This window comes from Polynucleobacter sp. IMCC 30228 (assembly GCF_021395205.1).
Classification (GTDB): Bacteria; Pseudomonadota; Gammaproteobacteria; order Burkholderiales; family Burkholderiaceae; genus Polynucleobacter.
Genome location: NZ_JAJVCS010000001.1, coordinates 629,281 through 744,623, shown reverse-complemented (window position 1 = coordinate 744,623; position 115,343 = coordinate 629,281). Strand labels below are relative to the sequence as shown.

Here is a 115,343-nt window from a genome sequence, read left to right as displayed (position 1 = left end):
GCACCTGCAACGCCGTTTTCATTTAATAAAAGTGTTTCTGCATCAGGTGCCTGCTCGTAAACCGTAATACCAATATCATTTAAGAGACCAATTAAGGTTTCTAAAGCATCAGCGTCAGATAACTCATCTGACATCACATCATTCATTTCGCCATGGGTGAGGTAGCCTTTCGACTTACCCATCTTAATTAACATTTTTAAGCGTGCACGCCGCAGTTCCTGCTGCTCTTCGCTACCTAATTGTTGGGCGGCAAATTCTTTTAATAAGGCTTTTTCTTTTGCCTTACGATCGCGCGCTTTTTGGCGGTCTGTGCGAACATCAGTACCAGGCTCAACTACCTCTTCAATTTTAGGCTTGCGGCCACGGACTTTTTTCTCGGCCTCTACTTCAGGCAAAGCTGCTACAGCGACTGCAGCAACCGCCTTCCCTTTTTTTACTGGCTCTACTGCCTTAGCGACATCCTTACCAGCCGGTTTTGCAATAGCCTTGCTCGCCGTCTTGGCTGCGCCCTTCGCAATTACTTTCGCACCACCCTTGGGAACAGCTACCTTACTTGCTGGTTTCTTCGCTGTTACCAGCAGCTTCTTCGGGTGTGGCTTAGCACTTGACTTGCTGCTACCTTTAATCGGGGCCTTAGCAACAGCCTTTGATGGTGTTTTAGCCTTGGCTTTGACGCCAGACTTTACAGGCGACTTTCCCACTGGCTTTTTAGCCTTTGGGCTGATTTTCTGCAGTTTTGTTTTTGCTACAGTCTTGACCGATTTGGCTGCTGGTTTTGCTGCCTTCTTCGTAATTGACTTTTTAGCGACAGTAGCTTTAATTATTTTTTTGGGTTTAGTGGTTGGCATAGGTTAGCGTTTACTTACAATTCTGTTAGGGGATGCCAGTAACCCATTGGCTCTGACGGCGGGCAAATATCCAAATTTCATCAAACTGCAATGCAAGTCATTGAATTACAACAATAATTTTTTCGGGAGCCTTACATTATAGTCGATTGACGGGTTTTTGCCTATCTTCCTACGCAAATCTCAGTTTTTCCCCTAACTCGCGGTAGCGTTTACGGTCATCCTCACTCGCCACATTCTGCGCAATTTTTTGGGCAATTTCGGTCATTTCTTCTTTCAGGTGCAGCAGTTCCAATTTTTTCACGGCGCCATTTAAATCAGCATTTGCTCCCTCTAAATCAAGGTCAGAACCCATTACTCGCTGCCGCAGTATTTCATATAAAGGGGCTAATTCACTACTAGCTAACTGCTCCTGAAATAATGCAAAAGCCGCAGCACCTGCAGCGGGAGCCGCGTCGCCCTGCGCCAAGAACTCAACCAAATCACATTGCTTCAGTAGATCCTCCATTAAGCCTAAAGTTTTCGCTGAGCGTTGCTGTGCTGACTTAAGGATTAATTGTCTACGACTTAAATCAAGCCCTTTACCCAAGTGCGGAAACTGAATTAAGACCCGCAAAATTTGCTCTGCTAAATCAGTTGGTGCTTGTGGCGGCATCACTGCTTGCGCAACATTTTTGCGCTGTCCACCTTTACCTGATTGCCAGGGGGCAAATGAGTCGCGCCCTGGTCTCGTGCCTGAGATATTGGCCTGCCAATAAGGCGGGCGACTTTGGGCATTACCTTGCGCTTGACTAGAATTTTGTTGGGCTGTTTTAGAAACTTGCGCTAAACCACAAAAGGCCTCTAATTCAGGTGGGGTGGTCGCCGTACGTAAAGCAACTTCACGTAAAATTTGCGTACGTAAAGCAATCGGCGCCATCGATAACAACAATGGTTTACTAGCATGATGTATTTTTGCCCGACCCTCGGGTGTACCCAGATCTTGCTCTTCGCTCACTGTTTTAAAAAAGAAACTCGATAAAGGCATTGCCTCTTTAATCGCCTTATCAAAAGCTGCAGCACCAAAGGTGCGGACATAGCTATCAGGATCATGCTCGGTCGGTAGAAATAAAAAACGAATTTCTTTATCGTCAGACATCAGCGGCAAAGAAGCTTCGAGTGCGCGTTGTGCTGCGCGCTGACCAGCAGCATCGCCATCAAATGAAAAAACAATGCGGTCGGTTTGGCGCAATAAAGCCCGCACGTGATTAGCAGTACAAGCCGTTCCTAAGGTTGCAACAGCATTACCAAAACCTAATTGCGCTAAAGCTACTACATCCATATAGCCTTCACAAACTAATACAAATTCTTTTGCACGAATCGCTTGGCGCGCTTCAAATAGGCCGTATAAGGTATTACCCTTCGAGAACAAAGGCGTTTCAGGTGAATTTAGATATTTAGGCTCGCCTTGATCTAAGATGCGCCCGCCAAATGCAATAGTTTGTCCCTTCGGATTGCGAATGGGAAACATAATGCGCTCGCGAAAGCGATCGTAACGTTTACTATCATCGCCTTCACTTTGAATGATTAAACCGCCCTCTAATAATATTTTGGCAATCTCTTCATTGGAGTACACACCAAATACTGCCTCTAGGCCCTGCCAACCATCAGGTGCATACCCCATCGCATACCGTTTGGCAATTTCACCGGTTAAGCCGCGGCCCTTCAAATAATCGATGGCACGAGGAGCAACTTTTAATTGCTGCTGATACCAATCAGCAGCCAAAGTCATCACTTCGCTTAAGGCCAGCGCTTGTTTTTGTCTAGCTACATCCAGCAATGTGCGTTCTTCACGTGGCACCGTTAAACCAACTGAGCGTGCCAACTCTTCAATCGCTTCGATATAGCCAAGACCCGAATATTCCATCAGAAAACCAATCGCCGAGCCATGAACACCACAACCAAAGCAGTGATAAAACTGTTTAGTAGGTGAGACAGAAAACGAGGGTGATTTTTCTTGATGAAACGGACACAAACCTTGATAGTTTGCACCCGCTTTTTTTAATTGCACATGTTGACCAACAACATCAACGATATCGATTCGATTAAGTAAATCGGCGATAAACGATTGTGGAATTAAGCCCACGGTTTAGCCTAGGGTCATGATGGATTTAAGGCGACCTTTACCATTGCCGAAACTGCACCCATATCAGCCTTACCGGCTAATTGCGGTTTGAGTGCACTTATCACCTTGCCCATTTCTTGCGGACTGCTGGCGTTTAGTTGGGCAATTGTGGCTCGAACAATTGCCGTCACTTCATCAGTTGATAATTGAGCTGGCATATAGCCTTGCAAAATTGTTTGCTCCAACGCCTCTATTGCTACCAAATCAGAGCGACCCGCTTTTTGAAACTGTTCAATCGAATCTTTTCTTTGCTTGATTAATTTTTCCACTATTGCCACCACTCCAGCATCATCAACGACGACGCGCTCATCGACTTCACGCTGTTTAATGGCTGCCAATAAAAGACGGATAGTATTTAAGCGAGCCGTTTCTTTAGCCCGCATCGCGTTTTTCATATCTTCGGTAATTTGTTCTTTAAGGCTCATGCTGTCACTCTCCTAAATACCTATGAATATAGTAATACCAGTGCACTACAAAGCAAAAACCCGCTGCGTATGACCGTCAGCGGGCTTAAAACATCGACTTGAAAAATTAACTCAGCAAATAAATGGATGAATAAAGACTTATTAGAACAGCTTCTTGGGCAACATTTGACTGCGCAAACGCTTGTAATGGCGTTTAGCGGCGGCGGCTTTTTTGCGCTTACGCTCAGCCGTAGGCTTTTCGTAAAATTCGCGTGCGCGTAAATCGGTTAAGAGGCCATTTTTCTCAATGGTGCGCTTAAAACGGCGCAATGCCACTTCAAATGGCTCGTTTTCGCGGAGGCGGACTGTTGTCATGCTGTTTAACTCGTTTATGCTCGAAAATGATTGAAAATTTACAGAATCACGGATTCTAGCACGACTAGGCATAAAAATGATTGTTTTGGGTATCGAAACCTCTTGTGATGAAACGGGTCTAGCCGTCTATGACACGGCCCCCCTCGAAGCCGGGCTCCCCGCGGCGCTAGGCATTATGGGGCAAGCGCTGCATTCCCAAATTGCCATGCACCGAGATTATGGTGGGGTAGTGCCTGAACTAGCCTCGCGCGACCATATTCGGCGTATTTTGCCCCTTCTAGAACTAGCCCTAGAGCAGGCTAAGCTAGATTTAAAGGCCATAGACGCTGTGGCATATACCCAAGGGCCTGGCTTAGCGGGGGCACTTTTAGTGGGCAGCGCCTTTGGTCAATCGCTAGCACAGGCACTACAAAAGCCGGCATTAGGCATCCACCATTTAGAGGGCCACTTACTTTCCCCTCTTTTGGGCGCCGCTAGTGATGGCGTACCAAACTTTCCCTTCGTAGCCCTCTTAGTTTCGGGTGGGCACACTCAATTAATGTGGGTTAAAGCCGTGGGGCAATACGAACTTCTAGGCGAAACTCTCGATGATGCTGTTGGTGAAGCTTTTGATAAAACAGCCACTCTTTTAGGATTAGAGTACCCCGGGGGAGCTGCAGTATCTAAATTAGCCACACTAGGTAAAGCGGGTCGCTTTAACTTGCCGCGCCCCATGCTTCATTCAGGTGATTTAGATTTTTCATTTTCAGGACTTAAAACTGCAGTACTTAATCAAATAAAACAACATTCACAATTTGCAAGTGCAACTGCTGCAGACGACTTTCGGGCTGACTTAGCGCATGCGTTTGTGGAAGCGGCAGTCAGCGTCTTGGTTAGTAAAACTGCCAAAGCAATGGAGTTAACAAACTGTCGTGATTTGGTCTTAGCTGGCGGAGTGGCCGCGAACATCCAACTGCGCATGGCTCTGCAGACGGCAGCAAAGGACCAGCAATTTCAAGTTTTCTATCCCCCCCTTGAGCTTTGCACTGATAACGGCGTGATGATTGCTTTTGCTGGCGCAATGCGCTTACTCACTCAGCCCCACTCAGAAACGCAAACTGACCTTGCTGGAGCCTTTAACGTTAAGCCGCGCTGGGACTTGGCCCAACACAAGTAATGCGGGCAAAAGCGCTGTGATTGTGAATCGATTCAAAATTTTCTGCGTCGACAGTGAAACCACGTATGCGCGCATCTTGTTGCAAACGCCCAGCCACATCACGAACTAGGTCTTCTACAAATTTCGGATTATCGTAAGCGTGCTCGGTGACCCACTTTTCATCAGGACGTTTTAATAAACCCCACAACTCACTCGAGGCCTCGGTCTCGGCGATCGTAATTAACTCTTCTACTGTCATGATGGCTTGCGGATCTAGTGCCACTGTCATGGTGACATGCGAGCGTTGATTATGAGCACCATAATCGGAAATTTCTTTTGAGCACGGACATAAGCTCATCACTGGCACGATGACATGCAATATTAAAGTCGTGGTTACTGCGCCCGCTTGCGTACCCAACTGATTTTTTTGGATTTGTGCAGTCCACGTCACCTCATAATCCATCAGACTCTCAACGGCAGAAACGGGTGCTTGTTTTTGTACAAAGTGCGTATAGGTAAATTGAATCATGCCTTGTTCGGCTTGTAATAACGGTAACATTTGCTGCGTCATCGTTACTAACGCGCTACTATCCATCGCGGTATTTTGGGTTTGTAAGAGCGCAATAAAACGTGACATATGCGTGCCCTTACTAGCAGCTGGCAACGCGACGCTCATCGTAAAGTTTCCCACAGTAGGAAAGGTGCCGCTAGCAGTACGAATCGTTAAGGGATGGCGAATTCCCCGAATGCCAACTTGCTCAATCGGCATCGCCCGCTCATCAGCAGTTGACTGCACATCAGGCATGGTGCGATTTTTGAGGAAAGAGAGGTTTAAATCATTCATTGCACTATTTTCAAGGAAAATTGGGTTCTTTGCCATCTCTGGCGTCAGATTACTTACTAAGCGACTGTGCCAATGGCTGAATTTGTGCCCTAATGGCACTGGGAAAGCGCTTGGCAATAGCTGCGCCAATGCCTGCTGCATCAAGGCCACACTTCGCCATTAACAAGTTATAGTCGCCATGCTCAATAAATTCATCTGGTAGGCCTAGTTGCAATAAGGGTTTATTGATTGCCATGGCGGTTAAGGCCTCTAAGCAAGCGCTACCTGCGCCCCCCTGAATTGAACCATCTTCAAGTGTGACCAGAAAATCATGCTCAAGTGCGACTTTTTTTAATAATTCAGTATCTAGAGGTTTGACAAAACGCATATTCACTACAGTTGCATCACAGTCTTCTGCGGCTGTCAGGGCTGGATACAGCAACGTACCAAAACTCAAAATTGCGAGCCGATTACCAACTGCTGCGCCAGTTTGCCGACGAATCTCGCCCTTACCCAAAGGCAAGCTACGCAACTCTTGCGGCGGCGTACGCCCGACACCAGCGCCTCTTGGATAACGCACGGCACTAGGATGAGGTTGATGAAAAGCCGTTGTTAGTAAGTCACGGCACTCGGCTTCGTCAGCAGGTGTCATGATGAGCATGTTCGGAATACAGCGTAAAAATGGAATGTCGTACGCCCCCGCATGAGTCGCACCATCTGCACCCACTAAACCTGCTCGGTCTAAAGCAAACACGACTGGTAAATCTTGAATGGCAACATCATGAATCAACTGGTCATAGGCCCGTTGTAAAAAGGTTGAGTAAATTGCTACCACCGGTTTCAGTCCTTCGCATGCCATACCAGCAGCGAAGGTAACCGAATGTTGCTCAGCAATGCCCACGTCGTAATAGCGCAATGGAAAGCGTTTTTCAAATTCAACTAAGCCCGAGCCCTCGCGCATCGCTGGCGTAATACCCACTAAGCGCGAGTCAGCCTCAGCCATATCGCAGAGCCATTCACCAAATACTTGGGTAAAGGTTTGCTTGCCTACCGCAGCCGGCTTAATGCCCTCTTCATGATTAAATTTTCCTGGGCCGTGATACATCACGGGGTCGGCCTCGGCCAATTCATAGCCTTGACCTTTGCGCGTAATCACGTGCAAAAACTGTGGGCCGCCGCCCTCTAGGGCTAAGCGTCGCAGATTTTGTAACATCGGTAATAAGGTATCTAAATCATGTCCATCAATTGGGCCGAAATAGGTAAAGCCAAATTCTTCAAAAATTGTCGAGGGAGAAACCATTCCCTTAGCGTGATCTTCTAGTCGCTTGGCAAATTGCCGTAAAGGTGGCGCCATTGATGAAAGCGCGCGATCAATACCCTTTTTTGTAGCTGAATAAAATTGGCCGCTGAGAAGGCGCGCTAGATATCGATTTAAAGCGCCAACTGCTGGTGAAATCGACATATCGTTATCGTTCAAAATCACGATCAAGGGTAAATCTTCATAAATACCAGCATTGTTCATCGCTTCATAGGCCATGCCTGCACTCATTGCGCCATCGCCGATTACCGCGACTACCACGCGCTTTTCACCTTTGGTTTGCGCTGCCCTTGCCATGCCAATAGCAGCAGAAATGCTAGTGGAAGAGTGGCCAGTGCCAAAGGTATCGTAGTGACTCTCAGCGCGCCGAGGAAAACCCGATAGGCCACTAAACTGCCGCAATGAATGCATGCGCTCACGGCGCCCCGTTAAAATTTTATGGGGATAACTTTGATGACCCACATCCCATACCAAGCGATCTTCGGGAGTATTAAAAACATAATGCAACGCTACGGTTAACTCAACTGCGCCCAAATTAGATGAAAAATGTCCGCCTGTTTTAGAGACTGACTCAACAATAAATTGCCGTAATTCCTCGGCTATTAGGGGCAGTTCTTCGCGCGACAATTTTCTCAGGTCGCTGGGGTCATTAATAGTGGGCAAAATCATCTTCATTAGTCTATTTTCTACGATTTACAACGAATTCAGCCAAGCCACGTAAAGCATCTGCTGCCGAGCCGAAAGCATCAATACTTGCTAAAGCTTGTTGGTGCAGCTCTTGAGCCTGTCTTTGAGCGTAGTCTAAACCCATCAGGGTTACATAGGTCGGCTTATCGTTCGCAGCATCTTTACCAGCCGTTTTACCAAGGGTTTGACTATCTGCGGTGGCATCAAGCACGTCATCAACTATTTGAAAAGCTAAACCCAAGGCGCTAGAGAATGTCGTCAAAGCACCCATTTCAGCTTGAGATAAATTTGCAACCAATCCCCCCATTTGTACCGCGCAAATAAGTAATGCGCCCGTTTTCATTTGATGCATATTCTGTAAACCCGCTAAATCGAGTTTAGCGCCAATACTATCTAAATCAATTGCTTGTCCACCAGCCATGCCGCGCGATCCAGCTGCACTAGCTAAGCTAGTAATTAACGCCAGACGCATCTCGCAATCGCCAGGTGCTTGAGCCAATATTTCAAAAGCGCGGGTTTGCAAAGCATCACCCACTAGAAGAGCGGTAGGCTCATCAAAAGCTTTATGCACTGTAGGTCGGCCCCGACGTAAATCATCGTCATCCATACAGGGCAAGTCATCGTGCACTAAAGAATAGGCATGCATCATTTCAATCGCTGCAGCTGCAACATCGAGCAGATTTGCGCGTTCGCTATTGGCTTGAGTCCCGCTTGCACTCGCGCTAGGCTTGCCAAGTTCACCAGCAGCATAGACCAATAGTGGTCGCATGCGCTTGCCACCCCCTAAGCTGGCGTATAGCATCGCTTCATGTAAACGCTGTGGCACGGTTTGAGCAACCACTAAATGCTGTACTAGTGTTGCTTCAGCACGAGCCGAGTATGTTTGTACCCACGCCTCGAAATTAAATGGGTTCATGCGACTCGTTTCTAGTCCTCAAAAACCCGCACCTGCTGCTCTACCTGCGTCAAGACAGCTTGACAATGCTTAAGAAGAGCGGCACCCCGTTGATAAGCCAACAAGGTTTCCTCTAAAGAAAGCTTGCCAGACTCCATATCGGCAATGAGTTTTTCTAAATCTTTCAAGGCCTGTTCGTAGCGCAAATTGGGATCAATTGGACTCTGCAATGCTGCACTTGCATGAGCCGGTTTTTTAGCAGGCATAACTTGCTCCCCTTGATGAAATAAGGCAAATAATGGTGAATAAACCCCCATCTTAAAGGTAAACCAAACCAAAGCCCCTAAAGTCGTAGGTATAATCCATGCCTTCCTTTCCAATATCGATTCGTCGATGGTTGGATTGGTTGTTCCGCTTAGCTTCGGCTGACTTTTTCGGGGGTGGGGAGAATGACTAATCTGGCTACCGCGCAGCAACTTGCGCCGTCCAAACTGCAATTGCCTGTAACGGCCTATTTTGACCTTGATTTATATCAACGTGAAATCGACTTGCTATTTAAGCAAGGGCCTGCATATGTAGGTCACGAATTAATGGTGCCCGAGCTAGGCTCGTATCAAACCTTACGGGCTGAAAATGAAGGTCGCTTGTTAGTGCGGAATGCTAATGGCGTTGAACTTCTTTCAAATGTTTGTCGCCATCGCCAAGCGCTGATGCTCAATGGTGCAGGTCGAGTAGAGTCGATCGTATGCCCCTTGCACCGCTGGACTTACGATTTAGAGGGTGAGCTTTTAGGCGCACCCCATTTTGAAAATAAGCCGTGTTTACACTTAGGTAAATCACCCTTGCAAAATTGGCAGGGCTTGTTGTTTGAAGGGCCACGCGATGTGCATGCCGATTTAGGCCGTCTTGGCGTCGCTGCTGATCTCGATTTCAGCGGCTACCTGCTCGATCATGTTGAGGTACACGAATGTAATTACAACTGGAAAACCTTTATCGAGGTTTACCTTGAAGATTACCATGTAGCCCCGTTTCATCCAGGGCTTGGAAAATTTGTTGCTTGTGAAAATTTGCAATGGGAATTTGGTGATTGGCATAGCGTACAAACTGTTGGTATTCATAAAAATCTCAGCACTCCTGGCACTCAAACTTACCGCGACTGGCATGAAGCGGTCTTGCGCTATCACCACGGTAAGTTGCCGCAATATGGAGCAATTTGGCTTACTTACTTTCCCAACGTGATGGTTGAATGGTATCCGGGTGTGTTGTGTATTTCCACCCTACAACCGCTTGGACCTCAGCGCACGCGCAATATTGTCGAGTTTTATTATCCCGAAGAAATTGCTTTATTCGAGCGTGAATTTGTTACTGCTGAACGCGCCGCCTATATGGAAACCTGCCTTGAAGATGACGAAATTGCTGAGCGTATGGATGCAGGTCGCGCGGCTTTAATGGCGCGCGGAATAAATGAGGTTGGGCCCTATCAAAGCCCGATGGAAGATGGCATGCAACACTTTCACGAATGGTACCGCCGGACTATGAATTTGGAGAATCCAACATGAGCCAACCCTTAATTACTGCCAATCAATTAGAAGAATTACTCAATACCGGGGCAGACGTTTTACTCTGCGATTGTCGCTTTGATCTCACTAAGCCCACTGCAGGACGTGAAGCGTATCAAATGAGTCACATCCCTGGCGCTATCTATGTTGATCTCGATCAGGATTTATCTGGTCCGCAAACTGGTACCAATGGCCGGCATCCCTTACCTACTCCTGAGGTCTGGGCCAAAACCCGCCAACGCCTTGGCATTAAGTCAAATCTTCAGGTTGTTGCCTATGACAATCAGGGCTCAGTGTTCGCCAGTCGTCTTTGGTGGATGTTAAGAGCAATTGGTCATACTCAAGTACAAGTACTTGATGGCGGTCTCGACGCTTGGAATGGTGCGATTGGCAGCAAGCCACGCCAACCCATTGCTTTAGGAAGTATGCCAAGTGCCCTACCGTATAGCGATTTAGTGCTAGTTGATGAGCTTGTAGCAAATCTAGCTAATACAGAATCTGCGGCGGCGCACCTGGTTTTAGATGCCCGTACACCCGATCGTTTTCGTGGGGAAAATGAAACCCTTGATCCCGTGGGTGGGCATATTCCAGGCGCCACTAATCGTTGCTTTAAAGAAAACTTACGGGCCAAACAATTTAAAACAGCGGATGAACTGTATCGCGAATTTAGTATTTTATTGGCTGGTAGATCAGCGAAAAGTATTATTCACCAATGCGGTTCTGGCGTCACTGCTTGTCATAATCTCTTAGCCATGGAAGTAGCTGGCATAAGAGGCTCCCAACTCTATGCTGGTAGTTGGAGTGAATGGTGTGCAGATTCGCGGCGACCTATCGCGACAACAGAATAACAAGCCCAATACCGCAGCCGATTAACATAATTTGCCGTAGGGATTCTCGCCAATATGGACGGCGATGCATTTGCGGAATTAAATCACTGACAGCGATATAGATAAAACTGCTCGAAGCGATCACCAAAAGGTAGGGCATGATATGGTGTGCACGCTCTAAAAAAAAGTAGGCTAAGACCCCGCCTAACACTGCGAGTGAACCACTAATTAAGTTATAAAGTAAAGCGCGAGCTTTAGAGAAACCGGCATTGAGCAAGACAATAAAATCGCCTACCTCTTGCGGAATTTCATGAGCAATGATGGCTAGCGCTGTAAAAATGCCGACTTGCATGTTCGCCATAAAAGCGGCTGCAATTAGCACGCCATCGACAAAATTGTGTAAACCGTCGCCCACCAAAATGGTCCAACCACTACTACCCGCCATTTCCGCATCATGACCTTGATGATGATGATGCCCATCACCTTCATGGTGGTGACTATGCCGTAATAAGGCAATTTTTTCTAACAAAAAAAACCCGAGCAAGCCCATTAGCAAGGCAGCAAATAAAATAGATGGGTTACTGTTTGGCATGGCAAAGGCTTCTGGCAAAGAATGCAAAAATGCAGTAGCCAATAAAATGCCGACCGAAAAACTGACCATGGTGTCGATCATCTTGCTTAAAAAACCTAAAGACAAACTAGCGGCAATTAAAACGCTGGCTAAACCCGCTAAAGCAGTAACTGCAATAATGAGTTGGAGGGTACTCAACCCATTCATGCCACGCCGTTTTGCTTAAACCAAGCCAAACATTTGGCCCACCCATCGGTAGCGGGCCCAGCGCGATACGACTCACGATAGTCAGCATGAAAGGCATGTGGCGTATCGGGATAGACCTCAATTCGCGAAGCCTTAGCTGCGGCATTTGTCGCTGCCGCTGTAGTTAAAGCAGCACGCATCTTTTCTACCGTATCGAGAGGAATGCCGGTGTCTGCACCACCATATAAGCCGAGTACAGGCGCTTTTAATTCAGCAGCAATATCCACTGGATTACGCGGACTATTAGGCGTGGGTACACCGACTAAGCGCCCGTACCAAGCAACGCCAGCGCGCACCTCTGGCAAAGTAGCGGCGAGCCAGGTAATGCGACCGCCCCAACAAAAACCGGTAACACCAACTCGCTTCACATCGCCACCATGGGCTCCTGCCCAAGCTATAGCCGCTTTAATATCAGCCATTACTTCTGCGTCCGGCGTCTTGGCAACAATATTACTCATAATTTCGGCTACGGTACCAAAGGTATTGGGATCACCTGCGCGAGCAAAAAATTCTGGCGCAATCGCGAGGTATCCCAGCTTGGCAAAGCGCCGCACCACATCAGCAATATGCTCATGCACACCAAAAATTTCACTAGTCACAATGATAATCGGCAATGGAGCGGAGGATTTAGATGGGCGTGCGACATAGAGCGGTACCTTTGCACCAGCAACCAAAATTGTTTGCTCGCTGGCTTCAATCCCCGTAAAGTCTGTTTGAATCGCTGCCGCTAACACAGGCTGCGATGCGGTCACAAAACCGACACCCAGACCACTGATGGATACAGCTGAAACTGCTGAAGCAGCAGAAGCTACTGAAGTTTGCATAAATTGCCGCCGTTGATTTTGCATTTTCTTTCCTTAAATTTAGTTACCAACTATCTTGATCTATCTACTTAATGCGCCTCTTCCCTAATGCGCCTCTTCCCAATTATTGCCCATACCAATACTGACCACTAGGGGTACGCGTAATTGTGCCACTGAGCCCATTAAATCTGGCAATGCTTCACGTAAACGATCTAATTCGGCATATGGCGTATCAAATATCAATTCATCATGCACCTGCAAAAGCATACGAGTTTGTAATTGCTCTGTTTCGATCCACTGTTGTACGGCAATCATCGCTAATTTAATTAAATCGGCAGCAGTACCTTGCATTGGTGCATTAATCGCAGCGCGTTCGGCACCCTGTCGCCGCGGCCCTGAACTTTTTATTTCAGGTAGCCATAAGCGCCGACCAAAGACAGTTTCTACATAGCCGCTTTCTCGCGCCTCAAGTCGTGTGCGTTCCATATATTGTGCTACTCCTGGGTAGCGCTCGAAATAAGTATCAATGTATTGTTGCGCAGCTGCCCGCTCAATACCAAGATTACCTGCTAAGCCAAAGGCACTCATGCCATAAATTAAACCAAAGTTAATTACCTTGGCATAACGCCGTTGTTCTGCGGTAACCGTATCTAAGGGAATACCAAAGATTTCGGCTGCAGTGGCTTGATGCACATCTAAGCCAGCAGCAAAAGCAGCGAGTAAGTTTTTATCTTGCGCAATATGCGCCATGATGCGCAATTCAATTTGGGAATAATCGGCAGAAACCAACTTGCAACCTTCGGCAGCAACAAAAGCCTCTCGAATACGTCGACCCTCTTCAGTGCGCACCGGAATATTTTGTAAATTGGGCTCGCTCGAGGCCAAGCGCCCTGTGACAGCCACCGCCTGAGAAAAATTGGTATGTACCCGTCCAGTTTTAGGATTGACCATACGTGGTAATTTTTCAATATAGGTCGACATCAACTTCGCTAAACTGCGGTAATCTAATATACGTGCAGGCAAAGGATAATCTTCAGCTAATTTTTGCAACACTTCTTCATCGGTTGATGGTGCACCTGCCGGCGTTTTTTTAATCACAGGTAATTGCAACTGGCCAAATAAAATCTCGCCAATTTGTTTGGGTGACTGAATGTTAAATGGCTGCCCTGCTAGTTTGTGTATTTCTGTCTCGAGGGATAAAAGGCGTTTACCCACGGTTTGCCCTTGCTTGGCCAATAAGGCTGTATCGACCTTGATGCCATTAGTTTCCATAATGCCGAGCACGCGCATCGCCGGTAATTCGATTTGTTGATACACATAGCAAAGCCCTGCATTTTCAGCAATTTGGGGCCATAAAAATTGGTGTAAGCGCAAGGTGATGTCAGCATCTTCAGCAGCATAGTTGCAAGCCGTGGCTAAATCGACTTGATCAAAGCCAATTTGATGTACGCCTTTGCCGCAAACTTCTTCATAGCGAATGGTCTTAATGCCTAAATGCCGCTCGGCCATACTATCCATATTGTGGGGTAAGTGCGATTCCAATACATAGGATTCCAACAAGGTATCGAATGCAATTCCCTGCAAGGTAATGCCATAGTTAGCAAAAATATGTGCATCGTATTTCAGGTTCTGCCCTACCTTTGCTTTGCTGGCATCTTCTAACCAAGGCAATAATCGCTCTAATACCCAAGCCCGGTCGAGTTGGGTTTCGCCAGTGCGATGCGCAACGGGAATATAACAAGCCTTCCCCGCCTCAACTGAAAAGGAAATTCCTACTAGCTCTGCTGCAAGCGCATCTAAGCTGGTAGTTTCTGTGTCGACCGCAACGAGTTGAGCTTGTTGAAGCTTGGCTAACCAGCGTTCAAAATGAACTTTATCAACCACGCATTCGTACTGACCTTGCAAAATATCGGCACGCACTGTCGTAGTTGTAGCCACCACACCCTCAGCAAGTTCAAGGACTTCGCCGCTTAACTTGCCAGTATCTGGAGCCACCTCTCTTAACCACGTTTTAAAAGCATAACGCTCAAACAACTCCCGTAACTTTGACGCATCTTCTGTGCCTGCATGAAGATCATCTAAACCTGGTAAATGGGGTGATAAATCGCAGTCGGTTTTAATCGTAAGCAATTCACGGGCTCGCAATAACCACGGTAAGCTAGCGCGTAAATTATCACCGACCACGCCTTTAACTAAATCGGCTGAAGCCATTAAATTATCCAAATCGCCATACTCTGCTAACCACTTATTGGCAGTCTTCGGGCCTGCTTTGGGGACCCCAGGGACGTTATCCACACTATCACCAATGATCGTGAGGTAATCAACGATGCGTTCCGGCGGAACACCGAATTTATTTATCACGCCAGCAATATTCAAACTTTCATTGGTCATGGTATTAATTAATGAGACGGAAGAATTCACTAATTGGGCTAAATCTTTATCACCAGTAGAAATAATTGTTTCCCAACCAGCTGCACTGGCTTGGGTTGCCAACGTACCAATTACATCATCAGCTTCAACGCCTGAAACCATCAAGATAGGCCAACCCATCGCCCGCACCATCGCATGGATTGGCTCAATTTGCTTTACCAAGTCTTCGGGCATCGGTGAGCGGTTGGCCTTATATTGCGCATACATTTCATCGCGAAAAGTTTTGCCCTTGGCATCAAAGACACAAGCCAGATGATCGGCCGCAATATCTGTTCGCGCCCGCCGCAGCATATTGACCATGCCATAAATAGCCCCAGTTGGCTCACCTGCCCCATTGCGTAAATCGGGCATGGCATGAAAAGCCCGATAGAGGTAGCTAGAACCGTCAATTAATAGGAGTCTGTGTTTAGTCATACCGCAATCGTACAATCTAGTTGCCTAACACTCATAAATAGAGGATTTTAAAGATGCGCCAACATCGCTTGACCCGCCTTCTAGCAAGCTTGGCATGCCTTTTAGGCTTTTTCTGTGGTGGGTTCTTTGTAGTGCCAAACCTAGTTTTAGCGCAGCCAAACGCTGCTCAAGCGCTTAGCGCTGATGATTTACAGCAGATTAATGAAAAACCCATCTCTGCCAATGCAAAAAATACGAGTAATACTGGCGGTAAGCTCAGCCACCAGCCTGCTTTTACCCATACCAGTTCAAATGGCACGCAAATTACCGAATTTCGTGACGCACATAGCCCTACCAGCGTTCAGGTTAAAGGCGCTTTAGGAACCTACGATATGTCTCACCCGTCCTCATTAATGCCGGGCGCACGCGAGCCTGCCACCACCATCCTCAGTGTGCCAAGCTTGAGTCTGCCGCTAAAGTAAATTCGTTCGTCACTATGGCCGTTTATACCCCCCTTACCATGACAGAAATCGCACCTAGAATCGAGCGCGATTGGTCGATTGGCAAGGTAACAGGTTTACGCGGAATTCATGGGGGGATAGAAAACTCTAATTTTTTTCTGGAAGTGGCACAAGCAGGGCATCAGCAAGAATATGTACTGACGATTTTTGAGCGCTTAACTGCTCAGCAATTACCCTACTATCTTGAGCTCATGTTGCATTTGGCTAACAAAGGCATTCCGGTACCTAAACCTATCGCCAATCGCGCCGGAGAACTGCTTTTGACTCTCCATGACAAACCCGCTGCCATTGTGACTAAATTAGCCGGTCAATCCCACTTACAGCCCACTGTTGAAAATTGTGAAATGGTGGGCGTGATGCTTGCTAAGATGCATTTAGCTGGGGTGGATTTTCCGCTAGAGCAAGCCAACTTACGCAGCTTAGTTTGGTGGCAAGAGACTGTGCCAGCAATACTGCCGCATATTACTGCTCAACAGCAAATGCTACTAAAAACTGAATTGCAATTTCAAGAGGAATTTTTTTCCAGCACTGATTATGCGCAATTACCTCAGGGTGCTAGCCATTGCGATTTATTTCGCGATAACGTACTGTTTGTCGAGCAACAACAAGAAACGCAGTTAGGTGGGTTCTTTGACTTTTACTTTGCAGGTACTGATAAATGGTTATTTGATCTTGCGGTTACCGCCAACGACTGGTGTCTTGGCCCCGACCATGCCGATTTAGATGAACAGCGCCTCACTGCCCTGATGAATGCCTATCAAACTATTCGCCCCTTGGGTGCAGGCGAAAAGCGCAGCTGGTCTGCTATGCTTCGTGCTGCTGCATTACGCTTTTGGATTTCGCGCTTATGGGATTTGTATTTACCCCGCAACGCGCAAATGCTTACCGCACATAATCCTAATCACTTTGAGTTGATCTTACATAGTCGTCGCAAGCAAACAAATAATCTCTTATGAAACTAAATCGTGTTAATGCCCAGCAAGGCTATGTCTGGATTCGTCAAGGCATTTGGCTGTTTAAACAAAACCCCTTGGGTTTTTTAATGCTAGTTTTTTTATATATTTTCTTAGTCCAGCTAGCTATTTTGATTCCGATTATTGGCGTCTTTGCAATTTTACTGATTACCCCCTCCTTGCAGTTTGGTTTCATGACCGGCTGTCGCCAAACAATTCAAAAAATTCGGCTTTCGCCTTTGGTTTATTTAGTTGGGCTGCGCTCTTCGGGGCCCGTGGTACGAAAAAGACTCTTACAGCTTGGGCTGATTCACACTAGCTTAATTTTAGTCTTGAGTTTTATTGCCAGCTTCTTTGTAGACGTTCAATTACTCTTACCTGCGCTTACTGGCGATAAACCTCTGGGTATCGAGATTATCAAGCAGATGTATGTCGTCTTAGGTATTGTGGTGGCCCTCTATATTCCGATTGGGATGCTGATGTGGTTCTCACCAATTTTGGTGGGATGGGAAGATATGCCTGTAACGCAAGCACTTTTTTCGAGTTGGATTGCATGCTGGAGTAATCGCTACGCATTTATCATTTATCTGCTTATTTGGGGCGCGCTTCTAGTGGCAGTTCCTTTGCTTCTCAGTACCGTGTTTGAGGCGCTCAATATTAGAGAGGTCGGCTCATTCGTGATTGCCCCAATTTCAATGGCTTGTATGACAGTGCTGTATTGTTCAGCATTTGCTACTTGGAAAAATTGTTTTACTGATAGTGCAGCTACCGCTAACCCCGATGAGATTGGTGCTTAACTAACGGCAACGTAGCATTAGCCATGAATTCTTAATCAATCGCTGCTAACTTGGCAATACTCAATTGCAACCATTTCACACCGTGACGCTTGAAATTAATTTGAGCACGCGCATCAGCCTCTAGGCCCTCGAGGGCAGTAATACGCCCCTCACCAAACTTTGTATGGAAAACCTGCTGGCCAACCCGAAAGGGATAAATATCTCTTGCTGGTGCAGTCATGCGGGGAATATTGCTACTCAAAGCGCTATGCGCTAGCCGAGGCTTACGCGCAGTAGGGCTTTCTTCGTAATCAAACACCTGACTGTCATCACTATCATGCGAGTAACCGCTTTTCCAGGTACCCCCTCCGCTCCGTCCTCCACCCCAACGTGCATCTTTCATTTTGGGGGTAAGCCATTTCAAACACGCTGTCGGTAATTCCTCTAAGAAACGTGACGGCATGTTGTAACGTACTTGACCATGAAGCATGCGTGATTGGGTATGTGATAAATATAAGCGTTCTTTAGCGCGCGTAATTGCCACATACATGAGGCGCCGCTCTTCCTCTAAACCATTATTTTCATTAATACTATTTTCATGAGGAAATAAACCCTCTTCAAGCCCAGTAATAAATACCGCAGTAAATTCCAAGCCCTTGGCAGAATGGACGGTCATGAGTTGAATAGCATCTTGCCCAGCTTGCGCTTGGTTATCTCCAGCCTCTAAGGAAGCGTGCGCTAAAAAAGCGGCTAAAGGCGACATCTCTAAAGTGCCGGCATCGTTTTCACTTGGCGGTGAAGCGGCCTGCGCATTTTGCCCAAAACCCTCCTCGGCAATAAAAGCAGTGGCTGCATTTATTAATTCTTGTAAGTTTTCAACTCGATCTTGACCTTCGCGTTCGCTTAAGTAGTGCTGAATTAAACCGCTATGTTGAATTACAAACTCGACTGTTTCTGGAAGGGTGTTGTGCCGAGTTGCTTCGCGCATGTGATCGACGAGGCGCACAAAGCCACCCAAGGCCGCGCCAGCCTTGCCTTCGAGCGTGCTAGCGGCCGAGTACAAGGAACATTGTTGCAATTGCGCTGCATCTTGTAGCGCCTCAATACTTCTCGCACCAATTCCCCGCGTGGGAAAATTCACTACGCGAGAAAATGAGGTATCGTCATTGGGGTTTTCAAGTAAGCGTAAATAAGCTAGCGCATGCTTCACTTCGGCGCGCTCAAAAAACCGTAAGCCACCATAAACTCGGTAGGGCAAACCAGCAGAAAACAAATTATGTTCAATAATGCGTGACTGAGCATTACTTCGGTAAAGCAAAGCAATCTCGCTGCGACTGATACCGCCATTAATCAGCCCCTTGATTTCGTCAATGAGCCAAGCGGCTTCCATACCATCGCTCGCTGCTTCGTAAATCCGCACTGGCTCCCCATGACCTGCATCCGTGCGTAAATTTTTTCCTAAGCGCGCAGTGTTATTAGCGATTAAGTGATTCGCGACATCTAAAATATTGCCATGCGAGCGATAGTTTTGTTCTAACTTCACCATGAATGGATGAAATTGGTTTTCATATAAACGCATGTTTTCTACATCGGCACCGCGAAAGGCATAGATGCTTTGGTCATCATCGCCAACCGCAAAGACCGAACTTGCACTAGCGCTAGCACGACCACCTTCATGGCCAGAAAGGAGCTTTAACCACGCATATTGCAAAGCATTAGTGTCTTGAAACTCATCAATCAAAATATGGCGAAAGCGCTCTTGATAATGGGTACGAATTGGCTCGTGGTGCTGTAATAATTCATAACTACGTAATAACAATTCAGCAAAATCAACTACACCTTCGCGTTGACATTGCTCGTCATAAGCCGCGTAAAGCTCAGCCATCCGATCTTGAAAGGCGTCACCTGAATGTAAATCTTTAGCCCGCATGCCGCGCTCTTTCGCATGGGCGATGAAGTATTGCAATTGTTTGGGCGGGTATTTTTCATCATCGACCTTAAGCCCCTTTAACAGGCGCTTAATCGCTGACAATTGATCTTGGGTGTCGAGTATTTGAAAGGTCGATGGCAAGCCCGCATCACGATGATGGGCGCGCAATAAACGATTACATAAGCCATGAAAAGTACCAATCCACATCCCGCGGGTGTTAATGGGCAAGATCGCCGCTAGGCGAATCATCATTTCTTTGGCTGCTTTATTGGTAAAAGTGACTGCCAGCACGCTAATGGGCGAAGCTTGACCCGTTTGAATCAGCCAAGCAATGCGCGTGGTGAGCACGCGGGTCTTGCCACTTCCAGCGCCCGCCAAAATTAAAGCGGAGCGTGAACGGCCCTTTTCATCGCTTGGCGGCAGTGTGACTGCTTCGCATTGTTCGGGATTCAGGTTGGCGAGCAAGTCAGAGTACATTAGCCCAATTATAATTTGCCTCTTATGCCAAACCCTTTAAATCCCTCTGCTTCAAGCCCCATCAACCCCACCGCTGATTTAGAGTTGGCTAAATCCTATGAGCCTGGCCCCATCGAAGCCTATTGGGGCCCTGAATGGGAGCGCCGGGGTATTTCCCAAACCACTTTAGACGATCAGAAACCCAACTTCAGCATCCAACTGCCACCGCCCAATGTCACTGGTACTTTGCATATGGGTCATGCTTTTAACCAAACCATGATGGATAGCCTCATTCGCCATGCCCGTATGCAAGGTCTAAATACACTCTGGCTACCGGGTACCGATCATGCTGGCATTGCCACTCAAATTGTGGTTGAACGGCAACTAGAGGCACAGAAAATCTCACGTCATGAACTAGGGCGCGAGGCCTTTCTAAAAAAAGTTTGGGAATGGAAAGATACCTCTGGCTCAACCATTACTCGGCAAATTCGCCGTCTTGGCGCATCTATTGACTGGTCGCGTGAATATTTCACCATGGACGACAAAATGTCGGCCGCTGTAGTTGAGGTCTTTGTTCGCCTTCATGAGCAAGGTTTAATTTATCGTGGCAAACGTTTAGTGAATTGGGATCCGGTTCTAGGTACCGCCGTTTCCGATCTCGAAGTTGTGAGTGAAGAAGAAGCTGGCAGTCTGTGGCATATTCGTTATCCATTAAGTGATGGGTCAGGCGAATTAATCGTCGCTACAACTAGGCCAGAAACTTTACTGGGCGACGTTGCGGTGATGGTTAACCCAGAGGATGAACGTTATCGTCACCTCATTGGGCAAATGGTGAATTTACCCTTGTGTAACAAAACCATTCCCATCATTGCTGATAGCTATGTTGACCCTGCCTTTGGAACTGGCGTTGTCAAAGTAACTCCTGCGCACGACTTTAATGACTACGCCGTGGCCCAACGCCACCAACTACCGCTCATTACGATTCTGACGCTCGATGCCAAGATTAATGAAAATGCTCCCAAAATCTACCAAGGCCTAGATCGCTTCGCCGCCCGCAAGCAAATCATTGCCGACTTAGAATCTGCAGGTTTAATGGCCGAAGTGAAACCGCACACCTTAATGGTGCCCCGTGGTGATCGCACCCAAACCATTATTGAGCCGATGCTGACCGACCAATGGTTTGTTGCAGTCTCTAAACCGAGCGCTGACAACCTCTATCAACCTGGTGCGTCAATGGCCAGTGCCGCATTGCATGCCGTCACCAGCGGAACAATTCAGTTGGTGCCTGAAAATTGGAAGAGCACGTATACCCAGTGGCTGGAAAATATTCAAGATTGGTGTATCTCTAGGCAGTTGTGGTGGGGCCACCAAATTCCTGCTTGGTATGGTTCTGAAGGGCAAATATTTGTGGCGCGCAATGCTACTGATGCGCAAGCCAAAGCCAGCGCTGCTGGTTACACCGGACCCCTGCAGCGCGACTCCGATGTACTTGATACCTGGTTTAGTTCAGCCCTAGTACCCTTCAGTTCATTGGGTTGGCCGCAAGCAACCGCAGAGCTTAAGCACTTTTTACCTTCCTCGGTCTTGGTTACTGGCTTTGACATTATTTTCTTTTGGGTTGCGCGCATGGTAATGATGACTTGCCACTTTACTGGGCAAGTACCTTTTCATACGGTCTATGTGCATGGCTTAGTGCGCGATGCTGAAGGCCAAAAAATGAGTAAGTCGAAAGGGAATACCTTAGATCCAATCGACCTCATCGATGGGATTGAATTGGCTGCCCTCGTCGATAAACGAACTACTGGCCTGATGAACCCAAAGCAAGCAGCAAGCATCACTAAAAAAACCCAAAAGGAATTTCCCGATGGTATTCCAGCCTTTGGTACAGATGCCTTACGCTTTACCTTTGCCTCGCTTGCGTCGCTGGGACGGAATATTAATTTTGATCAAAAACGCTGCGAAGGCTACCGTAATTTTTGTAACAAACTCTGGAATGCCAGCCGCTTTGTTTTAATGAACTGCCCTGGCGATGACGCAGCCAATGGTTTTGCGCCTTGTGATAATCAATGTGGTCCCGAAGGCTATCTCGATTTTTCTCCCGCCGATCGCTGGATTGTCTCGTTACTGCAAAAGACAGAGGCAGAAGTTGCTAAAGGTTTCACGATATATCGCTTTGATAATGTCGCCAGCGCGATTTATCAATTTGTCTGGGATGAATATTGCGATTGGTATTTAGAGCTCGCAAAAGTTCAGTTACAAACTGGCACGCCTGCCCAACAACGCGCTACGCGCCGTACGCTCCTACGGGTGCTGGAAACAATCTTGCGTTTAGCCCACCCGCTCATTCCATTTATTACCGAAACCCTCTGGCAATCCGTTGCTCCAAAGGCTGGTAAGGAACTGAATCAGCAAGCCAGCCAATCGATTGCTTTGCAGCCCTATCCCATCAGTCAGCCTGAAAAAATTGATGCCACTAGTGAAGCGTGGATGGCGCAAGTTAAAGCTATTACGGATGCCTGTCGTAATCTGCGCGGTGAAATGCAAATATCACCGGCACAAAAAGTGCCCCTGTGGATTTGTGGACCGTCAGCTTTTTTAAACCAAGCAACCCCCTATTTAATGGCCCTCGCTAAATTATCAGAAGTGCGCATCTTTGCTGATGAAGCTAGTCTCGAACGCGAAGGGGCGGGTGCGCCTATTGCCTTAGTTGGTGAAATTAAATTACTACTTAAAATTGAAGTTGATTTAGCTGCGGAGCAAATACGCATTAGCAAAGAATTGGTGCGCATTGCTAATGAAATTGATAAATGTCACCAAAAATTGAATAATGAAAGTTTTGTTGCGCGGGCGCCAGACGAGGTAGTTGCGCAAGAAAAACAGCGGCTTGCCGCCTTTGAACTCAACCATGAAAAATTGGCTGCCCAACTGCTGCGTTTAAAATCATCTTAAATACTTTTTAGAAGCGAACTTTATGAGCAATGCCAAGTTAAAACCCGTTAGCAAAGCAGTATTTCCAGTTGCCGGCTTGGGCACGCGGTTTTTACCCGCTACTAAGGCCAGTCCTAAAGAAATGCTCAATATTGTCGATAAGCCACTAATTCAATATGCGGTTGAAGAAGCCATTGCAGCTGGCATTACCGAAATGATTTTTGTCACTGGCCGCAGCAAGCGCGCTATTGAAGACCACTTCGATAAGGCATATGAACTTGAAGCCGAACTTGAGGCTAAAAATAAAACTGCTTTACTCGAAATCGTACGTAATGTGAAACCGAGTCATGTCGATTGTGTATATGTGCGTCAACCTGAAGCTTTGGGTTTAGGTCACGCGGTACTATGTGCCGAAAAATTAGTACGCGATGAGCCCTTTGCGGTGATCTTGGCAGATGATTTACTGGTTGGTGAGCCAGCCGTATTGGCACAAATGTTGGCAGTGCATGATAAATATCAGGGCTCTGTTTTAGCAGTAGAAAAAATTAATCCCGCGCAAAGTAGTTCTTATGGCATTGTGGCTGGCACTCTTACTGACCCTGGCGTACATCGCTTAACGGGCATTGTGGAAAAACCGCTACCGCAAGATGCGCCGTCAAATTTAGCGGTAGTGGGCCGTTATGTACTTTCTTCCAATATTTTTAATTACATTCGTAATCTTCAGCCTGGGGCTGGAGGTGAGTTTCAACTCACTGATGCGATTGCTGCCTTATTAAAAGCGGAACCCGTATATGCTTATGAATATCAAGGGGTACGTTACGACTGCGGTAGCAAATTAGGCTATCTCAAGGCAACGGTAGATTTTGCTCTACGCCATCCTGAAGTCAGTAGCGAGTTTGCCGCCTTTCTTAAACAACGCTAAGCTTCACACAGGGCTTCTTGCTTCACTGCGACTGGTAAATAATTTAGCGGCGTTTGAGGTAAAAAACAAAAGTATCGTTAACTACCTCTGTAGCAATTAATTGATTGCCAGTTTGTTTGGCAAACGCTGGGAAATCATGTTTTGCTCCGGCATCGGTGGCGGTAATTTTGAGGACTTCTCCCGACTGCATATCGGCCAGGGCTTTTTTAGTGCGTAAGATGGGTAATGGGCAATTCATCCCAATGGCATCAACTTCACGATTGGCAATCGGCAGCTCATTGAGGGTTAGCTCATTAAAAGTGGCTTGATTTTCGCTCATACTATTTAATCTACAGTTTTTTCTGCAGTTTTCTCTCTAATCCATTGTTGTACGCTGGCTAAGGCCGCCGGCAAGGCACTTGGCATTGTACCGCCTGCCATCGCCATTTCGGCTTTACCGCCGCCTTTTCCGCCCACCTGCTGAGCCACAAAATTCACTAAATCGCCGGCTTTAATGCGACTGATTGTATTGGCTGTGACCCCCGCGATCAAACTGACCTTATCCCCTTGCACCGAGGCTAAAACGATCGCAGCAGTTTTCAATTTGGCTTTTAAAGCATCTAAGGTTTCACGTAATACCTGCGCATCGGCACCATCGAGGCGGAGCGCTAAAACCATCAGGCCATTTATCTCAATTGCCTGGGCCGCAAGTTCATCGCCCTGACTAGCAGCCAGCTTAGAGTTCACTCGCTCAAGCTCGCGCTCGGTTTGCCGTAAAGCATCTTGCAGTTGTGCTACCCGAGTTGCAAGCTCATTGGGATTGGTCTTTAATAAATGCGCTACCGCGAACATTTGATCTTCTAAGTTTTGTAAAAAGTGGAGTGCGTTATTGCCGGTGACTGCCTCGACCCTGCGAATTCCAGCGGCCACACCCGATTCTGAGGTTACCTTTAAGCTTCCAATATCACCAGTGCGGCCCACGTGGGTGCCTCCGCACAACTCTTTTGAGCTACCAATTTCCAACACCCGTACTTCAGCGCCGTATTTTTCACCAAACAGCATCATCGCCCCGGTTTTTTGCGCATCTTCGAGTGACATCACTTGTGCTGAGGTTGCGGTATTGGCAAGAATTTCTCGATTCACGAGCGCTTCAATTTGTTTTAACTGAGCTGGGCTTATAGGTGCATGGTGAGTGAAGTCAAAACGGGTTTTGCTAGCATCAACCAAAGAACCCTTTTGCATTACATGGTCACCTAAGACTTCACGCAATGCTTTGTGCAATAAATGGGTGGCGCTGTGATTGCGCATGGTGTCTTGGCGATGGACAATATCGACTAGCGCTTTTAACGAGTCGCCAACGCACAATTGCCCCTCTAATACCTCACCTTGATGACCAAATACATTAGCTTGAATCTTAAACGTATCGGTAACCTCAAAACGAGAACGTTCATTCCGTAACTCACCACGATCGCCAACTTGACCGCCCGACTCGGCATAAAAAGGGGTGTGATCGAGCACTACTACAGCGTTATCGCCAGCAGCGACAGACTGCACCGCAACCCCATCAAGATACAGGGCAGTAATGGTGTTGCTATCACGTTGGAGTTGCTCATACCCATGAAATTCGGTTGGCTTTCCAGCATACGTCAGACCTTGCGTCATTTTAAATTGCCCTGCCGCACGGGCTTGATTACGTTGCGCCTGCATGGCCAACTCGAAGCCAGCGACATCGACAGTAACGCCACGCTCCCGACAGATGTCGGCAGTTAAATCTAAGGGGAAACCAAAGGTATCGTGTAAACGAAAAGCAGTTTCACCGTCAATATTGGTGGCATTGTTTGCTAAAGCGGCTTCTAAAATTTCCATGCCATTGGCAATCGTTTGAAAAAAGCGTTCTTCTTCTTGTTTGAGAACATCACTGACTTTATCTTGTGCATTACGCAACTCGGGGTATGCATCGCCCATTTCAGCAACTAAGGCAGGTACCAACTGATATAAAAATGGTTGCCGCGCACCTAATTTAAAACCATGGCGAATTGCCCGCCGCGCAATGCGGCGCAACACATACCCACGACCCGCATTTCCGGGTATCACGCCATCGACAATCACAAAACTACAAGCGCGAATATGGTCGGCAATAACCTTCAGTGAAGGGCTATTGGCAGCGCAATTTTGGCCGCCAGCCCCATCGACTGCAGCTTTCGCCGCTTTCAGTAAATTAACAAATAAATCGATTTCATAATTAGAATGGACTTTCTGCAGCACCGCTGCAATCCGTTCCAGACCCATGCCCGTATCAACACTTGGCTTGGGTAGAGGATGCATATTGCCCGCTTCATCGCGATTAAATTGCATAAAAACATTATTCCAAATTTCAATAAAGCGATCGCCATCTTCATCGGGACTACCAGGTGGCCCGCCAGGAATGTGTGCGCCGTGATCATAAAAAATTTCTGTACACGGACCACAAGGGCCGGTATCTCCCATCATCCAAAAATTATCGGACGCATAGCGCGCACCCTTGTTGTCGCCAATGCGGATAATGCGTTCTGCAGGGACACCAATTTGTTGATGCCAAATAGCGTAGGCCTCTTGATCTTCGGCATAAACCGTAATTAACAATTTTTCTTTTGGTAACTTAAATACTACAGTTAATAATTCCCAGGCAAATTGAATTGCATCCTGCTTAAAGTAATCACCAAAAGAAAAATTGCCGAGCATCTCAAAGAAGGTATGGTGCCGAGCGGTGTAACCCACGTTGTCTAAATCGTTATGCTTACCCCCCGCCCGAATACACTTTTGGGCGGTAGTTGCCCGACTATAGGAGCGCTGATCAAAGCCCAAGAAAACATCCTTAAATTGATTCATGCCGGCATTGGTGAACAGTAAGGTCGGATCATCTCCGGGCACCACCGGGCTAGAAGGAACGATTTGGTGCCCTTTGCTGGCAAAGAAATCAAGGAAGGCTTGGCGAATTTGGGAAACTTTCATGACAATAATTATCGCATTGGCGTTCACGCGCGCCCTAAATTAGGGCAAACCCTAGATGTTTTGGCTAGCAACGCCCATCAGCGTGCCTTACAATCGCTCATCAATATATAAAAAATGGTCACTTGATAATTAGACCAACTTGGAGCGCACTTTGAAAATACACAATCAACAAGATTTTGCCGCTGGCTTTATGTATATCGTCGTCGGCTTATTTTTTGCCAGCCTCGCTACTGGTTATCAAATGGGAACTGCCGCCAAAATGGGGCCTGGTTATTTCCCCTTTTGTTTAGGCATGCTCTTGGCTTTAATTGGCTTAGTCGTTTTGCTGAGTGCTGTCACCAAAAAGGCAGCTGACGTCAAACTAAAAAAATGGGATCTGAAAAGCGTCATTTGGATTACAGGTGCAGTAGTTCTTTACGGCGTACTACTAAGCACTATGGGATTTTTTGTTGCCCTCTTGGCCCTTGTTTTTGTTTCGGCCTCGGCTAGCCATGAATTTAAGTGGAAAGGTACCGTTATTAATGCCCTTATCTTACTGGTCTTCACGTATCTTGCTTTCGTAGTTGGGCTCAAGCTACAGTTTCCGCTGTGGCCTTTCTTCCTTAATAATTAACCGCAAAAGCCTAGGACACTGATATGGATCTGCTGAATAATTTAGCGCTGGGTTTTTCAACCGCATTAACCTTTCAAAATTTAATTTACTGTTTTCTGGGATGCTTGTTGGGCACCTTAATCGGCATTTTGCCTGGCCTTGGCCCCATTGCCACTATTGCCATGTTATTGCCAGCAACGTATGCATTACCCCCCATTGCTGCCCTCATTATGTTGGCGGGTATTTATTATGGCGCGCAGTATGGCGGCTCAACTACAGCCATCTTATTGAACATTCCCGGAGAAACATCTTCGGTTGTAACTGCAATTGATGGCTATCAAATGGCGCGACGAGGGCGAGCTGGAGTAGCGCTCTTTACTGCTGGTATGGGTTCATTTTTTGCCGGTTGCGTAGCGACTTTTATTTTGGCTGCTTTTGCCGCACCCCTTTCACAACTAGCCTTTAAGTTTGGCCCGGCTGAATACTTTTCATTAATGGTGTTGGGCTTAATCGGTGCAGTGGTTTTGGCGTCGGGCTCACTTATTAAAGCGATTGGCATGATTATTTTGGGTTTGCTCATGGGCCTAGTTGGTACCGACGTAAATTCAGGCGTGTCACGCTATGCCTTTGATGTGCCTGAACTGAGCGATGGTATTGGCTTTGTCAGTATTGCCATGGGTGTATTTGGCTTTGCTGAAATTATGATGAACTTAGAGCAAAAAGAAAAGCGGGAAAGTTTTTTAAATAAAGTGACTACCCTTATTCCAACATGGGATGATGTTAAGCGAATGGTGCCGTCAATCTTACGGGGAACGACAATAGGCTCGGTCTTGGGAATTTTGCCAGGCGGCGGTGCTGCTTTAGCTGCTTTTGGAGCCTATTCGGTTGAAAAGAAAACCTCAAAACACTCAGCTGAATTTGGGCAAGGTGCTATTGAAGGTGTTGCTGGCCCAGAAAGCGCGAATAATGCTGCAGCTCAAACTTCCTTTATTCCTTTGCTGACTTTAGGTATTCCACCCAATGCGGTGATGGCATTAATGGTGGGCGCGATGACCATTCACAATATTCAACCAGGTCCACAAGTGATGACCAGCAACCCTGCTTTATTTTGGGGCTTGATTGCGTCGATGTGGATTGGTAACTTGATGTTAATTCTGCTCAATTTACCGCTCATTGGTATGTGGGTGCAAATATTGAAAATTCCGTATCGGTTTCTTTATCCCGCTATTTTAGTTTTCTGTTGTATCGGGGTTTACACCGTTAACAATACGGTTTTTGATGTCTATATCACCGCCACCTTTGGCGTTATTGGCTACCTATTTTTTAAATTGGGTTGCGAACCCGCGCCGCTTTTATTAGGCTTTGTATTGGGCCCGATGATGGAGGAAAACTTTCGCCGCGCCTTATTACTCTCGCGAGGGGATTTTTCAACCTTTATTACCCGTCCGCTTTCGCTGGGCCTCTTGGTGGCAGCAGCTTTAATGGTCGTGATTGTTGCTCTACCTGCGATCAAAAAAGGACGTGAAAAAGTATTCGTTGAAGAGCTTTGACTTATCCTTACCTTCTCATCAAGCCCGCAGCCATCTGCGGGCTTTTTTCTTTCTCGAGTAGCGATCTTCTCTACAATTAGCGAATGTCACCAGAAAGCCCTAAAAATACCACCTCTAATAAGACAAAAGCGATAGCCGCTGAACCCTCTAATTTTCTTCGCCAAATTATCGAGCACGATTTAGCGCAACCCTTATACCAACAGCGTCCACTTCGTCACGATGCTGACGGTAATGCCTTACCCCCACTGATTACCCGCTTTCCTCCCGAGCCTAATGGCTATTTACATATTGGGCATGCTAAAAGTATTTGTCTCAATTTTGGTCTAGCTGCTGAATATCAATCACGCGCAGGGGGTGCGCGTTGCAATATGCGCTTAGATGACACTAATCCAGTAAAAGAAGATGTTGAATACGTCGATAGCATTTTAGATGCGGTACGCTGGCTTGGTTTTGATTGGGAGGCAAATGGTCAAACCCATTTGCATTACGCCAGTGATTATTTCGCACAGCTCTATCAATTTGCTGAAGTTTTAATCGAACATGGCAAAGCGTATGTTGATAGCCAAACAGCCGATGAAATTCATGCTAAACGGGGCAATTTTAATCAAGCGGGACAAAATAGTCCTTATCGTAATCGCAGTGTAGAAGAAAATTTGCAACTTTTTCGCGCGATGCGGGCGGGTGAGTTTAGCGATGGACAGCATGTGCTTCGTCTAAAAATTGAGATGCAACACCCCAATATCGTCATGCGCGATCCAGTCATTTACCGCATTCGCCATGCGCATCACCATCGAACTGGTGACCAATGGTGTATTTATCCTTTATATGATTTCACCCACTGCATTTCTGATGCCCTCGAATTCGTGTCACATTCGATTTGTACCTTAGAGTTTGAAAATAATCGACCGCTCTACGATTGGATTCTGAACGCCTTAAAAGAAGCCGGCGTCTTTAGCGAGCCGCTACCGCATCAGCACGAATTTGCGCGCCTAAATTTAACCTATACCCTCACTAGTAAACGTAAATTACTGCAATTAGTCGCAGAAAAATGTGTTGATGGCTGGGATGATCCACGGATGCCAACCATTGTGGGTATTCGTCGGCGCGGCTATACCCCTGAAAGTCTCCGCTTATTTTGTGAACGAATTGGCGTCTCGAAAGCCGACAGCTGGATCGATATGAGTACCTTAGAACAGGCTTTACGAGATGACCTAGATGCCAAGGCGCCGCGGGCTACTGCGGTACTAAAACCGTTAAAACTAGTGATCGAAAACTTTCCTGAAAATGGTTCTGAAGCCTGCTCGGCCCCACGTCATCCGCATCATCCTGAATGGGGTAAACGTGAATTTAACTTTACGCGTGAAGTTTGGATCGAGGCCGATGACTTTATGCTCGAACCCGTGAAGGGCTTTTTTCGACTTTATCCGCCCAGCAATGACCAAGCTGGTGGGCGCGTGCGACTACGCCATGGTTTTGTGATTGAATGTACTGGAGTTGAATTGGATAGCAATGGCCAGGTAAAACAAGTGAACGCGCGTTATTTTCCCGATAGCAAGAGTGGTACCCCAGGCTCAGACAACTATAAAGTGAAGGGTAATATCCACTGGCTCAGTGTGCTTGATGCCCTACCAGTTGAAGTGCGCTTGTATGATCACCTGTTTACGACCCCCCAACCCGACAGCGGTGAAAATAATTTCCTCGACTACCTTAACCCACATTCAAAACAGATTATTACCGCTTACCTCGAACCGAGCATGAAAAATGTACAAGCCGGCGAGCGCTTTCAGTTTGAACGTCATGGCTACTTTATAGCGGATGCCATCGACTCACAAGTTGGAAAGCCTGTCTTTAATCGGACGGTGGCACTAAAGGATACTTGGAAATAAAACTGGCGACGTTGGGATAGCGCAGGGCTATCCTTAACTCTTTCAGCCGGGAATTACTCACCCGCCGTGACTCACGCATAAACGACCAGAGCATTGGGCTTACTTTTTCCTTGACGGCGGCAGCCGTTAAACGTGGCGGCCGCTCAAGCTGATAAGCATCAGCAACTTGATCAAAATAATCGCCCATTTTCAGCTCTTCACCATCACAAGCATTGATGATGCGCTGGGGACGCCCACGAAATACTGCCGCGCAAATCAGGCGGGCTAAATCATCGCTCTGAATATGGTTTGAATAAGCATCTTCAGCGGCTAATAAAGCGGGGGTTCCCGCCTTCAGGCGCTCGATGGGCAATCGGTTGAGGTCGTAAATACCAGGCACCCGCAAAATCGTCAACCTTGCCCGCTGAGTTAAAGCAAAAGTCCGCAATACCTGCTCCGCATCGACGCGGCGCTTAGCCCGCTCACTTTGTGGGTCTATAGGGCTTGTTTCATGCACCCAAGAGCCATTGGCGTCACCGTATACCCCTGTGGTACTGACATAAATCAAGCGCCTGACGACACCGCCACCTTGGGCTAAAATTCGCAGTAGATTGCGGGTTCGGCGATCTTGATTACCTGAGTTAGGCGGTGGTGCTAAATGAATGACGGTTTCTGCTAATCCACTCAGACGCCATAAACTCTCAGGCTGATCAAGATTACCCAAAATAGGCAGTGCTCCTGCTTCTCGCAATGCTGGAAAACGCGTTAACTGAGAAGTTAGCGCAAAAATATGAAAAGCCGGTGCTAACTGCTTAACAACTCTTAGCCCTATATCTCCACATCCCACGATCAGGAGTCTAGGCTTAGCAAATGGGTGGGTGGCCTTACGCATGAGTTATATCGTACCGATTTATTGAAAGGAATGGGTTTTGGGGCATCGCGTCACACTGAAAGCTAGCGGTAAGGAGTTTATGGTCAACCAAGATGAAACTATTTTAGAGGCCGCCCTACGCCAAGGAATTAACTTACCTTACGGCTGCAAGAATGGTGCCTGTGGTTCTTGTAAGGGAAAAGTGATTTCAGGCCAAGTACAGCATGGCGAACATAGTGAGAGCGCTTTGAGTCGCGCTGAAGAATTAGCGGGTATGAGTCTGTTTTGCTGTGCACAAGCTACAGCCGATCTCATGATTGAAGTACGTGAAGTACAAGGGGGTAGTGATTTACCCGTTCGTAAAGTGCCCTGTCGCGTTAACACAATTACCCGCCCCACCACTGATGTGGCAATTTTGCAATTACAACTGCCGGCAGCTGAACGCTTTCAATATTTAGCTGGCCAATATATTGAATTTTTACTTAAAGATGGTCAGCGCCGCGCTTACTCTTTAGCCACTGCTCCCGAACACGATGGACCGCTTGAAGTGCAAATTCGACATTTGCCAGGCGGCATCTTTACTGATTTTGTGTTTGGACACAATCAGCCTAGTAGCGGCGCCACTAGCTCCAGCGCCTTGCCTACCCCATTTTTGCAAGAGAAAGCCATTTTACGTTTTGAAGGGCCCTTAGGTAGTTTCTTTTTGCGTGAAGAATCGACTAAACCCATCCTCTTTTTAGCAGCAGGCACGGGTATTGCCCCCATTAAGGCCATCATTGAACATATGCTTGCCAAAAAAATTCAGCGGCCTATCAGCCTCTATTGGGGTGGCCGGCGACCCACCGATCTTTATCTTGATGCACTGTGTAAAAGCTGGGCAAGCACCATCCCCGACTTTCACTATATTCCCGTTGTTTCAGATGCAATACCAACCGACCAGTGGCAAGGGCGAACGGGTTTTGTGCACCGTGCGGTGATGGCTGATTATCCTAGTCTGAAGGCCATGCAGGTTTATGCCTGTGGGGCACCAATCATGGTCAATGCAGCGCGAAGTGACTTTATTACCCAATGCCAATTACCTGAAGCCGAATTTTTTGCCGACTCGTTCACCAGTGCCGCCGATTTATCGCGCAGCTTAGATGAAACCGTTTCATAATTCAATTTTATTTAATTCAATTACTGCTCTCGCCTCATGACCAATACACCGCTTAATACAGCCGCCGTTATGTTTATCACCCCACGCCCAGAATTGGTGATGGTGCAAGGTGAGGGGTCTTGGCTAACCGATCAAAACGGCAAGCGCTATCTCGACTTTATGCAAGGTTGGGCCGTAAATTGCTTGGGGCATGCTAACGCTGGCATGATTGCGGCGCTAAATACCCAAGCCAAATTATTAATTAGTCCTAGCCCGGCGTTTTACAACGAACCCATGCTGCGTTTAGCAAATTTACTCACTGCACATAGTTGTTTTGATAAAGTTTTTTTTGCCAATAGTGGCGCTGAAGCAAATGAAGGCGCGATTAAGCTAGCGCGTAAATGGGGGCAACTCAATAAAGCAGGCGCCTTTGAAATTATTACCTTTGATCATGGCTTTCATGGGCGCACTCTAGCTACGATGAGTGCTTCTGGCAAACCGGGCTGGGATAGCATGTTTGCTCCCCAGGTCGCTGGCTTTCCGAAGGCCAATCTCAATGATCTGAGCTCGGTCATTGCCTGCATTACCGATAATACCGTGGCAGTAATGGTAGAGCCGGTACAAGGTGAAGGTGGCGTGATTCCCTGTACGCCTGAATTTATGCAAAATTTACGCCAACTCACGCAAGAGCGCAATATCTTATTGATAGTAGACGAAGTGCAATCGGGCAGCGGGCGAACCGGCAGCTTATTTGCTTATGAACAATTTGGCATTAAGCCCGACATCATGACTTTGGGTAAAGGGATTGGTGGTGGTGTACCCCTTGCTGCCCTCTTGGCGACCGATGCCGTAGCTTGCTTTGTCGCTGGCAATCAAGGTGGCACCTACAATGGCAACCCCCTAATGACAGCGGTAGGTATTAGTGTGGTTGAACAACTATTAGCTCCCCAATTTTTAGCGCAAGTACAGGCCAAAGGCGAGTTATTGCGTAATGAATTGCGTCAACTCGTTGCAGAATTTCAGTTAGAAGGTGAGCGCGGCATGGGTCTGTTACGGGCCTTAATGTTGGGCCGTGAGATTGGCCCTAAATTAGTAGAAATGGCTCGTGATCAAAATCCAGTAGGACTGTTGATTAATTCTCCACAGCCTGATTTATTGCGCTTTATGCCCGCCCTCAATACCAGTGACGACGACATTCGCTTAATGGCTTCAATGCTACGCGGATTACTCAAGCAATTAGCTTAAGCCCTTATTCGCCCAAGTAGGCCTGGCGGACTCTGGTATCGGCCATGAGCTCTGCACCAGATCCAGTCAAGGTAATCAGTCCGCTTTCCATGACATAAGCTCGTTGGGCAAGCTGCAAGGCTAAACGCGCATTTTGCTCTACCAATAAAATGGTGATTCCAGTTTTAGTTAAAGAATGAATCACATTAAAAATGGTTTCCACCATCAGTGGTGCTAGACCCATTGATGGTTCATCTAACAATAATAATTTCGGTTGCGCCATTAGCGCCCTGCCCATTGCTACCATCTGCTGTTCTCCGCCAGAAAGCGTGCCAGCCATTTGCGTGCTGCGCTCTTCTAAGCGCGGGAAAAAAGTGTAAACCTGATCTAAAAGGCGCTTAAATTCAGCTGGATTTTCCTGTAGAAAAGCGCCCATTTGTAAATTCTCGAAGACGTTCATACGTTTAAATACGCCACGTCCTTCGGGTACCAAACTGCAGCCCTGTTTGACTAGTTCATACGCGGGTAGATGCGTGACGATGTGACCCGCAAACCGAACCTCGCCACTACTTGCAGGAACGATTCCTGATAAGGCATTGAGGGTTGAGCTTTTGCCAGCGCCATTAGCACCAATTAAAGCCACCATTTCCCCTTGCTCTATATAAAAATCAATGCCCTTGACAGCAGATATGCCGCCATAATTCACTTTTAGGCCGCTAACTTCCAAGATATTCATGGGCTATTACCCAAATAGGCTTTAATCACTGCAGGACTGTTACGAACCTCAGCTGGACTCCCAACGGCAATGGTCTTGCCGTAATCCAATACCGTGAGGCTATCGCAGATACCCATCACCAAACTAACATCATGTTCAATTAATAGAATGGTTTTGCCATCAACCCGAATTTGCAACAGTAATTCACGTAAAGCTAATTTTTCAGTCGCATTCATCCCCGCTGCAGGCTCATCGAGCGCCAATAACAAAGGGTCAGTAGCTAAAGCGCGAGCAATTTCTAAGCGGCGTTGATGCCCATACGATAAATTGATGGCAGTATGATCAGCAAAATCGCCTAAACCAACATAGCGTAAGAGCGCAAACGATTTTTCTCTAATTGCCCGTTCTTCCTGCCGCACCTGTCGACCCCGCAAAATAGCACCAATTACCCCCGTATATGAACGACAATGGCACCCCACCATCACATTTTCTAAAGCAGTCATCGCCCCAAACAAGCGAATATTTTGAAAAGTCCGGGCTATTCCTGCTTGCGTTACTTGGGCTACTGAATGAGGCGAATAAAATTGGCCGTTAAATTGAAAGAGCCCGCTATTAGCAGAATACAGACCCGTTATTAGATTAAAAAAGGTGGTTTTGCCTGCGCCATTCGGGCCAATTAAACCAACAATACTGCCGCTTGGCACCCTTAAACCAACGTTATCTAAAGCGTGTACTCCGCCAAAAAATTTTGATACGTTAGTAACATCGAGCAACACACTCATGACGTAGATGCTCCCCGCTTTTGCCATATTCCTTTGGGGCGATAGAGCATAATCAAAATTAAAGCCAAGCCATAAATCAATTGGCGCATAATTTCTGCATCAACCAGGACATGCCCAAACAGCGCATTTTGTAGGGGTTGCACGACCCCACGCAACACTTCGGGAAAAATGGCTAGCAATACGGCGCCCAAAATCACTCCGGGTATATGGCCTATACCACCCAAAACTACCATCGCTAAAACCACAATCGATTCCCATAGGGTAAAGGACTCTGGTGAAACAAACCCTTGAAAAGAAGCAAATAAAACGCCAGCCACTCCCGCAAATGAAGCACCAATGGCAAACGCCAATAATTTTAAATTGCGCGTATTAATCCCCATTGCTTGGGCGGCAATTTCATCCTCACGAATGGCAACCCAAGCTCGGCCAATACGCGAATTTTGTAAACGCATGCAGATTACTGTAGCAATACATGCTAAAACGAGAAAGAGATAGAAAATTAAATATAAAGCGGGTACTTGGATAAAACCAAGGTCTAATGATTTAGCAAAAGAAATACCAAAGAGTTCGATTGAGTCGATTGCACGTATTCCCTTAGGCCCATTCGTGAGATTCATGGGTCGATCTAAATTATTTAAAAAAATGCGAATGATTTCACCAAAACCTAAAGTGACTATCGCCAGATAGTCGCCCCGTAGTTTCAGCGTTGGCACGCCTAAAATAACGCCAAATGTCGCCGCTAAGACTGCCCCAATCAAACAAGCAAGCCATATGAGGCTATGCAAACCTTCTGGAAATAATACGGCAATCGCCGCAAACGATTGGGTTAGATGAGGCGATGCCAGTAACGCAAAAGTATAGGCGCCCAAGGCATAAAATGCGATAAAACCTAAATCGAGTAAACCAGCAAATCCCACTACAACATTTAAACCTAACGCTAAAATCACATAGAGCAAAGCAAAATCCAGCACGCGCACCCAGTAATTACCGCCAACAGATCCAACGCACCAAGGCAAAATGAGGAGGCTTAACATTGCCAACCACAAAAACATGCGCCGCTGGGAAATAAAATTAAGCACGATCGGAAACTCGTTCGCCCAGTAATCCACTCGGACGCAATACTAAGACCACAATGAGCACTATGAAAGCAAAAATATCTTGGTAATTAGAGCCTAATACGCCACCAGTTAAATCGCCGATATAACCAGCTCCTAACGATTCAATTAAACCTAATAGTAGCCCCCCAAGCATCGCCCCACGGATATTACCAATGCCGCCTAAAACTGCGGCAGTAAATGCTTTCAGACCTGGTATGAAGCCCATATAAAAATTTGCATTGCCATAGTTGGTCGCTATCATGACACCAGCCAAGCCCGCCAAAGCGCCACCCAACATAAAGGTAATCGAAATAACCCGATTGGGATTAACCCCCATGAGTGCGGCAATTTTGGTTTGTTCGGCTGTTGCCCGCATGGCACGGCCTAAGCGCGTGCGCTCGACCAAGAGTAATAAAGCACACATCACTAAAAAAGCGACGGCAATAATAACGAGCTCTTTACCGGTAATTGTGACCGCACTATTAAATAATTGAATCGGTAGCGCTGGCAACAACTGCGGGTACATCAGCGGGTCACGTGACCAAACCATCATGGCAATAGTTTGCAATAAAACCGACATGCCGATAGCTGAAATCAGTGGCGCAAGCCGTGGTGCATTCCGCAATGGCCGATAAGCTACTCGCTCGATCGTGTAACTGAGCGCGGCACACGTTGCCATGGTGATTGGCAAGACCAACACTAATACCAACCAGCCAGGCAAGAAAGGGGCAAAGCCCATCAGGCCCTGAATTAGAGTGAGTGAAACCAAAGCGCCGATCATTAGCACTTCACCATGGGCAAAGTTAATAATGCCGAGTACGCCATAAACCATGGTGTAACCCAAGGCAATTAAGGCATAAATGCTCCCTAAAACTAGACCATTAACTAGTTGCTGGAGGAATGTTTCCATCCGCCCATTTACATCTTGACGATATCAAGTACCGATTTCTTTTTATCTTTATATTCGTAAAGAGAAATAACGCCATGCTGCAAATCTCCCTGTTTATCAAAGGCCACATTACCGGTTAAGCCATTCATTTGGGTATCGGGCATGACTAACAAAATTTTATCCGCAGCAGTTGACTTCGCGCGCTTCATTGCATCTACTAAAACATAAACTGCATCATAGGTGAAGGGGGAATAAATTTGCACTTCAGTATTAAAGCGCTCTTTATAACGCTTTTGAAAATCATTGCCATTGGCCATTTTGCTCAGAGCCATGCCAGCCTCTGAGCAAGTTACATTAACCACTGCGTCACCCGCTAACTCGGCTAACTTTTCAGTACACATACCATCGCCACCCACGATCTTAGCGGTAATGCCTAACTCTTTAGCCTGTTTAGCCAAAGGCCCGCCAGTCGCATCCATGCCGCCATACATAATCACGTCAGGTTTGGACCCTTTAATTTTGGTCAAAATAGCTTTGAAATCAGTGGCCTTATTATTGCTAGCTTCACGAGCCACAATTTTAAGGCCGGCGGCTTTTACGGTTTTCTCAAACTCATCAGCCAAGCCTTTGCCATATTGAGTGGCATCGTCAATAATGGCAACCGATTTAGCTTGTAGTTTTTGTGTAACATAGTTAGCGAGCGCAGGCCCTTGCTGTGCATCTGTCGCCACCAAACGGTAAGTCGTTTTAAAACCTTGTTTGGTATATTCAGGATTGGTTGCCGAAGGTGATATTTGGGTAATACCTGCATCGCTATAAATTTTTGAAGCAGGAATGCTGGTGCCAGAATTGAGGTGGCCTACGACTCCAACCACCTTACTGTCGACTAATTTTTGCGCGACTTGGGTAGCGGTCTTTGGATCTTCAGCATCATCCTCTGGTACTAAAGTCAGGAATATTTTTTTACCCTCAATCATTAAGCCGGTTTTATTAATTTCTTCAATTGCCAAACGTGCACCATTTTCATTGTCCTTACCAAGGTGGGCAATGGGTCCAGTTAAAGGCGCAACGTGCCCAATCTTCACTTCAGTGGCATCGGCTGGAACTGCTGCAGCCGTTTTTTTATCGCTTTTGCCGCAGGCGCCCAAAAGAGATATGCAGGCAATGGCACTCACTGCAATAGTGATTTGGCGAAAGGTAAGACGCTGAGATAAAGCTTGCATATAGGTCACTCCTAATTTGAATTAATCGACTAAACTTTTTGGCAAAGAAAAAACCGTATCTTCCACTACCCCCGGTAAAGAATGCACTTTTCTTGGTCCCAATTCCTGAATACGTTGCACAATTGCCTGCGCTAAGGTTTCGGGGGCAGAAGCTCCAGCAGTCAGACCAACCCGTTTTTTACCAACGAACCAATTGGCCTGTAATTGATCGGGGGAGTCAACCATGTAGGCTGGAACCCCAAGTTTTTCAGCCAATTCACGCAAGCGATTCGAGTTCGAACTCATCTTACTTCCCACCACAATAACAACATCGACTTGCGGAGCCATAAATTTCACTGCATCTTGGCGATTTTGAGTGGCATAACAAATATCTTGTTTGCGGGGTTTTATGATTTGTGGAAATTTCTGCGTTAATGCATCAACAATTTCTTTCGTTTCATCTACTGATAATGTAGTTTGGGTAACAAAAGCTAACTTGGTCTGGGCTGGAAAACTCAGTTTAGCAACATCGGCCAAACTTTCAATTAAAAAGATACCTGCATTCACTTGGCCCATTGTGCCCTCTACCTCAGGATGACCGGCATGCCCAATCATCAATACAGTAAACCCGTCTTTACACATCTTGACAACTTCAACGTGCACTTTCGACACCAAAGGGCAAGTGGCATCATAAATTTGCAAGCCCCGCGCTGCTGCATCGCGCCGCACTTCTTGCGAAACGCCATGGGCACTAAACACCACGATTGCGCCCTTTGGTACTTCGGCAAGCTCTTCAACAAAAATTGCGCCTTTTGTACGCAGCTCTTCGACCACATACACGTTGTGCACAATTTCATGACGCACATAAATTGGCGCCCCAAAGCGTTGCAATGCTTCATTAACGATATTAATTGCACGGTCTACTCCAGCACAAAAACCGCGTGGCTGCGCCAAGATAATTTGGTCGGAATCGGAATTCATCATTTAAAGAATAGCAATAATTTGTGCTTCGAAGGTAACGGGCTTTCCTGCCAAGGGATGATTGAAATCAAACCAAGCCCCTCCAGAGTCAATCGACTGCATGACACCCGCATATTGGGCGCCATTCGGGGCATTAAATTCCACTACATCACCCACCGTAAATGCAGGCGCATCTGCTTTGGCATTTTTCTGTAGTGCGGCCAAAGAAACCCATTGCACCAATTCTTCGTTACGCAACCCAAAACTTGCTTCTGGTGGAATCACTGTCGTTTTATGTTCACCCACTTGAAGTCCGATTAAAACATTTTCAAAACAAGGTGCAAATTGACCCGAACCCAAAAGCAAGGTCGCCGGCCGATCGCCAAAGGTATTTACAAAACTGTCCCCGTTGGGCAATCCCAAACGATAGTTCAAGGTCAAGTAGGAATTGGGCATAACCTGAGTTTTAGTCATTCTGCAATTGTAGCGACGCCTGCCCCTTTGGTGCAGGGGGCTATTAAGCAATGGCCGATAGCCCTACAGCCACGTGAAAAATTGCGTTTGGAGGGCGCCCAATCCTTAAGTGATGCTGAACTTCTGGCAATCTTTTTACGGGTGGGCGTGCGCGGTAAAAGTGCCGTGGCTTTAGCGCATGATTTATTGCAGGCATTCGGTAGCCTGGCCGCACTTTTAACCTGTAGTCTCGAAGAGATTTCCCGGCACCACGGCATTGGCCTCTCAAAATGGTCACAAATACAGGCTGCCTATGAATTGGTTAAACGAAGCCTAGAGGAGGACATTCACACTAGTGCTGCACTGACCTCGCCGCAGCAGCTAAAGGCCTTTCTACAAACCCAAATTGGGCATCTGCCGCACGAAGTGTTTCTCTGTCTTTACCTCGACTCACAAAATTGCCTAATCGAGTGCCAAGAGCTCTTTCGAGGCTCCATTACACAAACCGCTGTCTACCCTCGCGAAATTTTAAAAGAAGCCTTAAACCGAAATGCCAGCGCCCTGATCGTGGCTCACAATCACCCGAGCGGCAATCCCTTGCCGAGCGCAGCCGACATCGCCCTGACGAAAGCCCTGCATACTGCCTTGCAATTAGTTGATATTCCCCTGCTTGACCACTGCATTGTGAGTCATGCCGGTTTTTTCTCCTTTTTAGATTCAGGCTTAATTAATAAGGATTAAAATGAAAGTAAACACTAACTTCTTAGACTCAAAAATGCCTTCACTGCCCGCTCCATTCTATAAAAGCATGAAGGGACTAGCCCATTTAGCCCTTTGCCTGATACAATCTACCCTTTTCGCAATTAAGGAGTCGTGTCATGGCAAAAGTTTGCCAAGTCACTGGGAAAAAGCCGATGGTTGGCAATAATGTTTCCCATGCAAACAATAAAACGAAGCGTCGCTTTTTGCCAAATTTGCAAAATCGTCGCTTTTGGATTGAATCAGAAAACCGCTGGATTAGCTTACGCTTGACCACTGCTGGTTTGCGCTTAATCGACAAGAATGGCATCGATGCTGTACTCGTTGATTTACGTGCTCGTGGCCAAATTTAAGGGAGTTCAAAATGGCTAAAGGCGGTAGAGAAAAAATTAAGTTGGAGTCTTCAGCTGGTACTGGACACTTTTACACCACCACAAAAAACAAGCGCACTAAACCTGAAAAATTGGAGATCTCGAAGTTTGATCCCACGATTCGCAAGCATGTGCCTTATAAAGAAACAAAACTAAAGTAATTTAGTTTGGCAATAAAAAACCCGCAAAGTTAATCAACGATGCGGGTTTTTTTATGGGGTATGAAGAGTTTAAGCGTAGCGCCGTAAGCGTAAAGAAAAATCTCTTAAGCTTGTTAAGCCACTGGCCTCGGCCTGATGACACCAGGTGCGCAGTTGCGCAACTAATTGCTCGCCAGTAGAGTTTGAACGCTGCCAAATGGCTTGTAAGTCGCGACGCATTTCAATCATGATGCGCAATTGCGGGTTACTGGCCATTAACTCTTCGAGTTTGCTTTTTTCTGCTGGAGTCAGACGTGCTTCATCTTTACCAAGCCAACTGCGGGCATCTTTTAAATGCGTAGCAACCACTTGCATATGCTGCATTTCATTCTTAAAAAAGCGTCTTAGGGTCTTGCTATAGCGGTCCATTATCTCGTAACGATTGGCAATGATTGCCTCTAGGGTATCTTGATCTGCGGGGCGCACGGGCACTAGTACTGGCTTGGGTGGCGTTTTTTTCACTGTTGCCATACCTACTGCGCTAAGCATGCGAATATAGAGCCAGCCAATATCAAACTCGTACCACTTATTTGAAAGCTTGGCACTTGAGGCGAAGGTGTGGTGATTGTTATGGAGCTCTTCACCACCAATCAAAATTCCCCAAGGCACGATATTGGTAGAGGCATCTTCACAATCAAAATTTCGATAGCCCCAAAAATGACCAATGCCATTAATTACGCCCGCGGCTGTAATTGGAATCCAGAGCATTTGTACGGCCCAAACAGTTGCGCCAATCGCGCCAAATAAAAAGACATCGATGATCAACATTAAACCGACGCCTTGCCAAGAAAATTTGGTGTAAATATTTTTTTCAATCCAGTCATCGGGCGTACCATGTCCAAATTTACTTAAGGTTTCTGGTTTATTTGCCTCTGCTTTATAAAGCTCAACCCCGCGCAAAAGCACGGTTTTAATTCCCACGATTTGAGGGCTATGGGGGTCTTCAGGAGTTTCGCAACGCGCATGGTGTTTACGGTGCACTGCCGCCCACTCTTTCGTGACCATCCCAGTAGTTAGCCATAGCCACAGTCGAAAAAAATGTGCTGCAAGCGGATGTAAATCGAGTGCACGATGAGCCTGACAACGATGCAAATAAATGGTTACGGCTGCAATGGTGATATGGGTAGCAATTAAAGTAAACAAAACAATTTGCCACCAAGCCCAATTTAAATAGCCATGGGCAAGCCCGGCGAGTAAATTATCTGAAAGATTCTGTAAAAAGCTGGAATTCAAGCGCTTACCTCTTGGTTTATATAGTAGTTACCCTTATTTTACGCCTTGCGCCTAAAAACAGCAGCGAAGAACCCATCGGTGCCATGTAAATGTGGCCAAAGCTGCCACCAAGGGTTATCAGGACTGGTTCCTAAGGGTCTTTCCCCATCTATAAAGTGGTCTTTTAAGGCTTCGGCGGCTGGAATAACCTCAAATTCAGGGTGTTTAACTAAAAAATCTTCGGCAATCGCTTGATTTTCGGCGGGCAATAAGCTGCAGGTGCCATATACAAGACGCCCCCCTGGTTTTAATAAACGACTAGCAGATGCCAAAATGCTGGCTTGCTTCGCATTTAATTCGGCCACCCCAGCCAAGCTTTGGCGCCATTTTAAATCGGGATTGCGGCGCAAGGTGCCAATACCACTGCAGGGCGAATCAACTAAAACCCGGTCAATTTTGCCGGCTAGGCGCTTAATCTTTGCATCGTTTTCACTATCAATCCACACTGGGTGCACATTCGATAAACCGCTACGCGCTAGCCGTGGCTTTAAATTAGCCAGTCGCCGTGCTGAGGTATCAAATGCGTAAAGTCGTCCAGTTGAACGCATGATCGCACCAATTGCAAGCGTTTTGCCACCTGCACCAGCACAAAAATCAACCACCATTTCGCCGCGTTTGGGAGCGAGTAAATAGCACAGTAATTGGCTGCCCTCATCCTGCACTTCTAAATGCCCTGCTTTAAACCAAGTTGAATTTTGCAAAGCGGGCTTACCTTTAATCCGTAAACCCTCAGGTGCAAATGGGGTAGGCTCAGCTAGGTAGCGTCCACCTAAGGCATTCATCTCTTCCATGAGCTTGTCACGGCTGGTTTTCATCGTATTAGCGCGCAAATCTAAAGGCGCGGGTTTCATGAGCGCTTGGGCTAAAGCTTCACGCTGTTCAATGCCAGGCGAGGTAGCAAAAGCCTGCCACAACCACTCGGGTAAATTATTGCGCACCATCGGTGCAAGAGTGCCGTGATCGAGCTGTGCATAACGTAATAGCCATTCATATTCGCCAGGCTGCAGCACAAAAGCCAAGTCGGCTAAGGCACTTTCAGCGCGATTAGCGGAGCCTAAGCCGCCTTCAGAAAGCGCTGACATCATGCCTAATAAAGCCAAACGTCGTGCTAAGGAACCGCTGCCGCTAGCAGCAAATTGCGCCATTTCATTTTTACGCCGCAACACGGCAAAAGCACTTTCAGCAATTAAAGCGCGGTCGCGATTACCTAAGCGTGGTTCAGCGCGAAAATAGCGGCTAACTAAACGGTCAGCCGCCTCAGCAAATTTTAGAAGCTCAGGTAATAGTCGTTCTAAATGCAAGGCGTGCTGGGGCAGCGCTTTAGCATGCGAAAAATTCTTTTGTCCAACGGGTGCTGCAGCGGTCTTAGCATCTTTACGTTTAGCCCGATTAGAGCGCGCATAAGATCCGGCATTATTCCAACCGGCCTTCACAAACTGCCGCTGGCAAAAAATTGGGTTTCAGGGGGGCTTAATTTCACTTTATTACCTTCTATGCGTAAACGGTCATCAATGAACCATTTTACGGCCCGCGGATAAATCTGATGTTCTAGGCGCAAAACCCGAGCCGCTAACTGAGCCTCATTCTCGCCAGCCAACACAGTTAACTCTGCCTGACAAATAATGGGGCCTTCATCGACCCCTGTGGTCACAAAATGGACTGTGGCTCCATGCTTGTGAGCACCTGCCTCAAGCGCCCGTTGATGCGTATGCAGGCCAGCAAAGTGAGGCAATAAAGAGGGGTGAATATTCACTAATCGCCCCTCATACTGATGAATGAAGCCAGCGGTAAGAATGCGCATAAAGCCTGCTAAAACGACTAAATTTGGCTTTAATTCTTCAATCTTCGCGATTAAAGCGGCATCAAAAGTCTCGCGACTGACAAAATCGCGATGATCAATAATAAAAGTGGGAATGCCGACCTCACGGGCAAAATCAAGGCCTTTGGCTTGCGGATGGTTGGCAATTACCCCTGCAAAATGGGCTGGCCAAGCCTCTTTTTGAGCCATTTTGACAATGGCTTCAAAATTAGAACCCCGACCAGAAATTAAGCTAACAATTGATTTCATGAGCACCAATATAATTCAAGGTTACCTTGAAAGCGACTAGTGAACGTATTCCGTGGCTCAACCCAGTTTTCCGCAGGTCCCCCTTGCGCCCTTACCATTGGTAATTTTGATGGCGTGCATCGGGGACATCATGCCTTATTGAGCGAACTAGTACAAGGTGCCAAAGCGCGCCAACTGACTTCATGCGTAATGACCTTTGAGCCTCATCCCAAAGAATTATTTGCGCCGGCAAAAGCGCCGCCGCGCATTTTAAATTTACGCGATAAATTAGAAGCATTTGCGGCAATTGGCATCGAACGGGTGGTGGTGGAGCATTTCAACTCTGCTTTTGCAGCCTTGACCCCTGATCAATTTGTCAAACATATTCTGAGCGAACGTTTACGCACCCGCTGGATCTTAATTGGTGATGATTTTTGTTATGGCGCCAAACGCGCAGGCAATTTTGCAAGCCTCAAAATTGCGGGGGAGCGTGATGGGTTTGAAGTATCTGCAATGCCCACTATTGCTGACCAGCAGATTCGCATTTCTAGTTCAGCCCTGCGGGCGGCAATTGCGCAGGGTGATCTACAGCAGGCGAATAATTTACTCGGTCGGCCCTACTGCATTTCTGGGCATGTTTTGTACGGACGACAGTTAGGTCGAACCTTAGGTTTTCCAACCCTGAACATTGCCGTTGCCAACCATTTACATCGGCGCCAAACTGCGGCCAGCGGTATCTTCGTCGTGCAAGTTCATGGCTTAGGGCCACTGCCCTTGCCTGGTGTAGCCAGCTTAGGCATTCGCCCAACAGTGGAAGATGCGGGGCGCGTGCTCTTAGAAACGCACGTATTTGATTTCAAGGAAAATGTCTATGGCCGTATTGTTAAAGTAGAGCTCCTTGAAAAAATTCGTGATGAAGCTAAATACCCTGATTTAACCGCCTTGCAATTAGCGATTGAAGCTGATGCAGCTCATGCGCGCCAATATTTTCTGAAAAAAGTCTATGTCTGAAAAATCTACTGCCTACCCTGTTAATTTACTAGAAACTGCATTTCCGATGCGCGGCGATTTACCTAAACGTGAACCGCAGTGGGTGGCGCAATGGCAAAAAAATAAACTCTATGAAGCAATTCGCCAAGCCCATGCTGGGCAGCCTTTATTTATTTTGCATGATGGTCCCCCATACGCTAATGGCGATATCCATATTGGCCATGCTGTAAATAAAATTTTAAAAGATATGATCGTTAAGTCGCGCTGGCTCATGGGCTTTGATGCGGCCTATGTACCCGGCTGGGATTGTCATGGCATGCCAATTGAAATTCAAATTGAAAAAAAGTTTGGTAAAAATTTACCAGTAGCTGAAGTACAAGCTAAAGCGCGCGAATATGCCAACGTGCAAATTACCAAACAAAAAATTGATTTTGAACGCTTAGGAGTATTGGGTGATTGGAATAGTCCATACCTGACCATGGACTACCAAAATGAAGCCGATGAAATACGGGCCTTGGCAGCAATCTGGCAAAAAGGCTACGTCTATCGCGGCTTAAAGCCAGTGAACTGGTGTTTTGACTGTGGCTCTGCTTTAGCAGAAGCTGAAGTGGAATACCAAGATAAAACAGATCCGGCAGTCGATATTGGCTTTCCCTTTGATGATGCGCAGCTACCCCAATTAGCTAAAGTATTTGGTTTACCAGAGCTACCTAAAAAAATCGGTATGGCTGTAATCTGGACTACAACCCCTTGGACCATTCCAGCGAATCAAGCGCTCAATGTCAATCCTGAATTAACTTATGCCTTGGTTGATACCAGCAAAGGTCTGCTTATTTTGGCGGCTGACCGAGTCGCCGCATGCTTAACTGAATATGGTCTTGAGGGCACTATTTTGGGTACTTGCCATGGCAGTGCACTAGAGGGTATTTCTTTCTGGCATCCGCTCGCGACGCTTGATGATGGTTATCGGCGTCTAGCGCCGATTTATCCGGCAGATTACGTGACTTTAGAAACGGGTACAGGTCTAGTGCACTCGGCCCCCGCTTATGGTGAAGAAGACTTTAAATCGTGCAAAGCGCATCAATTAGCGGATGATGCAATTTTAAATCCCGTGATGGGTAACGGCGTCTATGCCTCTTGGTTACCTCTATTTGCTGGCGAGTTTATTTGGAAGGCGAATCCAAAAATTGTTGCTGCTTTAGAGCAAGCAGGTACTTTATTAAAACAGCAAGCTTATACGCATTCCTACATGCATTGCTGGCGACATAAAACCCCCATCATTTATCGTGCTACTTCCCAATGGTTTGCCAGCATGGATAAAAAACCGCATGGCGCGACAAATGCTCACCCACTTAGTTTGCGTGAAGCGGCTTTGCTGGGAATTGAAAATACCGAATTTTTTCCAGCATGGGGTAAGCAACGCTTACACAGCATGATTGCAAATCGGCCCGATTGGACTTTATCCCGCCAACGCCAATGGGGCGTCCCAATGGCCTTTTTAGTGCATAAAGAAACGGGCCAACCTCACCCCCGCACCCCTGAATTATTAGAGCTCGTGGCTCAACGCGTTGCACAAGGGGGAATTGAAGCCTGGCAGACCATGGCGGTTACCGATCTGTTAAGTGATGATGCTGATCAATATGAAAAAAATCGCGATACCCTCGATGTGTGGTTTGACTCTGGCACTACCCATTGGCATGTGATTCGGGGCTCGCATCAAGCGCAGTTATTTACCGCTGTAGCTAAAGAACAATTTGGTGGCCCTGCAGGACGCTTAGCCGATTTGTATTTAGAGGGCTCTGATCAACACCGTGGCTGGTTTCATTCCTCGCTACTGACCGGCGTTATGCTCGACGGCAAGCCGCCATATAAGGCCCTCTTAACCCATGGTTTTACGGTCGATGGGCAGGGTCGCAAAATGAGTAAGTCGATTGGCAACGTCATTGCGCCCCAAGAAGTGGCCGATAAATTAGGTGCCGAAATTATTCGCTTATGGGTTGCCTCAACCGATTACTCAGGTGAGATGACCATCTCCGATGAAATTCTCAAACGCGTGGTTGAGAGCTATCGACGCATGCGCAATACCTTGCGATTTTTATTGGCTAATTTAGCTGACTTTGACCCAGATAAAAATGCCTTACCCCCGTCAGAGTGGCTGGAAATTGATCGCTATGCGGTGGCCTTAGCGAGTGCTTTACAAGCCGATATTCAAGCGTCTTACCAAGTTTATGAATTTCAACCCGTGGTTGCGCGGATGCTCAATTTCTGCTCCGAAGATTTGGGCGGCTTTTATCTCGATATTTTGAAGGACCGTCTTTACACCATGGCGCCCGATTCGCCTGATCGTCGTGCAGCACAAAATGCCCTCTTTCATATCACCCGTAATTTATTAAAGTGGCTTGCGCCCTTCCTTTCCTTTACGACAGAAGAAGCATGGCAAGCCTTTCCACACGGTAAAGCGGGGCCTAGTGCTTCGATCTTCATGGAAGCATTTACGCCTTTACCTGAAATTGTCGACGGCCAAGCACTAATCGCTAAATGGGCTCGCTTACGGGAAATTCGTGCGGAAGTAACCAAGGCGATTGAAATAGAACGGAGCGCCGGTTTAATTGGTTCTTCCTTGCAAGCCGAAATTCAAATACAAATAGCTGAGCCAGACTTTAGTCTATTGCAGTCACTTGGTGATGATTTGCGTTTTGTCATGATTACTTCAAGTGCCCACGTTGAGCCAAGCAATGATCCCCTTAAACCCTTAAGTATTCTCGTCCAAGCTAGCCAAAATCCAAAATGTAGTCGCTGCTGGCATCATGTCAGAGATGTTGGTGCAGACAGCAATCATCCGGAATTGTGTGGCCGTTGTATCAGTAATCTTTTTGGGGTCGGCGAAGATCGGCAATTTGCTTAAGTCAAGACAAACTCCCTTATGAGCACCTTCTTAAATCCACTTCATCGCTATTTAATCATTGCGAGTACTGTCCTGCTTCTGGATCAGGTAACTAAGGTGGCGGCACAAATCTATCTCCCCATCGCTAGCCCCGTGGCGATCAATGCCTATCTCAATTGGTTTTTAATTTTTAACCCCGGCGCCGCTTTTTCTTTTCTTTCCCAAGCGGGTGGTTGGCAACGCTGGTTTTTTACGATTTTAGGAATTGCAGCATCAGTCGTCATCTTATGGTTTTTACGTCGTAATACGGCTGACCAAAAATTATCATGGGCCTTGAGTTTAATTTTAGGCGGAGCGATTGGTAACGTGCTCGATCGGATTTTTTATGGTGCGGTCGTCGATTTTATTGACGTACATTATGAAACTTGGCACTGGCCTGCTTTTAATGTGGCAGATAGTGCTATTTCAGTCGGGGCGGTGCTGATTGTATGGAGTGAGCTCACTAGGCCTAAAATCTAATTTCTTATGCCATCACTTACTAATAAAAAAATCATCCTTGGTATTTCGGGGGGTATTGCTGCTTATAAGTCGGCGGAATTAGCGCGCTTGTTAATGCAAGAAGGCGCTACTGTGCAAGTGGTGATGAGCGCAGCAGCTCACCAGTTTATTACTCCGGTCACGATGCAGGCTCTCACGGGCTTACCGGTTTTTACCAGTCAATGGGATGCCCGTATCGATAACAATATGGCCCATATCGAGCTCTCCCGCTCAGCTGATGCCATTCTTATTGCGCCTGCCACTGCCGATTTGATGGCTAAGTTGTCTCTGGGACTCGCCGATGATTTGGTTACGACCTTATGCTTAGCCCGCACCTGCCCATTATTGTTGGTACCTGCAATGAATTTACAAATGTGGGAACATCAGGCGACCCAAAGAAGTGTGCAGCGCTTATTAAAAGATGGCATTGGTTTGCTTGGGCCAGCCAGTGGTATTCAAGCCTGCGGAGAAACAGGTGTAGGTCGCATGCTTGAGCCCGCAGAAATAGTTGAGCATGTCTGCGCCTTTTTTCAACCCAAATTATTGCAAGGCAAACGGGTTTTAGTTACAGCTGGCCCGACCTTTGAGGCCATCGACCCAGTACGCGGTATGACCAACCGTAGCTCGGGGAAAATGGGTTTCGCTATCGCCCAAGCGGCCCTTGAAGCTGGGGCGCAAGTGCATCTTATTGCTGGGCCCTGCGCTCTCACCACCCCACTTGAGAGTGGTGGACAAATTTACCGAACCAATGTTACTTCTGGTCAAGAAATGCATGCTGCTGTCATGCAATCTCTCGATTGTGATTTGTTCTTTTCGGTAGCAGCTGTCGCCGACTGGACTATACCCAATCCTGCTAAAGAAAAAATTAAGCGCAATAGTAAAGCAAACTCCCGCGACCTTGATAGCGGTCAACCTTCATCTATGCCGCAGATTCACTTTGCGGCGAATCCCGATATTTTGCAAACTGTTGCTCAGTTCGCTAACGCTAATAAAACAGGTACCAAAAAAAACCCGCGCCCCTATTGTGTTGGCTTCGCTGCGGAAACCACCAAACTAGAACAACATGCTAGTGAAAAACGCCAACGCAAAGGTATTCCTCTGATGGTTGGTAATATTGGACCCGATACGTTTGGCAGTGATTTAAATCAACTCCTGATGATTGATGAGCGGGGTATGCAACGCTTACCGCGTGCACCTAAATTAGTATTGGCACGTTTGCTGATTCAGGCTGTCGCTAAAAAATTAGCATAATCGTCACAGGGATCTCACTATGCAATCCTTACAAGTCAAAATTCTGGATGTCCGCATGCGGGATCAAATGCCGAGTTATGGCACCCCCGGTAGTGCTGGTCTTGACTTACGTGCCTGTATCGATGAGCCGCTCGAAATTGCTTGCGGACAAACTGTGCTGATTCCCACGGGGCTGGCCATATATATTGAAGACCCGCGCTATGCTGCACTAATTTTGCCGCGCTCTGGGCTTGGTCATAAACACGGCATCGTGTTGGGTAATTTAGTTGGCTTAATTGATTCTGACTACCAAGGCCAATTAATGGTTAGCACTTGGAATCGCAGTCAAACTCCCTTCAAGCTTGAGCCAATGGAGCGATTAGCACAACTGGTAATCGTCCCTGTGTTGCAGGTAACCATTCATATCGTTGACGAGTTCACTGAAAGCAGCCGCGGTGCCGGTGGCTTTGGCAGTACAGGGCGAAGCTAAAATTTGCTTTTAGGTTTCTGCAACCGGTTCCGCATTTGATTTGCCAGCCTTACTAGCACCAGGGTTGGTAGCTGCAATCGTTAACTGCACCTTGCCATCAGCGTCAATATCAACTGCTACTTGACCGCCTTGCGCTAAGCGCCCAAACAATAATTCATCAGCTAAAGCTTTGCGTACCGTATCTTGAATAATGCGTTGCATTGGCCGCGCACCCATCAAAGGATCAAAACCATGCTTTGCTAAATGAGCCCGTAAAGCATCGCTAAAGGTAGCATCGACTTTCTTCTCATGCAATTGCTCCTCAAGCTGCATTAAGAATTTATCAACCACCCGCATGATGATGGTTTCGTCTAAGGCTTTAAACGAAACAATGGCATCTAAACGATTACGAAACTCAGGGGTAAAGAATTTCTTAATGTCAGCCATTTCATCGCCCGACTCACGTGCATTAGTAAAGCCAATAGTCGATTTCTGCATCGCTTCAGCGCCTGCATTCGTCGTCATGATGATGATGACATTACGAAAATCAGCCTTGCGCCCATTGTTATCAGTTAAGGTGCCGTGATCCATGACCTGCAAAAGAATATTGAAAATATCGGGATGCGCCTTTTCAACTTCATCCAGCAATAAAACACAATGGGGTTTCTTGCTCACAGCCTCAGTTAACAGACCACCTTGATCAAAACCAACATAACCCGGAGGGGCGCCAATTAGGCGACTTACTGCATGACGCTCCATATACTCCGACATATCAAAGCGTAAAAGCTCAATGCCCATAATGTAAGCCAACTGCTTCGCCACTTCTGTTTTACCAACGCCTGTAGGCCCAGAAAATAAGAATGAACCAATCGGCCGGTCGACTTTACCGAGACCAGCGCGCGTCATTTTGATGGCACTGGCCAAGGCTTCGATCGCAGGGTCTTGCCCAAAAACGACACTCTTGATATCGCGATCAAGCGTTTGTAATTTACTTCGGTCATCCACAGTTACCGACTGGGCAGGTATGCGAGCGATCTTCGCGACGATTTCTTCAATCTCAGGACGACCGATGGTTTTTTTCTGTTTAGATTTAGGCAAAATGCGCTGGGCTGCGCCCGCCTCATCGATCACATCAATCGCCTTGTCAGGTAAATGCCGATCATTAATATAACGCGATGAAAGCTCAGCGGCCGCTACCAATGCAGCTGAAGCATATTTAACTCCATGGTGCTCTTCAAAACGCGATTTTAGGCCACGCAAAATTTGTACTGTTTGGTCTACCGATGGCTCTACGACATCCACTTTTTGAAAACGTCGTGAGAGCGCCGCATCCTTTTCAAAAATGCCACGGTACTCAGTAAAGGTTGTAGCGCCAATACACTTTAATTGACCATTCGACAGCGCTGGCTTGAGTAAATTACTAGCGTCAAGCGTGCCTCCCGAAGCCGCACCTGCGCCAATTAATGTATGGATCTCATCAATAAAGAGGATGCCGTGCGGGTTATCTTTTAGCGCCTTTAAGACGCCTTTTAATCTTTGCTCAAAGTCACCACGGTATTTAGTACCGGCTAGCAAGGCTCCCATGTCTAAAGAATAAACGGTCGAATTTGCCAAAATATCAGGCACTTCATTACGGGTAATTCTCCAGGCTAAGCCCTCAGCAATTGCTGTTTTACCTACGCCAGCCTCACCTACCAATAAAGGATTATTTTTACGGCGCCGACACAGTACTTGGATGACCCGCTCTACCTCGCCATCACGCCCGATTAAAGGATCGATCTTGCCTTGACGCGCTAAGGCATTTAAATTTTGGGTAAATTGATCTAAGGGGCTTTCTTTGCCACTTGCTGCTGCTTCTTCGTTGTCTTGAGTTGGATCTGCGGCTTTAACGGGCTCGGCTTGATCCTTACGAATACCATGACTAATAAAGTTCACCACGTCTAAACGGGTAACGCCTTGCTGTTGCAAGAAATAAACGCCGTGTGAATCTTTTTCACCAAAAATAGCGACCAACACATTCGCACCAGTCACTTCTTTTTTGCCATTTGAAGTAGATTGAACGTGCATGATGGCGCGCTGAATCACCCGCTGAAAACCTAAGGTAGGTTGGGTGTCGACTTCTTCAGTTCCTGGAACCACTGGCGTATTGTCATTAATGAAATTTTTTAACTGGGCACGTAACTCGGCAATATTCACCGAACAAGCCTTCAATACCTCCACGGCGGTGGCATTATCGAGTAAGGCCGAAAGAAGATGTTCAACGGTAATGAACTCATGTCGAGCAGCGCGTGCATCAACAAAAGCCATATGTAAACTCACTTCTAATTCCTGGGCAATCATGCTTCCTCCATAGTGCACTGCAAAGGGTGCCCCGCTTCGCGGGAGCTCTCGGTAACTTGATGAACTTTAGTGGCTGCAACATCGCGCGTAAATATTCCGCAAACGCCTTTACCAACTAAATGAACTTGTAACATGATGCGTGTGGCGGTTTCATGATCCTTATTAAAATACTCTTGAATGACCATCACCACAAATTCCATGGGGGTGTAATCGTCGTTTAAAAGTAAAACTTTATACAAAGCCGGAACCTTGACTTTCTCGGCCTGCTTCTCCAAAAGCGCGGTATCACCACTACCTGGTAGGAGTGGGTTGAGGGGTTGGGGAGTTTTAATTAATCGGCTCATATGATTCATTCTAAACACTCAGGCTCAGTCTGTAATTTACTGCTGAATTTGTTGCAAAAAACCCTCACTAAGGACCTTATTACCCCATATTGGGGCATTTTTGCCAGATTAAAGGGGGTAATCACCTACTCCCAAGTCGATTTAACTCCTTGACACGCCACCAAAAAGGGCAAACAATCGGGGGTAGTGCTTCTTATTGAGGTTCTATTAGGCGTGTTTTGGAGCGAAACTGATTAAAAAGTATTCCCCCCATTTTCACGGGTGTTTCAAGTTTAAGTAATGGAGTTCGCATGGCGACCGGAGTTGTTAAGTGGTTTAATGATGCAAAAGGTTTCGGGTTTATTAAACCCGATGATGGTGAAGAAGAGCTGTTCGCGCATTTCAGTGCGATTACTATGGGCGGTTTCAAAACCCTCAAAGAAGGCCAAAAGGTAACGTTTGACATTACCCAAGGACCTAAAGGCAAGCAAGCGACGAATATTCAAGGCGCTTGATAAAAACTTCCTAATGAAATTAAAAACCCAGGGCGTGCCCTGGGTTTTTTTTGACCTTTTTTCAGCTTTACATATTTGCAATCATTGCGTCGCCAAACCCAGAACACGATACCTGCGTAGCGCCCTCTAATACACGCGCAAAGTCATAAGTCACTTTTTTCGAAAGAATGGCTTTTTCCATTGACGAAATAATTAGATCGGCAGCTTCGGTCCAGCCCATATGACGCAACATCATTTCAGCGGAGAGAATTTCTGAACCCGGGTTGACATAATCTTTACCGGCGTATTTTGGTGCGGTGCCATGGGTTGCCTCAAACATGGCAATGCTATCGGACATATTGGCGCCAGGCGCAATTCCAATGCCGCCTACTTGAGCTGCTAAGGCATCGGATACATAATCGCCATTCAAATTTAACGTGGCAATCACGCTGTATTCATTAGGGCGTAGCAAAATTTGCTGCAAGAACGCATCCGCGATCACATCCTTAATGATGATGTCTTTGCCAGTCTTGGGATTCTTCATTTTGCACCAAGGTCCGCCATCAATCAGTTGCGCGCCAAATTCATTTTGCGCTAAGCCATAACTCCAGTCACGAAAACCACCTTCGGTAAATTTCATGATGTTGCCTTTGTGCACGATAGTCACTGAAGATTTGTCATTATCAATTGCATACTGAATCGCTTTACGTACCAAACGCTCGGTACCCTCTTTCGACACTGGCTTAATGCCAATGCTCGAGGTATTGGGAAAGCGAATTTTCTTAACGCCCATTTCTTTAATCAGAAAATCAACCATTTTTTTGGCTTCTGGTGAGCCAGCTTCCCATTCAATGCCAGCATAAATATCTTCTGAATTTTCGCGAAAAATAACCATATCGGTTTTTTCAGGTTCACGAAGTGGTGAGGGAACTCCCTTGAAATAACGCACTGGACGCAAACATAAATACAAATCTAAGGCTTGACGCAAGGCCACGTTTAAAGAGCGAATGCCGCCGCCCACTGGCGTGTGCAAAGGGCCTTTAATTGAAACCACGTATTCTTTAACGGCTTCTAGGGTTTCTTCTGGCATCCATACATCGGGGCCATACACCTGAGTTGCCTTAGAGCCCGCATAAACTTCCATCCAAGCAATTTTGCGTTTACCACCGTAAGCTTTGGCAACTGCTGCATCCACTACCTTGATCATTACAGGCGTAATATCAGCACCAATCCCATCGCCTTCAATTACTGGAATAATTGGATGATCGGGTACGTTAATTGAGAAATCTTGATTAACAGTGATTTTTTCGCCAGCAGGCACTTTAATATGCTTATACATTCACACTTCTCCAGAGGGATATTGAGTTATAACTTCTACTATTTTCGCATGAGCTAGCGAACTAACCCATAAAATTGGGCTTTCAAACTATGAAAAATATGCTACTTAAACAGACCCGCTTGACTCACATACCCCATTTTGGGCTAGTGACCTTAGCGTTGAGCTTATTTCTGGGCTTCTTTGGCCTCACGACAGCTGGTTTAGCACAAAATAGTAGCCCTAACCCCGGTCTACCAGTGATTGAGCTTAAAACCGGTATATATCGCCTTCAGGTCGAAGTGGCTGCGACCCCCCAAGCACGGCAAACTGGTCTGATGTATCGCACTGTCATGGCTCAAAATGCGGGCATGCTCTTTATTTTTGAACAAAAGGCGGGGCATTGTTTTTGGATGAGCAATACCAAAATTCCGCTCTCTATTGCTTTTATTGGCGACGATAGCAAGATTGTGAACATCGAGGAAATGCAGGCTGATACCACTAACAATCATTGTCCCAAAGCACCTATTCGCTTTGCTTTAGAGATGAATCAAAAATGGTTTGCAGAGCGCGCCTTAGGTCCTGGTACGCTGATTCAGGGACTACCTAAAAACTGACACCAGCAACCCACGCCTTAACGAAGGCTAGGGCGACTTTAGCCAAAGTGGCAAACATAGTGCACTGGAGCGGTGGTGCGCACTATAAAATAACCACCCGCCTCAACCGTCCAACTTTCACCAGCAGCAAATGCCCTTTCGGGGGCGCCATCAATGCTGACATAAGCGCATCCATCCACGACTTCCATGATTTCTTTAGTGCTGAGCTCAAACTTTAGGGTGCTTGGCAAAATCACCCCTACCGATTTGCGGGTTCCATCAGCTAGGGTAACGGTATGCGAGACGCACTTGCCGTCATAATAAATATTGGCTTTTTTACCAACCGCAACCTGCTCAAATTGCATCTCTAGCCTTTCGTTTTCTTTAATTTGCGCTTTGCGATTTCTGCAATACGCATCCGCAACGCGTTGAGTTTAATAAACCCGCCAGCATCGGCTTGATTATAGGCACCGCCATCGTCATCAAAAGTAGCAATCGTTTGATCAAATAAAGTATTAGCCGAATCACGTGAAATAACGCTTACCGAGCCTTTGTATAATTTCAAGCGCACCACCCCATTGACATTACGCTGGGTATGATCAATTAAAGTTTGTAAAGCAAGGCGCTCAGGCGACCACCAGTAGCCGTTATAAATAAGGCTGGCATAACGCGGCATCAAGTCATCTTTTAAGTGCGCCACTTCGCGATCCAGCGTAATACTTTCAATGCCCCGATGGGCTTTAAGCAAAATCGTACCGCCAGGGGTTTCGTAGCAGCCGCGACTCTTCATGCCGACGAAGCGGTTTTCCACTAAATCGAGTCGGCCAATGCCATGCATACCCCCAAGACGATTTAATTCCGCTAAGAGTTCGTGGGGTTGATAAGCCTTACCGTCAATGGCAATGGGGTCGCCCGCACGAAATTCAATTTCAATGACGGCGGCGGTATCCGGTGCTTTTTCAGGTGCAACTGTCCAGCGCCACATCGATTCTTCAGCTTCCGCATTGGGATTTTCTAAGTGCCGACCTTCGTAACTAATATGCAATAGATTCGCATCCATCGAGTATGGTGAACCACCTTGCTGGTGTTTCATTTCAATTGGTATGCCATGCTGCTCGGCGTAAGCCATTAATTTTTCGCGCGACAATAAATCCCACTCACGCCAGGGTGCAATGACCTTAATGCCGGGCTCAAGAGCGTAATAACCTAACTCAAAACGAACCTGATCATTACCCTTGCCGGTGGCGCCATGGGAAACTGCGTCTGCTTTGACTTGGCGGGCAATGTCAATTTGGCGTTTGGCAATGAGGGGTCTAGCAATAGAGGTGCCCAACAAATACTCGCCCTCGTAAATCGTATTAGCGCGAAACATGGGGAAAACAAAATCTCGTACAAATTCTTCGCGTAAGTCGTCAATAAAAATATTTTCCGGCTTAATGCCAAATTGCAAGGCTTTGGTGCGCGCCGGCTCAAGCTCTTCGCCCTGACCCAGATCGGCAGTAAAGGTGACGATTTCACAATGATAGGTATCTTGTAGCCACTTCAAGATCACGCTGGTATCAAGACCGCCAGAATAAGCTAAGACTGCTTTTTTGATTTCAGACATGCTTCCACTCGTTTTAAATTGGTTGACACATTATCAAACAGGGCTGCCCGTGGCAGAAATTTGCCCACACAATAAGTATTCCATTAAAGCCTTTTGTACATGTAATCGATTTTCGGCCTCTTCCCAAACGACGCTTTGGGGTCCGTCAATCACTGCCGCACTAACTTCCTCGCCTCGATGTGCTGGTAAGCAATGCATAAATAAGGCACTTGGATTAGCTAGCGCCATCAATTCTTCTGTGACCATCCAATCTTTAAATGCCTTCATCCGCATAGTATTTTGATCTTCGTATCCCATGCTTGTCCAGACATCGGTCGTTACTAAGTCGGCACCCTTGACTGCATCCCGCGGGTCGGCACAGATCATGAGGTGATTTAAAGCAGCACCACTTAAACGTGCCCGATCGAGTTGATATCCTTCGGGCGCTGAAAAGCGCAATTGAAAATCTAAGCACTCAGCGGCTTGAATCCAGGTGTAAGCCATATTGTTGGCATCTCCAACCCAGGCTACGGTTTTTCCTTGAATCGGCCCACGGGCTTCGACAAAAGTAAAAATATCCGTTAACACTTGGCAGGGATGAAATTCGTTAGTTAACCCATTAATGACTGGCACCCGTGAGTTTGCCGCAAAGCGTTCGATGATGTCTTGGCCAAAAGTACGAATCATAATAATGTCTGTCATCCGCGAGATAACCTGCGCGGCATCTTCCACTGGCTCGCCCCTGCCCAATTGGGTGTCACGGGTATTGAGATAGACAGCATGACCGCCCAATTGATGTATTCCCGCCTCAAATGACAAACGCGTGCGGGTGGAATGTTTTTCAAAAATCATGGCCAAGGTTCGATCATGCAAGGGATGCCAAGTTTCGTAACGTTTAAAGCGCTCTTTTAACCAAGCTGTACGCGATAGCAAATAATCGTATTCGGCTCGTGTTAAATCAGCAAACTGGAGGTAATGTTTGATTTGGCCAGGTACCTGCGGTTTAGCCAAGGAAGCTAAACTAGCATGCCCAGAAACGGATTGATTTTCTATTTTGTCCAAAATATCACCCACTAAAATAATAATCTTAAGCTTATATTGCTCTATCTTGACTGTCTTAAAACGTGATTCATAAAACCCTGTTTATCCAAGGCATCACTGCAAATGGCAGACCCTTTAGGCCCAGCGACTGGGCTGAGCGCCTTTGCGGAGTCATGGCAAGCTTTCGCCCCCTTGGTGATGCTGGTGATCCTCGCTTTACTTATTCTCCCTTCGCTCGACCTGTTGTCATTGCCAATGTTAAATTCGTTGTCATCGATACTCGCATACATGATCTAGACCCCATGGCGCTCGATTTTTTGCTTAATTTTGCTAAAGACAATGGCCTTCCAATTGAGGAGGCCTGTGTCTTCGAACCCAAAACCTAAAAGCCAAGCTGTAAAACAAAAACCCGCTCAAAAATGGAGCGGGCTTGAGTTGAATTACGAAAAAAGAACTAAGCCATCGCCTTAATAGCAGCTGATAAACGGGATTTTTGTCGCGCGGCAGTATTTTTATGGGCGATTTTTTTATCTGAAATTTTGTCGATAGTGACTTGAGTAGCAACAAATACTTTCGCAGCAGCCGCTTTATCGCCCGCCTCAACTGCTTTACGCACAGCCTTAATGGATGTGCGTAACTTCGAACGCAAGCTCGAATTATGCTCATTTTGTTTTACTGCTTGCCGAGCGCGTTTGCGCGCTTGTGCGGTATTGGCCATCTTTAAACCTGCCTATTCATTCCGATTTGTCAAAATATGCGAACACTTGCGAGAAGCCTTGGGTGTTCGCTAAAAACCAAGATTTTACCTGAAAGGGCCAAAAAAGCCCAGTAGACCAATAAATAGGGGAAAATCAGCCCATGAATCTGCTTTCCGCTGCCGCCAAAGTGAGTGCTTTGACGATGTTATCTCGGATAACTGGCCTTTTACGTGAAACTCTGATTGCCCGAAGTTTTGGGGCTTCAGAGTGGACTGATGCGTATAACGTTGCCTTTAGATTACCCAACTTACTCCGTCGTTTATTCGCCGAAGGCGCTTTTTCACAAGCTTTTGTGCCAATTTTGGGAGAAATTGTTGCCCGAGGTGAGCCAGCCAAGTCGCAGGCGCTGATTAACGCAGTTGCCACCCTTTTATTTTGGTTGTTGCTGTTTACTGTTGGGCTTGGGGTGCTGGCGGCACCATTACTTATTTTGTTAATCGCTACGGGTTTGACCGGCGGACCTGCTTTCGAGGCCAGCGTGGTCATGACCCGCATCATGTTTCCTTATATCGGCTTCATTTCACTGGTTTCACTTTCTGCTGGTATTTTGAATACCTATCAGCGTTTTGCGCTCCCCGCCTTTACCCCCGTTTTACTCAATTTGGCCTTAATCATCAGCGCTATTTGGCTCGCTCCGCAATTAGAGCAACCCATTTATGCCCTGAGTATTGGCGTTTTAGTCGGCGGCCTACTGCAGCTGCTGATTCAAATTCCCGCCCTTAAGCGTTTAGGTCTATTGCCGCGCATTGGCATTCTGCCGAGCGCTATTCACCAAGCCTTTATCAGCCCAGATTCCCGACGGGTGTTGCGCTTAATGGGGCCGGCGGTGTTTGCGGTCTCGGTTGCGCAAATTTCCCTCTTAATCAACACGAATATCGCTTCGCGCTTAACTACGGGAAGTGTTTCATGGTTAACCTATGCAGACCGCCTCATGGAGTTTCCCACCGCACTGCTTGGCGTAGCGCTCGGTACTGTCTTATTGCCAAGCCTTAGTAAAGCCAATGCTAATCAAGACCTTAAACATGCTGAGGAACTGTTGGTTTGGGGTTTGCAGTTGACTTTTCTGTTGGCTGCGCCTTGTGCATTAGCGCTATTTTTATTTGGTGAGCCAATTGCTGCCGTGCTCTATCACTATGGGCGGTTCAGTGCGCTTGATGTGATGATGACCCAACGCGCCTTAGCCGCCTATGGGGTGGGCTTAGTGGGTCTAATTTTGGTAAAAATTTTGGCCCCAGGCTTCTATTCTCGGCAAGACATTCGCACCCCAGTCAAAATTGCCTTGGTGGTTTTAGTTTCAACCCAACTGGCAAACCTGGTCTTTGTTCCCTGGCTAGGGCATGCTGGCTTAGCTTTATCTGTTGGCTTAGGTGCTTGCCTAAACGCGGCGATGTTGTGGATTGGCCTTTGCTGGCGGGGGGCACTGCCAACTTCAGCGGGTTGGTGGAAATATTTAGCACGACTCGGGGTAGGCTTAATTCCCTTGGGTCTGATATTGCATTATGGTTCGCAAGCCCATAACTGGATCGACTTACAAGCACAGCCTTGGCTGCGGATTGGTCTTCTGGTTGGCTGGCTTAGCCTAGCGGCAGTAATTTACTTTATCGGCATTAGACTTGGTGGAATTCGCTGGCAAAATTTCTTACGTCATGCAAAATAGGAGGTATGCCCACACGACAACTTGACTACTTTGCGTCTCTGGTAGCAGAAGACGACTATTTTCCTCTTACCGAGGCTGCGGTTGCCGTTGCTCAGCATGCATTTCCTGACTTAGATGTACAGACTGTTCTTGATCAAATTGATCAACTTGGCAAGCGACTCAAACAGCGCATCACCCCCGAAACTTCGGCGGTACAAAAACTACAGCATCTAAAACATTTTTTTTATAGTGAGCTAGGGTTCGGCCCCAATCCAAATGATTTTTACGCGCCTGAAAATTCTTATCTCCATCATATTATTGAAAGTCGGCGCGGAATACCAATCTCTCTGGCAATGCTGATGATGGAATTAGGCCATCAAATTGGGCTCAAGATTCGTGGAGTTTCTTTTCCCAATCATTTCATGATGCGCATCTCCTTGCAGCAAGGTGAAATTATTATGGATCCCCTAACGGGCGCCTCGTTATCAAAGAATGAATTGCAGGAGATGTTGGATCCCTATTTAGACGCCAAGGGCTATCAAGATGAAATTAGTTTGCCTTTAAATATTTTTTTACGCGCCTCTAGCCCCCGTGAAATTCTGTCGCGCTTTCTGCGTAATCTAAAGTTGATTTACACCGAAAACGAGCGCTGGGAGAGATTGTTGGGGGTACAACAACGTTTAGTTATTTTGCTACCTGATTCGATCGAAGAGATTCGGGATCGTGGGCTCATTCTTGCCCAGCTAGAATATTTGCGTCCAGCACTTGAAGATATGCAGCGCTACCTGGTGGCCTCGCCTGAGGCAGGCGATGCCGAAGAAATTCGTGAACACATTGCCACCTTAGAAAATCAGAGTCGGCAAAACTAATTTTTAAGCTTCATGGCTTCTGGCGCAGCGCTTGCACCATCTTCACTAATGCAGCGAAAGCTACCGGCAAGGCAGCTGCTCCAACCCCAACTAAAACAATCACATTTAAGTTTTCCCGAATGATTGGAATGTTGCCGAAAAAATATCCTGCCACTACGAGACCTACCACCCAGATTGCAGCACCAACAATATTAAAAAATTGGAAGCGGGCAAAATTCATTGCAGAAACACCAGCGACAAATGGCGCAAAGGTACGGACGATAGGTAAAAAACGTGCCAAAATAATGGTCTTACCGCCATGCTTTTCATAAAATGCGTGGGTCTTACGTAACGCAGCTTGATCAATCCAACGTGATTGACTGGCAAACACTTTTTCCCCAATCCAGCGACCAATAAAATAATTGACAGTATTACCCACGACTGCAGCAAGTAGTAAACCACTGCATAAGGTGAGCATATTAAATTGGCCAGTGGCGCAATAGGCCCCAGCAATAAATAATAGGGAGTCGCCAGGCAAAAAGGGGGCAATAACTAAACCTGTTTCTGCAAATACAATAGCAAACAGAATGCCATAGGCCCAGTTGCCATAATTTTGAATCACTAAGTCTAAATGGCGATCAACGTGTAAAAAGAAATCGCCTAGTTGAATTAAGGTATCCATCAACTTCACCTCTTTAATTGAAATTGAGGTGGATATTAACAGGCTTAGCTAGCTAAGCTTCCTATAATTGTCGTATGCCCCTAAAACCGACTGTGTCAGTAAATGATTATTAAAACCCCCGAGCGCCTCTCGGAGGTCCTCTGCATTGTTGGCCCAACCGGCAGCGGTAAAAGTCATTTGGCAATGACTGTGGCACAGCAGGCCGCACAGCGAGGCGTAAAAATAGAATTAATCAGTATGGATTCGGCCTTGGTGTACCGCGGCTTAGATATTGGCAGCGCAAAACCTTCAAGTGCTGAACGTGCTTTAGTGCCACATCACTTAATTGATATTCTTGAGCCCTATGAAACCTATTCGGCAGCGCGCTTTGCCGCTGATACAAAACGCCTCTGCGCCGAAATCCAGTTACGCGGCCATATCCCGTTAGTTGTTGGTGGAACCATGCTCTATTGGCGTGCTTGGGCTTACGGCTTATCAGTCCTGCCAGAAGCGAGCCCACGAATCCGCCAAGAACTAGAAACGCGCGCTGCGCGCTTGGGGTGGCCAGCCTTGCATGCCGAGCTAAATCAAATCGATCCCCTTACTGCTGCGCGCCTTAAACCCCATGATGCACAACGTATTCAACGGGCCTTGGAAGTATTTTTAGTGAGCGGGCGTCCTCTGTCAACTTGGTTAGCTGAAAATCCGAGTCAAGACGGCCGCACTGGTGCAACTATTCCCGCCGGACTAAAACTTGTTGCACTTGAACCTAGTGAGCGTAAAAAATTACATGAGGATCTTGCCACTCGCTTTGATGCAATGCTTCAACAGGGTTTGATTGCTGAAGTGGCAGCGCTAAGACAGCGCCCTGAAATTCATGCCGACTTACCTGCCATGCGCGCAGTGGGTTATCGACAGGTTTGGCATTACTTAGCGGGTCATGACTCTTTAGAGGGCATGCGGGAGAAAGCCTTAGCCGCTTCACGGCAACTGGCTAAACGTCAGTTAACCTGGCTACGCGCGATTTCAGCTCGGCAATGTTTTGATTCACTCACGACCAGCGGCCAACAACAAGCCCTTAACTATTGCTTAGAGCAGCTCAAGATTAAATAACTAGGGTTTGAGCTTCGCCAGCGGGACGCTCACGTACTTCACCAGCTACCCAAACCTTCAGGCCCTCCGTCGCCAAGGACTGAATTGCGGTAGAAGCAAGCTCGGGCGCAACAATTAATACCATTCCAATCCCACAGTTAAATACTCTCACCATTTCTGCATCAGCAACATTACCCTGAGTTTGTAACCAGCGAAACAATGCTGGTAACTCCCAGGTATCGCGCTGTAAAACCGCCTGCATGTTTTCTGGCAAAACGCGCGGCACATTGTCAACAATGCCACCGCCAGTAATATGGGCCAGCCCTTTAATGTCAATTGCAGACATCAGTTTTAACAGGGGTTTAACGTAAATTTCCGTAGGCGCCATCACCGCTTCAATTAATGGCCTACCATCTAAATCATCATCCGGTTTTGCTCCAGCACGCTCAATAATTTTTCGCACTAAGGAATAGCCGTTACTGTGAGCACCACTAGAGGCAATTGCCAAAACGATATCGCCGGCACAAATGCGTGAACCATTAATAATTTTCGATTTTTCAACTGCACCCACTGCAAAGCCCGCTAAATCATATTCTCCAGGCGGATACATGCCGGGCATCTCGGCTGTCTCTCCGCCAATCAGCGCGCAACCCGCTAACTCACACCCCTTAGCAATCCCCTCAATCACCTGCGCTGCTGTATCAATCGTTAATTGGCCACAAGCAAAATAATCGAGGAAAAATAGGGGTTCAGCGCCCTGCACCAAAATATCATTCACGCTCATGGCGACTAAATCTTGACCAATGGTGCCATGGCAATTCCATTCAAAGGCCAGCCTTAGTTTGGTGCCGACTCCGTCGGTGCCCGCCACTAAAACAGGTTCGCGATAACGCTTTGGCACTTCAAATAAGGCCCCAAACCCCCCAATACCTGCTAAAACGCCTTCGCGCATAGTTTTTTTGGCTAATGGCTTGATCCGCTCAACCAGTGCATCGCCGGCATCGATGTCGACCCCAGCATCACGATAGGAAAGGCTTGCGGCTAGAGGGGGGGAGAATTTAGTCATAAAAAGAGGGGTAATTTAGGGGTGAACTGAACTTGATCGTTAGAATCATTGAATTCTAGAGGATCAATGCACCATGGCCGAAATTTTTACCCCTTTTTTAGCTGCCTTCATTTTGGCGTACGCTTTACGCCCGATTTCATTATGGCTTGAGCGGCATCGGCTACCCAAATCTCTAGCGGCGTGTTTGGCGATGATTTTTGGTTTAAGTCTACTGGCTGGGATTGTCATTTTGCTCATCAGCTTAATTAGTCAAGAAATTCCATTAATTAAAACCCAGCTACCGGAGTGGATCGAAAAAACCCAATTGTGGTTAGCGCCAAAATTAGCCGAACACAATATTGCCTTTGACTGGGGCGCGATTAAAGCAATTGCTACCCAAAAAATTGGTGCATTAGTCAGTGATAACGCCAAAAATGTTGTCAATACCACCCTCGGCACGATCCTTTCTTCTAGCGGCTCTATCCTTAGTGTCTTGATCGATTTAGTCTTAACGCTCTTTGTATTGTTTTATCTTCTAATTGATTGGCATCACTTCTTTGAATATTTAAAAAAATTAATTCCTTTACGCTTTCAGGCTAGCGCGCAACACCTTTGCGCTAAAACTGATGGCCTGTTATCACAATATTTACGCGGTCAAATTTTAGTTATTTTGGTAATGGCAGTTTTTTACTGCTCAGGGCTTTCTATTGTTGGTGTGCGCGGTGCCATTGCGTTAGGGGCATTCACGGCAATGGTGGTGATCATTCCCTACTTAGGATTCTGGCTTGGCTTTATTCTCGCCGTGCTATCGGCCCTTTTGCAATTTGGTTTTGGCACCGAAGTTGTGGGTGTTTTAGTGGTGTTTGGCATAGGCCAAATGTTAGAGGGCTTTTTCTTAACGCCGCGACTGGTCGGTGAACGCATTGGTCTACACCCCGTTGCGGTCTTATTTGCTTTGCTGATCTTTGGTAAGTTATTTGGATTTTTTGGGGTACTGCTTGCCTTGCCAGCCAGCGCAGTGAGTTTGGTCCTCATTCAATATACTTGGTCTCTCTATCTTCAATCGAGTTGGTATCAGGGTTCTAAAAAATAATCGTGATGAAGCCAAATGCAGCGCTACCGAAACAATTTGCGCTTGATCTGAGTCAGCCCCAACAAGCTACGCTAAACAATTTTTTAGCGGCCAGCAATGCCGCCCTGCTAGCTCATCTACAATCACTCGTTTCGGGTTGGGAGATTAATCCTGCTGACACTTCCCTGCATGCGCTTAATGACCGCTGGCTTTACTGGTGGGGCGCATTGGGATCGGGCCGTACCCATTTACTCAGCGCCTTAAATAACGCGGCGGATCTACTTAATCTGCGGCACTTTTCTCTGCAAGCTAATGAACCCGTTTCTTGGGTTAATTTAGAAGAAAAATTACCGCATTTACTCAGCCAAGAACAGGCGATTATCATTACGGTTGATGATGTCGATCAGCTTGATGAGCGTTTATCAGCGGCACTCTTTCGGATTTTAAATTTGGTCCATGGTAGTCGTAACTTATATATTTTTATGGCCGGCAATAGCGCACCTGCTGGCTTACAACTGCGTGAAGATTTACGTACTCGATTAGCTTGGGGCCTAGTATTTCAAGTGCAACCTTTAAGCGATGAGGAAAAAATGCAGGCATTGCAACAGGCAGCAGCTGAGCGCGGCTTAAATTTATCGCCAGAGGTAATACCGTGGCTGCTGCAGCGTTTTTACCGCGATATGCCGAACTTAATGGCCCTATTAGATGCGCTTGATGCCTACTCACTAGAAATGAAGCGCGCTGTGACTTTGCCACTCGTGCGCGAATTATTGCAAATTCAACCTCCTACAACTAACAACCCGACTCTTGGTAGCGCTGGATGACGACACTAGCATTATTCGATTTAGACCATACTCTATTGCACTTCGATAGCGACTATGAATGGGGGCAATTTTTAGTCCGACTTGGGGTCGTCGATGGAGTGGCATTTGCGCAAAAAAATGAGCAGTTTTACAGCGACTATAAAGAAGGTAAGCTCGATATTGATGCATTTTTAAGTTTTGCCTTAAAGCCTCTTGCAGAACATTCTCGGCCACAATTAAAGGCTTGGCATGAAATTTTTATGGCTGAGGTCATTACTGGAAAAGTCCACTCTCAAGCACTAGATTTAGTAAGGCGTCATATCGATGCGGGTGATTTATGTTGCGTGGTGACGGCAACAAATAGTTTTGTTACCCGCCCAATTGTGGAAAGTTTTGGTATTACCCATTTAGTGGCGACCGAACCGGCAACGGAAGGTGATGCGCCAGAGGGAAATTTTACTGGTGCCGTGAAAGGGGTACCCAGCTTTCGTGATGGCAAAATACACCGAGTTGAAGCATGGTTGGACAGTTTAAATATGTCTTTAGCAGAGATACCCAGAAGCTATTTTTATTCCGACTCATTGAATGATTTGCCCTTACTTGAAAAAGTCACTAATCCCATTGCAACTAATCCTGATATGCTCTTGCGGGCCGAAGCCCAAAAACGTGGCTGGCCTATTCTCGAGCTATTCAATTGATAACAAAATTTATTAAAGGGCTGATTAAACGCCAGCCCAAGCCTAAAGTAGGGGGTACGAAAACTACACTTGCTCAACGGATTAACAAAAAAACCCATCGCATTGATCCCCACTTATTGTCAAAAAATGCGGTGAAGGTAACCCAAGTACTGCAGCAAGCGGGCTACTCCGCCTTTATTGTGGGTGGTGCAGTACGAGACTTAGTGCTGGGAATTGGTCCAAAGGATTTTGATGTAGCAACGAATGCGACTCCCGAACAAGTACAAAAATTATTTCGGAAATCACGTCTCATTGGTCGGCGCTTTCAAATCGTGCATGTTACTTTTTTTGGTAAAGAGCGCCCTGAAATTATTGAGGTTTCAACCTTTCGTGCCATGCTGGATCAAGTGGGGGAACATCTTGCGGAAAGTGGACGAATCTTACGCGACAATGTGTGGGGCTCACAAGCAGAAGATGCAGAGCGCCGCGACTTCAGTATTAATGCGATGTACTACGACCCATCATCTGAAACCGTATTCGATTATCACGGCGGTATGGCTGATATGCAAAAACGTACGCTGCGCATGATTGGTGAACCCAGCAAACGCTATCGGGAAGATCCCATTCGCATGCTTAGGGCAATTCGGTTTGCGGCTAAAACTGGCTTTACGCTCGATCCAGCTACGCGTGCGCCGATTGCTGAGTTAGCTGATTTGATTCATGACGTGCCAACAGCAAGGCTCTTTGACGAAATTCTTAAGCTACTGATGTCGGGGCACTCTTGGCCAGCGATTGAAGGTCTGCGTGCCGCTGGTCTGCATCACGGCTTGCTGCCATTGCTTGACAAAGCCTTAGATGGTGATTCTGCGAGTGGTGCTGGCACCGAGTTTATCAAGCTATCACTGTCAAATACCGATGAACGTATTCAAGCAGGTAAAGGAGTCTCCGCTGGCTTTCTCTTTGCCAGTTTGTTATGGCCTGATTTAACCCAAAACTGGCGGCGCAATATTGCTGGAGGGATGGCTAATGTGCCCGCCCTTCATGCCGCGATGGATGACACGATTACCAGCCAAAATAATGGTGTGACTATTCAGCGACGTTTTGAAGCAGACATGCGCGAAATTTGGACTATGCAGCCCCGCTTTGAAAAACGTTTAGGTCGCTTCCCCCATCGCCTCATAGAATCGCCCCGCTTTCGAGCGGGTTATGACTTTATGTTACTGCGCTGTACTACGGGTGAATTACCCAATTCATTAGGGCTGTGGTGGACGCAATTTATTGAGGCTGATTTGAATACCCGCGAAGAACTGATTAACTTAGCCAAAGCAGAAGATCAAAAAAATGGCAAGGTAACTAAATTAGGCAGCAAGCGGCGTCGGCGCAAAACAACTAAACTGGACCCGACCGCCATTGATCTCTAAGACTTTTGAATACGGTGGCTAATTCTCAGTTACACCCGCTGCCTTCACAATCGCCTCATTCTTTTTATATTCCGCTAAGAAGAATGTATTAAATTCTTCCGGCGTTCCGCCAAGAATAACTGCCCCATCAGCGGTAAAAATTTCCGCAATCTCTTTATCTTTGAGCCCTTGATTTAAAACACTATTAATTTGCTGAATTATTTTCTTATCAGTACCCGCTGGTGCTAAAACACCATACCATGTACCTGCCTCAAAATTATTCACCCCTGCCTGCTCCATGGTTGGTACATTAGGTAAAAGGGGAGAGCGATTTTTATAGGCAATTGCTAAGGCCCTTAATTTACCTGACTTTACAAAAGGAGCTGAGGTGCTAATGGTGTCAAACATTAAATCGATCTCTCCGCCCAATAAAGCTGTTAGCGCGGGACTGGTACCCTTATAAGGAATATGCGTCATATTTATTTTGGTGACAAGCTTAAAAGACTCACCTGCTAAATGCGCCACACTACCATTACCAAATGAACCATAATTTAGTTTGCTATTTTTAGCCGCTCCAGCCTTGATGATGTCGGCAACGGAATTAAACGGGGAATTCGCATTTACTACCAAAATCAGTGGTTGGGCAGAAATTAAGGCAACCGGCGCAAAACTTTTAATCGGCTCGTAACCCAGCTTACTATAAGTATGTGGGGAAACCGTAAGGGGGCCAGCAGCACTAAAGAGTAAGGTATATCCATCCGCTGGTGCTTTAGCAACGGCCTCATTACCAATAGTACCGCCCGCACCGGCGCGGTTTTCAACTACTACAGACTGCCCCAAAGAAGTTGTCATCACTTTAGCCATCAAGCGCGCTGTTAAATCAGTGCCGCCGCCAGGAGCGTAAGGAACGATTAATTTAATTGATCGATTAGGGTATGGGGGACTAGCACTGGATTGTGCCCAGGTAACAGTATTCATACAAAACAGCAAAGTATTTAAAATAATAAAAATTTTCATGCAAGCTCCCGTGCCTTTGTATCTAGTGCAGCCTTTGCCGCGTTCTGACCTGCAATGCGGCCAAATGCGGTGCCAATTGCCATTCCTATTCCTGCTGTATAGCCCTTGCCTAATACATTCCCAGCCATCATCTCGCCCGCAACAAATAAATTATTACTGGGCTTACCGTTAAAATGCACCGCGGTAGTTTCATCGGTTTTCAAACCTAGGTAAGTAAATGTTACGCCTGGTCTTAGGGGGTAAGCATAAAACGGTGGCACATTAATCTGGGTGGCCCAATGAGTTTTAGCTGGAGTAAGTCCCTCAGTATGACAGTCATCCAAGGCGGTATGGTCGAAAGTTCCAGGGCGACAAGCGAGATTAAAATCCTCGATGGTTTTATTCAATATCAGTGGATCAAGCTTGAGTTTCATTGCTAAATCGGTAATGTTATCGGCAATCGTTCCCTCAAATACAGGCGGCATAAAACGGCCAATCGATTTTGAATCAATAATGGAATAGGCAATTTGATTGGGTTGTTGTGCTACCAAGCGACCCCAAATCGCATAACGCTTGGGCCAAAAATCTTCGCCTTCATCATAAAAACGCTGGGCATTCTCATTCACCACGACTCCGAGTGAGACACAATCAATACGGGTGCAAATACCACCGTTATATAAAGGTGCGCGGGCATCAATGGCGGCCATATGTGCTTGCGTAGGATCGCCAACTGAATCAGCTCCAGCACCAATCATATTTTTCAATAAGATACCTTGGTTAAAGGTCGTACCCCGAATTAAAAAATTATCGGCTGGGCTTTTGCCTTGCTCATCAATACCCCAAGCCTCACGTTGCCATTCAATATTTGACTCAAAACCTCCGGCAGCTAATACACAAGCTTTCGCTTCAATACGCTCACCATTTTCAAGAATGGCGGCAATGAAATGGCGATCTGCCAACTCAATGGATTTAACCGGTGAGTTGTAATAGATTTTCACGCCTAATCCTTCAGCGCTTCGGTAATATGCATTGACTAGAGCTTTACCTCCGCCCATAAAAAAGGCGTTCGTGCGAGATAAGTGCAAAGTTCCCGAAAGCGGCGCTTGAAAATGAACACCATATTTACGCATCCATGTACGACAAGTGCTTGATTCTCGAATCGCAATTTTGGCAAGCCTCTCATTAGTTATGCCACCAGTGACCTTCAATACATCTTGCCAATACTCTTCTTCTGGATAGGCCTCTAATAAAACATCTTGTGGCTCATCGTGCATGCAACGAATATTTCGTGTGTGAGTTGAATTTCCACCTCGCCATTCAAAGGGGGCTGACTCTAATAAAGATACTGAAGCTCCCGCTTCTCTGGCCATGATTGCAGCACAAAGGGCGGCATTGCCACCGCCAATCACTAGAATATCAACCATCAATGCTGCTCATAAAAGAGTTTTAAGTTATGTCAAAAGAGAAGTTATTATGGCGTAATTCATTTACCAGTGTCTTACTCCGAAAGGATCTGCCTTGCCCACTAGCTCTACGCACAAAATAACCCCTAAATCATTAGTTCTGCGAGGCCTCTATCCGGCGACTATTACCCCCTTTAAGGCGGATTTAAGTGTTGATTACGATGCCTTGCGTAGGCATTTGAGTGAAACTGCCCAAACCCCGGGAGTTAAAGGTTTGGCCGTGAATGCTGGCTTAGCTGAAATCTTGCAGTTGTCTGACGAAGAAAAGAAAAAAATTCTGGCGCTAGCACGTAGCGTTATGATGCCCGGTCAAATACTAATTAGTGGCATCGAAGGTCGTGGGCCTGCTGCTATCACAGACGGACTTTTAGCCAAAGCTGGTGGTGCCGATGCCCTGCTTGTTCTCCCGCCATTTGATGTGCGCCCCTATCGGCGACTTGCGCAGGATCCGGATTCGGTTTATGGGTTTTTTAAAATGCTTGATGAACAAGTTGATTTACCAATGATTATTTTTCAATATCCTGACCCATCGGGTTGTGCTTACTCTATACCCGCTCTTGTAAAGGCAGCCACCCTGAAAAATGTAGTGGGTCTTAAGGCGGCTTGTGGCACCGTTACCCGCTATGTGCAGTTATGGGAGGCTTTACACGATAAAATTTCGGTGCTGGCAGCCCTCGACTCTCCACCGCTGCTTGGTATGATTCTGCATGGTGTGCATGGTGCCTTAATTGGAATTGGTGTTATTAATACCCCAAAATGGGTAGAGTTAATTGCTGCCGCCATGGACAATGATGCTGCAACTGCAACCCAAATTCATCGTGATTTTTGTATACCGATCATGGATGGTGTTTTTGAGAATCAAGAACCCAGCTCGCCGACTAGTGAAGTCGCCTGCGTCAAAGAGGCTTTAGTGCAGTTAGGGCAAATTCCTAACTCCTTAGTACGCCACCCTGCGGTTAATGTTACTGATCTGCATCGTGCTCACGTTAAACACGCTTTAATTGCGGCAGGCCTGCTGACTTAAACCGTACCAGCAAACTTTAGCTTTTTTCAGTAAAGTAAGCCTATCTTGAATGGGAAAGATAAATGGCGCGGGCTTTTATTGGATTTGGTGGCAACCTTGGCGATACTCGGCAAATTATTACCGATGCCATCGTTTGTCTCGCTTTACGTAATGAATTACATATAGTGAGTAAGAGTTGTTATTACCAAAGTGCCCCAGTTGATGCTCTTGGTAATGACTATATCAATGCCGTCGTCGAAATTGAAACCGAATTAGAACCTTATGGCTTGCTGTATGTCTGTCAAGCAATAGAGCAGCAATTTGGCCGCGAGCGGCCTTACGAAAATGCGCCACGTACCCTCGATTTAGATATTTTGATTTTTGATGGTTGCGCGCAAAATGATACTGAGCTCACCCTACCTCACCCTCGTATTACTGAACGATCATTTGTTTTATTGCCTCTACTAGAAATTTGTCCTGAATTATTTTTACCCGAATTCGGCATTCTCAAGGCTTTTTTACCGCAAGTAGCACACCAACGCATTGATAAACTTCCCTGTCGAAACTGTAACTGCGATGCAAAAATGCAGATTAAGTCAAGCGAACCTCCCTACAAAAGACTCAACTAAGCTCCCAACGGGGCATTAATTCATTACACTCATCCCTATGAGTTACGCTGATGGCATCATGCCCATAACAATCAATACCCTTCTTGCGATGTATGCGCAAGGCGAGAAAATCACCATGCTTACCGCTTACGATGCTACTGCAGCTGCTTTAGTCGATCGTGCGGGGGTCGATGTGATATTAGTTGGAGATTCTTTGGGTAATGTGGTGCAAGGCCACGGTAGCACTACACCCGTGACAGTGGCACAAATGGCTTATCACACCGCCTGTGTTAATCGTGCGAATACCCGAGCGTATTTAATTGCCGACCTGCCTTTTGCCAGTTATGGTGAGCCACACCAAGCCCTCGATTCTGCCGCTGAGCTAATGCGCGCCGGCGCCAATATGGTGAAGCTTGAAGGGGGTCGTTGGCAAATCGAAACTATCCAATTTTTAGTCGATCGGGGGGTGCCAATTTGTGCTCATTTGGGTTTATTACCCCAATCGGTCCACATCCTTGGCGGTTATAAAGTACAAGGTAAAGTTCCCGATGCTGCTAGTGCGATGTTGGCCGAAGCCAAAGCGTGCGCCGCTGCTGGCGCTCAAATGCTGGTACTGGAAGCCATCCCTGCTTCTTTAGGTAAACGCATTACTGCGGAAATTTCTATTCCAACCATTGGCATTGGTGCTGGGGTCGATTGTTCGGGTCAAGTTTTAGTCTTGCCTGATATGCTTGGTATGAGTCCTGGCAAGCCCGCAAAGTTTGTCAAAAACTTTCTAATTGGCGAGTCTTCTATTGAGGGAGCCATAAAAGCGTTTGTCAGGGAAGTAAAGGCGGGCACCTTCCCCGCAAAGCAACATGGCTTTAGCTAAAAAAACTGCGGACACGATCGACCCACCCGTTCTGATGTGGGCTATGCTTTTCACCGCCCTGCTTTAAATTTTCATCAAATTGACGCAGTAATTTTTTCTGCTCTTCAGATAACTTGACTGGCGTTTCCACAATTACATGGACATAAAGATCGCCAAGTACTGCCGATCTTAAGGCCTTCATACCCTTATTGCGTAAGCGGAAAGTCTTGCCTGTTTGCGTGCCCTCAGGCACTGGAAACTCTACTCGACCAGATAAAGTTGGCACTTCAATTGCACCGCCAAGCGTAGCAGCCGCATAGGAAATTGGCATCTGGACATGTAAATCGCTGCCGTCACGCTCGAAAACGGGATGCGCTTTGACCCGCACTTCGACGTATAAGTCGCCCGCTGGACCACCATTAATGCCGGGCTCACCATTGCCTACCGAGCGAACGCGCATGCCATCATCAATGCCCGCAGGAATTTTAATTTCAAGGGTTTTTTGTTCTTTAATTTTGCCGCTACCTTGGCATTGTTTGCATGGCTTAGGGGTGTACTTCCCTGTACCGCGACATTTTGGGCAAGTTTGTTGCATCGAAAAAAAGCCTTGCGATACGCGAACTTGTCCGCGACCATCACAAGTAGGGCAATCTTCTACTTTTGTACCAGGCTCCGCGCCATTGCCTTTGCAATGCTTGCAATCGCTCCAACTTGGAACGCGAATTTGCGTTGAATATCCTTCTGCTGCCTGTTCTAAGGACACTTCCATGTTGTAACGCAGGTCGGAGCCTTTATAGACTTGAGGTCCACCCGTATTGCGTCCGCCAGACTGGCCAAAAATGTCGCCAAAAATGTCGCCAAAAGCATCTGCAAAACCGCCGGTCGCGCCACCTCCAAAGCCGCCCATTCCTCCCATACTAGGATCAATACCAGCATGACCATATTGGTCATAAGCGCCCCGCTTTTGAGAATCGGTTAACACTTCATAGGCCTCTTTGGCCTCTTTGAACTTAGCCTCTGAACCCTGATTATCGGGGTTGCGATCGGGATGATGCTTCATCGCTAATTTGCGATAGGCTTTTTTAATATCCTCTTCACTTGCACTTCTCGAGACCCCAAGCACATCGTAATAATCGCGTTTACTGGTCGCCACAGACCCATCCTTTCAACTTCATTAAAACGGCACAAGTCGGCACAGGGCCGACTTGTTGTTTACTTCTTCGTGTTGAGGTGGATTACTTCTTCTCATCAACCTCTTTAAATTCAGCATCAACCACATCCGCGTCGGGCGCAGCGCCAGGACCTCCAGCTGCACCACTACCCGTTGCCCCTGCGGCACCTGCGGCAGCGCCAGCCGCCTTAGCTTGCTCAGCCGCTTGTACTTTCTCGCCCAGCTTTTGCGCTGCCTTACCAAGAGCCTCCGACTTGGCTTCAATATCAGCCTTATCGCTACCCTTAATGGCCTCTTCTAAGGCCTTCAAAGCCGTTTCAATCGCCTCTTTTTCACCGGCATCTAAAGTAGCGGCGTGTTCTTCTAAGGTTTTCTTGGTTGAATGCGCTAAAGCATCTGCGGTATTACGCGCAGTGACCAACTCAAGCATTTTTTTATCTTCCACCGCATTGGCTTCAGCATCTTTCACCATGCGTTGAATTTCATCTTCGGTTAAACCTGAGTTCGCTTTAATGGTAATTTTATTTTCTTTGCCTGAAGCCTTGTCTTTTGCGGTGACATGCAAAATACCATTGGCATCAATATCAAAAGTCACTTCAATTTGTGGCAAGCCACGTTGCGCAGGTGGAATACCTTCTAAATTAAACTCACCCAATAATTTATTGGCGCTGGCCATTTCACGCTCACCCTGAAAGCACTTAATGGTGACCGCAGGTTGATTATCTTCAGCAGTGGAATAAACCTGAGAATGCTTGGTCGGAATAGTCGTATTTTTTAGAATCATCTTGGTCATCACGCCGCCAAGGGTTTCAATTCCCAAAGAGAGCGGGGTGACATCAAGCAAGAGTACGTCTTTACGATCGCCTGATAGCACCGAACCCTGAATCGCTGCGCCAACAGCAACCGCCTCATCGGGGTTCACATCTTTGCGTGGCTCTTTACCAAAAATGGCTTTGACTTTATCTTGCACAGCAGGCATGCGGGTTTGGCCACCGACCAAAATCACGTCATCGATATCACCAATCGAAACCCCAGCATCTTTAATTGCCATTTCGCAAGGGCCTTGAGTACGGTCAATCAGACCTTCAACTAATGACTCGAGCTTAGCGCGGGTTAGTTTCAAATTTAAATGCTTAGGACCGCTCGCATCCGCGGTCACGTATGGTAAGTTAATTTCAGTTTGTTGAGCAGAGGAAAGCTCAATCTTGGCTTTTTCAGCTGCATCTTTTAAGCGCTGTAAAGCTAATACGTCTTTACTTAAATCGACGCCCTGTTCTTTCTTAAATTCTGCAATGATCCAATCGATAATACGTTGGTCAAAATCTTCGCCGCCAAGAAAGGTATCGCCATTCGTTGATAAAACTTCAAATTGCTTTTCACCGTCAACGTTGGCAATTTCAATAATTGAAACGTCAAAAGTACCGCCACCAAGGTCATATACCGCAATTTTGCGATCGACTTTATCTTGTTTGTCGAGTCCGAATGCCAGTGCTGCAGCAGTGGGCTCATTAATAATTCGCTTCACATCCAAACCAGCAATGCGGCCCGCATCTTTAGTTGCTTGACGTTGACTATCATTGAAATACGCTGGCACAGTAATAACTGCTTCAGTGACTTCCTCGCCCAAATAATCTTCAGCCGTCTTTTTCATTTTGCGCAGAATTTCAGCTGAAACTTGTTGTGGCGCCATTTTTTTGCTGCGCGCCTCAACCCATGCATCACCGTTATCCGCTTGCACAATTTCATAAGGCATCAAGGTGATGTCTTTTTGTACCTCGGCATCGGTAAATTTTCGACCCATTAAACGCTTGACTGCATAAATCGTGTTTTTAGGATTGGTCACCGACTGTCTTTTAGCGGGCGCACCCACCAATACTTCACCGTCCTCGGCGTAAGCAATAATTGACGGGGTCGTCCGACCACCTTCAGCGTTTTCAATTACCTTGGGGGCGTTATTTTCAACCACCGAAACACACGAGTTCGTGGTACCCAAGTCAATCCCAATAATCTTTCCCATATCTGCTCCAAATAAATAATTGCTAGGTAAATACTGCTGCTTAAATGAATTTGTAAATCATCTCTTATTCATCAAATGGGGGCAAATAAGCTAAATTCAAGCCCTAAAACAGGCTTTTTTAGGTCTTTTTTGGCTTTTTTAGGGCCCGATCTCCCCTGCCCTACTTGGTTTCGCTCACAGTAACTAGGGCTGGGCGCAGGATTCGGTCTGCCAAAGAATATCCCCTTTGCAGGACACTAACCACCGTATTTGGGTCTTGATCTGCAGGCACCATCGCAATGGCCTGATGCAAATGGGGGTCAAACTTGTCGCCAGTCGCTGGGTTAATTTCTGCTATGCGACCTTTCTCAAAGGCCGAGGCCAATTGCTTTAAGGTGATATCAAGACCTTCTTTAAACCCCTTTGCATCAACTGCCTCAGTTGCTAATGCAGCATGTAAGCTATCGGCCACAGGAATCAGGTGCTCAGCAAAATTTTCAATGGCAAACTTATGGGCTTTAGCGATGTCTTCGGCGGCTCGGCGACGAATATTTTCCCCTTCCGCTTTAGCGCGTAAAAAGTTATCGTGCATTTCGCTTAATTTTTGATTCAGCTCGGCCACTTCTGCCGCAGGCACGCCACTGACACTAGTGGCATCTGGCGCCCTATCTTGTATATCAATAGGTTGGACAGGGTTGATATCGTCTGGCAAGGGCTCGGGGGTTTGGGTATCCGGTTTGGCTTGGGTCATAAATAATCTTCACTCACAATAATCATCGCTTGGGTAAGACAGTTAGTTGGGGATAAGATCCCCTTTTTCAAGTAGCGCAACTCAATTATCGCTTGCCAGACGAGCCATTGCTGCCGTGGCTCGTTCTTCGCGTAAACATAACTCAGCTGGAGTTTCTGGTAGTACCGGCCAGCCACTTAAATGAACCTGGGCAATCGCCATTAAAGCCTCAATCCACTGAGGGCTATCATTTAAGCAAGCGATATAGTTGTAATTATTGCCGCCAGCCTCTTCAAACAAAATCTTACCCTCCATGGCAATTTCTTCTAGGGTTTCCAAGCAGTCGGAGGGAAAACCAGGACAAACAATATCGACTCGAGGACAACGACTTTTACCCAACGCCTCAAGGGTTAAGGCGGTATAGGGCTTTAGCCATTCGGCTTTACCAAAGCGTGATTGAAAAGTCACCAAATACTGCCCCGGCTCAAGATCTAAAGCCTCGCCCAATAAACGTCCTGTTTTTAAGCATTCGCAATGGTAGGGATCACCCATCAGCAAATTGCGTTTTGGCAGTCCATGAAAAGACATCACCAATCGCTCGCCAGCGGCAAAATTTGGGCGCCCGTGTTGTTGCCAAAAAAGCGCAATGCGATGGCGTAAGGCATCGATATAGGCAGGGTTATCGTGGAAATGCTTGACCACGCGTAGCTCAGGCTGATTGCGCCAATGGCTCATCAACCGCAACATTTCATCAAAGCTTGAAGCTGAGGTCGTGGCAGAGTACTGGGGATATAAAGGCAGCACTAAAAGTCGTTCAATTGTGCCCAGTGCCTGCATTTTTTCTACTACCTCGGCCATTGAAGGCTTGCCATAACGCATTGCTAATTCAACGACGATCGGCTGGTTCTGCTGCGTGAATTTTGCTTGCAAAGATTGGGCTTGCAAACGGGAATAGTGGAGTAAAGGTGAGCCGAGCTCACCAAGCCAAATCGAGGCATATTTTTTGGCTGAGGTGCCACTGCGAATTGGCAAAATAATCAGATTTAATAAAAGCCACCAGACGAATTTAGGAATTTCTACGACCCTTGGGTCGGATAAAAATTCCCGTAAATATCGACCTACTGCCTGCCGCGTTGGTGCTTCAGGTGTGCCTAGATTCAGTAACAGAATCGCAGTTTGCGTCGCACGCAAATGGGATGGTAGGTTCACAAATAAGCTTCGGATGAATGGGCTAAGTTAGATTCAAGGGGCAAGCTTAACTCAGAATTCTCAAGTCAGTGGGTTGCTTAAAGCCCCGGACAATAACTTGGAAGTAATATCAACGATCGGAATGACCCGATCATAAGCCATGCGGGTTGGGCCAATGACGCCCAAAGTGCCGACAATTTGCCCATCAACGCTATACGGTGCACTAATAATGGCCAAATCTTCATAGGGAAGTAAATCGCTTTCCCCGCCAATAAAAATCTGAATTCCATCAGCGTGACTCGAAACATCCAACAACTGCATGAGTACTGACTTCTGCTCCAGCATATCGAACATTTTACGTAATTTATCTAAATTCGAGCTTAAGTCACCCACATTGAGTAAACGTCGCTCGCCCGAAACGACTACATCATTTTGGGTAAAGGCTGACTCAGAAACCCCAGTATTTAGAGCTAAAACCATTAAGCCTGAGATGTCGGTGCGTAACTTATCTAACTCCAGCAATAAGCGCTTACGAACCTCTGAAAAGCTTTTTCCAGCAAATTGAGCATTAATGTAATTACCTGCCTCAATTAGTTGGCTCGGGGTGTAATCTTGGGTGGTAGGCAAAATGCGGTTTTGCACATCGCCTTCGGGGGTAACCATAATTAACAGTATTTTTCGCTCTCCCAATCGCAAAAACTCAATTTGCTTGAATATCTGGGCTCGCTTTGGTGTCATTACTACACCCGCAAAATGGGTCAAATTAGAGAGCATTTCGGCGGCCGAAGTTATTACCTGTTGGGGTGAGTTTGGGGGTAATCCCTTCTCAATTGCCCTTGATGCGAGCTCCTCAAGGGGCCGAACCGTAACCATCGTATCGACAAATAGCCTATAGCCACGGGGGGTTGGCACCCGCCCAGCAGAAGTATGGGGGCTCGTGACCAAACCCAACTCCTCTAAATCGGCCATCACATTACGAATCGTGGCGGCCGATAAATCGAGGCCTGAGAAGCGTGACAGGGTTCGCGACCCAATGGGCTGCCCCTCCTCGATGTACCGCTCGATTAGGGTTTTGAGAAGTGCGCGAGACCGATCATCCATGTTGGAAGTGATTTTATGCCTATGGTTTAATCGTTATATGTTAAGCCCATCTTCAAAATCAGCTGAAATTCGCTTTCGCCGCATTGCCTTGGTTGGTAAATACCAAGCCGAGGGCATTGGAGAGCGACTGCAAGAGCTAGCTATCTTACTTGCCAAGCTGGGTTGTACGGTTTTTGTTGAAGCAGATACTGCCCAACATATTGAGTTGCAGCAATACCCCACCCAAGTCCTCAAGAACTTTACAAGCACAATTGATTTGACAGTGGTATTGGGTGGCGACGGAACCATGCTCGGCATTGGTAGACAACTTGCTGGAAGCCAAGTTCCTTTAGTCGGAATTAATATGGGTCGTTTAGGTTATATGACCGATATTCCCATTCAAGATATTGCTACGGTACTACCGCAAATTATTCGCGGCGAATATGAGGCCGATACCCGGACTTTATTAGATGCCGTCGTCAAGCGTGGCTCTCAAACAATCAATCGAGCGCTAGCTTTAAATGATGTGGTAGTTAATCGCTCTGGCACCTCGGGTATGTTAGAGCTCGCGGTGGCTGTCAATGACTCATTTATGTACAACCAACGCTCTGATGGCTTAATAATTTCGACACCTACTGGCTCAACCGCCTATGCCTTATCAGCAGGCGGACCAATTCTGCATCCTAAAGTGCCTGGCATTGTCTTAGTGCCCATTGCCCCACATGCGCTTTCTAATCGGCCCATAGTTTTGCCACAAGATGCCATAGTCAGCATTGAAGTAGCAGGCGGTGGCGATGTGATTGTGAACTTTGATATGCAATCACTCACCAATTTACAAATTGGTGATCGTATCGAAGTACGCCTATCCAATAAATCCATCACCCTACTCCATCCACTCGGCCATAGCGATTATCAAACCTTGCGGGAAAAACTGCATTGGAATGAATATCCTTCGACCTTTTGATTTTAGTAGTAAGCGAATAACAGATGTTGCAAACACTCACGCTGCATGACTTTGTCATCGTCGACCAACTTGAATTGGATTTTGCCACTGGTTTTACGGTTTTAACTGGCGAGACTGGGGCTGGTAAATCGATTTTGCTCGATGCCTTAAGTTTAGTTTTAGGGGAGCGCGCCGATAGCAGTCAAATACGCGAGGGCTGTAAGCGGGCAGAGATTAGTGCCTTTTTTAGACTTGCAGCACCACTGCAACAAAGCCTCCAAAATTGGCTTGATGAGCAAGGTTTTCCCATCGAAGATGGGGGTGAGAGCCTGCTTTTAAAACGTAGTATTGAAACGAATGGACGTAGTCGCGCCTTTATTAATGGCAGTGTGGCAACCTTAAACCAATTACGTGAAGCTGGCGATTTACTCGTCGATATTCATGGTCAACACGCCCATCAACTACTTCTAAAAGGTGGCGCGCAACGTGATTTACTCGATCACCACGCTGGCCTAACGACCTTAGCTAAAAACGTTGCCGAACAATTTCGCCTCTGGAACGAGAGTCGCCGCAGGCTTACGCAAGCTGAAAATGCAGGGCAAGATAGACAACGTGAGCGTGAGCGCTTGGAATGGCAACTAGAGGAACTTCAAGTGCTCTCGCCCCAAGAAGGCGAGTGGTTGACGGTTCAAAGCGATCATGCACGGTTAGCGAATGCGGCAAAAATTATTAGTGGCTGTCAAGCGGTAATTGATAACTTGAGTGAAGTTGAAAATTCAGTGGCCACCGTACTCTCGAAGTCTAGTAGTGAGATTCAAACCCTGAGTACCCACGATAGTAATCTAGTAGAAGTTAGCGTCACGCTTGAGGGTGCACAAATTCAGGTAGATGAAGCGATTCATGGCTTAACACGCTATCTGCAAAAAATTGAACTTGATCCAGAACGACTTGGAGAAACAGAGGCTCGCATGCAAGCCTTGCATAGTGCTGCGCGCAAATTTAAAGTGCCTGCCGAGCAGTTGCCGCAACTATTACTCGATATTGAAGATAGTTTGGCAACCTTAACTGCTGCACAAAATATTGATCTATTAAAAAAACAAGTAGCCTCTGCAGAGGCGAATTTTATGCAATTAGCCCAACAACTATCGCAACAACGTAGCAGCATGGCAAAACAATTAAGTAATCAGGTTACCGCAGCGATGCAAGGTTTATCAATGGCTGGTGGACAATTACAAATTAGCTTGCTGCCCCTAGCCGAAGGCAGTGCGGGCGGCTTAGAGCAAATTGAATTTTTAGTTGCGGCGCATCCAGGGGCGACACCCCGACCCCTAGCAAAAGTGGCTTCAGGTGGAGAATTAGCGCGAATTAGCCTCGCCATTAGTGTAATTACTAGCCAAGCCGCTTTTACGCCAACTTTAATTTTTGATGAAGTCGATGCTGGTATTGGTGGGGCAGTAGCAGAAACCGTGGGTCGTTTGTTGCGTCAACTCGGGGAATCGCATCAAATTTTATGTGTAACCCACTTGCCACAAGTCGCCGCACAAGCTAATCAACACTTAAAAGTCAGTAAAGCCATTAGTAAAGCCGGGGAGGAAGAAAAGACCCTCTCTCATGTCAGCTTATTAAACCGCGCTGAACGGGTTGAAGAAATAGCCCGCATGCTGGGTGGCACCACACTTACCGAAACTACTCGGCGTCATGCGCGCGAACTTCTAGAGTAGCATTAGGCTCTAAGATGGACTTCCATAGGGCTATAACTTGCAGGCGTGCTGCTGCAAACTCTGGGTGCTGCTGTAAATCAAGTCGCGATTTATCAACCCCATCTAAACGCAAGCGATGTTGTTTAGCCCTAAACAAGCGATAGGCATTGCCAACTGCAGTCGCGGCAGAACGATCTATCAATTGACAATCGGCAGCGCTACTAAGTAAGGCAATATTTCCTAAATTCGCAATTAATTGCGGGTGAAAGTAGGCAAAAGCTAAAACTAAATATTGCACGATGAACTCGATATCTACCATGCCCCCTTTATCGTGCTTTAAGTCAAATTGATTTGTAGCATTGGGGTGGCCCTCATGTACCTTCATGCGCATGGATAATATTTCTTGACGCAATATCTCTGGGTCACGCAGGTGCCCTAACACAGCAGCACGAATCTGCTCAAATTCAGTGGCAAGTTGAATTTGTCCTGCCGCAAAACGGGCTCGCGTTAGGGCCTGATGCTCCCAGACCCAAGCGACATTTTTACCTTCACGCAATTGATATTGCTTAAACGCTGCCAAGCTAGTGACTAAAAATCCGGCTGATCCATTAGGCCTTAAGCGGGTATCAATCTCAAATAAAGTGCCCGCTGAAGTAAATGCAGTTAACCAATTAATCATGCGCTTGGCCAACAGCGTATAAATTTCTTGGGCCCTTAAATCATCCTCCTCGGCCGCATAAATAAATACTAAATCTAAGTCAGAAGCATAACCAAGCTCTTTGCCGCCTAATTTGCCATACGCAATAACAGCAAATGGGGGCAGGGGTTGATTTGGTAAGATAAATTTTTTCGCAACACCAATCCACACCCGCTCATAACTCACTTGCAACATCATGTCGGCAAGTGCTGATAAGCGATCACTTATTTTTTCTACGCCCAATGGCGCTTGGGTGCCAATCCCTAAATCTGCCAGTAAAATTAAAAAGGTTTCCGTTTGATGGCATACCCGCAATACATTCATTGCCTGTTCATCCGTTGCGGCATCTTGCAAAGCATCGTCTAGCCGCAGATCGAGATGCGACTTAACCTCCTGCCAATACACTGCGGGTTCATGTACTAATTTTTCTTCAGCACTTGAATCGAGTAAATTATCTAGTAAGTGTGGATGGCGGGTTAGGTATGTCGCACCCCATTGAGAGGCTTTTAACAAGGCCAAAATATTAATTAAGGCTTGTGGATACTCGGCCAAAATCGATAAATAAGCGCCGCGTCTCGCAATGGCCTCTAATAAGTCACAAAAACGAATGAGTACTTGATCGGCCTCACTTGAAGGGAGCAACTCGGCAGCTAATAAATCAACGACTTTTTTTAAGACATTGACGAGAATGAGGCGGCTGGCTGCCGGTAAGGCTTTTTGTTTACCGCTAGCTAACCACAATTGCCAGCGCTCTAAGGCCTGCGGAAAAGATTGTGCATCAGGCTGCCAAGCAGGGGAAGCTGAATCGATATCAAGACGAGTATTTTTATCCAGCGCGAAAGCTTTTTCAAAAATCCGCGCCACGTTATTTTGTTGTTGGTCAAGTTGCGCTAGAAATGCAGTTCCCAAACTTGGTTCATCGATAGGTCTATCTGCGCCTGCCATACTTTCTGCAAAGCGAAGCCGTGCAATCTCATCTTCAGGTAAAAGATGCGTTTGTTGATCTTCCCAAATTTGTAAGCGATGTTCTAAACGCCTTAAAAATTGATAAGCGCAGACCAGTTCATCAATTTCTATTTGCGGCAATAGGTTTTGCTGAGCGATTAAGCCCAGAACGTCTAAAGTGGGACGAATTTGAAACCGTGGATCGGTGCCGCCGCGCATTAATTGAAACATTTGCGCCACAAATTCGATTTCGCGAATTCCACCTCGCCCTAATTTAATATCTTGCGCGCGACTGGGTTTGCCAAGTCGACTTAAGCTTCGGCGCTCAGCTTCGCGCTGTATTTGGACGTGCAAATCACGAATGGCAGCAATAACGCCATAATCTAAGTGACGCCGATATATAAATGGGCGCACAATTTGCGTTAATGCCTTATTGCAGCGTACCGAGTCGATCGCCGCAGGCGCTGGGTAGACTAAGCGTCCTTTTATCCACGCATAGCGCTCCCATTCTCTTCCTTGAACAGATAAATATTCTTCAAGCATATCGAGACTACAGACCAACGGCCCTGAGTCACCATTGGGCCGTAAACGCATGTCGACTCTAAAAACAAATCCATTGGCATTTTGCTCAGCGAGTAATTTAATCACTCGCTTGCCAGCTCGCTCAAACCACTCATGATTGGACAAGACCCTCGTACCACCCTGAGTATGGCCATCTTGTTCGTATAAAAAAATTAAGTCAATATCGGAGGAGACGTTGAGTTCACCACCGCCCAATTTTCCCATCCCAACAACGATGAGCGGCAATTCACAATGTAAGGTGGGGCTCCACGGCAAGCCAAAACGATCCTGCAAATCAAGCCGTGCGCGTAATCCAGCTAAACCAATAGCTTGCTCTGCAAAGTAGCTCAGGGCGGCAGTAACCTCGGCTAAGCTAGCGAGCTGATTGAGGTCTCGAAATGCAAGCCAAATCATAAATCGTTGCCTGGCTAAGCGAATTTGCGCCATGAAATTGGCTTCCGTGTCATGCGTATTACTTGCGACCTCAATTGCCCCTAACAAGAGCGTCCTTACCCCAGCCTGATCTAAAGGCAGCGAACCCCAATGCGCAAGCCAGTCTAGCCAATCTGGGTGAGCAATAAGCCAGCGATCAGAAAAAATCGAATGGCGCCGCAACCAACTAACCTGGGACTGAAATAAGCTCATGACTCCATCTTAATCTGTGCCCTTTTAGGGGATCAGCAAAAGCACGCAAGGCTGACGGATAATAGGGTACATGTTCAGTAAATTTGTACCCCAAAACGTCAAACTCAAACGCTGGTGGCGGCGTTTATTGATTCTCATGGCAACCCTCTGTGTCCTCCTCATTCTAGGACATTTAACGATTCGCTTTTGGCTCTGGCCACAATTAGAGACATCTAAGCCAACGATTGAACGCCTCATTGGTGCGCGCTTAGGTGTTCAGGTCGAAATCGATCAGCTCGCAGTAGCTTGGACTGGCATAAGACCGTCATTTCAAATTCAGGGCTTGCGTTTTGTGAATGCCCCCAATAAAAAAGCACAACTAACTTCACCCCTGCTCGAAATTAAACGTATCGACGGCGAGTTAAGTTGGCTCTCTTTATATCATCTAAAACCTTACTTTCATCGTCTTGAGTTTGATGATGCGCAGATCCAGATGCGCCGCGAGCTTAATGGCAACTTGACAATTGCTGGGATTGATTTAAAAACCAGTCCTAACGATTATTCAGGTAGCAATTGGTTGCTTGAACAAGATCAATTGATTGTTAATCATGTGCAAATTAGCTGGCAAGATCTTGCCCGCAATTCAAGTCCGATTCCCGTTCAACTCGATCACTTAGAACTGACGAATGGGATTCGCAGTCATCAAGGTCAATTAAGCATTCAAAGTCCTTGGCATCAAAAGCCACTTCAGCTTCAAGCTGACTTTTCGCATCGACTTGCGCGCGAAGCGGGTAACTGGCGCAATTGGAATGGTCAATTTTCCTGGGAATTAAGCGGTTTAAATTTAACCCAACTCTCGCAAGACTTTAAATTACCGTTGTATTCGCTTGCTGGTTTACTGAATTCGAGTGGCAAATTGGTGCTCGATAACGGCATGCCAGAACGCAGTACCATCCAGCTGAGCGGCGAACAAATTCAAATACAAAGGTCAAAAGAAAAAGATGGGTTAGGCTTTGGTCGGCTTGAAGTAAGTCTAATTCAAAGCAGTCTTGGCCAAATGATTTTGGTCAATACCAAAAATCTAGCTTGGCGAGATTTACATAGCGCTGCCAATGCTACTCTCCAAAAAATTGGGCCCATGACTTTTAAATGGCGTGCACCTGAAAAGGGCTCTGAATTGAAAGAATTTGGTTTCTCCGCCCCCTCTATTCGCTTAGAAGATCTCACCCGGTTTGCCAAAAATTTACCGTTGCCCAAAAAAATAAACCAGTTGATTGCCAATGCGCATGCCAGCGGTGAGTTGCAAAATATTGACCTCAGTTGGGCTGAAAGTAAATCGTCTTTACCCTTACCATCAGCCTGGCTTGGTGAGGCGCAGCTTAACTTAGACCTCAGTGTTAAGTTAGTCGACTGCAGTTTTACTACACCCTTTAAAGCCTTACCATCCATTGCGCATTTAAGTGGTACTTTACTAAGCACAGAAAAAGCCGGCTCCCTCACGCTCGATTCACAACACTTAGCCCTACAAATTAAGGAATTTTTAAGCGATCCCCAACTACAGTTTGATCAAGCAAGTGGCTTAATAGAGTGGAAAAAAACTAAAGATGACTGGGAAATTAGCGGCAAGAAAATGCAGTTAGAAAATAAAGATTTGGCGACTACTTTTGCTGCCAACTATATTTTGAAAGGCTCTCAAGCGAAAGATATCCTGACTTTAGATATGAATTTTGCGCGCGCCGCAATGCCGCAAATTCATCGTTATTTACCGCTGGCAATGAATCTTGAGACTACGGCCTTTCTTGCCAAAGCATTTGGTAGCGGTGAAGTCAAAAATGGGGTGATTCATATTAAAGGTAATCCAACTGAAATCCCGTTTGCCAAACCTCAAGCGGGTGAGTTTTCAGTAAAGCTACCAGTTGTCAACGCCAGCCTTATCCCCGATCCGCTGTTACCGACTAATCAAGGTAGCTGGCCAAGCTTTAGTGCGGTCAATGGTTTAGTTGCAATTCAGCAAACTAAGCTTGATATTGCTATTGATCAAGCAAAATACAAGGAGGTGAATTTGCAACAATTTACCGCCAGCATTGCCAATATGAGTGCAGCGCAACCGATCTTACAAATTAACGGTAAGGCACAAGGCGACCTTGCGCAAATGTTTGAATATCTTCAACCAACCCCCGTTTTAATGCAGCATGAGCAGTTAAGTAAAAATCTTAAAGTATCTGGACCAGCATTACTAAACCTCGATTTACAAATTCCGTTTGCTGCAAGTCAAGAGCCCATCATTAATGGTGAGCTAGTCCTCAGTAAAAATCGCTCTCAATGGGGTGATTTTCCACCGCTTGAAAATATTCGTGGCACCCTACGTTTACGCGACGAAAAGGCGGAGTTTGAAGATGTGTATGCAGAATTACTGGGAGGAACCCTGCAAATCACCAGTACCTTTGATAAAGCCAATAAAAAACTATTTGCGCTGAATGGTAATGCTAATAGTGGAGCGATCAAATCGTATTTTGCTTCCCCTAACCGTGCCGCCAATCCCTTTCTCACAGCGTTAAGCGGGAAATTGAATTACAAAGGCACGATTGCCGCCAGCGCATTGGCAGCCGACTTTAATCTCATTTTTGATTTACAGAATCTCGGTTTTGATGTGCCAGCACCATTTAAAAAAGCAATTGGCACTGCTATGCAAGCAGAAATTAACGTACACAGTTCGCCCGGCTCGAAAACAAAGCCCCATACCGTTGATTGGTCTGGCCGCATTGGGGATTTGATTTCAGCGCAAGGCAACCTCACCGAGGGTGAAGCATCACGCCAAAGTTTTGGCGTGGGTGTAGTAGCGCCAAAACCCACCAGCGACACAACGCTAAGCTTGCAATTGGCCGAACTCAATGCTGATAGCTGGCAAATATTTTTCAATAGTACCGCCCTTAAAGAAACAAATAATTCAAAGGCAATTGGTCTAACGGATCTCTCCATTGGTCAAATTAATGCTCAAATTAAGAATTTTATTTTCTTGAATCGCACTTGGCCTGATCTTTACATTAATGCTAGCGGCAAAAATAATAGCTTGATAACCAGAATTAATTCGCCCGCGCTTGCTGGTCAAGTTGATCTACAACTGAATTCGGCAGCAGCAAAACCTAATCGGGTGAGCGGCAAACTAACCTATCTGCATATACCCCCAGCGAATTTGCTTACCCCTCCCTTGAATGCTGAAATGAAGGCTGCCGATACAACGCTAGCAACTGTTTCAAACCAGAAAAAAATCCGTTTAATGCCCGATATTGACCTCACTATTAATGATTTTACTTGGGCAAAAGGTCAGCTTGGTGTCACAACACTAAAAGCCAGCAACCAAGGTGATCGCTTTCAAATCGACTCTTTGAAGGTCAGTAATGCCGATGCTAAAGTCAACATTACTGGCCAGTGGTTTGATGTTCCCCAAGAGGGTAATGAGCACACCTCGCTTGATGTTGAGGCAGACATAAGCAATTTAGGCGTGATTATTTCGCGTTGGGGTAACCCCGATCAAATTGAAGGTGGTATGGGGAAGCTGACAGCTAAACTCGACTGGCAAGGCTCACCCTTCCAACCTGAATGGAGCTCCATTGCTGGCCAACTTGATCTTGATTTGAGCAATGGACGTTTATTGGAAGTAGATACTGGCGCAGTGCAATTACTAAATGTATTGAGTTTACAAAGCTTATTAAAATTTGCCAGCTTTAATGAAGTCAGTATGGCTCGCAACATGACTAGCAAAGGCACTGCCTTTAACCAAATTACGAGTACGTTTAACATTCGTAATGGAGTTGCGCGTACAAATCAATTTAATATGGAATTAAATCAAGCGCGTTTATTGATGTCAGGTTTAATCAGCATCCCCAATCAAACCCAAGATTTACGCGTGACCATTTTCCCCACTCTTGATGCCACGTCTGGCGCTTTAGCACTATTTGCAATTAATCCTATCGCTGGTTTAGGCGCCTTAGTAGGACAATATCTGTTAACCAATCAAATTAACAAAGCCATGCAATCCGACTATTTGATTCAAGGCTCTTGGAAAACTCCAGAGATCATTCCGCTAAATCAACAAGGTCAACCCCTTGACCCAAGCGTAATGGACTCGATTCGAAAACGCAATCTACTGCGCGAACAGCAAGAGCCAGCAGCAGCACCATTACCGCGCGTTAGCACTTCTGCACAATAAAAACCCAGATAGAACTCATCATGAACGCCCCAATCGATCCTCAGCAGTTTCGTCTTGCCGCAGTGCAAATGGTCTCTACTCCCGACGTCAAGGAAAACTTACAAACAGCTAGCCGCCTCATCCAGCAGGCCGCTCAAGCTGGTGCGCAATTAGTTTTATTGCCAGAATATTTTTGCTTGATGGGCTTAAAAGATATAGACAAAATTAGGGTGCGTGAAAAACTAGGGGTCGGCTTTATGCAAGATCAACTTGCCCAATTAGCAAAAGAACAGCAGATTTATTTGGTGGCAGGAACGATACCCTTAGAGACCAATCAAGCAGCTAAAGTAAATAATACGACTTTAGTTTTCGACCCAGCAGGAAAAATGATTGCACGTTACGACAAAATCCATTTATTTAGTTTTCAAACTGCTGACGAGCATTATGATGAAGCCAATACCCTTGTTGCGGGTGTTTCACCGGCACTTCTACAAATTAACCTCGATGGTGTGTTATGGAAAATGGGCTTAAGTATTTGTTATGACTTACGCTTTCCAGAGTTGTATCGCGCGCTTGGTGAAGTCGATTGTCATCTCGTGCCCGCCGCCTTCACTTACACCACTGGCAAAGACCATTGGGAAATTTTGTTACGCGCGCGGGCGATTGAAAACCAATGCTATGTGCTGGCCTCTGCCCAAGGTGGCACCCATCTAAATCGCCGCCGCACTTGGGGAAACTCGATGCTGGTTGATCCATGGGGCGAAATTGAACAATGTCTAGTTGCTGGCGAGGGATTTATTTTGGGTACCCTCAGCAAAGATAAATTAAACGCAGTACGCTCTAAGCTTCCCGCCCTTTTACATCGCAAGCTGTAATTTTAGAAAGTTGCCTCTATTTTGAATAAGCCAGTCTCACAACCCGTAGTTGCTACAGAACTACTTCATATTGCTAAATCGATTTTGTTAGAACCTAGCGGGTTAACCGAAGCCGATTTACAACAGACGTTTGGGGTGCTGTTTAGTCATCAATTAGATGACGCTGATTTATATTTTCAACGAACCCATAACGAAAGCTGGAGTCTTGAGGAGGGTATCGTTAAGTCGGGTAGCTTTAGTATTGATCAAGGCGTAGGGGTACGGGCAATTCATGGCGATAAAACCGCCTTTGCCTATTCAGATGAAATTAATTTAGCCGCTTTAACGAAATCAGCTAAAGCGACGCGCGTCATCGGCCCGCAAGGAGGCACCCTTGCGCTAGCGAAAACTTACGGACATGCCGCCTTACCTGCACTGTATGCCAATCTCAACCCCCTAGATTCATTACAGCCCCAAGAAAAAATTGCCTTGCTAGAAAGTATTGAACGCCAAGCTAAAGCCCGAGATCCGCGCATTATTCAAGTCATGGCTAGCTTAGCTGGCGAATTTGATGTGATCTTAGTCGCCCGTGCGAATGGCTTATTAGCTGCCGATGTGCGGCCTTTGGTACGCGTTTCAATTCATGTTATAGCCGAACAAAATGGGCGCCGTGAGTCGGGCTCTGCTGGCGGCGGCGCGCGCCATGGCTATGACTACTTTAATACCACTTTAATTACTCAATGGGTCAATGATGCGGTAGATAGCGCCTTAATTAATTTAGAATCTCGTCCCGTTGCTGCTGGCACTATGACTGTTGTAATGGGGCCTGGTTGGCCTGGCGTGCTCTTGCATGAAGCGGTAGGACATGGACTTGAGGGTGACTTCAATCGGAAAGGGTCGTCTGCTTTTGCTGGGCGCATCGGCGAACGCGTTGCCGCAAAAGGTGTCACAGTGGTTGATGATGGCACGCTTGCTGGCCGCAGAGGTTCACTGACCATGGATGATGAAGGTACGCCAACTCAATGCACTACCTTAATTGAAAACGGTATTTTGCGCGGCTATATTCAAGATAGCTTAAATGCACGCTTAATGAAAATGCCTACTACGGGCAATGGTCGTCGCGAAAGCTTTGCTTCGCTACCGATGCCACGCATGACTAATACCTATATGCTGGCCGGCACTGCAGATCCACAAGAAATTATTGGTAGCATTAAGCGGGGTTTGTACGCTGTCAATTTCGGGGGCGGTCAAGTTGACATCACCAGCGGTAAATTTGTCTTCTCAGCCTCAGAAGCGTATTGGGTTGAAAACGGCAAAATTCAATATCCCGTGAAAGGCGCCACCATTATTGGCAATGGCCCAGAGTCACTGAAACAAGTTAGCATGATCGGCAATGATTTAAAACTCGATAGCGGTGTAGGTGTTTGCGGTAAGGAGGGTCAAAGCGTGCCAGTTGGCGTTGGCCAGCCTACTTTACGGATTGATGGCATGACGGTTGGCGGAACGGCCTGATGAGCTTAAAATAACCCCATGAGCTCAAGAAACTTAACCCCCCAAGAAAATTGGTATACCAGCGTTGATAAAACCTCGGCAACCGATGATCAACGCATTGCCGATATTACTGTTCTGCCCCCTCCAGAACATTTAATTCGTTTTTTTCCCATTGATGGCACACCCATCGAAAAACTCATTAGCGAGACACGCCTCAATATTCGGAATTGCATTCATGGTAAAGATGATCGGCTGCTGGTCGTTATTGGCCCCTGCTCAATTCATGATCCAAGGGCTGCGCTTGAATACTGCCATCGCTTACTTAAAGAGCGGGCGCGTTTTGCTGGCGAACTAGAAATTGTGATGCGGGTCTATTTTGAAAAACCTCGCACGACCGTTGGTTGGAAGGGCTTAATTAACGACCCTTATCTGGATGAAAGCTTTCGCATTGAAGAGGGCCTGCGCATTGCGCGCCAAGTATTGATGGAAATAAACCGCTTGGGTATGCCTGCTGGGAGTGAGTTTTTAGATGTGATTTCACCCCAGTACATTGCTGATTTGATTTCTTGGGGTGCAATTGGCGCGCGCACTACCGAAAGCCAAGTGCACCGCGAATTGGCTTCAGGCTTATCTGCTCCTATTGGCTTTAAAAATGGTACAGATGGCAATATCAAAATTGCGACTGATGCCATTCAAGCAGCTCGACGTCCGCACCACTTTCTCTCAGTGCATAAAAATGGTCAAGTCGCGGTTGTGCAAACCAACGGCAACAAAGACTGTCATGTGATTTTACGCGGAGGTAAAGAGCCTAACTATGAAGCTCAATATGTTGCTGCGGCTTGTGCTGAACTTGCTGATGCAAAGTTACCGACGAGCCTAATGATTGACTTATCGCATGCTAATTCAAGTAAGCAACACGAGCGGCAAGTTGTGGTGGCAGAAAATATTGCCCAGCAAATTGAAGCCGGTTCGCGCAAAATTTTTGGGGTAATGATTGAAAGCCATTTATTGGGTGGCGCACAGAAATTTACTCCTGGCAAAGATGATCCGAGCCAACTCGAATACGGTAAAAGCATTACTGATGCCTGTATTGATTGGGATAGCTCGGTGCAAGTACTTGAACGTTTAGCCCAAGCAGTTAAAAAACGGCGGCGCTAAAAACGGGTAGTGCGTAAATTAGTGCTGGTCGCAATTGCGGCCAAGATTAGCTTGGCGTGTTTTGATTTTTCCACAAAATATCTGTGCCGCCAGCAGCGCGATTTAGTACGCGTGCCAAGACAAATAATAAATCGGAGAGTCGATTAACATATTGACGTGGTGCATCGTGAATCGGCTCATCCCATCCTAGCTTCACAATTGAACGCTCTGCTCGCCGACAAACTGTTCGACAAACGTGGGCTTGTGCAGCTGCGCGCGTTCCTCCAGGCAAAATAAATTCGGTTAGTGGCGGTAAGCTAGCGTTGTACTGTTTTAACCAAATGTCGAGTTGCTCAACCTGCTCAGCCTTTAATAAGGTGTAATTGGGTATACATAATTCACCTCCCAAATCGAATAAATCATGCTGGATCCGTAAAAATAAAGCGAGCATTTCAGTGGCAATCGCGGGGGGCAATGTCTCAGTCATCAGGACCCCAATTTCTGAGTTCAACTCATCGACATCACCCATTGCACAAATTCGATTGTGGTCTTTATCGACCCTACTACCATCGCCTAATCCGGTGGTCCCTGCGTCGCCTGTGCGAGTAGCTATTTTTGAAAGTCGATTACCCATACCTGATTATAAGTAAATGGCTAAAATAGTCCGATGAACGCAATTAATCCACTTGCTGAAGAACTTGCCATTACCGTGCGCCAAGCAGAGCTAGTGGCCGCGCTCAAGCCAATCCTCGCTGAAGATCAACTCCTGTGGCTCCCCGAAGATACTATTCCCTATGAGTGTGATGGCTTGGCAGCCTATCGCCGAATGCCTTTAGCGGTGGCTTTACCTCAAACTGAAGCTCAAGTCATTGCCATTCTCAAGGTCTGTCATCAATTGCAGGTGCCAATTGTGCCGCGGGGTTCTGGTACCGGACTCTCTGGTGGGGCCATGCCAATTGCCCAAGGTTTAGTACTTTCTCTGAGTAAGTTAAAAAAAATATTGGCAATTGACCCTTTCTCTCGAACTGCTACTGTTCAACCTGGCGTGCGTAATTTAGCAATTTCCGAGGCCGTGGCTCATCTCAACTTATATTACGCTCCCGATCCGTCTTCGCAAATTGCTTGCTCAATTGGCGGTAATGTTAGTGAAAATTCGGGTGGTGTCCATTGCCTAAAATATGGTCTGACACTACAAAACGTTTTACGCATACGAGTGGTTTTAATGAATGGCGAGGTGGTTGAATTTGGTGGCTTAGCACCGGACGTACCTGGTCTTGATTTATTAGCGATCTTGATTGGTAGCGAAGGGATGCTGGGAATCGTGACTGAGGTCACTGTAAAACTCGTACCCAAACCGCAGCTTGCCAGAGTCATTATGGCTAGCTTTGCCGATATTGAAAAAGGTGGTAATGCCGTAGCCGCTATTATCGCCGCAGGCATTATTCCTGCTGGTTTAGAGATGATGGACAAAGCCACTACGCGTGCGGTTGAAGAATTTGTTCATGCCGGATACGACCTTAATGCTGAAGCTATTTTGCTGTGCGAATCTGACGGTACGCCTGAAGAAGTCGGCGAAGAAATTGCCCGCATGGTTGCAGTCTTAGAAAGTGCTGGAGCAAGCCGCATTCAGGTTTCAGAAAATGAAACTGAACGGCTGCGCTTTTGGAGTGGCAGAAAAAATGCCTTCCCAGCTGCTGGCCGAATCGCTGCCGACTATTACTGCATGGATGGCACTATTCCCCGTCGCCATATTGCTACCCTATTACGCCGCATCAAAGCAATGGAAGTGAAATATCGCTTAGGTTGCTTAAATGTTTTTCATGCAGGCGATGGCAATATGCACCCGCTGATTTTGTTTAATGGCGCTGATATTGAGGAATGGCATCGCGCTGAAGAATTTGGTACTGATATCCTAGAAGCTTGCGTTGAACTAGGTGGAACCATCACTGGCGAACATGGTGTTGGCATCGAAAAAATTAATTCAATGTGCGTGCAATTTGGCGAAGCTGAGCGCGAGATGTTTTGGGGGGTTAAAGCCGCCTTTGATCCCGACCTATTATTAAACCCCGATAAAGGCATCCCGACACTAAATCGTTGTGCTGAATATGGACGCATGCGTATTAGCGGCGGAATTCTACCCCACCCAGAGTTGGAGCGCTTTTAATGTCAGCTGCAGTTGCAGATAGCAGCCTTATGCAAAATAGTGTCAACGCATTTCGCGAGCAAATTCTTGCTGCCAAAAAAAATCAAACGCCTCTTTCTATTGAGGGAGGCGCGACCAAAAATTGGTACGGTAATCCGAATAACTACCCCAAGTTGAGTACCACCACTTATCAGGGAATTCTGGATTATCAGCCTGAAGAATTAGTGATTACTGCTTGCGCTGGTACTCCTTTGCAAGAAATTGAACTGGCTTTAGCAGAGCGTAATCAGGTCTTGGCTTTTGAACCACCGCACTTTGGTGACAAGGCCACCTTTGGCGGTGCAATTGCCGCTGGTTTGGCAGGGCCCGCTCGAATTAGCGCTGGAAATTTAAGAGATTATGTACTTGGCGTACGCTTAATGGATGGGCGCGGTGAAGACCTTAGCTTTGGCGGTAAAGTGATGAAGAATGTTGCCGGCTATGACATTTCCCGTTTACTGCCTGGTTCTCTTGGTACCTTGGCTTTATTACTCGAAGCCTCGGTAAAGGTATTGCCCAAGCCGGCTGCAAGCCTTACATTGCGCGCTATGATTTCGCAAGCACAAGCACTTAAGCGACTGAATGAGTGGGCTGGACAGCCTCTACCGCTTTCAGCGAGCGCCTGGATTGGTGCGAGTAATGTGCAACATGAGGGTGAGTTAAGCATTCGTTTAGCGGGAGCCCATGCCGCAGTAAGTTCTGCCAGCGCAATGATCACCTCTGCCATTGGTGCCAGCGAAGTTCCCCCAGCTGTTGCGACGCAATTTTGGCAAGACTTGCGTGAACAAGATTTACCGTGTTTCAACATAGCAGATCCAGAGCAAGTACTCTATCGCTTAGCCTTACCTGCTGCTTGTCCTCCTTTACAGTTTCCAGAAAGTAAATTGAATTCGTTAGTCCTCGAATGGCATGGTCAAGAACGTTGGTGGCAAGGCCCGAGTGATCCAGCTTGTTTCGCAGTACTTAAAAAATTAGCTTTGACACAGGGTGGACATGCAAGCCAATTTAAGGTCAGTAACGCCTCTACCGTAAATTCGCAACGCTTTACACTATTAAGCGAAAACCCACTAACTGTTGGGCTAGCAACAGTTCAACAGCACTTACGCCAAGCCTTCGATCCAGCGGGCATTTTTGCCACTGGTCGCATGGCTTAAGGCCAGCCAAATGCATACCGAACTAGCTCCTCATTTAGCAAGTACAACTGCGGGCATTGAAGCCGCCAAACTTTTGGCCCAATGCGTTCATTGTGGATTTTGTGGTGCCACTTGTCCAACCTATCAACTACTTGGTGATGAATTAGATAGTCCTCGTGGGCGAATTTATCTCATTAAACAGATGGCTGAGGGTAGTGCACCAACCGAAAAAACCCGTTTGCATTTAGATCGATGTCTTACTTGTCTGAGTTGCGAAACGACCTGCCCAAGTGGAGTTCAATACGGTAATTTATTGGATATCGGTCGCCAATGGGCAGAAACTGAAACCCCGCCGCGGCCTTTCAAAGAGCGAGTGACGCGCTGGTTATTACGCGAGGTATTGACGCGTCCCTGGCTCTTTAATTCAGCAATCAATTTAGGGCGAATCTTTCGTCCACTGATGCCCTTAGAGCTTAAAAGAAAAATTCCTGCCCTCAAAAGTCCACTTGATCAGTTTGGTATATCTCAACAAATTGATCCTCATGCTCGTCCCATCACTCAGCCACTTCGTCATGCGCGCACTATGCTCGTCTTAGAGGGCTGTGTGCAACCAGCCATGTTGCCTAATATTAATTCCGCAACTGCCCGCGTACTCGATGCCGTTGGTATTAACTTAGTTAGCGCTACCAAAGCTGGATGTTGCGGAGCGTTGCGCCATCACCTGAATCATCAAGAAGGTGGCTTAGCAGATGCGCGTCGCAATATTGATGCTTGGTGGCCCTATGTAATGGGCCTGGAACCCAGCCTCAATGGCAAACCTATCGAAGCCATTGTGATGACCGCATCTGGGTGTGGCGCCATGGTTAGCGACTATGGTCACTTGTTACGCGGCGATCCGCAGTATGCCGACAAAGCCAAAACTATTTCTAAATTATGCAAAGATCTCTCTGAAGTTTTGCCGGCTTTTGCTCCGCAATTAGAAGGCTTAATAGGTAGCGATAAAAAGCCTGGGGTTGTGTACCACCCGCCTTGCACGCTTCAGCATGGTCAGCAAATTCGCCTCAATATCGAACGCTTATTATCTAGTCTGGGTGTGCAAGTTGCTTTATGCGCAGATAGCCATCTGTGTTGCGGTTCGGCAGGCACCTATTCAATTTTGCAGCCCGAGTTATCAGCACAATTACGTCAGCAAAAATTAGTCAATCTCAATACGGCTTGCGCAGAAAGCGGGGCAAAAGTCATTGTTTCCGCCAACGTCGGTTGCATTACGCATTTACAACAAGAATCAAATCCTGTGGTGCATTGGGTTGAAATTGTAGACCAACTGATTCAGGCAAAAAATTCTTCCCGTCAATGAGCTCGATTGCGCAGCGGCTTGAAATTATCCATCAGCGCATCAGCGAAGCTGCTGCAGCAGCAGGTCGCTTACCAAGCAATATCAACTTACTAGCTGTCAGTAAAACTGTACCTGTGGCCCTTATCCGTGAGGCTTTTGCTGCTGGGCAACACGCTTTTGGCGAAAATTATGCGCAAGAAGCGAGCGAAAAAATTATTGCACTTGCCGACCTGAGACAAAATTTAGAATGGCATTTTATTGGCCCCCTACAGAGTAATAAAACCAAAGAAGTAGCAAACTTGTTTGACTGGGTACATAGTATTGATCGTCCCAAGATTGCGCAGCGACTTTCAGCGCAAAGACTGAATGAGCCCCAATTGCAACCTCTACAGGTCTGTGTACAAGTTAATCTTAGCGGCGAAACTACTAAAGGCGGTGTAGCGCCCCATGAAGTTGCTGAACTCTGTGACTTAGTAGCTCAACTTCCAGCCATTTGCCTTCGGGGCCTCATGACAATTCCGGCTCCTAGCGCAAATCCAGTGATACAGGCGAGAGCTTGCGCCCAATTACGGCAATGTTTTACCGAGTTAGCGACCGCGCGCCTTGGTAATCTTGCTTATGCCCATTTCGATACTCTCTCCATGGGCATGTCAGATGATTTAGAGGCCGCCATCACTGAGGGCAGCACCCTAGTGCGCATTGGCACTGCCATTTTTGGCCAGCGCAATTAGCGCTAGAATTAAAGCTTAATGACAAATTCTGCTAAACCATTGCACCCTAATATGCGTATCACTTTTATTGGTGGTGGTAATATGGGACGCGCACTTATTAGTGGCCTACTCCAACATGGTTTTCTAGCCCAGCAAATTCAAGTGGTTGATGCGTATGCACCAACGCGTGAAAAACTCCACGCAGATTTTCAGCTGACCACACTCGAGAGCGCCGCAGATGTTTTACTCGAAACTAATGCAGATCATATTCTGGTATTAGCAGTTAAACCTCAGGATTTCAAAACGGCCGCCTTTAGCTTACAGCCTATCTTAAAAAAGCACAGTGCTGCTTTGGTCCTTAGTATTGCTGCGGGTATTCGTTTAGCTGATATGTCAAAATGGTTAGTGCATCCCTTATGTATTCGGGCGATGCCTAATACACCGGCCTTAATTGGCCAAGGTATCACTGCGCTATTTGCTACGAGTGCGGTCAATACGAAGGGGCGGGAAAGGGTTGAACTCATTTGTAATGCGGTTGGTCAAAGCCTTTGGCTGAGCGACGAAGGCCTAATGGATGCGGTAACAGCTCTATCCGGCAGTGGTCCGGCCTATGTCTTCGCTTTTCTCGAAGCCCTGCAGGCTGGCGGAGAAAAGCTCGGTTTAAGCAGTGCAATTGCCCGTCAATTGGCTTATGCCACTTTATCTGGCGCAACTGCATTAGCACAACAGTCGAGCGATTCAGCTGCCACTCTGCGCAATAAGGTGACATCTAAAGGCGGCACTACGGCGGCAGCACTTGCAGTGTTAGAAAATCAACAATGGCAAACTATTTTAGAAAAGGCGCTAGAGGCGGCCGCTAAAAGAGGCAAAGAATTGGGTGATGAATTAAGCCAATAAACCAGCAACAATGCCTAAAAATAAACAAGCACCAAGCCAATTATTGTGCCGAAAGGCTGCAAAACAATGCTGTCTTTCGCGGCTGGAAACTAAACGCAACTCATAAATCGCGCAAGCTAAAGCAGCTAGCCAGCCAAGATAAAAATAGGCACTTAACTGCGCTAAGTGCGCAACCCAAAGCTGGGCTATTAGCAAGACTGCATAACTAAAGCCGATGGCCTTTACTTCAAACCGGCCAAAGGTAATGGCCGAAGTGCGTAAGCCTAAACGAAGATCATCCTCACGATCTACCATTGCATAAGCAGTGTCATAGGCAATAGCCCAAAAAACATTTCCCACTAATAAAATCCAGGCCTCAATGGGCACTTGGTTTTGTACAGCCGCATAGGCCATCGGAATCCCAAAACCAAAAGCAATTCCCAGTACAGCCTGTGGAATCGCAAAAAAACGTTTAGTAAAGGGATAGATAATTGCCACTAATAAAGCCAACACCGAGAGTAATTTAGTTAGCGTATTGAGGGGTTGAATTAATATAAACGCTGCGACGGCTAATCCAGCCGCCAGAAATAGGGTTTCGGCCGCGCCAATTTTTCCACTAGTTAAAGGGCGCTCACGGGTGCGCTCAACATGCCGATCAAAATCACGATCAGCAAAATCATTCATGGCGCAACCTGCGCTGCGCATTAGTCCGGTACCGAGAACAAAAATCAATAATAAATCCCACTTTGGCCAACCGCCGCTAGCTAAAAAGAGTGCCCACAAAGTGGGCCATAAAAGCAACAAAATACCAACTGGCTTATCTAAGCGTATCAGTTGTATATAGGCTTTTAAGCGGGACAAAATTAGATTGCCCTCACTCCAGGTAACTCACAAGCTTGAATAGTCTGCGCCAAAATTTTCATGAGCGCGACGCGCGGATAGCTTTTGCGCCACACCAAGCTTACTCGCCTAGTGGGAATAGGTGCGGCAAAAGGTAAATAACGAATGAGGCCTTCTTGGGTTTTAGGATCAGTTACGGAAGTGCGTGGTAAGACGGTTATACCAATACCCCCCGCAACCATTTGCCGAATTGTCTCGAGCGACGAGCCTTCAAAATTGCGCTGCTCGCCATCCATTGAATTTCCGCCAAAGCGATTCAACTCAGGACAAACGCCGAGCACATGATCGCGAAAACAATGCCCCGCCCCCAAGAGTAAGGTATTTTGTTCTTTCAATTCTTCATGACCGATCTCTGCTAACTGCTCCCAAGGATGGCCTTTGGGAATCGCCACTAAAAAAGGTTCGTCGTACAAATCAATACTATCTAACCCTACACTGGGAAAAGGGTCAGCTAAGACTGCACAATCTAAATTACCTTGACGCAGCATTTCCAACAATCGCACCGTAAAGTTTTCTTCTAAGAATAAAGGTGCGTGGGGCAAAGTTTCCCGCGCTACGCGCACTAAACTCGGCAACAAATAAGGTCCAATGGTATAAATCGCGCCCAAGCGAACTGGGCCCGCCAAAGGATCTTGGCCATGCTTCGCAAGATGCTTCAAGGCCTTCGCCTCCTCCAAGACCCGTTGTGCTTGTTGCACAATGAGCGCCCCATTTGCAGTTAAAGCAACTTCCGCGCTAGTGCGTTCAAAAATTTGTGAACCTAATTCTTCTTCTAATTTTTTAATTGCCACCGAAAGAGTAGGTTGAGAAACATGGCATGCTTCGGCAGCACGTCCAAAGTGCCGTTCGCGGGCTACGGCAACGATATAGCGGAGTTCAGTAAGGGTCATAGAGCAATTATCAAGCTTTTAAAAATTCCGCGCGGGCCCCAAGCCAGCGCTGTAATTGTTGGTCAACTAGCTCGGGATGTTCCTGCAAAATACGCATTGCCGCAAGTTGAGCTAACTCTACCAGCCAAGCATCACGCTGCAAATCAACAAAGCGTAACATGCCATCACCCGATTGCTTGGCGCCCAACAGTTCTCCAGGTCCACGAAGCGACAAGTCACGTTCCGCAATCACAAAGCCATCAGCCACTTCGCGCAGTGTTTGTAAGCGCTCCTTAGCTGCCAGCGAAAGCGGCTCAGCGTACATTAATAAACACACTGAATCTGCCGAGCCTCGCCCGACTCGCCCCCGTAATTGATGAATTTGGGCATAGCCGAACCGCTCTGCATGTTCAATCACCATCAGCGCGGCATTAGGTACATCTACACCGACTTCAATCACCGTCGTGGCAACTAATAACTGAATTTGATTATCCTTAAAAGCGGCCATCACCGCCGCCTTCTCCGCGCTCTTTAGGCGACCATGTACCAGGCCAATTTTAAATTGCGGTAATGCATGGGTTAATTGGGTATAGCTTTCTTCCGCAGTTTGCAGTTGCAGCACCTCTGACTCTTCGATTAAAGGGCACACCCAATACGCCTGCTGCCCTTTTTGTAACCAGTCCTGTAAGCCAGTGATGACCTCGGAGCGACGACTCGATTTAATCAACTTAGTAGTAATAGGCTTTCTTCCAGGGGGTAATTCATCGATGACCGAAACATCTAAATCGGCATAGTAGGTCATCGCTAAGGTGCGGGGAATCGGTGTCGCAGACATCATCAATTGATGACAATAAACAGTCTCGGCACCTACTCGCTGTTGAATTTCAAGCCGCTGACGCACACCAAAACGGTGTTGTTCATCAATCACTGCTAACCCCAAGTTGGCAAAATGCACCGCATCTTGAATTAAGGCGTGGGTCCCAACAATTAATTGGGCTGCCCCACTGTCAATTTTAGCTTGAGCTATTTTTTTTTCTTTAGCTTTTAAGCTACCCGCTAACCAAGTAATTTCAATCCCTAATGGTTCAAACCATTCGCGCATTTTTAAATAATGTTGCTCTGCCAAAATTTCTGTCGGTGCCATGACCGTGGCCTGAAAACCCTGATCGATGGCGCGCGCTGCAGCTAAGGCAGCAACAATAGTTTTGCCACTACCCACATCACCTTGCAATAAGCGATTCATTGGAAAGGGTTGCGCTAAATCGGTTTGAATTTCAGCCCAAACGCGCTGCTGGGCTTGGGTGAGCTTGAACGGTAAAACTGCGAGCAACTGTTGCTCAAGTGATTGATCTTTTGTTTTCTTCCCTGACGGCTTAGGCTCTGCTAGCAATTGTGGGGCACGGCGCTGCCGACGTAAGGCATGCGCACGTTTTAAAGAAATTTGTTGCGCCAGTAATTCTTCAAACTGAACTCGTCGCCAAGCGGGATGAGTGCGCTCTAATAAGGCTTGTGTATCAGCATCGGCAGGCGGTTGATGCAAATAATGAATGGCCTGCATCAATGCGTACCAATCGTTACCTGGTAATAACTCTGCCATGAATTTAGCTGGTAATAAATCAGCCAAGAAGGTGTGCATGGTGGGATGAGTTAAGGCTTGCGCTACCGCTTTGCGAATGACCGTTTGACTTACACCTGCGGCCGCCGGATAGACGGGGGTTAAGCTTTTAGGCAAAGGTGCATCCGCTGCGACTACTTTTACAGTGGGATGAACCATTTCAGACCCTAAATGCCCATCGCGAATTTCACCCCGGACGCGCACATGAGCGCCGACTGCCATTTGCTTTTGTTGGCTAGGATAAAAATTAAGCCAGCGTAGATGCAATCGACCAGTCTCGTCCTCAATGGTTACGAGCAGCTGCCGCCGAGGACGATAAACGACTTGGCATGCAACCACCGTTCCCTGAGTCTGTACCGAGCTAAAACGGCCCCGCTCTAGCGCCTCGGCAATAGACCACAGCTCTGTCTCGTCTTCATACCGCGCTGGCAGGTGCAATACCAGTGCAATTGGGCTATCAAGGCCCATTTTTATCAGATTAGGTGGCAGGGTAAGCTTAGTCATGGTTAGAATCCAATCTCCGATGGTAACGCTATGCACCTTGCTGATTTCAATTACGACCTACCACCCGAACTAATTGCCCAATTTCCGCTTGCGGAACGGTCAGATAGCCGGTTGCTTGAGGTAATTACTGCGCCTGATGGGCAAACTCGCCTCCTGGATCGCCAATTCCGCGATTTAATTGCGCTGATCGAACCAGGAGACCTCCTCATCCTGAATGACACCCGCGTGATTCCAGCACGTATTTATGGCCACAAGTCTAGTGGGGGCAAAATTGAACTTCTAATCGAGCGCATCACCGGTGAAAATACCGCATTAGTTCAAATTCGGGCTTCAAAAAATCCCCCCGTTAACTCACGCTTAATTTTGCACCCACTACTAGATGGGCCAGCATCTCAAACCATTGAGGTAGTCGTGAGCGCGCACGCTGCACCCTTTTATGAAATTCAATTTCCCGCAAATGTTTTTCATTTATTACCGCAATTTGGCGAGCCACCTTTACCTCCTTACATCACGCATCGCCCTGATAAAGTCGATGTTGAGCGTTATCAAACTGTGGTGGCAAAAAATCCAGGCGCCGTCGCGGCCCCTACGGCGGGTTTGCATTTTGATGAAACTCTACTCAAACGATGCCGAGAAAAAGGAGTGCAAATTAATACGCTCACGCTCCATGTGGGTGCGGGCACATTTTCACCAGTAAGGCAGGAAAATTTAGCGCAACATGTGATGCATGCAGAATATTATTCCATTTCACCTGAAATCATTACCCAAATCAAGCATACCCATGCGCAGGGAAAACGAGTTATCGCAGTAGGTACAACAACTTTGCGTGCCTTAGAAACGTATGCCTTAAATGGGGCCATTAGTGGAGAAACTAAACTCTTCATTACGCCCGGATTTAACTTTGCACTAGTTGATACTCTGATCACGAATTTTCATTTACCCAAATCCACCCTGCTCATGTTAGTAAGTGCATTTGCAGGTCTGAACCCGATTCAAGCAGCGTACCAACACGCCATTGCCCAGCGCTACCGTTTTTTCAGTTATGGTGATGCTATGCTGCTGCACCGTCAAGCCCACCCACCGCTGTAGAACTGGCCTCTCATAACACTCATGCCGCCCATGCAATTTTCTGTCTTAGCCCAAGATTCACAAAGCCACGCGCGCTTAGGCCGCCTTGATCTGCCGCATGGCATTGTGGAAACGCCAATTTTTATGCCAGTAGGTACCTATGGCACGGTCAAGGCCATGACCCCACGAGACTTAACCGAGGTTAAGGCCCAAATTGTGCTCGGTAATACTTTTCATCTGTGGCTACGTCCTGGGCTTGAGGTCATTGCACGCCATGGCGGCCTGCACCGCTTCATGGGTTGGAATAAACCTATTTTGACTGATTCGGGTGGCTTTCAAGTATTTAGCCTCGGAGCACTAAGAAAAATATCGGAAGCGGGCGTGACTTTTTCTTCACCCATTAACGGTGACAAATTATTTATGTCGCCCGAAGTATCAATGGAGATTCAAGCCGTGCTCAATAGTGATATTGCCATGCAGTTTGATGAATGCACTCCTTATGAATGTCAAGGCAAAGCCACTCCCGAGAAAACGGTACGTGACTCACTAGAACTTTCCTTGCGCTGGGGCGAGCGTTCGCTCACGCGATTTCGTGCTTTGAATACTGGCAATGGTCTTTTTGGTATTGTGCAAGGCGGTATGTTTGAAGCCTTACGTGATCTCTCGCTCGCCAGCGTCAGCGAGCAGGGTTTTGACGGTATTGCCATTGGCGGTCTTTCAGTTGGCGAACCAAAGCCGGAGTTTGAACGTATTCTGGCCCATACCGCACCCCAATTACCAAAAAAACTACCGCACTACCTCATGGGTGTAGGCACTCCTGAAGACTTAATGCTTGGCGTAACTCTGGGGATTGACATGTTTGATTGTGTAATGCCAACACGTAATGCGCGCAATGGTTGGCTGTTTACCCGCTTTGGTGATCTCAAATTGCGTAACTCGGGATATAAAGATGATGAACGTCCCGTCGACCCTAGCTGCGGGTGCTATACCTGCCAAAACTTTAGCCGTTCATACTTAAATCACCTCCAAAAAGCGAATGAAATTCTCGGTGCCCAGCTCAACACCATCCATAACCTGGCTTATTACCTACAATTGATGGGGGAAATTCGCTCCGCCCTAGCGCAAGATCGCTTTAGCGCTTATCGTGACGATTTCCGCAGTCAACGCCAGCGAGGGGTTGAGCCTGGCCAAGATTAATGGGCTAGAACCCCGCACAGTTTAGAATTGCGGCTATTCAATCCAAATGGAGGTTTTATTATGTTTATCAGCAACGCGTATGCGCAAATACCGGGTTTTGGCACTGAAGGCGGCGGCTTAATGAGCTTTTTGCCCCTGATCCTGATGTTTGCGGTGCTTTATTTTGTGATGATTCGTCCCCAAATGAAGCGCCAGAAAGAAACTCGGGCCATGTTAGAAGCACTAGCGGTTGGCGATGAAGTTGTCACGGCGGGCGGCCTCTTAGGCAAAGTTACTGCTGTAAAAGATCAATACATCACCGTAGAATTGAACGCTGGCAATGAAGTCCAAATGCAAAAAGGTGCTGTGACTACCGTTTTGCCTAAAGGCACTTTGAAATCCGTTTGATTTACCAAGCCTGATGAATCGTTACCCACTCTGGAAATACCTCGTCATTGTTGTAGTGCTATGTATTGGCGCGCTCTACTCATTACCCAATTTTTTTGGCGAGGCTCCAGCAGTACAAATCTCAGCAGCTAAGCCAACGCTGAAGGTTGATCTTGAAACCCAAGCGCGGGTTGAGAAAATTTTAGCCAGCGGTAATTTAGCTAGTACGGGCTTATTTTTTGAGCGCACTGGTAATGTTGGCTCGGTGAAAGTGCGTTTTGCCAATACCGATATTCAATTACAAGCGCGTGATTTAATCCAGCAGAAACTGAATCCCGATGCGAATGACCCCAGCTTTACAGTGGCGCTCAATTTACTTTCAAATACGCCCCATTGGCTAAATGCGCTGAATGCTTTACCGATGCCACTAGGGCTTGATTTAAGGGGTGGCGTTTATTTTTTACTACAAGTCGATATGCAAGGTGCTGTGCAGAAAAAAATAGTCGCCTTAGCCAATGATATTCGTAGCCAATTGCGGGACAAAAATATTCGTCAGCAAGGCCTCGATCGTAACGCTGATAGCATTGCCATTCATTTTGCCAGCGAGGCTGAAGCGGAGTCGGCCCGAACCGTTTTAAATGCAAGCCAAAGCGAGCTTGATTGGCAACTAGAGAAAACCTCTAGCGATTTCAAGTTAACGGGTCGCTTTAAACCCGCCGCGCTGAATGCGGTACAAGACAACGCGGTTAAACAAAATATTGTTACCCTCAATAAACGGGTTAATGAATTAGCTGTAAAAGAGCCCGTCATTCAACAACAGGGTGCTGATCGAATTGTGGTGCAACTACCGGGCGTGCAAGATACCGCGCGCGCGAAAGATATTATTGGCCGCACTGCAACCCTTGAATCACGTCTCGCCGACCCCAGTGTTTCGATTATTTCAGTTGGCCAAACCGCGCCAGCAGGTATGGATGTGTTTCGTTTTGGCGAAAATCGTTTAGGGGTATTTAAAAAATCCGTTATTTTTAGCGGTGAGAGTATTACGGATGCCAGCGCAGGATTTGATCAGAATCAGCGCCCAGCGGTGAATATCTCGCTAGATGCCGCTGGTGGGCGAGTGATGCAAGAAGTTACGCGCGACAATATTGGCAAACCAATGGGGATGATTTTATTTGAAAAGGGCAAAGGTGAGGTACTCACGATTGCCACCATTCAAAGCGAATTTGGTTCAAAATTTCAAATTACCGGTCAATCAACTACCGAGAGCGCGAATGATTTGGCCCTGCTATTACGGGCAGGTTCACTGGCTGCACCAATGGAAATTATCGAAGAACGCACTATTGGTCCAAGCCTAGGCGCAGAAAATATTGAAAAGGGTTTTCAATCACTCCTAGTTGGGTTTGCGGCGATTGCCATTTTCATGATGGCTTACTACCTCCTTTTTGGCCTCTTCTCAGTTATCGCTCTTGGGGTCAATTTATTTTTACTCATAGCTGTGCTCTCCATGCTACAAGCCACATTAACCTTGCCAGGCATTGCTGCCATGGCCTTAGCGCTTGGTATGGCAATTGACTCGAACGTCCTAATTAACGAACGGATTCGCGAAGAATTGCGCCAGGGTACCCCCCCTAGCACTGCCATTGCAACCGGCTTTAATAAAGCCTGGGGGACCATTCTTGATTCGAACGTGACTACTTTAATTGCTGGTCTAGCACTGTTGGCGTTTGGCTCTGGGCCTATCAAAGGTTTTGCAATTGTGCATTGCTTAGGCATTCTGACTTCGATGTTTTCTGCCGTTTTCTTCTCGCGGGGTTTAGTCAATCTCTGGTACGGCCGAGAAAAGAAATTGCAAAAATTGGCGATTGGCCAAGTTTGGCGTCCCCAGGAGAAATAGGTCATGGAATTTTTTCGCATCCGTAAAGATATTCCATTTATGCGCCACGCTTTGGCGCTCAATATTGTTTCCTTGTTGATGTTTTTGGCTGCGGTTTTTTTCCTCTGGCAAAGAGGCTTGCATCTCTCTGTGGAATTTACAGGTGGCACCGTAATGGAAATTAGCTACCCCCAAACTGCGCCTATCGATACCATCCGTAATGATATTTTTAAATTAGGTTACACCGATACCCAAATTCAAAATTTTGGAAGTTCACGTGATGTCTTAATTCGCCTCCCCTTACAGAAAGATGCTACTGGTAAGGTCGTCTCCTCTGCCATTCAAAGTAATGCCGTCATGGAAGCATTGCAAAGCAATACCACTGGCGCTAAATTACAACGGGTTGAATACGTCGGACCACAAGTGGGTCGTGAGCTTGCGCTCGATGGCTTGAAAGCATTAATTTTTGTGGTGATTGGCATTATGATTTATTTATCCTTTCGCTTTGAATGGAAATTTGCAGTTGCTGGCATCATTGCCAACCTGCATGACATCATCATCATTTTGGGCTTCTTTGCTTTTTTCCAATGGGAATTTTCGCTTTCAGTATTAGCTGCAGTTTTGGCTGTATTGGGTTATTCAGTCAATGAATCGGTGGTGATCTTTGACCGTATCCGTGAAAACTTTCGCAAATATCGCAAAATGAATACCCGTGAAATTATTGATAACGCCATTACCAGCACCATTAGCCGTACCATCATTACCCACGGCAGCACGCAGATGATGGTTTTAGCAATGTTGCTATTGGGTGGTCCTAGCCTATTCTATTTTGCCCTCGCACTCACCATTGGCATTTTGTTCGGTATCTATTCTTCCGTGTTTGTCGCGGCGGCACTGGCCATGTGGCTGGGCGTTAAGCGCGAGGATTTAGTGAAGGGTGAGCGCAAGCCTGAAGAGATGAGTAAAGATGATCCAAACTATGGCGCTAAGGTTTAAGTTGCTGCAGAATTTATCGGCTTTCGCCTTAATTGCTCATCAATAGCATGTAATATTTTCTTGGTCGCTCCCTGATGTAAATTAGCATAATTTTTAGCCGCAAACGCCATTGCCAGACGTTGCTCTGTACTCAACAGTAGCTCAACAAGAGTGCTACTTAGCTGCGCCGGAGTAATGCGTACCGCAGCTCCAATGTTAATCGCATCCAGCGTCGCCTGTTGAAAGTTAAAAGTATGCTCACCCACAATCACGGGGCAATCAACTGCGCAAGCTTCGATCAGGTTTTGGCCTCCAAAGGAGAGGAGGCTACCCCCCATTACGACCAAATCTGCTGCGCGGTAATAGGCTGCCATCTCGCCCATAGAATCCCCTAAAAAAACATCCGTCTGGTCAAATAATATTGAGCGCTCAGTCGCCTCACTACGCCGACGCAAGCGAAAGCCACTTGCTAAAATTGTCTTTGCTACTTCATCAAAACGCTCGGGGTGGCGGGGCACAATAAACAGCAATGGTTGGGGTTGAATGCGGGCAGTTTTTAATACCTGCTGCCAAGCCGTAAGAATGAGTTGTTCCTCGCCTATGCGGGTGCTTGCTGCACAGACGACCAGGCGCCCTGATGTGCGTAAATTGGCCTGCCAGCCTGCGCCCAACTCGAGTAACTCGGGTTTCATGAGAACATCAAATTTGAGATTGCCAAAAACTGCGCAATTTTTTACACCTAGTGCACGGTAGCGCTCTGCATCTAATTCAGTTTGTGCCAAAATTCCCGTAAATGCTTGAAAGAGCTCCTCGCCAGCGCGACCAAAATATTTTATGCGTCGGGCGCTCCGATCTGATAGTCGCGCATTAATTAAAAATAAGGGTAGACCCATTTCAGCGCAGCGAAAAACATAAGTAGGCCAAGCCTCGGTTTCGATAAATAAGCCAAACTTGGGTTGTACTTGCTTTATAAAATGCTCAACTGCCCAGCAAATGTCATAGGGCAGATAGCACTGTCTTAGTTGGCCAGTTGCAATTGCTGAAGCATATAGCGCTTGACCTGTGCGGCGACCATTGGGGGTCATGCAGGTAAGTAAGATTTTTTCACCACGGGCTAAATAAGCCAAAATTAAAGGTTCAGCAGCGCGCGTCTCGCCAACGGATACCGCATGAATCCAAATAGCGTGATGAAACCGAGACGACAAACCTGTAAAACCAAGTCGCTCAGGTAGATGCTGCCAATAGCCATGATCTTTTCTACCACGCCACCAAAGTCGCAAACCGACTAAGGGCAAGAGTAAATGCCAGCCCAACTGATACAGTAAAAATAAAAAAAATGGGCGCTGGACTAGAGCTGAGGTTTTTTCGCCCGAAGGCTGCTGACTAGCGATCACTTGCCCAAATGTTCAGTTAAGGCAACTGCAAGACCCAAATAAGACGCGGGTGTCATCGCTAGCAAGCGGGCCTTGGCCTCAGCAGGAATTGCTAGGCCTTGAATAAAGGTTTGTAAATCGGCTTGCGTAATACCCTTACCTCGGGTGAGCTCTTTGAGTTGTTCATACGGATTTTCAATACCGTAACGCCGCATCACCGTTTGCACGGGTTCAGCTAAGACCTCCCAACAAGAATTTAAGTCAGCAGCGATCGCCGCTAAATTCACTTCCAATTTAGCGAGTCCGCGTAAGGCGCTATCGTAAGCCAACACACTATGCCCAAACGCGGGGCCTAAATTCCGTAATACGGTGGAATCAGTTAAGTCTCGCTGCCAACGAGAGATCGGTAACTTTTCTGCTAAATGTCGCAATAAAGCATTCGCAATGCCTAAGTTACCTTCGGAATTTTCAAAATCGATGGGGTTCACTTTATGGGGCATCGTCGAAGAACCAATTTCACCCGCTTTGGTACGCTGCTTAAAATATCCCAGAGAAATATAGGCCCAAAAATCCCGATCCATATCTAGCAATATCGTATTCGCGCGCGCTATCGCATCGAATAATTCTGCCATGCCATCGTGTGGTTCTATTTGCGTGGTGTATGCGTTAAAAACTAATCCCAAACGCTTTTCAACCACCTGCCGACTTAATTGCTGCCAATCAAATTCGGGGTAAGCAGCTAGGTGTGCGTTGTAATTTCCAACTGCGCCATTCATTTTGCCAAATAAAGGCACTGCCATAATGACAGTAATTGCCCGCCCTAAACGCTGGGCAATGTTAGCCAATTCTTTCCCCAAGGTAGTAGGCGATGCAGGCTGCCCATGGGTACGCGATAACATTGCAACCTTAGCATGTGCAAGAGCGAGAGCAGCTAGATTTTGCTGAATTAAACGCAACTGCGGTAAGAGTACTTCATCACGAGCGCCGCGCAACATGAGGCCATGAGCGGTATTGTTAATATCCTCTGAAGTACAAGCAAAGTGAATAAATTCACTGGTTTTTAACAATTCAGCGCGCCCAGCAACTTTTTCTTTAAGCCAGTATTCAACTGCTTTTACGTCATGGTTGGTTACCGCCTCAATTTCTTTAATTCGCGCTGCATCTTCGGTAGTAAAGTCTTCGGCTAGTGCCAATAAAAAATCACTGTCGGTTTTACTAATACTGGGTACATCGGGTAAGCCTGCGGTAGTTAGCGCTAAGAGCCATTGAATCTCAACAAAAACCCGTTGGCGCATAAAGGCAGATTCAGATAACCAAGGTCGCAGGGCGTCTACCTTGCCAGCATAACGACCATCAAGCGGTGAGAGTGCGGTTAGCATCGAAGCGTCTGCAGCTGCTGGGGAAAGACGTGATTTTGACTGGCTCACCATAAGGCCCTTTTAAAGGATGTCAATAGAGCTTGATTTTAATGCGTTTGCACAAATGGCTCAACAATTCTAGCTTAACGATTGACTTCACTTCTTCCGCATCGGTATACTTGCCCCCTATGAAAATTATCGGATCCCTCACTAGCCCCTATGTGCGTAAAGTACGCATCGTCCTTGCTGAAAAGAAAATTGAAGCCGCACACGTGCTTGAAAATGTCTGGGACGCCAAAACGACCATTAGCGAAGTGAACCCCCTGGGAAAAGTACCTTGCCTCATTATGGAAGATGGCGGCGCCATGTTCGACTCACGCGTGATCGTTGAATATGTTGACACTTTAAGCCCCGTGAGTAAATTAATTCCCACTGCTGGGCGAGAACGCGCGGCAGTAAAAACATGGGAAGCGTTGGCCGATGGTATTTTGGATGCGGGCATTTTGGCTCGTTTAGAAGCCACTTGGCGACCCGCTCCCGAACAAAGTGCAGCGTGGATTGACCGACAAATGGGTAAAATTCAAACCGCTTTGCAAAGTATGTCTGCCGGTTTAGGTGATGCCAACTGGTGCTGTGGCAATCAATTTAGTTTGGCTGATATTGCGGTTGGCTGCGCCTTAGGCTATTTACAGTTTCGTTTTCCACAATTGCATTGGCAAACCCAATATCCCAATCTCGCGCGTCTGTACGCTAAATTGGCGCAACGCCAATCGTTTATTGAGACCTCGCCGCCGTAATAATTCCCCCGCCTAAACAGACTTCACCTGCGTAAAGCACGGCTGATTGTCCTGGGGTAATGGCCCATTGATTTTCAGTGAAATGCAAATCAAATGTGTTTGCACTATTTGCACTTACTAATAAGCTACATGGTGAATCAGTTTGACGGTAACGGGTTTTTGCCGCATAGGCAGTTTCCTCCATTGGCGCAGTACCCGCCACCCAACTGGCCTCCATCGCTTCTAAGTCTTGACTTAAAAGCCACGGGTGATCATGGCCTTGGGCCACAAATAAGGTGTTACTGGTCATCTCTTTTCGAGCTACGTACCAAGCATCACCAGTACCATCTTGACTTCCGCCAACGCCAATACCCTTCCGCTGGCCTAAAGTAAAAAATGCTAAGCCCATGTGCTCGCCTAAGACTTTGCCGTCAGTTGAGCAAATTAAACCAGGTGTACGTGGCAAGTATCGATTTAAAAACTCGCGAAAAGGACGTTCACCAATAAAACAAATTCCCGTTGAATCTTTTTTAGTAGCATTAGGCAAACCAATGTCAGCAGCAATCTTACGCACTGCTGATTTCTGCAGCTCACCCAAGGGAAATAAAACCTGACTTAATTGCGCTTGGCTTAAGCGATGCAAAAAATAACTTTGGTCTTTGCTGGCATCAAGCGCCTTTAGTAACTGAACTTGCCCATTGTTAGTTTGGACGCGGGCGTAATGTCCAGTCGCAATGAAGTCAGCGCCAAGACTCAGCGCATGGTCTAAAAAAGCCTTAAATTTAATTTCAGCGTTACACAGCACATCGGGGTTAGGGGTACGACCAGCAGCATATTCGCGCAGAAAATCGGCAAACACCCGCTCACGATACTCAGCCGCAAAATTGACTGCCTCAACATCGATTCCAATCAGGTCGGCTACCGACACCACATCCAACCAATCTTGCCGACTTGAGCAATATTCGTCATCGTCATCGTCTTCCCAGTTTTTCATAAACAGGCCGACGACCTCATACCCCTGCTGCTTGAGAAGCCATGCAGCCACTGCAGAATCAACCCCACCGGACATCCCCACCACCACTTTTTGGTGGGTTTTCGGCCGGCTAAGGGTGGTATTTAAGGGGAAATTGGCAGGCATCATCAAAAAAATGCGAAAATTCGGATTAAGTTTTTAAGAGCTCATTGTAAAACCCCGCCCTTTTCCCCTCGATATCTTCATTATGGGATCAGAAAATTGTCGGGATACCTGCAATTAGCATCTACCTTAAAATAGATTTTTAAAAATTCGCTTTTGGAGACAAGCCATGCGCATTGGAGTGCCGCTGGAAACAAGACCTGGAGAAACTCGGGTTGCCGCTACCCCAGAAACCGTCAAAAAATTGACTGCTCAAGGACATCAAGTTGTCATCCAAAGTGGTGCTGGTATTGGCGCAAGCCAACCCGACTCTGCTTATGAAGCAGTTGGTGCCTCGATTGGCAGTGCTGCCGATGCCTTTGGCGCCGAAATTGTGCTTAAAGTACGAGCACCCCAAGAGGATGAGTTAAAGCAATTAAAGTCAGGCTCGGTTTTAATTGGCATGCTTGATCCCTTTGATAATGCTGGCATTTCTGCCATGGCAGCGCAAGGTATTACCGCCTTTGCACTCGAAGCGGCGCCACGCACTACTCGCGCTCAAAGCATGGATGTGTTGTCTTCCCAGGCCAATATTGCTGGCTATAAAGCTGTTCTCGTAGCAGCAAATGAGTATCAACGCTTTATGCCGATGCTGATGACCGCTGCTGGCACAGTTAAAGCGGCGCGTATTTTGATACTCGGTGCTGGGGTTGCAGGGCTACAAGCTATAGCCACCGCTAAACGTTTAGGCGCAGTAATTGAAGCCTCCGATGTTCGCCCTGCCGCCAAAGAACAAATCGAATCACTTGGCGCCAAGTTTGTCGATGTCCCTTTTGAAACGGATGAAGAGCGTGAAATTGCTAAGGGTGTTGGCGGTTACGCGCGGCCGATGCCGGAATCGTGGATGAAACGTCAGGCAGTACAAGTTGCTGAACGCGCCCAGCAGGCCGATATTGTGATTACTACCGCCTTAATTCCAGGACGTAAGCCGCCTGTGCTTTTGCACAGTGATACCGTGGCCAATATGAAGCCTGGCTCAATTGTGATTGATCTAGCTGCAGGCCGCGGTGAAAATGGTTCAGGCAATTGTCCATTAACTCGAGCTGACCAAATTGTCATCAATCATGGTGTCAAAATTATTGGCTACACTAATTTACCCAGCATGGTCGCTGCCGATGCTTCTGCGCTGTATGCGCGCAACGTGCTCGATTTTATGAAACTAATCGTCACCCCTGAAGCGCAATTAGTCATTCCGGCTGCTGCCGATGACGATATCGTCGCCGCCTGTCTCATGTGTCGTGATGGCCAAGTTATTCGTACCAATTAATTTTCCAAGGAATTCGTCATGGATTTAGCTGCTTTCCAAAGCCTTCTCACTGTGCAAAACATTACTGTTTTTGTGTTAGCCATTTTTGTTGGCTATCACGTCGTCTGGAATGTAACACCTGCATTGCACACACCACTGATGGCGGTAACCAATGCGATTTCAGGGATCATCATTGTTGGCGCCCTCTTGCAAACTGAGGTCATCAATGGCAGTGAAATTACTACCACCAGCCTGATTGGTGCGGTAGCCGTTTTTTTAGCATCAATTAATATCTTTGGTGGCTTTATGGTTACACGCCGCATGCTCGAGATGTTTAAGAAAAAAACCCCTAAGAGCGAATAAAGAGCCTATTCATGTCAAATATCACCGCCCTCTCTTACCTCGTTTCCTCCATTTTATTCATCCTTGCGCTGCGAGGACTCTCATCGCCAACGACCTCACGCCAAGGAAATACCTACGGCATGATCGGCATGCTTTTGGCCGTTATTACTACCTTTTTCTTGCCCGACTTCAAGCCAGTCTTTTGGTTAATTGGCGCAGCAATTATTGGTGGGGCCATCATTGGTACGCTTGCAGCTAAACGCGTACAAATGACGAAAATGCCTGAGCTCGTGGCACTCATGCATTCATTTGTTGGTTTATCGGCGGTCTTAATTGCAATTGCTGCTGTCTTGCATGTGGGCCAAGAACATACTGGCGCACAAAAAATTGAATTATTTATTGGCGCATTTATTGGTGCCATTACCTTTACTGCCTCGATCGTTGCCTTTGGAAAACTTTCTGGCAAAGTGAGCGGTAAACCAGTCACCTTTAGCGGGCAGCACTTACTTAATTTAGTTTTAGCATTATCAATG

General features: G+C 46.8%; 103 protein-coding genes (2 of these 103 only partly in view). 54 read left to right on the top strand and 49 right to left on the bottom strand.

Annotation, left to right across the window (positions count from 1 at the left end; translation table 11 throughout):
* The 4 genes from rpoD to rpsU form a co-directional block, all read right to left on the bottom strand.
* Positions 1–848 carry the 5' end (the start) of an RNA polymerase sigma factor RpoD gene (gene rpoD / locus LZT21_RS03835; protein WP_233989247.1) on the bottom strand. 1,630 nt of this gene lie to the left of the window's left edge, so 848 of the gene's 2,478 nt are visible here — the first part of the coding sequence; it begins with the start codon at positions 846–848; its stop codon lies beyond the left edge, outside the window.
* A 169-nt stretch (positions 849–1,017) separates the two neighbouring features.
* A complete protein-coding gene (dnaG, locus tag LZT21_RS03830; protein WP_233925034.1) occupies positions 1,018–2,970 on the bottom strand; it encodes a DNA primase in 1,953 nt (650 codons plus the stop codon).
* A 14-nt stretch (positions 2,971–2,984) separates the two neighbouring features.
* A complete protein-coding gene (locus LZT21_RS03825; protein WP_233925036.1) occupies positions 2,985–3,434 on the bottom strand; it encodes a GatB/YqeY domain-containing protein in 450 nt (149 codons plus the stop codon).
* Positions 3,435–3,575: 141 nt separating this feature from the next.
* On the bottom strand, positions 3,576–3,788 hold the full coding sequence (gene rpsU / locus LZT21_RS03820) for a 30S ribosomal protein S21 (RefSeq protein ID WP_233925038.1): 213 nt from the start codon (positions 3,786–3,788) through the stop codon (positions 3,576–3,578).
* A 76-nt stretch (positions 3,789–3,864) separates the two neighbouring features.
* On the opposite strand from rpsU, the gene tsaD reads away from it, so the two are divergent.
* Positions 3,865–4,944, top strand: a complete 1,080-nt coding sequence (gene tsaD, locus LZT21_RS03815) for a tRNA (adenosine(37)-N6)-threonylcarbamoyltransferase complex transferase subunit TsaD (RefSeq protein ID WP_233989246.1) — start codon at positions 3,865–3,867, stop codon at positions 4,942–4,944.
* On the opposite strand, the gene folE2 is transcribed toward tsaD, so the two are convergent.
* From folE2 to xseB, 4 genes are read right to left on the bottom strand one after another with little or no spacing between them, the layout of a single operon-like run.
* On the bottom strand, positions 4,910–5,767 hold the full coding sequence (gene folE2, locus LZT21_RS03810) for a GTP cyclohydrolase FolE2 (RefSeq protein ID WP_233937515.1): 858 nt from the start codon (positions 5,765–5,767) through the stop codon (positions 4,910–4,912). The genes tsaD and folE2 overlap by 35 nt on opposite strands.
* Before the next feature lie 49 nt (positions 5,768–5,816).
* Positions 5,817–7,733: a 1-deoxy-D-xylulose-5-phosphate synthase gene (gene dxs, locus LZT21_RS03805; RefSeq protein WP_233937516.1), complete on the bottom strand. Its 1,917-nt coding sequence runs from the start codon at positions 7,731–7,733 to the stop codon at positions 5,817–5,819.
* A 10-nt stretch (positions 7,734–7,743) separates the two neighbouring features.
* A complete protein-coding gene (locus LZT21_RS03800; RefSeq protein WP_233925041.1) occupies positions 7,744–8,667 on the bottom strand; it encodes a polyprenyl synthetase family protein in 924 nt (307 codons plus the stop codon).
* An 11-nt stretch (positions 8,668–8,678) separates the two neighbouring features.
* Positions 8,679–8,912 (bottom strand): exodeoxyribonuclease VII small subunit, encoded by a 234-nt coding sequence (gene xseB, locus LZT21_RS03795; protein ID WP_233925042.1) that lies wholly within the window; start codon positions 8,910–8,912, stop codon positions 8,679–8,681.
* 183 nt (positions 8,913–9,095) lie between these two features.
* Here xseB and LZT21_RS03790 point away from each other — a divergent pair, with 183 nt between their 5' ends.
* Positions 9,096–10,205, top strand: a complete 1,110-nt coding sequence (locus LZT21_RS03790; RefSeq protein ID WP_233925043.1) for an aromatic ring-hydroxylating dioxygenase subunit alpha — start codon at positions 9,096–9,098, stop codon at positions 10,203–10,205.
* Positions 10,202–11,053, top strand: coding sequence for a sulfurtransferase (locus LZT21_RS03785; protein ID WP_233989245.1), 852 nt, complete (start codon positions 10,202–10,204; stop codon positions 11,051–11,053). Before LZT21_RS03790 ends, LZT21_RS03785 begins: the two co-directional genes overlap by 4 nt.
* Here the strand turns inward: LZT21_RS03785 and LZT21_RS03780 are convergent.
* The 3 genes from LZT21_RS03780 to polA all read right to left on the bottom strand — a co-directional run bounded on the left by LZT21_RS03780 (position 11,034) and on the right by polA (position 15,496).
* Complete coding sequence (locus LZT21_RS03780) at positions 11,034–11,810, bottom strand: ZIP family metal transporter (protein ID WP_233925046.1); 777 nt, start codon at positions 11,808–11,810, stop codon at positions 11,034–11,036. The genes LZT21_RS03785 and LZT21_RS03780 overlap by 20 nt on opposite strands.
* Positions 11,807–12,673, bottom strand: a complete 867-nt coding sequence (locus LZT21_RS03775) for a dienelactone hydrolase family protein (RefSeq protein ID WP_370634774.1) — start codon at positions 12,671–12,673, stop codon at positions 11,807–11,809. Before LZT21_RS03775 ends, LZT21_RS03780 begins: the two co-directional genes overlap by 4 nt.
* Before the next feature lie 84 nt (positions 12,674–12,757).
* On the bottom strand, positions 12,758–15,496 hold the full coding sequence (gene polA / locus LZT21_RS03770) for a DNA polymerase I (protein WP_233989244.1): 2,739 nt from the start codon (positions 15,494–15,496) through the stop codon (positions 12,758–12,760).
* Between the two features lie 53 nt (positions 15,497–15,549).
* Here polA and LZT21_RS03765 point away from each other — a divergent pair, with 53 nt between their 5' ends.
* From LZT21_RS03765 to LZT21_RS03755, 3 genes are read left to right on the top strand one after another with little or no spacing between them, the layout of a single operon-like run.
* Positions 15,550–15,957 carry a hypothetical protein gene (locus tag LZT21_RS03765; protein ID WP_233925051.1) on the top strand — a complete coding sequence of 136 codons (408 nt, stop codon included), beginning with the start codon at positions 15,550–15,552 and terminating at the stop codon, positions 15,955–15,957.
* A gap of 14 nt (positions 15,958–15,971) precedes the next feature.
* The gene (locus LZT21_RS03760; RefSeq protein WP_233925053.1) at positions 15,972–16,952 is read left to right on the top strand and encodes a homoserine kinase; all 981 of its coding nucleotides are present in this window, start codon (positions 15,972–15,974) and stop codon (positions 16,950–16,952) included.
* Entirely contained in the window at positions 16,949–17,746 is a 798-nt protein-coding gene (locus tag LZT21_RS03755) for a BPSS1780 family membrane protein (protein WP_233925055.1), read from the top strand. The genes LZT21_RS03760 and LZT21_RS03755 overlap by 4 nt, the downstream gene beginning before the upstream one ends.
* A gap of 31 nt (positions 17,747–17,777) precedes the next feature.
* On the opposite strand, the gene LZT21_RS03750 is transcribed toward LZT21_RS03755, so the two are convergent.
* Positions 17,778–20,132, bottom strand: coding sequence for a UvrD-helicase domain-containing protein (locus LZT21_RS03750; protein WP_233989243.1), 2,355 nt, complete (start codon positions 20,130–20,132; stop codon positions 17,778–17,780).
* A 24-nt stretch (positions 20,133–20,156) separates the two neighbouring features.
* Here LZT21_RS03750 and LZT21_RS03745 point away from each other — a divergent pair, with 24 nt between their 5' ends.
* Both LZT21_RS03745 and galU read left to right on the top strand, forming a co-directional pair.
* On the top strand, positions 20,157–23,060 hold the full coding sequence (locus LZT21_RS03745) for a valine--tRNA ligase (protein WP_233989242.1): 2,904 nt from the start codon (positions 20,157–20,159) through the stop codon (positions 23,058–23,060).
* Positions 23,061–23,082: 22 nt separating this feature from the next.
* Positions 23,083–23,961 carry a UTP--glucose-1-phosphate uridylyltransferase GalU gene (gene galU, locus LZT21_RS03740; RefSeq protein WP_233925059.1) on the top strand — a complete coding sequence of 293 codons (879 nt, stop codon included), beginning with the start codon at positions 23,083–23,085 and terminating at the stop codon, positions 23,959–23,961.
* A 43-nt stretch (positions 23,962–24,004) separates the two neighbouring features.
* Here the strand turns inward: galU and LZT21_RS03735 are convergent, their stop codons facing one another.
* Positions 24,005–24,280 (bottom strand): sulfurtransferase TusA family protein, encoded by a 276-nt coding sequence (locus tag LZT21_RS03735; RefSeq protein WP_233925060.1) that lies wholly within the window; start codon positions 24,278–24,280, stop codon positions 24,005–24,007.
* 5 nt (positions 24,281–24,285) lie between these two features.
* Positions 24,286–26,931, bottom strand: coding sequence for an alanine--tRNA ligase (alaS, locus tag LZT21_RS03730; protein ID WP_233925061.1), 2,646 nt, complete (start codon positions 26,929–26,931; stop codon positions 24,286–24,288).
* A gap of 151 nt (positions 26,932–27,082) precedes the next feature.
* On the opposite strand from alaS, the gene LZT21_RS03725 reads away from it, so the two are divergent.
* The 3 genes from LZT21_RS03725 (at position 27,083) to LZT21_RS03715 (ending at position 30,959) form a co-directional block, all read left to right on the top strand.
* Positions 27,083–27,544: a tripartite tricarboxylate transporter TctB family protein gene (locus LZT21_RS03725; protein ID WP_233925062.1), complete on the top strand. Its 462-nt coding sequence runs from the start codon at positions 27,083–27,085 to the stop codon at positions 27,542–27,544.
* Between the two features lie 23 nt (positions 27,545–27,567).
* Positions 27,568–29,073, top strand: a complete 1,506-nt coding sequence (locus tag LZT21_RS03720; RefSeq protein ID WP_233937464.1) for a tripartite tricarboxylate transporter permease — start codon at positions 27,568–27,570, stop codon at positions 29,071–29,073.
* Positions 29,074–29,156: 83 nt separating this feature from the next.
* Positions 29,157–30,959 carry a glutamine--tRNA ligase/YqeY domain fusion protein gene (locus LZT21_RS03715; RefSeq protein WP_233989241.1) on the top strand — a complete coding sequence of 601 codons (1,803 nt, stop codon included), beginning with the start codon at positions 29,157–29,159 and terminating at the stop codon, positions 30,957–30,959.
* On the opposite strand, the gene LZT21_RS03710 is transcribed toward LZT21_RS03715, so the two are convergent.
* Positions 30,922–31,830 (bottom strand): SDR family oxidoreductase, encoded by a 909-nt coding sequence (locus LZT21_RS03710; protein WP_233989240.1) that lies wholly within the window; start codon positions 31,828–31,830, stop codon positions 30,922–30,924. The genes LZT21_RS03715 and LZT21_RS03710 overlap by 38 nt on opposite strands.
* 37 nt (positions 31,831–31,867) lie before the next feature.
* Here LZT21_RS03710 and LZT21_RS03705 point away from each other — a divergent pair, with 37 nt between their 5' ends.
* Positions 31,868–32,965 carry a CDP-6-deoxy-delta-3,4-glucoseen reductase gene (locus LZT21_RS03705; RefSeq protein ID WP_233925066.1) on the top strand — a complete coding sequence of 366 codons (1,098 nt, stop codon included), beginning with the start codon at positions 31,868–31,870 and terminating at the stop codon, positions 32,963–32,965.
* A 36-nt stretch (positions 32,966–33,001) separates the two neighbouring features.
* Positions 33,002–34,189, top strand: coding sequence for an acetylornithine transaminase (locus LZT21_RS03700; RefSeq protein ID WP_233925067.1), 1,188 nt, complete (start codon positions 33,002–33,004; stop codon positions 34,187–34,189).
* Positions 34,190–34,193: 4 nt separating this feature from the next.
* On the opposite strand, the gene LZT21_RS03695 is transcribed toward LZT21_RS03700, so the two are convergent.
* The 7 genes from LZT21_RS03695 to LZT21_RS03665 are packed head-to-tail and all read right to left on the bottom strand — an operon-like array spanning position 34,194 to position 40,287.
* On the bottom strand, positions 34,194–34,904 hold the full coding sequence (locus tag LZT21_RS03695; protein ID WP_233925068.1) for an ABC transporter ATP-binding protein: 711 nt from the start codon (positions 34,902–34,904) through the stop codon (positions 34,194–34,196).
* Positions 34,901–35,692, bottom strand: coding sequence for an ABC transporter ATP-binding protein (locus LZT21_RS03690; protein WP_370634766.1), 792 nt, complete (start codon positions 35,690–35,692; stop codon positions 34,901–34,903). The genes LZT21_RS03695 and LZT21_RS03690 overlap by 4 nt, the downstream gene beginning before the upstream one ends.
* A complete protein-coding gene (locus tag LZT21_RS03685; protein WP_233925149.1) occupies positions 35,662–36,717 on the bottom strand; it encodes an ABC transporter ATP-binding protein in 1,056 nt (351 codons plus the stop codon). Before LZT21_RS03685 ends, LZT21_RS03690 begins: the two co-directional genes overlap by 31 nt.
* A 19-nt stretch (positions 36,718–36,736) precedes the next feature.
* The gene (locus LZT21_RS03680) at positions 36,737–37,672 is read right to left on the bottom strand and encodes a branched-chain amino acid ABC transporter permease (RefSeq protein ID WP_233925069.1); all 936 of its coding nucleotides are present in this window, start codon (positions 37,670–37,672) and stop codon (positions 36,737–36,739) included.
* Positions 37,673–37,680: 8 nt separating this feature from the next.
* Positions 37,681–38,874, bottom strand: coding sequence for a branched-chain amino acid ABC transporter substrate-binding protein (locus LZT21_RS03675; RefSeq protein WP_233925070.1), 1,194 nt, complete (start codon positions 38,872–38,874; stop codon positions 37,681–37,683).
* A 21-nt stretch (positions 38,875–38,895) separates the two neighbouring features.
* Positions 38,896–39,837 (bottom strand): 4-hydroxy-3-methylbut-2-enyl diphosphate reductase, encoded by a 942-nt coding sequence (ispH, locus tag LZT21_RS03670; RefSeq protein ID WP_233989239.1) that lies wholly within the window; start codon positions 39,835–39,837, stop codon positions 38,896–38,898.
* The gene (locus LZT21_RS03665) at positions 39,838–40,287 is read right to left on the bottom strand and encodes a peptidylprolyl isomerase (protein ID WP_233925072.1); all 450 of its coding nucleotides are present in this window, start codon (positions 40,285–40,287) and stop codon (positions 39,838–39,840) included. It abuts the gene before it with no gap.
* Positions 40,288–40,317: 30 nt separating this feature from the next.
* On the opposite strand from LZT21_RS03665, the gene radC reads away from it, so the two are divergent.
* The 3 genes from radC (at position 40,318) to rpmG (ending at position 41,557) form a co-directional block, all read left to right on the top strand.
* The gene (gene radC / locus LZT21_RS03660) at positions 40,318–41,007 is read left to right on the top strand and encodes a DNA repair protein RadC (protein WP_370634764.1); all 690 of its coding nucleotides are present in this window, start codon (positions 40,318–40,320) and stop codon (positions 41,005–41,007) included.
* A 137-nt stretch (positions 41,008–41,144) separates the two neighbouring features.
* Positions 41,145–41,378, top strand: a complete 234-nt coding sequence (gene rpmB, locus LZT21_RS03655; protein WP_233925075.1) for a 50S ribosomal protein L28 — start codon at positions 41,145–41,147, stop codon at positions 41,376–41,378.
* An 11-nt stretch (positions 41,379–41,389) separates the two neighbouring features.
* Entirely contained in the window at positions 41,390–41,557 is a 168-nt protein-coding gene (gene rpmG, locus LZT21_RS03650) for a 50S ribosomal protein L33 (RefSeq protein ID WP_233925077.1), read from the top strand.
* A gap of 69 nt (positions 41,558–41,626) precedes the next feature.
* Here the strand turns inward: rpmG and LZT21_RS03645 are convergent, their stop codons facing one another.
* From LZT21_RS03645 to purN, 3 genes are read right to left on the bottom strand one after another with little or no spacing between them, the layout of a single operon-like run.
* Positions 41,627–42,829: a fatty acid desaturase gene (locus LZT21_RS03645; protein ID WP_233925079.1), complete on the bottom strand. Its 1,203-nt coding sequence runs from the start codon at positions 42,827–42,829 to the stop codon at positions 41,627–41,629.
* Between the two features lie 38 nt (positions 42,830–42,867).
* Positions 42,868–44,301 carry an RsmB/NOP family class I SAM-dependent RNA methyltransferase gene (locus tag LZT21_RS03640; protein WP_370634763.1) on the bottom strand — a complete coding sequence of 478 codons (1,434 nt, stop codon included), beginning with the start codon at positions 44,299–44,301 and terminating at the stop codon, positions 42,868–42,870.
* Positions 44,298–44,936: a phosphoribosylglycinamide formyltransferase gene (gene purN / locus LZT21_RS03635; RefSeq protein ID WP_233925081.1), complete on the bottom strand. Its 639-nt coding sequence runs from the start codon at positions 44,934–44,936 to the stop codon at positions 44,298–44,300. Before purN ends, LZT21_RS03640 begins: the two co-directional genes overlap by 4 nt.
* A 39-nt stretch (positions 44,937–44,975) precedes the next feature.
* Here purN and LZT21_RS03630 point away from each other — a divergent pair, with 39 nt between their 5' ends.
* Genes LZT21_RS03630 through dut form a run of 5 tightly spaced genes read left to right on the top strand, consistent with a single transcriptional unit; the run spans position 44,976 to position 51,046 of the window.
* Complete coding sequence (locus tag LZT21_RS03630; RefSeq protein ID WP_233925083.1) at positions 44,976–45,926, top strand: bifunctional riboflavin kinase/FAD synthetase; 951 nt, start codon at positions 44,976–44,978, stop codon at positions 45,924–45,926.
* Positions 45,919–48,810 (top strand): isoleucine--tRNA ligase, encoded by a 2,892-nt coding sequence (ileS, locus tag LZT21_RS03625; RefSeq protein WP_233989238.1) that lies wholly within the window; start codon positions 45,919–45,921, stop codon positions 48,808–48,810. Before LZT21_RS03630 ends, ileS begins: the two co-directional genes overlap by 8 nt.
* Before the next feature lie 18 nt (positions 48,811–48,828).
* A complete protein-coding gene (lspA, locus tag LZT21_RS03620) occupies positions 48,829–49,308 on the top strand; it encodes a signal peptidase II (RefSeq protein WP_233925085.1) in 480 nt (159 codons plus the stop codon).
* A gap of 6 nt (positions 49,309–49,314) precedes the next feature.
* Positions 49,315–50,577, top strand: coding sequence for a bifunctional phosphopantothenoylcysteine decarboxylase/phosphopantothenate--cysteine ligase CoaBC (gene coaBC / locus LZT21_RS03615; protein ID WP_233989237.1), 1,263 nt, complete (start codon positions 49,315–49,317; stop codon positions 50,575–50,577).
* A gap of 19 nt (positions 50,578–50,596) precedes the next feature.
* Positions 50,597–51,046: a dUTP diphosphatase gene (gene dut / locus LZT21_RS03610; RefSeq protein WP_233925087.1), complete on the top strand. Its 450-nt coding sequence runs from the start codon at positions 50,597–50,599 to the stop codon at positions 51,044–51,046.
* A gap of 9 nt (positions 51,047–51,055) precedes the next feature.
* On the opposite strand, the gene clpA is transcribed toward dut, so the two are convergent.
* On the bottom strand, positions 51,056–53,365 hold the full coding sequence (gene clpA, locus LZT21_RS03605) for an ATP-dependent Clp protease ATP-binding subunit ClpA (RefSeq protein WP_233925088.1): 2,310 nt from the start codon (positions 53,363–53,365) through the stop codon (positions 51,056–51,058).
* Positions 53,362–53,718: an ATP-dependent Clp protease adapter ClpS gene (gene clpS / locus LZT21_RS03600; RefSeq protein ID WP_370634761.1), complete on the bottom strand. Its 357-nt coding sequence runs from the start codon at positions 53,716–53,718 to the stop codon at positions 53,362–53,364. Before clpS ends, clpA begins: the two co-directional genes overlap by 4 nt.
* A gap of 281 nt (positions 53,719–53,999) precedes the next feature.
* Between clpS and LZT21_RS03595 the strand changes: the two genes are divergently transcribed.
* Entirely contained in the window at positions 54,000–54,203 is a 204-nt protein-coding gene (locus LZT21_RS03595; RefSeq protein ID WP_108469641.1) for a cold-shock protein, read from the top strand.
* Between the two features lie 67 nt (positions 54,204–54,270).
* Here LZT21_RS03595 and icd read toward each other — a convergent pair whose 3' ends face one another.
* On the bottom strand, positions 54,271–55,521 hold the full coding sequence (gene icd, locus LZT21_RS03590) for an NADP-dependent isocitrate dehydrogenase (RefSeq protein WP_233925090.1): 1,251 nt from the start codon (positions 55,519–55,521) through the stop codon (positions 54,271–54,273).
* A gap of 98 nt (positions 55,522–55,619) precedes the next feature.
* Between icd and LZT21_RS03585 the strand changes: the two genes are divergently transcribed.
* Entirely contained in the window at positions 55,620–56,114 is a 495-nt protein-coding gene (locus LZT21_RS03585) for a DUF192 domain-containing protein (protein ID WP_370634773.1), read from the top strand.
* Between the two features lie 38 nt (positions 56,115–56,152).
* Here the strand turns inward: LZT21_RS03585 and LZT21_RS03580 are convergent, their stop codons facing one another.
* The 3 genes from LZT21_RS03580 to argF are packed head-to-tail and all read right to left on the bottom strand — an operon-like array spanning position 56,153 to position 58,689.
* Positions 56,153–56,458 (bottom strand): pyrimidine/purine nucleoside phosphorylase, encoded by a 306-nt coding sequence (locus LZT21_RS03580; protein ID WP_233989236.1) that lies wholly within the window; start codon positions 56,456–56,458, stop codon positions 56,153–56,155.
* Between the two features lie 2 nt (positions 56,459–56,460).
* Positions 56,461–57,699, bottom strand: coding sequence for an argininosuccinate synthase (locus LZT21_RS03575; RefSeq protein WP_233925093.1), 1,239 nt, complete (start codon positions 57,697–57,699; stop codon positions 56,461–56,463).
* A 33-nt stretch (positions 57,700–57,732) separates the two neighbouring features.
* A complete protein-coding gene (gene argF, locus LZT21_RS03570; protein WP_233989261.1) occupies positions 57,733–58,689 on the bottom strand; it encodes an ornithine carbamoyltransferase in 957 nt (318 codons plus the stop codon).
* Positions 58,690–58,802: 113 nt separating this feature from the next.
* On the opposite strand from argF, the gene LZT21_RS03565 reads away from it, so the two are divergent.
* Positions 58,803–59,105 carry a DUF3579 domain-containing protein gene (locus tag LZT21_RS03565; protein ID WP_233925094.1) on the top strand — a complete coding sequence of 101 codons (303 nt, stop codon included), beginning with the start codon at positions 58,803–58,805 and terminating at the stop codon, positions 59,103–59,105.
* 68 nt (positions 59,106–59,173) lie between these two features.
* Here the strand turns inward: LZT21_RS03565 and rpsT are convergent, their stop codons facing one another.
* The gene (rpsT, locus tag LZT21_RS03560) at positions 59,174–59,437 is read right to left on the bottom strand and encodes a 30S ribosomal protein S20 (protein ID WP_233925095.1); all 264 of its coding nucleotides are present in this window, start codon (positions 59,435–59,437) and stop codon (positions 59,174–59,176) included.
* A gap of 140 nt (positions 59,438–59,577) precedes the next feature.
* On the opposite strand from rpsT, the gene murJ reads away from it, so the two are divergent.
* Positions 59,578–61,134: a murein biosynthesis integral membrane protein MurJ gene (murJ, locus tag LZT21_RS03555; protein WP_233989235.1), complete on the top strand. Its 1,557-nt coding sequence runs from the start codon at positions 59,578–59,580 to the stop codon at positions 61,132–61,134.
* A 5-nt stretch (positions 61,135–61,139) separates the two neighbouring features.
* Positions 61,140–61,982: a SirB1 family protein gene (locus LZT21_RS03550; protein ID WP_233925097.1), complete on the top strand. Its 843-nt coding sequence runs from the start codon at positions 61,140–61,142 to the stop codon at positions 61,980–61,982.
* 10 nt (positions 61,983–61,992) lie between these two features.
* Here LZT21_RS03550 and LZT21_RS03545 read toward each other — a convergent pair whose 3' ends face one another.
* Complete coding sequence (locus tag LZT21_RS03545; protein WP_233925098.1) at positions 61,993–62,643, bottom strand: VTT domain-containing protein; 651 nt, start codon at positions 62,641–62,643, stop codon at positions 61,993–61,995.
* A gap of 102 nt (positions 62,644–62,745) precedes the next feature.
* Here LZT21_RS03545 and miaA point away from each other — a divergent pair, with 102 nt between their 5' ends.
* Positions 62,746–63,735: a tRNA (adenosine(37)-N6)-dimethylallyltransferase MiaA gene (gene miaA, locus LZT21_RS03540; RefSeq protein ID WP_233937473.1), complete on the top strand. Its 990-nt coding sequence runs from the start codon at positions 62,746–62,748 to the stop codon at positions 63,733–63,735.
* On the opposite strand, the gene purM is transcribed toward miaA, so the two are convergent.
* Positions 63,728–64,780, bottom strand: coding sequence for a phosphoribosylformylglycinamidine cyclo-ligase (purM, locus tag LZT21_RS03535; RefSeq protein WP_233925101.1), 1,053 nt, complete (start codon positions 64,778–64,780; stop codon positions 63,728–63,730). The genes miaA and purM overlap by 8 nt on opposite strands.
* A 73-nt stretch (positions 64,781–64,853) precedes the next feature.
* Between purM and LZT21_RS03530 the strand changes: the two genes are divergently transcribed.
* From LZT21_RS03530 to pcnB, 4 genes are read left to right on the top strand one after another with little or no spacing between them, the layout of a single operon-like run.
* Positions 64,854–65,852: an AI-2E family transporter gene (locus LZT21_RS03530; RefSeq protein WP_233925103.1), complete on the top strand. Its 999-nt coding sequence runs from the start codon at positions 64,854–64,856 to the stop codon at positions 65,850–65,852.
* A 5-nt stretch (positions 65,853–65,857) separates the two neighbouring features.
* On the top strand, positions 65,858–66,655 hold the full coding sequence (gene hda / locus LZT21_RS03525) for a DnaA regulatory inactivator Hda (protein ID WP_233989234.1): 798 nt from the start codon (positions 65,858–65,860) through the stop codon (positions 66,653–66,655).
* Positions 66,652–67,332 (top strand): HAD family phosphatase, encoded by a 681-nt coding sequence (locus LZT21_RS03520; RefSeq protein WP_233925106.1) that lies wholly within the window; start codon positions 66,652–66,654, stop codon positions 67,330–67,332. The genes hda and LZT21_RS03520 overlap by 4 nt, the downstream gene beginning before the upstream one ends.
* Positions 67,329–68,732: a polynucleotide adenylyltransferase PcnB gene (gene pcnB / locus LZT21_RS03515; protein ID WP_233989233.1), complete on the top strand. Its 1,404-nt coding sequence runs from the start codon at positions 67,329–67,331 to the stop codon at positions 68,730–68,732. The genes LZT21_RS03520 and pcnB overlap by 4 nt, the downstream gene beginning before the upstream one ends.
* A gap of 18 nt (positions 68,733–68,750) precedes the next feature.
* Here the strand turns inward: pcnB and LZT21_RS03510 are convergent, their stop codons facing one another.
* Together LZT21_RS03510 and tcuA are read right to left on the bottom strand one after the other, a co-directional pair.
* On the bottom strand, positions 68,751–69,689 hold the full coding sequence (locus LZT21_RS03510; protein WP_233989232.1) for a tripartite tricarboxylate transporter substrate binding protein: 939 nt from the start codon (positions 69,687–69,689) through the stop codon (positions 68,751–68,753).
* A 35-nt stretch (positions 69,690–69,724) separates the two neighbouring features.
* Positions 69,725–71,131, bottom strand: coding sequence for an FAD-dependent tricarballylate dehydrogenase TcuA (gene tcuA, locus LZT21_RS03505; RefSeq protein WP_233989231.1), 1,407 nt, complete (start codon positions 71,129–71,131; stop codon positions 69,725–69,727).
* Between the two features lie 94 nt (positions 71,132–71,225).
* On the opposite strand from tcuA, the gene LZT21_RS03500 reads away from it, so the two are divergent.
* The 3 genes from LZT21_RS03500 (at position 71,226) to panB (ending at position 73,652) form a co-directional block, all read left to right on the top strand.
* Positions 71,226–72,194: a dihydrodipicolinate synthase family protein gene (locus tag LZT21_RS03500; protein WP_233989230.1), complete on the top strand. Its 969-nt coding sequence runs from the start codon at positions 71,226–71,228 to the stop codon at positions 72,192–72,194.
* A gap of 62 nt (positions 72,195–72,256) precedes the next feature.
* The gene (gene folK / locus LZT21_RS03495; protein ID WP_233925109.1) at positions 72,257–72,802 is read left to right on the top strand and encodes a 2-amino-4-hydroxy-6-hydroxymethyldihydropteridine diphosphokinase; all 546 of its coding nucleotides are present in this window, start codon (positions 72,257–72,259) and stop codon (positions 72,800–72,802) included.
* A gap of 37 nt (positions 72,803–72,839) precedes the next feature.
* Positions 72,840–73,652, top strand: coding sequence for a 3-methyl-2-oxobutanoate hydroxymethyltransferase (gene panB / locus LZT21_RS03490; protein ID WP_233937477.1), 813 nt, complete (start codon positions 72,840–72,842; stop codon positions 73,650–73,652).
* Here the strand turns inward: panB and dnaJ are convergent.
* The 5 genes from dnaJ to hrcA form a co-directional block, all read right to left on the bottom strand.
* The gene (gene dnaJ / locus LZT21_RS03485) at positions 73,645–74,784 is read right to left on the bottom strand and encodes a molecular chaperone DnaJ (protein ID WP_233925111.1); all 1,140 of its coding nucleotides are present in this window, start codon (positions 74,782–74,784) and stop codon (positions 73,645–73,647) included. The genes panB and dnaJ overlap by 8 nt on opposite strands.
* 82 nt (positions 74,785–74,866) lie before the next feature.
* Positions 74,867–76,819 carry a molecular chaperone DnaK gene (gene dnaK / locus LZT21_RS03480; protein WP_233937478.1) on the bottom strand — a complete coding sequence of 651 codons (1,953 nt, stop codon included), beginning with the start codon at positions 76,817–76,819 and terminating at the stop codon, positions 74,867–74,869.
* A gap of 160 nt (positions 76,820–76,979) precedes the next feature.
* On the bottom strand, positions 76,980–77,549 hold the full coding sequence (grpE, locus tag LZT21_RS03475; RefSeq protein WP_233925114.1) for a nucleotide exchange factor GrpE: 570 nt from the start codon (positions 77,547–77,549) through the stop codon (positions 76,980–76,982).
* Between the two features lie 81 nt (positions 77,550–77,630).
* The gene (gene hemH, locus LZT21_RS03470; RefSeq protein WP_233989229.1) at positions 77,631–78,737 is read right to left on the bottom strand and encodes a ferrochelatase; all 1,107 of its coding nucleotides are present in this window, start codon (positions 78,735–78,737) and stop codon (positions 77,631–77,633) included.
* A 60-nt stretch (positions 78,738–78,797) separates the two neighbouring features.
* The gene (hrcA, locus tag LZT21_RS03465) at positions 78,798–79,817 is read right to left on the bottom strand and encodes a heat-inducible transcriptional repressor HrcA (protein WP_233925118.1); all 1,020 of its coding nucleotides are present in this window, start codon (positions 79,815–79,817) and stop codon (positions 78,798–78,800) included.
* A gap of 37 nt (positions 79,818–79,854) precedes the next feature.
* Here hrcA and LZT21_RS03460 point away from each other — a divergent pair, with 37 nt between their 5' ends.
* The gene (locus LZT21_RS03460; RefSeq protein WP_233925119.1) at positions 79,855–80,760 is read left to right on the top strand and encodes an NAD kinase; all 906 of its coding nucleotides are present in this window, start codon (positions 79,855–79,857) and stop codon (positions 80,758–80,760) included.
* Positions 80,761–80,783: 23 nt separating this feature from the next.
* A complete protein-coding gene (gene recN / locus LZT21_RS03455; RefSeq protein ID WP_233989228.1) occupies positions 80,784–82,460 on the top strand; it encodes a DNA repair protein RecN in 1,677 nt (558 codons plus the stop codon).
* Here the strand turns inward: recN and glnE are convergent.
* Entirely contained in the window at positions 82,426–85,287 is a 2,862-nt protein-coding gene (glnE, locus tag LZT21_RS03450; protein WP_233989227.1) for a bifunctional [glutamate--ammonia ligase]-adenylyl-L-tyrosine phosphorylase/[glutamate--ammonia-ligase] adenylyltransferase, read from the bottom strand. The two genes, recN and glnE, sit on opposite strands and share 35 nt — an antisense overlap.
* Positions 85,288–85,357: 70 nt before the next feature.
* On the opposite strand from glnE, the gene LZT21_RS03445 reads away from it, so the two are divergent.
* From LZT21_RS03445 to LZT21_RS03430, 4 genes are read left to right on the top strand one after another with little or no spacing between them, the layout of a single operon-like run.
* The gene (locus tag LZT21_RS03445; RefSeq protein WP_233989226.1) at positions 85,358–89,476 is read left to right on the top strand and encodes a YhdP family protein; all 4,119 of its coding nucleotides are present in this window, start codon (positions 85,358–85,360) and stop codon (positions 89,474–89,476) included.
* A 20-nt stretch (positions 89,477–89,496) separates the two neighbouring features.
* The gene (locus LZT21_RS03440) at positions 89,497–90,330 is read left to right on the top strand and encodes a carbon-nitrogen hydrolase family protein (protein ID WP_233925123.1); all 834 of its coding nucleotides are present in this window, start codon (positions 89,497–89,499) and stop codon (positions 90,328–90,330) included.
* Positions 90,331–90,351: 21 nt separating this feature from the next.
* Positions 90,352–91,821, top strand: a complete 1,470-nt coding sequence (gene tldD / locus LZT21_RS03435; protein WP_233937483.1) for a metalloprotease TldD — start codon at positions 90,352–90,354, stop codon at positions 91,819–91,821.
* A gap of 18 nt (positions 91,822–91,839) precedes the next feature.
* Positions 91,840–92,958, top strand: a complete 1,119-nt coding sequence (locus tag LZT21_RS03430; protein ID WP_233925125.1) for a 3-deoxy-7-phosphoheptulonate synthase — start codon at positions 91,840–91,842, stop codon at positions 92,956–92,958.
* Between the two features lie 46 nt (positions 92,959–93,004).
* Here LZT21_RS03430 and LZT21_RS03425 read toward each other — a convergent pair whose 3' ends face one another.
* A complete protein-coding gene (locus LZT21_RS03425; protein WP_233925126.1) occupies positions 93,005–93,571 on the bottom strand; it encodes a cob(I)yrinic acid a,c-diamide adenosyltransferase in 567 nt (188 codons plus the stop codon).
* 33 nt (positions 93,572–93,604) lie between these two features.
* Here LZT21_RS03425 and LZT21_RS03420 point away from each other — a divergent pair, with 33 nt between their 5' ends.
* Genes LZT21_RS03420 through proC form a run of 5 tightly spaced genes read left to right on the top strand, consistent with a single transcriptional unit; the run spans position 93,605 to position 99,195 of the window.
* Complete coding sequence (locus LZT21_RS03420) at positions 93,605–95,101, top strand: FAD-linked oxidase C-terminal domain-containing protein (protein WP_233925127.1); 1,497 nt, start codon at positions 93,605–93,607, stop codon at positions 95,099–95,101.
* A complete protein-coding gene (gene glcE / locus LZT21_RS03415) occupies positions 95,101–96,273 on the top strand; it encodes a glycolate oxidase subunit GlcE (protein WP_370634760.1) in 1,173 nt (390 codons plus the stop codon). Before LZT21_RS03420 ends, glcE begins: the two co-directional genes overlap by 1 nt.
* A gap of 10 nt (positions 96,274–96,283) precedes the next feature.
* Entirely contained in the window at positions 96,284–97,609 is a 1,326-nt protein-coding gene (glcF, locus tag LZT21_RS03410) for a glycolate oxidase subunit GlcF (protein ID WP_233925128.1), read from the top strand.
* Positions 97,606–98,319 (top strand): YggS family pyridoxal phosphate-dependent enzyme, encoded by a 714-nt coding sequence (locus LZT21_RS03405; RefSeq protein WP_233989225.1) that lies wholly within the window; start codon positions 97,606–97,608, stop codon positions 98,317–98,319. The genes glcF and LZT21_RS03405 overlap by 4 nt, the downstream gene beginning before the upstream one ends.
* Positions 98,320–98,337: 18 nt before the next feature.
* A complete protein-coding gene (proC, locus tag LZT21_RS03400; protein ID WP_233925130.1) occupies positions 98,338–99,195 on the top strand; it encodes a pyrroline-5-carboxylate reductase in 858 nt (285 codons plus the stop codon).
* Here the strand turns inward: proC and ubiA are convergent.
* The 3 genes from ubiA to recG are packed head-to-tail and all read right to left on the bottom strand — an operon-like array spanning position 99,184 to position 103,062.
* Positions 99,184–100,038 carry a 4-hydroxybenzoate octaprenyltransferase gene (ubiA, locus tag LZT21_RS03395; RefSeq protein WP_233925153.1) on the bottom strand — a complete coding sequence of 285 codons (855 nt, stop codon included), beginning with the start codon at positions 100,036–100,038 and terminating at the stop codon, positions 99,184–99,186. The genes proC and ubiA overlap by 12 nt on opposite strands.
* The gene (locus LZT21_RS03390; RefSeq protein WP_233989224.1) at positions 100,038–100,964 is read right to left on the bottom strand and encodes a LysR substrate-binding domain-containing protein; all 927 of its coding nucleotides are present in this window, start codon (positions 100,962–100,964) and stop codon (positions 100,038–100,040) included. The genes ubiA and LZT21_RS03390 overlap by 1 nt, the downstream gene beginning before the upstream one ends.
* 10 nt (positions 100,965–100,974) lie before the next feature.
* A complete protein-coding gene (gene recG, locus LZT21_RS03385; protein ID WP_233989223.1) occupies positions 100,975–103,062 on the bottom strand; it encodes an ATP-dependent DNA helicase RecG in 2,088 nt (695 codons plus the stop codon).
* A gap of 30 nt (positions 103,063–103,092) precedes the next feature.
* Here recG and queA point away from each other — a divergent pair, with 30 nt between their 5' ends.
* Genes queA through secF form a run of 5 tightly spaced genes read left to right on the top strand, consistent with a single transcriptional unit; the run spans position 103,093 to position 108,562 of the window.
* Complete coding sequence (gene queA / locus LZT21_RS03380; protein WP_233989222.1) at positions 103,093–104,151, top strand: tRNA preQ1(34) S-adenosylmethionine ribosyltransferase-isomerase QueA; 1,059 nt, start codon at positions 103,093–103,095, stop codon at positions 104,149–104,151.
* A gap of 21 nt (positions 104,152–104,172) precedes the next feature.
* Entirely contained in the window at positions 104,173–105,327 is a 1,155-nt protein-coding gene (gene tgt / locus LZT21_RS03375; protein WP_233925134.1) for a tRNA guanosine(34) transglycosylase Tgt, read from the top strand.
* Between the two features lie 60 nt (positions 105,328–105,387).
* Positions 105,388–105,714: a preprotein translocase subunit YajC gene (gene yajC / locus LZT21_RS03370; protein ID WP_233925135.1), complete on the top strand. Its 327-nt coding sequence runs from the start codon at positions 105,388–105,390 to the stop codon at positions 105,712–105,714.
* A gap of 13 nt (positions 105,715–105,727) precedes the next feature.
* Positions 105,728–107,587, top strand: a complete 1,860-nt coding sequence (secD, locus tag LZT21_RS03365; RefSeq protein WP_233937491.1) for a protein translocase subunit SecD — start codon at positions 105,728–105,730, stop codon at positions 107,585–107,587.
* A gap of 3 nt (positions 107,588–107,590) precedes the next feature.
* Positions 107,591–108,562: a protein translocase subunit SecF gene (gene secF / locus LZT21_RS03360; RefSeq protein WP_233925137.1), complete on the top strand. Its 972-nt coding sequence runs from the start codon at positions 107,591–107,593 to the stop codon at positions 108,560–108,562.
* Here the strand turns inward: secF and LZT21_RS03355 are convergent.
* Both LZT21_RS03355 and purB read right to left on the bottom strand, forming a co-directional pair.
* Positions 108,559–109,935, bottom strand: coding sequence for a 3-deoxy-D-manno-octulosonic acid transferase (locus LZT21_RS03355; protein WP_370634759.1), 1,377 nt, complete (start codon positions 109,933–109,935; stop codon positions 108,559–108,561). The two genes, secF and LZT21_RS03355, sit on opposite strands and share 4 nt — an antisense overlap.
* Positions 109,932–111,293 (bottom strand): adenylosuccinate lyase, encoded by a 1,362-nt coding sequence (purB, locus tag LZT21_RS03350; protein WP_233989259.1) that lies wholly within the window; start codon positions 111,291–111,293, stop codon positions 109,932–109,934. Before purB ends, LZT21_RS03355 begins: the two co-directional genes overlap by 4 nt.
* Positions 111,294–111,460: 167 nt before the next feature.
* Here purB and LZT21_RS03345 point away from each other — a divergent pair, with 167 nt between their 5' ends.
* Positions 111,461–112,069, top strand: coding sequence for a glutathione S-transferase N-terminal domain-containing protein (locus tag LZT21_RS03345; RefSeq protein ID WP_233989221.1), 609 nt, complete (start codon positions 111,461–111,463; stop codon positions 112,067–112,069).
* Here LZT21_RS03345 and mnmA read toward each other — a convergent pair.
* Complete coding sequence (gene mnmA / locus LZT21_RS03340; protein ID WP_233925139.1) at positions 112,047–113,186, bottom strand: tRNA 2-thiouridine(34) synthase MnmA; 1,140 nt, start codon at positions 113,184–113,186, stop codon at positions 112,047–112,049. The two genes, LZT21_RS03345 and mnmA, sit on opposite strands and share 23 nt — an antisense overlap.
* A gap of 166 nt (positions 113,187–113,352) precedes the next feature.
* Between mnmA and LZT21_RS03335 the strand changes: the two genes are divergently transcribed.
* The 3 genes in view from LZT21_RS03335 to LZT21_RS03325 are tightly spaced (at most 18 nt apart) and all read left to right on the top strand, a layout consistent with a single transcriptional unit that may run on beyond the window.
* Entirely contained in the window at positions 113,353–114,489 is a 1,137-nt protein-coding gene (locus LZT21_RS03335; RefSeq protein ID WP_233925140.1) for a Re/Si-specific NAD(P)(+) transhydrogenase subunit alpha, read from the top strand.
* A gap of 18 nt (positions 114,490–114,507) precedes the next feature.
* Entirely contained in the window at positions 114,508–114,831 is a 324-nt protein-coding gene (locus tag LZT21_RS03330; protein WP_233925141.1) for a proton-translocating transhydrogenase family protein, read from the top strand.
* 11 nt (positions 114,832–114,842) lie between these two features.
* Positions 114,843–115,343 carry the beginning of an NAD(P)(+) transhydrogenase (Re/Si-specific) subunit beta gene (locus LZT21_RS03325; protein WP_233937494.1) on the top strand. Its footprint extends 867 nt past the window's final position, so only the first 501 of its 1,368 coding nucleotides appear in the window; the start codon lies at positions 114,843–114,845; its stop codon lies beyond the right edge, outside the window.

Bases quoted from the DNA above. Each gene is read 5' to 3' on its own strand.
- LZT21_RS03330 (WP_233925141.1), top strand. From the start codon at position 114,508: ATGGATTTAGCTGCTTTCCAAAGCCTTCTCACTGTGCAAAACATTACT.
- icd (WP_233925090.1), bottom strand. From the start codon at position 55,521: ATGTATAAGCATATTAAAGTGCCTGCTGGCGAAAAAATCACTGTTAAT.
- LZT21_RS03405 (WP_233989225.1), top strand. From the start codon at position 97,606: ATGAGCTCGATTGCGCAGCGGCTTGAAATTATCCATCAGCGCATCAGC.
- tgt (WP_233925134.1), top strand. From the start codon at position 104,173: ATGCCGCCCATGCAATTTTCTGTCTTAGCCCAAGATTCACAAAGCCAC.
- LZT21_RS03335 (WP_233925140.1), top strand. From the start codon at position 113,353: ATGCGCATTGGAGTGCCGCTGGAAACAAGACCTGGAGAAACTCGGGTT.
- LZT21_RS03440 (WP_233925123.1), top strand. From the start codon at position 89,497: ATGAACGCCCCAATCGATCCTCAGCAGTTTCGTCTTGCCGCAGTGCAA.
- ispH (WP_233989239.1), bottom strand. From the start codon at position 39,837: ATGATGAATTCCGATTCCGACCAAATTATCTTGGCGCAGCCACGCGGT.
- LZT21_RS03575 (WP_233925093.1), bottom strand. From the start codon at position 57,699: ATGTCTGAAATCAAAAAAGCAGTCTTAGCTTATTCTGGCGGTCTTGAT.
- LZT21_RS03580 (WP_233989236.1), bottom strand. From the start codon at position 56,458: ATGCAATTTGAGCAGGTTGCGGTTGGTAAAAAAGCCAATATTTATTAT.
- LZT21_RS03595 (WP_108469641.1), top strand. From the start codon at position 54,000: ATGGCGACCGGAGTTGTTAAGTGGTTTAATGATGCAAAAGGTTTCGGG.
- glcF (WP_233925128.1), top strand. From the start codon at position 96,284: ATGCATACCGAACTAGCTCCTCATTTAGCAAGTACAACTGCGGGCATT.
- purN (WP_233925081.1), bottom strand. From the start codon at position 44,936: ATGAAATCAATTGTTAGCTTAATTTCTGGTCGGGGTTCTAATTTTGAA.
- LZT21_RS03550 (WP_233925097.1), top strand. From the start codon at position 61,140: ATGCCCACACGACAACTTGACTACTTTGCGTCTCTGGTAGCAGAAGAC.
- LZT21_RS03445 (WP_233989226.1), top strand. From the start codon at position 85,358: ATGTTCAGTAAATTTGTACCCCAAAACGTCAAACTCAAACGCTGGTGG.
- glnE (WP_233989227.1), bottom strand. From the start codon at position 85,287: ATGAGCTTATTTCAGTCCCAGGTTAGTTGGTTGCGGCGCCATTCGATT.
- rpsU (WP_233925038.1), bottom strand. From the start codon at position 3,788: ATGACAACAGTCCGCCTCCGCGAAAACGAGCCATTTGAAGTGGCATTG.
- mnmA (WP_233925139.1), bottom strand. From the start codon at position 113,186: ATGCCTGCCAATTTCCCCTTAAATACCACCCTTAGCCGGCCGAAAACC.
- LZT21_RS03765 (WP_233925051.1), top strand. From the start codon at position 15,550: ATGCGCCAACATCGCTTGACCCGCCTTCTAGCAAGCTTGGCATGCCTT.
- dut (WP_233925087.1), top strand. From the start codon at position 50,597: ATGCAATCCTTACAAGTCAAAATTCTGGATGTCCGCATGCGGGATCAA.
- LZT21_RS03780 (WP_233925046.1), bottom strand. From the start codon at position 11,810: ATGAATGGGTTGAGTACCCTCCAACTCATTATTGCAGTTACTGCTTTA.
- secD (WP_233937491.1), top strand. From the start codon at position 105,728: ATGAATCGTTACCCACTCTGGAAATACCTCGTCATTGTTGTAGTGCTA.
- LZT21_RS03520 (WP_233925106.1), top strand. From the start codon at position 66,652: ATGACGACACTAGCATTATTCGATTTAGACCATACTCTATTGCACTTC.
- LZT21_RS03755 (WP_233925055.1), top strand. From the start codon at position 16,949: ATGAAACTAAATCGTGTTAATGCCCAGCAAGGCTATGTCTGGATTCGT.
- LZT21_RS03720 (WP_233937464.1), top strand. From the start codon at position 27,568: ATGGATCTGCTGAATAATTTAGCGCTGGGTTTTTCAACCGCATTAACC.
- LZT21_RS03685 (WP_233925149.1), bottom strand. From the start codon at position 36,717: ATGTTTTTGTGGTTGGCAATGTTAAGCCTCCTCATTTTGCCTTGGTGC.
- dnaK (WP_233937478.1), bottom strand. From the start codon at position 76,819: ATGGGAAAGATTATTGGGATTGACTTGGGTACCACGAACTCGTGTGTT.
- proC (WP_233925130.1), top strand. From the start codon at position 98,338: ATGACAAATTCTGCTAAACCATTGCACCCTAATATGCGTATCACTTTT.
- LZT21_RS03680 (WP_233925069.1), bottom strand. From the start codon at position 37,672: ATGGAAACATTCCTCCAGCAACTAGTTAATGGTCTAGTTTTAGGGAGC.
- rpmB (WP_233925075.1), top strand. From the start codon at position 41,145: ATGGCAAAAGTTTGCCAAGTCACTGGGAAAAAGCCGATGGTTGGCAAT.
- LZT21_RS03700 (WP_233925067.1), top strand. From the start codon at position 33,002: ATGACCAATACACCGCTTAATACAGCCGCCGTTATGTTTATCACCCCA.
- LZT21_RS03785 (WP_233989245.1), top strand. From the start codon at position 10,202: ATGAGCCAACCCTTAATTACTGCCAATCAATTAGAAGAATTACTCAAT.
- coaBC (WP_233989237.1), top strand. From the start codon at position 49,315: ATGCCATCACTTACTAATAAAAAAATCATCCTTGGTATTTCGGGGGGT.
- grpE (WP_233925114.1), bottom strand. From the start codon at position 77,549: ATGACCCAAGCCAAACCGGATACCCAAACCCCCGAGCCCTTGCCAGAC.
- polA (WP_233989244.1), bottom strand. From the start codon at position 15,496: ATGACTAAACACAGACTCCTATTAATTGACGGTTCTAGCTACCTCTAT.
- LZT21_RS03710 (WP_233989240.1), bottom strand. From the start codon at position 31,830: ATGCGTAAGGCCACCCACCCATTTGCTAAGCCTAGACTCCTGATCGTG.
- purB (WP_233989259.1), bottom strand. From the start codon at position 111,293: ATGCTAACCGCACTCTCACCGCTTGATGGTCGTTATGCTGGCAAGGTA.
- LZT21_RS03345 (WP_233989221.1), top strand. From the start codon at position 111,461: ATGAAAATTATCGGATCCCTCACTAGCCCCTATGTGCGTAAAGTACGC.
- LZT21_RS03800 (WP_233925041.1), bottom strand. From the start codon at position 8,667: ATGAACCCATTTAATTTCGAGGCGTGGGTACAAACATACTCGGCTCGT.
- LZT21_RS03530 (WP_233925103.1), top strand. From the start codon at position 64,854: ATGGCCGAAATTTTTACCCCTTTTTTAGCTGCCTTCATTTTGGCGTAC.
- LZT21_RS03750 (WP_233989243.1), bottom strand. From the start codon at position 20,132: ATGTACTCTGACTTGCTCGCCAACCTGAATCCCGAACAATGCGAAGCA.
- recN (WP_233989228.1), top strand. From the start codon at position 80,784: ATGTTGCAAACACTCACGCTGCATGACTTTGTCATCGTCGACCAACTT.
- hrcA (WP_233925118.1), bottom strand. From the start codon at position 79,817: ATGGATGATCGGTCTCGCGCACTTCTCAAAACCCTAATCGAGCGGTAC.
- LZT21_RS03665 (WP_233925072.1), bottom strand. From the start codon at position 40,287: ATGACTAAAACTCAGGTTATGCCCAATTCCTACTTGACCTTGAACTAT.
- LZT21_RS03430 (WP_233925125.1), top strand. From the start codon at position 91,840: ATGAGCTCAAGAAACTTAACCCCCCAAGAAAATTGGTATACCAGCGTT.
- LZT21_RS03390 (WP_233989224.1), bottom strand. From the start codon at position 100,964: ATGACCCTTACTGAACTCCGCTATATCGTTGCCGTAGCCCGCGAACGG.
- ileS (WP_233989238.1), top strand. From the start codon at position 45,919: ATGTCTGAAAAATCTACTGCCTACCCTGTTAATTTACTAGAAACTGCA.
- LZT21_RS03690 (WP_370634766.1), bottom strand. From the start codon at position 35,692: ATGGCAAAAGCGGGGAGCATCTACGTCATGAGTGTGTTGCTCGATGTT.
- tsaD (WP_233989246.1), top strand. From the start codon at position 3,865: ATGATTGTTTTGGGTATCGAAACCTCTTGTGATGAAACGGGTCTAGCC.
- LZT21_RS03425 (WP_233925126.1), bottom strand. From the start codon at position 93,571: ATGGGTAATCGACTTTCAAAAATAGCTACTCGCACAGGCGACGCAGGG.
- secF (WP_233925137.1), top strand. From the start codon at position 107,591: ATGGAATTTTTTCGCATCCGTAAAGATATTCCATTTATGCGCCACGCT.
- queA (WP_233989222.1), top strand. From the start codon at position 103,093: ATGCACCTTGCTGATTTCAATTACGACCTACCACCCGAACTAATTGCC.
- LZT21_RS03775 (WP_370634774.1), bottom strand. From the start codon at position 12,673: ATGCAAACTTCAGTAGCTTCTGCTGCTTCAGCAGTTTCAGCTGTATCC.
- murJ (WP_233989235.1), top strand. From the start codon at position 59,578: ATGAATCTGCTTTCCGCTGCCGCCAAAGTGAGTGCTTTGACGATGTTA.
- clpA (WP_233925088.1), bottom strand. From the start codon at position 53,365: ATGATTGCCCAGGAATTAGAAGTGAGTTTACATATGGCTTTTGTTGAT.
- rpsT (WP_233925095.1), bottom strand. From the start codon at position 59,437: ATGGCCAATACCGCACAAGCGCGCAAACGCGCTCGGCAAGCAGTAAAA.
- LZT21_RS03695 (WP_233925068.1), bottom strand. From the start codon at position 34,904: ATGAATATCTTGGAAGTTAGCGGCCTAAAAGTGAATTATGGCGGCATA.
- recG (WP_233989223.1), bottom strand. From the start codon at position 103,062: ATGACTAAGCTTACCCTGCCACCTAATCTGATAAAAATGGGCCTTGAT.
- miaA (WP_233937473.1), top strand. From the start codon at position 62,746: ATGATTATTAAAACCCCCGAGCGCCTCTCGGAGGTCCTCTGCATTGTT.
- folK (WP_233925109.1), top strand. From the start codon at position 72,257: ATGGCGCGGGCTTTTATTGGATTTGGTGGCAACCTTGGCGATACTCGG.
- folE2 (WP_233937515.1), bottom strand. From the start codon at position 5,767: ATGAATGATTTAAACCTCTCTTTCCTCAAAAATCGCACCATGCCTGAT.
- LZT21_RS03760 (WP_233925053.1), top strand. From the start codon at position 15,972: ATGGCCGTTTATACCCCCCTTACCATGACAGAAATCGCACCTAGAATC.
- LZT21_RS03675 (WP_233925070.1), bottom strand. From the start codon at position 38,874: ATGCAAGCTTTATCTCAGCGTCTTACCTTTCGCCAAATCACTATTGCA.
- LZT21_RS03585 (WP_370634773.1), top strand. From the start codon at position 55,620: ATGCTACTTAAACAGACCCGCTTGACTCACATACCCCATTTTGGGCTA.
- tcuA (WP_233989231.1), bottom strand. From the start codon at position 71,131: ATGGTTGATATTCTAGTGATTGGCGGTGGCAATGCCGCCCTTTGTGCT.
- LZT21_RS03510 (WP_233989232.1), bottom strand. From the start codon at position 69,689: ATGAATACTGTTACCTGGGCACAATCCAGTGCTAGTCCCCCATACCCT.
- LZT21_RS03790 (WP_233925043.1), top strand. From the start codon at position 9,096: ATGACTAATCTGGCTACCGCGCAGCAACTTGCGCCGTCCAAACTGCAA.
- glcE (WP_370634760.1), top strand. From the start codon at position 95,101: ATGTCAGCTGCAGTTGCAGATAGCAGCCTTATGCAAAATAGTGTCAAC.
- LZT21_RS03735 (WP_233925060.1), bottom strand. From the start codon at position 24,280: ATGAGCGAAAATCAAGCCACTTTTAATGAGCTAACCCTCAATGAGCTG.
- LZT21_RS03420 (WP_233925127.1), top strand. From the start codon at position 93,605: ATGAACGCAATTAATCCACTTGCTGAAGAACTTGCCATTACCGTGCGC.
- LZT21_RS03460 (WP_233925119.1), top strand. From the start codon at position 79,855: ATGTTAAGCCCATCTTCAAAATCAGCTGAAATTCGCTTTCGCCGCATT.
- rpmG (WP_233925077.1), top strand. From the start codon at position 41,390: ATGGCTAAAGGCGGTAGAGAAAAAATTAAGTTGGAGTCTTCAGCTGGT.
- yajC (WP_233925135.1), top strand. From the start codon at position 105,388: ATGTTTATCAGCAACGCGTATGCGCAAATACCGGGTTTTGGCACTGAA.
- galU (WP_233925059.1), top strand. From the start codon at position 23,083: ATGAGCAATGCCAAGTTAAAACCCGTTAGCAAAGCAGTATTTCCAGTT.
- hda (WP_233989234.1), top strand. From the start codon at position 65,858: ATGAAGCCAAATGCAGCGCTACCGAAACAATTTGCGCTTGATCTGAGT.
- xseB (WP_233925042.1), bottom strand. From the start codon at position 8,912: ATGCCTGCTAAAAAACCGGCTCATGCAAGTGCAGCATTGCAGAGTCCA.
- LZT21_RS03545 (WP_233925098.1), bottom strand. From the start codon at position 62,643: ATGGATACCTTAATTCAACTAGGCGATTTCTTTTTACACGTTGATCGC.
- clpS (WP_370634761.1), bottom strand. From the start codon at position 53,718: ATGAATCATATGAGCCGATTAATTAAAACTCCCCAACCCCTCAACCCA.
- LZT21_RS03745 (WP_233989242.1), top strand. From the start codon at position 20,157: ATGCCAAACCCTTTAAATCCCTCTGCTTCAAGCCCCATCAACCCCACC.
- LZT21_RS03715 (WP_233989241.1), top strand. From the start codon at position 29,157: ATGTCACCAGAAAGCCCTAAAAATACCACCTCTAATAAGACAAAAGCG.
- lspA (WP_233925085.1), top strand. From the start codon at position 48,829: ATGAGCACCTTCTTAAATCCACTTCATCGCTATTTAATCATTGCGAGT.
- dxs (WP_233937516.1), bottom strand. From the start codon at position 7,733: ATGATTTTGCCCACTATTAATGACCCCAGCGACCTGAGAAAATTGTCG.
- panB (WP_233937477.1), top strand. From the start codon at position 72,840: ATGAGTTACGCTGATGGCATCATGCCCATAACAATCAATACCCTTCTT.
- alaS (WP_233925061.1), bottom strand. From the start codon at position 26,931: ATGAAAGTTTCCCAAATTCGCCAAGCCTTCCTTGATTTCTTTGCCAGC.
- LZT21_RS03825 (WP_233925036.1), bottom strand. From the start codon at position 3,434: ATGAGCCTTAAAGAACAAATTACCGAAGATATGAAAAACGCGATGCGG.
- purM (WP_233925101.1), bottom strand. From the start codon at position 64,780: ATGACTAAATTCTCCCCCCCTCTAGCCGCAAGCCTTTCCTATCGTGAT.